Origin of the sequence: Companilactobacillus mindensis DSM 14500 (assembly GCF_001434275.1) — a bacterium.
GTDB lineage: Bacteria > Bacillota > Bacilli > Lactobacillales > Lactobacillaceae > Companilactobacillus > Companilactobacillus mindensis.
This window is the reverse complement of sequence record NZ_AZEZ01000004.1, coordinates 1-115,343: the sequence shown is the minus strand read 5'-3', so window position 1 is coordinate 115,343 and position 115,343 is coordinate 1. Positions and strand designations below refer to the sequence as shown.

108 protein-coding genes, 1 other RNA gene, 4 pseudogenes and 1 riboswitch (1 of these 114 running past the window's edge) are annotated in these 115,343 nt (G+C 38.3%); of the genes and pseudogenes, 59 read left to right on the top strand and 54 right to left on the bottom strand.

Annotated elements, in window-relative coordinates; all coding sequences use genetic code 11:
- From FD29_RS01135 to FD29_RS01080, 13 genes are all read left to right on the top strand, one after another.
- Positions 1-406: the 3' portion of a pseudouridine synthase gene (locus FD29_RS01135; protein WP_057887144.1), read on the top strand. The gene continues 323 nt to the left of window position 1, outside the view; 406 of the gene's 729 nt are visible here — the last part of the coding sequence; the start codon falls outside the window, past its left edge; its stop codon occupies positions 404-406.
- A 513-nt stretch (positions 407-919) separates the two neighbouring features.
- Complete coding sequence (locus FD29_RS01130) at positions 920-1,177, top strand: hypothetical protein (protein WP_057887143.1); 258 nt, start codon at positions 920-922, stop codon at positions 1,175-1,177.
- 238 nt (positions 1,178-1,415) lie between these two features.
- Positions 1,416-2,258, top strand: a complete 843-nt coding sequence (locus tag FD29_RS01125; RefSeq protein ID WP_083477723.1) for a phage minor capsid protein — start codon at positions 1,416-1,418, stop codon at positions 2,256-2,258.
- A 64-nt stretch (positions 2,259-2,322) separates the two neighbouring features.
- Complete coding sequence (locus FD29_RS01120) at positions 2,323-2,580, top strand: hypothetical protein (protein WP_147007888.1); 258 nt, start codon at positions 2,323-2,325, stop codon at positions 2,578-2,580.
- Positions 2,581-2,695: 115 nt separating this feature from the next.
- A complete protein-coding gene (locus FD29_RS01115) occupies positions 2,696-2,923 on the top strand; it encodes a phage scaffolding protein (protein ID WP_057887140.1) in 228 nt (75 codons plus the stop codon).
- A 43-nt stretch (positions 2,924-2,966) separates the two neighbouring features.
- Positions 2,967-3,089: riboswitch (FMN riboswitch) on the top strand.
- Between the two features lie 68 nt (positions 3,090-3,157).
- Positions 3,158-3,709 (top strand): ECF transporter S component, encoded by a 552-nt coding sequence (locus FD29_RS01110; protein ID WP_057887139.1) that lies wholly within the window; start codon positions 3,158-3,160, stop codon positions 3,707-3,709.
- A gap of 90 nt (positions 3,710-3,799) precedes the next feature.
- Complete coding sequence (locus tag FD29_RS01105; protein WP_057887138.1) at positions 3,800-4,945, top strand: LysM peptidoglycan-binding domain-containing protein; 1,146 nt, start codon at positions 3,800-3,802, stop codon at positions 4,943-4,945.
- 59 nt (positions 4,946-5,004) lie between these two features.
- Positions 5,005-5,664: a (d)CMP kinase gene (gene cmk, locus FD29_RS01100; RefSeq protein WP_057887137.1), complete on the top strand. Its 660-nt coding sequence runs from the start codon at positions 5,005-5,007 to the stop codon at positions 5,662-5,664.
- Between the two features lie 11 nt (positions 5,665-5,675).
- Positions 5,676-6,989: a ribosome biogenesis GTPase Der gene (der, locus tag FD29_RS01095; protein ID WP_057887136.1), complete on the top strand. Its 1,314-nt coding sequence runs from the start codon at positions 5,676-5,678 to the stop codon at positions 6,987-6,989.
- Between the two features lie 189 nt (positions 6,990-7,178).
- On the top strand, positions 7,179-7,454 hold the full coding sequence (locus FD29_RS01090) for an HU family DNA-binding protein (protein ID WP_057887135.1): 276 nt from the start codon (positions 7,179-7,181) through the stop codon (positions 7,452-7,454).
- Between the two features lie 69 nt (positions 7,455-7,523).
- The gene (locus FD29_RS01085) at positions 7,524-8,777 is read left to right on the top strand and encodes a tetratricopeptide repeat protein (RefSeq protein ID WP_057887134.1); all 1,254 of its coding nucleotides are present in this window, start codon (positions 7,524-7,526) and stop codon (positions 8,775-8,777) included.
- A 424-nt stretch (positions 8,778-9,201) separates the two neighbouring features.
- Positions 9,202-9,324: a hypothetical protein gene (locus tag FD29_RS11710; protein WP_268871990.1), complete on the top strand. Its 123-nt coding sequence runs from the start codon at positions 9,202-9,204 to the stop codon at positions 9,322-9,324.
- 38 nt (positions 9,325-9,362) lie between these two features.
- A complete protein-coding gene (locus FD29_RS01080) occupies positions 9,363-10,784 on the top strand; it encodes a Na+/H+ antiporter NhaC family protein (RefSeq protein ID WP_057887133.1) in 1,422 nt (473 codons plus the stop codon).
- Positions 10,785-11,170: 386 nt separating this feature from the next.
- Here the strand turns inward: FD29_RS01080 and FD29_RS11330 are convergent, their stop codons facing one another.
- Positions 11,171-11,314, bottom strand: a complete 144-nt coding sequence (locus FD29_RS11330; protein ID WP_157049373.1) for a hypothetical protein — start codon at positions 11,312-11,314, stop codon at positions 11,171-11,173.
- Between the two features lie 267 nt (positions 11,315-11,581).
- Between FD29_RS11330 and FD29_RS01075 the strand changes: the two genes are divergently transcribed.
- The 6 genes from FD29_RS01075 to FD29_RS01055 all read left to right on the top strand — a co-directional run bounded on the left by FD29_RS01075 (position 11,582) and on the right by FD29_RS01055 (position 17,001).
- Positions 11,582-12,784 carry a CCA tRNA nucleotidyltransferase gene (locus FD29_RS01075; RefSeq protein WP_057887132.1) on the top strand — a complete coding sequence of 401 codons (1,203 nt, stop codon included), beginning with the start codon at positions 11,582-11,584 and terminating at the stop codon, positions 12,782-12,784.
- A gap of 53 nt (positions 12,785-12,837) precedes the next feature.
- Positions 12,838-13,302, top strand: coding sequence for a hypothetical protein (locus FD29_RS01070; protein WP_057887131.1), 465 nt, complete (start codon positions 12,838-12,840; stop codon positions 13,300-13,302).
- 64 nt (positions 13,303-13,366) lie between these two features.
- Positions 13,367-13,537: a hypothetical protein gene (locus FD29_RS11325; RefSeq protein WP_157049372.1), complete on the top strand. Its 171-nt coding sequence runs from the start codon at positions 13,367-13,369 to the stop codon at positions 13,535-13,537.
- A 106-nt stretch (positions 13,538-13,643) separates the two neighbouring features.
- Positions 13,644-15,542, top strand: a complete 1,899-nt coding sequence (locus FD29_RS01065; protein WP_057887130.1) for an ABC-F family ATP-binding cassette domain-containing protein — start codon at positions 13,644-13,646, stop codon at positions 15,540-15,542.
- Between the two features lie 9 nt (positions 15,543-15,551).
- On the top strand, positions 15,552-16,502 hold the full coding sequence (locus tag FD29_RS01060; protein WP_057887129.1) for a thymidylate synthase: 951 nt from the start codon (positions 15,552-15,554) through the stop codon (positions 16,500-16,502).
- 10 nt (positions 16,503-16,512) lie between these two features.
- The gene (locus tag FD29_RS01055) at positions 16,513-17,001 is read left to right on the top strand and encodes a dihydrofolate reductase (RefSeq protein ID WP_057887128.1); all 489 of its coding nucleotides are present in this window, start codon (positions 16,513-16,515) and stop codon (positions 16,999-17,001) included.
- On the opposite strand, the gene trhA is transcribed toward FD29_RS01055, so the two are convergent.
- Entirely contained in the window at positions 16,998-17,648 is a 651-nt protein-coding gene (gene trhA / locus FD29_RS01050; protein WP_057887127.1) for a PAQR family membrane homeostasis protein TrhA, read from the bottom strand. The genes FD29_RS01055 and trhA overlap by 4 nt on opposite strands.
- Before the next feature lie 611 nt (positions 17,649-18,259).
- On the opposite strand from trhA, the gene FD29_RS01045 reads away from it, so the two are divergent.
- From FD29_RS01045 to FD29_RS01020, 6 genes are read left to right on the top strand one after another with little or no spacing between them, the layout of a single operon-like run.
- Positions 18,260-19,102: a DegV family protein gene (locus FD29_RS01045; RefSeq protein ID WP_057887126.1), complete on the top strand. Its 843-nt coding sequence runs from the start codon at positions 18,260-18,262 to the stop codon at positions 19,100-19,102.
- A 56-nt stretch (positions 19,103-19,158) separates the two neighbouring features.
- The gene (locus FD29_RS01040) at positions 19,159-20,013 is read left to right on the top strand and encodes a GDSL-type esterase/lipase family protein (protein ID WP_057887125.1); all 855 of its coding nucleotides are present in this window, start codon (positions 19,159-19,161) and stop codon (positions 20,011-20,013) included.
- A gap of 2 nt (positions 20,014-20,015) precedes the next feature.
- Positions 20,016-20,609: a YpmS family protein gene (locus tag FD29_RS01035; RefSeq protein WP_235804240.1), complete on the top strand. Its 594-nt coding sequence runs from the start codon at positions 20,016-20,018 to the stop codon at positions 20,607-20,609.
- A 12-nt stretch (positions 20,610-20,621) separates the two neighbouring features.
- Positions 20,622-20,846: a YozE family protein gene (locus FD29_RS01030; RefSeq protein ID WP_057887123.1), complete on the top strand. Its 225-nt coding sequence runs from the start codon at positions 20,622-20,624 to the stop codon at positions 20,844-20,846.
- Positions 20,847-20,867: 21 nt separating this feature from the next.
- Complete coding sequence (gene ylqF, locus FD29_RS01025; protein ID WP_057887177.1) at positions 20,868-21,722, top strand: ribosome biogenesis GTPase YlqF; 855 nt, start codon at positions 20,868-20,870, stop codon at positions 21,720-21,722.
- On the top strand, positions 21,712-22,491 hold the full coding sequence (locus FD29_RS01020) for a ribonuclease HII (RefSeq protein WP_057887122.1): 780 nt from the start codon (positions 21,712-21,714) through the stop codon (positions 22,489-22,491). Before ylqF ends, FD29_RS01020 begins: the two co-directional genes overlap by 11 nt.
- A gap of 94 nt (positions 22,492-22,585) precedes the next feature.
- Here FD29_RS01020 and FD29_RS01015 read toward each other — a convergent pair whose 3' ends face one another.
- From FD29_RS01015 to FD29_RS11575, 5 genes are all read right to left on the bottom strand, one after another.
- Positions 22,586-23,212, bottom strand: a complete 627-nt coding sequence (locus FD29_RS01015) for a sugar O-acetyltransferase (RefSeq protein ID WP_057887121.1) — start codon at positions 23,210-23,212, stop codon at positions 22,586-22,588.
- Positions 23,196-24,365: an MFS transporter gene (locus tag FD29_RS01010; RefSeq protein ID WP_057887120.1), complete on the bottom strand. Its 1,170-nt coding sequence runs from the start codon at positions 24,363-24,365 to the stop codon at positions 23,196-23,198. Before FD29_RS01010 ends, FD29_RS01015 begins: the two co-directional genes overlap by 17 nt.
- 2 nt (positions 24,366-24,367) lie before the next feature.
- Positions 24,368-25,159 (bottom strand): Cof-type HAD-IIB family hydrolase, encoded by a 792-nt coding sequence (locus FD29_RS01005; RefSeq protein WP_057887119.1) that lies wholly within the window; start codon positions 25,157-25,159, stop codon positions 24,368-24,370.
- A 67-nt stretch (positions 25,160-25,226) separates the two neighbouring features.
- Positions 25,227-25,769: a helix-turn-helix domain-containing protein gene (locus tag FD29_RS11580; protein WP_235804239.1), complete on the bottom strand. Its 543-nt coding sequence runs from the start codon at positions 25,767-25,769 to the stop codon at positions 25,227-25,229.
- Between the two features lie 9 nt (positions 25,770-25,778).
- Positions 25,779-26,093 (bottom strand): cupin domain-containing protein, encoded by a 315-nt coding sequence (locus FD29_RS11575; RefSeq protein WP_235804238.1) that lies wholly within the window; start codon positions 26,091-26,093, stop codon positions 25,779-25,781.
- A gap of 179 nt (positions 26,094-26,272) precedes the next feature.
- On the opposite strand from FD29_RS11575, the gene dprA reads away from it, so the two are divergent.
- The 6 genes from dprA (at position 26,273) to FD29_RS00970 (ending at position 33,068) form a co-directional block, all read left to right on the top strand.
- Positions 26,273-27,088 carry a DNA-processing protein DprA gene (gene dprA / locus FD29_RS00995; RefSeq protein ID WP_057887118.1) on the top strand — a complete coding sequence of 272 codons (816 nt, stop codon included), beginning with the start codon at positions 26,273-26,275 and terminating at the stop codon, positions 27,086-27,088.
- A 111-nt stretch (positions 27,089-27,199) separates the two neighbouring features.
- Entirely contained in the window at positions 27,200-29,287 is a 2,088-nt protein-coding gene (gene topA, locus FD29_RS00990) for a type I DNA topoisomerase (protein ID WP_057887117.1), read from the top strand.
- 1 nt (position 29,288) lies between these two features.
- Positions 29,289-30,188, top strand: a complete 900-nt coding sequence (gene xerC, locus FD29_RS00985) for a tyrosine recombinase XerC (RefSeq protein ID WP_057887176.1) — start codon at positions 29,289-29,291, stop codon at positions 30,186-30,188.
- Between the two features lie 15 nt (positions 30,189-30,203).
- Positions 30,204-30,728, top strand: coding sequence for an HslVU peptidase proteolytic subunit (hslV, locus tag FD29_RS00980; protein WP_057887116.1), 525 nt, complete (start codon positions 30,204-30,206; stop codon positions 30,726-30,728).
- Positions 30,729-30,746: 18 nt separating this feature from the next.
- Positions 30,747-32,180, top strand: a complete 1,434-nt coding sequence (hslU, locus tag FD29_RS00975) for an ATP-dependent protease ATPase subunit HslU (RefSeq protein WP_057887115.1) — start codon at positions 30,747-30,749, stop codon at positions 32,178-32,180.
- 9 nt (positions 32,181-32,189) lie between these two features.
- On the top strand, positions 32,190-33,068 hold the full coding sequence (locus FD29_RS00970) for an aldose 1-epimerase family protein (RefSeq protein ID WP_057887114.1): 879 nt from the start codon (positions 32,190-32,192) through the stop codon (positions 33,066-33,068).
- Positions 33,069-33,193: 125 nt separating this feature from the next.
- On the opposite strand, the gene FD29_RS00965 is transcribed toward FD29_RS00970, so the two are convergent.
- The 4 genes from FD29_RS00965 to plsY form a co-directional block, all read right to left on the bottom strand.
- Positions 33,194-33,787 carry a hypothetical protein gene (locus FD29_RS00965; protein WP_057887113.1) on the bottom strand — a complete coding sequence of 198 codons (594 nt, stop codon included), beginning with the start codon at positions 33,785-33,787 and terminating at the stop codon, positions 33,194-33,196.
- A 251-nt stretch (positions 33,788-34,038) separates the two neighbouring features.
- Positions 34,039-34,554 carry a hypothetical protein gene (locus FD29_RS00960; protein WP_057887112.1) on the bottom strand — a complete coding sequence of 172 codons (516 nt, stop codon included), beginning with the start codon at positions 34,552-34,554 and terminating at the stop codon, positions 34,039-34,041.
- A gap of 50 nt (positions 34,555-34,604) precedes the next feature.
- Positions 34,605-35,306, bottom strand: coding sequence for a DUF3862 domain-containing protein (locus FD29_RS00955; RefSeq protein ID WP_057887111.1), 702 nt, complete (start codon positions 35,304-35,306; stop codon positions 34,605-34,607).
- A 300-nt stretch (positions 35,307-35,606) separates the two neighbouring features.
- Positions 35,607-36,242 (bottom strand): glycerol-3-phosphate 1-O-acyltransferase PlsY, encoded by a 636-nt coding sequence (plsY, locus tag FD29_RS00950; protein WP_057887110.1) that lies wholly within the window; start codon positions 36,240-36,242, stop codon positions 35,607-35,609.
- Positions 36,243-36,447: 205 nt separating this feature from the next.
- On the opposite strand from plsY, the gene parE reads away from it, so the two are divergent.
- The 5 genes from parE (at position 36,448) to rbsU (ending at position 44,217) form a co-directional block, all read left to right on the top strand.
- Entirely contained in the window at positions 36,448-38,448 is a 2,001-nt protein-coding gene (parE, locus tag FD29_RS00945; protein ID WP_057887109.1) for a DNA topoisomerase IV subunit B, read from the top strand.
- Positions 38,449-38,458: 10 nt separating this feature from the next.
- Positions 38,459-40,903 (top strand): DNA topoisomerase IV subunit A, encoded by a 2,445-nt coding sequence (gene parC, locus FD29_RS00940; RefSeq protein WP_147007887.1) that lies wholly within the window; start codon positions 38,459-38,461, stop codon positions 40,901-40,903.
- 94 nt (positions 40,904-40,997) lie between these two features.
- Entirely contained in the window at positions 40,998-41,954 is a 957-nt protein-coding gene (locus FD29_RS00935) for a LysR family transcriptional regulator (protein ID WP_057887174.1), read from the top strand.
- A gap of 24 nt (positions 41,955-41,978) precedes the next feature.
- On the top strand, positions 41,979-42,917 hold the full coding sequence (locus FD29_RS00930) for a manganese-dependent inorganic pyrophosphatase (protein WP_057887108.1): 939 nt from the start codon (positions 41,979-41,981) through the stop codon (positions 42,915-42,917).
- Positions 42,918-43,326: 409 nt separating this feature from the next.
- Positions 43,327-44,217: a ribose/proton symporter RbsU gene (gene rbsU, locus FD29_RS00925; RefSeq protein WP_057887107.1), complete on the top strand. Its 891-nt coding sequence runs from the start codon at positions 43,327-43,329 to the stop codon at positions 44,215-44,217.
- A gap of 253 nt (positions 44,218-44,470) precedes the next feature.
- Here rbsU and FD29_RS00920 read toward each other — a convergent pair whose 3' ends face one another.
- The 4 genes from FD29_RS00920 to FD29_RS00905 all read right to left on the bottom strand — a co-directional run bounded on the left by FD29_RS00920 (position 44,471) and on the right by FD29_RS00905 (position 47,257).
- Positions 44,471-45,040 carry an LOG family protein gene (locus FD29_RS00920; protein WP_057887106.1) on the bottom strand — a complete coding sequence of 190 codons (570 nt, stop codon included), beginning with the start codon at positions 45,038-45,040 and terminating at the stop codon, positions 44,471-44,473.
- Between the two features lie 9 nt (positions 45,041-45,049).
- A complete protein-coding gene (locus FD29_RS00915) occupies positions 45,050-45,877 on the bottom strand; it encodes a site-specific integrase (protein ID WP_057887105.1) in 828 nt (275 codons plus the stop codon).
- Positions 45,878-45,976: 99 nt separating this feature from the next.
- On the bottom strand, positions 45,977-46,456 hold the full coding sequence (locus FD29_RS00910; RefSeq protein WP_057887104.1) for a PTS sugar transporter subunit IIA: 480 nt from the start codon (positions 46,454-46,456) through the stop codon (positions 45,977-45,979).
- A gap of 258 nt (positions 46,457-46,714) precedes the next feature.
- Positions 46,715-47,257, bottom strand: a complete 543-nt coding sequence (locus FD29_RS00905; protein WP_057887103.1) for a bifunctional transcriptional activator/DNA repair enzyme AdaA — start codon at positions 47,255-47,257, stop codon at positions 46,715-46,717.
- Positions 47,258-47,352: 95 nt separating this feature from the next.
- Here FD29_RS00905 and FD29_RS00900 point away from each other — a divergent pair.
- From FD29_RS00900 to FD29_RS00875, 6 genes and pseudogenes are all read left to right on the top strand, one after another.
- Positions 47,353-47,848: pseudogene (locus FD29_RS00900) on the top strand (methylated-DNA--[protein]-cysteine S-methyltransferase).
- A gap of 120 nt (positions 47,849-47,968) precedes the next feature.
- Complete coding sequence (locus FD29_RS00895) at positions 47,969-48,712, top strand: ABC transporter ATP-binding protein (protein WP_057887102.1); 744 nt, start codon at positions 47,969-47,971, stop codon at positions 48,710-48,712.
- Positions 48,690-49,631, top strand: coding sequence for an ABC transporter permease (locus FD29_RS00890; RefSeq protein ID WP_057887101.1), 942 nt, complete (start codon positions 48,690-48,692; stop codon positions 49,629-49,631). Before FD29_RS00895 ends, FD29_RS00890 begins: the two co-directional genes overlap by 23 nt.
- Before the next feature lie 5 nt (positions 49,632-49,636).
- Positions 49,637-50,281, top strand: coding sequence for a TetR/AcrR family transcriptional regulator (locus tag FD29_RS00885; RefSeq protein WP_057887100.1), 645 nt, complete (start codon positions 49,637-49,639; stop codon positions 50,279-50,281).
- A 64-nt stretch (positions 50,282-50,345) separates the two neighbouring features.
- Positions 50,346-52,136 carry a DNA helicase RecQ gene (gene recQ, locus FD29_RS00880; RefSeq protein ID WP_057887099.1) on the top strand — a complete coding sequence of 597 codons (1,791 nt, stop codon included), beginning with the start codon at positions 50,346-50,348 and terminating at the stop codon, positions 52,134-52,136.
- A gap of 505 nt (positions 52,137-52,641) precedes the next feature.
- Entirely contained in the window at positions 52,642-53,505 is an 864-nt protein-coding gene (locus FD29_RS00875; protein WP_057887098.1) for a metallophosphoesterase family protein, read from the top strand.
- Between the two features lie 498 nt (positions 53,506-54,003).
- On the opposite strand, the pseudogene FD29_RS00870 reads toward FD29_RS00875, so the two are convergent.
- The 4 genes and pseudogenes from FD29_RS00870 to FD29_RS00855 form a co-directional block, all read right to left on the bottom strand.
- A pseudogene (locus FD29_RS00870) lies at positions 54,004-54,681 on the bottom strand (SDR family oxidoreductase); the annotation flags it as partial.
- Positions 54,662-54,919, bottom strand: a complete 258-nt coding sequence (locus FD29_RS00865; protein ID WP_057887097.1) for a cation-transporting P-type ATPase — start codon at positions 54,917-54,919, stop codon at positions 54,662-54,664. The pseudogene FD29_RS00870 and the gene FD29_RS00865, both read right to left, overlap by 20 nt.
- A 200-nt stretch (positions 54,920-55,119) precedes the next feature.
- Positions 55,120-55,383, bottom strand: coding sequence for a Txe/YoeB family addiction module toxin (locus FD29_RS00860; protein WP_057887096.1), 264 nt, complete (start codon positions 55,381-55,383; stop codon positions 55,120-55,122).
- Entirely contained in the window at positions 55,376-55,654 is a 279-nt protein-coding gene (locus tag FD29_RS00855) for a type II toxin-antitoxin system Phd/YefM family antitoxin (RefSeq protein WP_057887095.1), read from the bottom strand. The genes FD29_RS00860 and FD29_RS00855 overlap by 8 nt, the downstream gene beginning before the upstream one ends.
- A 431-nt stretch (positions 55,655-56,085) precedes the next feature.
- Here FD29_RS00855 and FD29_RS00850 point away from each other — a divergent pair, with 431 nt between their 5' ends.
- The gene (locus FD29_RS00850) at positions 56,086-56,673 is read left to right on the top strand and encodes a site-specific integrase (protein ID WP_057887094.1); all 588 of its coding nucleotides are present in this window, start codon (positions 56,086-56,088) and stop codon (positions 56,671-56,673) included.
- Between the two features lie 51 nt (positions 56,674-56,724).
- Here the strand turns inward: FD29_RS00850 and FD29_RS00845 are convergent, their stop codons facing one another.
- Positions 56,725-57,276 (bottom strand): TetR/AcrR family transcriptional regulator, encoded by a 552-nt coding sequence (locus tag FD29_RS00845; protein ID WP_057887093.1) that lies wholly within the window; start codon positions 57,274-57,276, stop codon positions 56,725-56,727.
- A 151-nt stretch (positions 57,277-57,427) separates the two neighbouring features.
- Here FD29_RS00845 and FD29_RS00840 point away from each other — a divergent pair, with 151 nt between their 5' ends.
- Positions 57,428-58,930 carry a DHA2 family efflux MFS transporter permease subunit gene (locus tag FD29_RS00840; RefSeq protein WP_201780217.1) on the top strand — a complete coding sequence of 501 codons (1,503 nt, stop codon included), beginning with the start codon at positions 57,428-57,430 and terminating at the stop codon, positions 58,928-58,930.
- Complete coding sequence (locus FD29_RS00835) at positions 58,927-59,502, top strand: DUF4811 domain-containing protein (RefSeq protein ID WP_057887091.1); 576 nt, start codon at positions 58,927-58,929, stop codon at positions 59,500-59,502. Before FD29_RS00840 ends, FD29_RS00835 begins: the two co-directional genes overlap by 4 nt.
- A 225-nt stretch (positions 59,503-59,727) precedes the next feature.
- On the opposite strand, the gene FD29_RS00830 is transcribed toward FD29_RS00835, so the two are convergent.
- Positions 59,728-60,996 carry a CAP domain-containing protein gene (locus FD29_RS00830; RefSeq protein WP_057887090.1) on the bottom strand — a complete coding sequence of 423 codons (1,269 nt, stop codon included), beginning with the start codon at positions 60,994-60,996 and terminating at the stop codon, positions 59,728-59,730.
- 124 nt (positions 60,997-61,120) lie between these two features.
- A complete protein-coding gene (locus FD29_RS00825) occupies positions 61,121-61,987 on the bottom strand; it encodes a DegV family protein (protein ID WP_057887089.1) in 867 nt (288 codons plus the stop codon).
- Between the two features lie 135 nt (positions 61,988-62,122).
- Here FD29_RS00825 and FD29_RS00820 point away from each other — a divergent pair, with 135 nt between their 5' ends.
- A complete protein-coding gene (locus FD29_RS00820) occupies positions 62,123-63,784 on the top strand; it encodes an Rqc2 family fibronectin-binding protein (RefSeq protein ID WP_057887088.1) in 1,662 nt (553 codons plus the stop codon).
- Positions 63,785-63,898: 114 nt separating this feature from the next.
- Here FD29_RS00820 and FD29_RS00815 read toward each other — a convergent pair whose 3' ends face one another.
- From FD29_RS00815 to FD29_RS00785, 7 genes are all read right to left on the bottom strand, one after another.
- On the bottom strand, positions 63,899-66,301 hold the full coding sequence (locus tag FD29_RS00815) for an ATP-binding protein (protein WP_057887087.1): 2,403 nt from the start codon (positions 66,299-66,301) through the stop codon (positions 63,899-63,901).
- Complete coding sequence (locus FD29_RS00810) at positions 66,292-67,380, bottom strand: carbamoyl phosphate synthase small subunit (RefSeq protein ID WP_057887086.1); 1,089 nt, start codon at positions 67,378-67,380, stop codon at positions 66,292-66,294. Before FD29_RS00810 ends, FD29_RS00815 begins: the two co-directional genes overlap by 10 nt.
- A gap of 25 nt (positions 67,381-67,405) precedes the next feature.
- Positions 67,406-67,933, bottom strand: a complete 528-nt coding sequence (gene pyrR / locus FD29_RS00805) for a bifunctional pyr operon transcriptional regulator/uracil phosphoribosyltransferase PyrR (RefSeq protein WP_057887085.1) — start codon at positions 67,931-67,933, stop codon at positions 67,406-67,408.
- A 102-nt stretch (positions 67,934-68,035) separates the two neighbouring features.
- Complete coding sequence (locus FD29_RS00800) at positions 68,036-68,938, bottom strand: RluA family pseudouridine synthase (RefSeq protein ID WP_057887173.1); 903 nt, start codon at positions 68,936-68,938, stop codon at positions 68,036-68,038.
- On the bottom strand, positions 68,931-69,395 hold the full coding sequence (lspA, locus tag FD29_RS00795) for a signal peptidase II (RefSeq protein WP_083477719.1): 465 nt from the start codon (positions 69,393-69,395) through the stop codon (positions 68,931-68,933). Before lspA ends, FD29_RS00800 begins: the two co-directional genes overlap by 8 nt.
- Entirely contained in the window at positions 69,395-71,080 is a 1,686-nt protein-coding gene (locus FD29_RS00790; protein ID WP_057887084.1) for a formate--tetrahydrofolate ligase, read from the bottom strand. The genes lspA and FD29_RS00790 overlap by 1 nt, the downstream gene beginning before the upstream one ends.
- Entirely contained in the window at positions 71,064-71,462 is a 399-nt protein-coding gene (locus FD29_RS00785; RefSeq protein ID WP_057887083.1) for an EbsA family protein, read from the bottom strand. Before FD29_RS00785 ends, FD29_RS00790 begins: the two co-directional genes overlap by 17 nt.
- A gap of 27 nt (positions 71,463-71,489) precedes the next feature.
- Here FD29_RS00785 and FD29_RS00780 point away from each other — a divergent pair, with 27 nt between their 5' ends.
- From FD29_RS00780 to FD29_RS00770, 3 genes are all read left to right on the top strand, one after another.
- Positions 71,490-71,894, top strand: a complete 405-nt coding sequence (locus tag FD29_RS00780; RefSeq protein ID WP_057887082.1) for a reverse transcriptase-like protein — start codon at positions 71,490-71,492, stop codon at positions 71,892-71,894.
- Between the two features lie 64 nt (positions 71,895-71,958).
- Positions 71,959-72,972 (top strand): lipoate--protein ligase, encoded by a 1,014-nt coding sequence (locus tag FD29_RS00775; RefSeq protein ID WP_057887081.1) that lies wholly within the window; start codon positions 71,959-71,961, stop codon positions 72,970-72,972.
- Between the two features lie 97 nt (positions 72,973-73,069).
- Positions 73,070-74,014 carry a magnesium transporter CorA family protein gene (locus tag FD29_RS00770; RefSeq protein WP_057887080.1) on the top strand — a complete coding sequence of 315 codons (945 nt, stop codon included), beginning with the start codon at positions 73,070-73,072 and terminating at the stop codon, positions 74,012-74,014.
- On the opposite strand, the gene FD29_RS00765 is transcribed toward FD29_RS00770, so the two are convergent.
- From FD29_RS00765 to FD29_RS00755, 4 genes and pseudogenes are all read right to left on the bottom strand, one after another.
- Positions 74,011-75,132: a THUMP domain-containing class I SAM-dependent RNA methyltransferase gene (locus FD29_RS00765; protein WP_057887079.1), complete on the bottom strand. Its 1,122-nt coding sequence runs from the start codon at positions 75,130-75,132 to the stop codon at positions 74,011-74,013. The two genes, FD29_RS00770 and FD29_RS00765, sit on opposite strands and share 4 nt — an antisense overlap.
- Before the next feature lie 71 nt (positions 75,133-75,203).
- An RNA gene (rnpB, locus tag FD29_RS11155) (RNase P RNA component class B) lies at positions 75,204-75,564 on the bottom strand.
- Positions 75,565-75,945: 381 nt separating this feature from the next.
- Positions 75,946-76,329, bottom strand: a pseudogene (gpsB, locus tag FD29_RS11810) (cell division regulator GpsB); the annotation flags it as partial.
- A gap of 62 nt (positions 76,330-76,391) precedes the next feature.
- Positions 76,392-76,943: an SLOG family protein gene (locus FD29_RS00755; RefSeq protein ID WP_057887078.1), complete on the bottom strand. Its 552-nt coding sequence runs from the start codon at positions 76,941-76,943 to the stop codon at positions 76,392-76,394.
- Between the two features lie 67 nt (positions 76,944-77,010).
- Here FD29_RS00755 and recU point away from each other — a divergent pair, with 67 nt between their 5' ends.
- Together recU and FD29_RS00745 are read left to right on the top strand one after the other, a co-directional pair.
- Complete coding sequence (gene recU, locus FD29_RS00750) at positions 77,011-77,637, top strand: Holliday junction resolvase RecU (RefSeq protein ID WP_057887077.1); 627 nt, start codon at positions 77,011-77,013, stop codon at positions 77,635-77,637.
- Positions 77,637-79,937, top strand: a pseudogene (locus tag FD29_RS00745) (PBP1A family penicillin-binding protein); the annotation flags it as partial. The gene recU and the pseudogene FD29_RS00745, both read left to right, overlap by 1 nt.
- Before the next feature lie 251 nt (positions 79,938-80,188).
- On the opposite strand, the gene FD29_RS00740 reads toward FD29_RS00745, so the two are convergent.
- From FD29_RS00740 to FD29_RS00710, 7 genes are all read right to left on the bottom strand, one after another.
- Entirely contained in the window at positions 80,189-80,785 is a 597-nt protein-coding gene (locus FD29_RS00740) for a sugar O-acetyltransferase (protein WP_057887075.1), read from the bottom strand.
- 18 nt (positions 80,786-80,803) lie between these two features.
- Positions 80,804-81,457 (bottom strand): endonuclease III domain-containing protein, encoded by a 654-nt coding sequence (locus FD29_RS00735; protein WP_057887074.1) that lies wholly within the window; start codon positions 81,455-81,457, stop codon positions 80,804-80,806.
- Positions 81,457-82,080 (bottom strand): DnaD domain protein, encoded by a 624-nt coding sequence (locus FD29_RS00730; protein ID WP_057887073.1) that lies wholly within the window; start codon positions 82,078-82,080, stop codon positions 81,457-81,459. The genes FD29_RS00735 and FD29_RS00730 overlap by 1 nt, the downstream gene beginning before the upstream one ends.
- A 65-nt stretch (positions 82,081-82,145) precedes the next feature.
- Positions 82,146-82,625, bottom strand: coding sequence for a hypothetical protein (locus FD29_RS00725; RefSeq protein ID WP_057887072.1), 480 nt, complete (start codon positions 82,623-82,625; stop codon positions 82,146-82,148).
- Between the two features lie 47 nt (positions 82,626-82,672).
- Positions 82,673-85,492, bottom strand: a complete 2,820-nt coding sequence (locus FD29_RS00720; protein ID WP_235804236.1) for a helicase C-terminal domain-containing protein — start codon at positions 85,490-85,492, stop codon at positions 82,673-82,675.
- 10 nt (positions 85,493-85,502) lie between these two features.
- Positions 85,503-89,219 carry a helicase-exonuclease AddAB subunit AddA gene (gene addA / locus FD29_RS00715; protein WP_057887070.1) on the bottom strand — a complete coding sequence of 1,239 codons (3,717 nt, stop codon included), beginning with the start codon at positions 89,217-89,219 and terminating at the stop codon, positions 85,503-85,505.
- Complete coding sequence (locus tag FD29_RS00710; RefSeq protein ID WP_057887069.1) at positions 89,209-92,850, bottom strand: PD-(D/E)XK nuclease family protein; 3,642 nt, start codon at positions 92,848-92,850, stop codon at positions 89,209-89,211. Before FD29_RS00710 ends, addA begins: the two co-directional genes overlap by 11 nt.
- Before the next feature lie 102 nt (positions 92,851-92,952).
- Between FD29_RS00710 and mvk the strand changes: the two genes are divergently transcribed.
- Genes mvk through fni form a run of 4 tightly spaced genes read left to right on the top strand, consistent with a single transcriptional unit; the run spans position 92,953 to position 97,007 of the window.
- Positions 92,953-93,912 carry a mevalonate kinase gene (mvk, locus tag FD29_RS00705; RefSeq protein WP_147007886.1) on the top strand — a complete coding sequence of 320 codons (960 nt, stop codon included), beginning with the start codon at positions 92,953-92,955 and terminating at the stop codon, positions 93,910-93,912.
- On the top strand, positions 93,896-94,861 hold the full coding sequence (gene mvaD, locus FD29_RS00700) for a diphosphomevalonate decarboxylase (protein ID WP_083477718.1): 966 nt from the start codon (positions 93,896-93,898) through the stop codon (positions 94,859-94,861). The genes mvk and mvaD overlap by 17 nt, the downstream gene beginning before the upstream one ends.
- A 24-nt stretch (positions 94,862-94,885) precedes the next feature.
- The gene (locus tag FD29_RS00695; protein WP_057887067.1) at positions 94,886-95,965 is read left to right on the top strand and encodes a phosphomevalonate kinase; all 1,080 of its coding nucleotides are present in this window, start codon (positions 94,886-94,888) and stop codon (positions 95,963-95,965) included.
- On the top strand, positions 95,958-97,007 hold the full coding sequence (fni, locus tag FD29_RS00690) for a type 2 isopentenyl-diphosphate Delta-isomerase (RefSeq protein WP_057887066.1): 1,050 nt from the start codon (positions 95,958-95,960) through the stop codon (positions 97,005-97,007). The genes FD29_RS00695 and fni overlap by 8 nt, the downstream gene beginning before the upstream one ends.
- Here the strand turns inward: fni and FD29_RS00685 are convergent.
- The 3 genes from FD29_RS00685 to FD29_RS00675 form a co-directional block, all read right to left on the bottom strand.
- Positions 96,996-98,348, bottom strand: a complete 1,353-nt coding sequence (locus tag FD29_RS00685; protein WP_057887065.1) for an RsmB/NOP family class I SAM-dependent RNA methyltransferase — start codon at positions 98,346-98,348, stop codon at positions 96,996-96,998. The two genes, fni and FD29_RS00685, sit on opposite strands and share 12 nt — an antisense overlap.
- Positions 98,349-98,352: 4 nt before the next feature.
- Positions 98,353-99,327, bottom strand: coding sequence for a hypothetical protein (locus tag FD29_RS00680; protein WP_057887064.1), 975 nt, complete (start codon positions 99,325-99,327; stop codon positions 98,353-98,355).
- Between the two features lie 96 nt (positions 99,328-99,423).
- Complete coding sequence (locus FD29_RS00675; protein ID WP_057887063.1) at positions 99,424-100,185, bottom strand: hypothetical protein; 762 nt, start codon at positions 100,183-100,185, stop codon at positions 99,424-99,426.
- A gap of 212 nt (positions 100,186-100,397) precedes the next feature.
- On the opposite strand from FD29_RS00675, the gene lepB reads away from it, so the two are divergent.
- Together lepB and FD29_RS00665 are read left to right on the top strand one after the other, a co-directional pair.
- Positions 100,398-101,063 carry a signal peptidase I gene (gene lepB, locus FD29_RS00670; RefSeq protein ID WP_057887062.1) on the top strand — a complete coding sequence of 222 codons (666 nt, stop codon included), beginning with the start codon at positions 100,398-100,400 and terminating at the stop codon, positions 101,061-101,063.
- A gap of 30 nt (positions 101,064-101,093) precedes the next feature.
- Positions 101,094-101,279 (top strand): LBP_cg2779 family protein, encoded by a 186-nt coding sequence (locus FD29_RS00665; protein ID WP_057887061.1) that lies wholly within the window; start codon positions 101,094-101,096, stop codon positions 101,277-101,279.
- 157 nt (positions 101,280-101,436) lie between these two features.
- Here FD29_RS00665 and FD29_RS00660 read toward each other — a convergent pair whose 3' ends face one another.
- The 5 genes from FD29_RS00660 to FD29_RS00640 form a co-directional block, all read right to left on the bottom strand.
- The gene (locus tag FD29_RS00660) at positions 101,437-102,564 is read right to left on the bottom strand and encodes a DUF2075 domain-containing protein (protein WP_083477716.1); all 1,128 of its coding nucleotides are present in this window, start codon (positions 102,562-102,564) and stop codon (positions 101,437-101,439) included.
- 172 nt (positions 102,565-102,736) lie between these two features.
- Complete coding sequence (locus FD29_RS00655) at positions 102,737-102,925, bottom strand: 2-hydroxymuconate tautomerase (RefSeq protein WP_057887060.1); 189 nt, start codon at positions 102,923-102,925, stop codon at positions 102,737-102,739.
- A 142-nt stretch (positions 102,926-103,067) separates the two neighbouring features.
- On the bottom strand, positions 103,068-104,489 hold the full coding sequence (locus FD29_RS00650) for a hypothetical protein (protein ID WP_057887059.1): 1,422 nt from the start codon (positions 104,487-104,489) through the stop codon (positions 103,068-103,070).
- Positions 104,490-104,756: 267 nt separating this feature from the next.
- The gene (locus tag FD29_RS00645; RefSeq protein ID WP_057887058.1) at positions 104,757-106,166 is read right to left on the bottom strand and encodes an MFS transporter; all 1,410 of its coding nucleotides are present in this window, start codon (positions 106,164-106,166) and stop codon (positions 104,757-104,759) included.
- 94 nt (positions 106,167-106,260) lie between these two features.
- Positions 106,261-106,989, bottom strand: a complete 729-nt coding sequence (locus FD29_RS00640) for an SDR family oxidoreductase (protein ID WP_057887057.1) — start codon at positions 106,987-106,989, stop codon at positions 106,261-106,263.
- 123 nt (positions 106,990-107,112) lie between these two features.
- On the opposite strand from FD29_RS00640, the gene FD29_RS00635 reads away from it, so the two are divergent.
- A complete protein-coding gene (locus FD29_RS00635) occupies positions 107,113-107,454 on the top strand; it encodes a winged helix-turn-helix transcriptional regulator (RefSeq protein ID WP_057887056.1) in 342 nt (113 codons plus the stop codon).
- 102 nt (positions 107,455-107,556) lie between these two features.
- On the opposite strand, the gene pepT is transcribed toward FD29_RS00635, so the two are convergent.
- From pepT to FD29_RS00615, 4 genes are read right to left on the bottom strand one after another with little or no spacing between them, the layout of a single operon-like run.
- Positions 107,557-108,801, bottom strand: a complete 1,245-nt coding sequence (gene pepT / locus FD29_RS00630; RefSeq protein WP_057887055.1) for a peptidase T — start codon at positions 108,799-108,801, stop codon at positions 107,557-107,559.
- Positions 108,802-108,814: 13 nt separating this feature from the next.
- Positions 108,815-109,609 (bottom strand): Nif3-like dinuclear metal center hexameric protein, encoded by a 795-nt coding sequence (locus FD29_RS00625; protein WP_057887054.1) that lies wholly within the window; start codon positions 109,607-109,609, stop codon positions 108,815-108,817.
- Positions 109,606-110,298 (bottom strand): tRNA (adenine(22)-N(1))-methyltransferase, encoded by a 693-nt coding sequence (locus tag FD29_RS00620; protein ID WP_057887053.1) that lies wholly within the window; start codon positions 110,296-110,298, stop codon positions 109,606-109,608. Before FD29_RS00620 ends, FD29_RS00625 begins: the two co-directional genes overlap by 4 nt.
- An 8-nt stretch (positions 110,299-110,306) precedes the next feature.
- Positions 110,307-111,503 (bottom strand): SAM-dependent methyltransferase, encoded by a 1,197-nt coding sequence (locus tag FD29_RS00615; RefSeq protein WP_057887052.1) that lies wholly within the window; start codon positions 111,501-111,503, stop codon positions 110,307-110,309.
- Between the two features lie 195 nt (positions 111,504-111,698).
- On the opposite strand from FD29_RS00615, the gene FD29_RS00610 reads away from it, so the two are divergent.
- Entirely contained in the window at positions 111,699-112,037 is a 339-nt protein-coding gene (locus tag FD29_RS00610) for a helix-turn-helix domain-containing protein (protein WP_057887051.1), read from the top strand.
- 46 nt (positions 112,038-112,083) lie between these two features.
- Here FD29_RS00610 and rpoD read toward each other — a convergent pair whose 3' ends face one another.
- Positions 112,084-113,214, bottom strand: a complete 1,131-nt coding sequence (gene rpoD, locus FD29_RS00605; protein ID WP_057887050.1) for an RNA polymerase sigma factor RpoD — start codon at positions 113,212-113,214, stop codon at positions 112,084-112,086.
- Between the two features lie 22 nt (positions 113,215-113,236).
- Positions 113,237-115,060: a DNA primase gene (dnaG, locus tag FD29_RS00600; RefSeq protein WP_057887049.1), complete on the bottom strand. Its 1,824-nt coding sequence runs from the start codon at positions 115,058-115,060 to the stop codon at positions 113,237-113,239.
- Between the last annotated feature and the right edge of the window lie 283 nt (positions 115,061-115,343).

Below are 115,343 nucleotides of genomic sequence, written 5' to 3'. Positions count from 1 at the left end.
ATCAGGCTTGTTGCTATTGACCAATGATGGTGAATTCGCTAATCATTTGATGCACCCTAGATATCACGTCGACAAGTCATATGTTGCGAAGATCGAAGGTGTGCTGACGACTGAAGAGATCAAGCACTTGGAAAAAGGTATCAAGTTGAAGGGCTATACTTCCGCTCGGGCCAAAGTGACGGTTATGTCTAAAGACAAGAAAAAGCACACGTCATTGGTAAGAATCATTATTCACGAAGGCCACAACCATCAAGTTAAGAATATGTTTGATGCCGTTGGTCATAAAGTTGAAAAACTATCACGTGAGAGATATGACTTTTTAACTTTGGAAGGCTTAGTATCAGGTCAATATCGTGATTTGACACGTCAAGAAGTCGCTGAATTAAAAAAAGAAAATCGTAATTAAGTAAATAAAGCTGATAACTTTCATTTGGGGTTATCAGCTTTTTTGAATAACAAAAAAGACCATCCACTACGTGGACGGCCTTTGTAATATAAAAAAATATAAGGATGGTATCAAACTATGAGTTTGAACCTAGTTGCCGAGGACATGACAACAAAAATAATTATAGCACTCGATAAAGATTAAATTATAAAATTTATTCAGAAGAATTTTAAAAGTGATCAAAAAAATTTGAAAATGCTTTTTTTACAAAGTACGCGAACAATTTACAATATTTATATAAAAGTTTACTTGTAATTAGTAGGATTTTTTTGTAAATATGACTATTGGAAGTAAAATTATTAACAAAGATATTATTGCCAATTATTCAAATCATCTGGTTGTACGTACCTTCGGACAATAACATGATGAAAGTCATAAAGTTATTAATTAATATTTAGGTAATAAAGCAAAAGCAGTTGTAAATGAAGAAGTAAATATTATTACTGTTATATCAGGGGAAGGAAAAAATAAATAATGGAAAAAATATTCTTTCAAAAGGGTGATTTAAATTTTATAAAGAATAATTATCCAGATTCATTTGAAGATTTACGTCCGATTATTAATTCCGATATGATGAGTGTTAACATTCCGTCAGACAAGGATTATGAAAAACTAGTTGAGATGCCACTAATTGATGCACTAACTGATGATAAATCCTTAGATGGTATAGAACTTAATAATATGGGTTTAAAAGTTGAAGCAATAATTGATTACGTTAACCTCAACAATTAGAAAATTCTTTTTTACAAAGTACACAAATAATTGGTATTCAAGTTGACAGTGAAGTTCGTGCACAATCAAACATACGATTACTTGAACAATGTTGTTAATAAGTCGTTAGTTAGTCGTAGTATCCAGAATAATTCGGCTCTCAGAACGTATCAAGATATAGTCAAACTATCATTGAAATAGTTAGTGGCCTTAAAACACATAGGAAGATTATCTTTGATAATATCTATAATATGATTCTATTTATAATCATGATTATGGGAAGGCTTCCGGAACACAAGGTGCTCATTGTCATCATGAGTTATATCCATATTTGGAAGGTATCAGTACCAATCCATTTGAACATCCCAATACAGCAAAGGCCATTGCTAATGGTGAAATTCAACAACATCAACGTGCTTTAGAGCGTAAGGTACGACATGACAAAAAGATGATTCACTATTCCGAAAAGATGAAGGATGTCGTTGGTCAAAGCCATTACAAGGATATGTTGTCTCGACATCGTTCGCAGTTGAGGGATGTTGTTAAGAATTATGACTTTCTACATCGTGATTATAGTCGTGAGAAGATTGCTACTGGATTAAGTAAAAAAGAATCCAACAGAATTACTCAAAAACGCATTGATCAAGAGGCAAAACTGAATAGTCTTAAAAAGGAATTTGGTAAAGCTGGTTTCCCTAAAGATATGGATGAATATCGTCGAGTGATTTATAATAGAAGTGATACCAGAGCCTTGAGGGCACATACTTCTGGCCGAGAAAAAGGGATTGTAGAGCCGGTAATTAGATATACTGATTTCATAGCAAAATCAAATGAATTAAACACTAAGTTGATAGGTTTAAAGACAAAAGATGGTAGAACTGTAGAGTCATATAGTCAACATATGATTGCGAGAACATTTGATACCAAAAATGACGAAAGTCATGGCAATGTTGTGCGGATAGGAAATTCACCTGATGAATTAGTTAATGATTTAAAGAATGGTACTGTTATAGAACCAGATAAAGAGAAATTAAAAACATGTCTCCTGAAGAACGGAAAAAACATGATGGAATTAAATATGTCGGTTCAAAGTCATATGTAATGCTTAGTCAAAATGGAAATATTATTACTGTTTTACCCAAACACAATAAGAAAAAGAAGGGGAAATGATGGAAAATGATTTTTACCCAGCTTATTTTAAAACTGGTGATTTAGATTTTATTGAGAAAAATTATCCAGAGTTATACTCCTTCTTGAAGCCGGACATTACTCCGAATCGATTAAATGTGACCATTCATTCAGAACAACAATGGGATAAAATATGGAATCTTTTCTCAACAGCGTTGGCCGAATCTCTGAATGATAGCGGCAATGATCTTAGTGAGAATGGTTTTAGAATAGAATCAATTATTGATAATCTTTAAAAGAGCTACCTAGCTTTTAGCAATTACGTCCTAAGCATGACGTTAAAAGGCTTATTTTTTATGCTTTCAAATCGATGTCGTAGCATCGTAAAAAAATCGTAAGGGAGTAATAAGCATGAAAAGAGAGCTTTTGAAAGATTTGAATTTAACAGATGATCAGGTCGATAAGATCATGTCTGAATATGGCAAGAATTTCCAAGAGATTAACGTCAAATTAGCCGATACAGAACAAGAAAGAGATAGTTTTAAGACTCAAATTGCTGACTGTGACACTCAAATTAAAGAATTGAGTGAAAAAATCGATAATAGTAATAATAACCATAAGACAAAAACTCTCAGTTGAACTGCCCCAGTCACTCTGCTATAGTAGAAATATAAAAATAATAATTGGTTTTCAGGGCAGGGTGTGATTCCCGACCGGCGGTGTAGTCCGCGACCCAACGTAAGTTGGTTGAATGGGTCTTAGTATCCCATACCGATAGTTAAAGTCTAGATGAAAGAAAACAGATTGAGGTCTGTTTTGGTGTACCCAAAACAGGCCTTTTTTCTTTGGAAATCAATGAGAGAGGTTGATTTTATGGGAAAGAGTACAGCTAGATTTCAGGATATAATTGGAGTGTCGATTTTTGCGGCATTGGGGACGATTTTGATGTTCTTTGAGTTTCCGATTCTGATTTGGTTGCCATTTTTAAAAATTGATTTGAGTGATGTAGTTACCTTGATTGGAACGTTTGCTTTCGGTCCGATAGGAGGGACTTTGATTGCTTTGATCAAGTCATTGGTTCACGTTATCGTTACTGGCAGTGGCTTGGGCGGACTGATTGGAAACGGCTCAGCCTTTGTTGGTGCCGTGGCTATGTTGATACCGTTTAATTACTTTTGGAAGAAAGAACAAAAGACAATGGCAATAGTAATGGCCACAGTTTCAATGACCGTGATCATGTCAATTTTGAACTATTTTGTAGTAATGCCTTTGTATATGAACGTTATGGGGATGAAGTTGAATATGAACTTGGCACAGTATGTTTTAACTGGTGTCGTACCGTTCAATATCATCAAATCATTAATCATTTCGGCTTGTGTACTGATTGTTTATCCAAGAATCAAGGGACATTTTGCAATTAAATAGCAATCTAAGGGAATTTTATAAATCTTTAAAGAAAAATTTTAAACTTTTATGATATGCTTTAAGAGATAGAAATTAGGAGGTTGGTTTTTAATGGCCGATAAGGATAAAAACAATATGTCTGGCAATTCTCGTATTCCTAAATCCACTCAAGGACTAGAAGGATCTGTTAGTCTTGAGGACTTGAAGAAATATCATCTGATCGATACGGGTGATACAGACACACCTACGAATGATACAGTTTCTGACGATCAAACTTCTAATGATGTTCCTGACGAACCACAACCAGTTGACAATAATCAAAGTCAAGATACTGGAAATAACGGTTCAACAGATCATCTTCAATCTGAAGAAAACAATGATCATTTAAGTGAAGCAAAACAAGATTCTGATACAGAACCTGAAAACACGACAAACTTCGTACCGACACCACCAGTGTCAACACCAAAACACACTGAGGATGCTACTCAAGATGCTTCAGAACAACATGCTCAAGATCAAACTGAGAAGGCTGATGACAAAGATCAAAAGCCTTGGGAAAATAGTTTTGATTCTGATACTGACGACGAGGGTCACGTATCTCGTACAGTAACTAAAGAGAAACAACGTGGCAATCATACGTTAGTAGTTACTTTGGTAGTTGCTTTGATCGTGATTATGTTCACACCGGTAGTCTTGAATGCCGTTCGCGGAAGCAGCAGCAGTGACCTTGACAGTGCTCAATCGCAAAAGTCGGTTGAAAACAAAGACAAGGCAACTAAGAAAGCTAAAGCTGCTAAGGCTAAAGTCAAAGAAGAAGCTGCTAAAAAGGCCGCTGCCAAGAAGAAAGCTGAAGCCGCTAAAAAAGCTGCTGCAGCCAAGGCTAAGAAGTCTACTACAACATCTGACAATAGTGCTGATACTAACAATAATAGTAATGATACGACTAGTGACAAGAATCAAACTGTTGACAATTCAACAGCTAGTGATACTAACAGCAACCAAACGGCTGCCAATAGCAACACTGATTCACAACAAACACAACAGTCGCAAACTACTAATCAACAAGCATCAACAACTAATAACAATTCAACTACTTCAACGAACACTGACAACAGTGCTGCAAGTACATACACTGTTAAAGCCGGTGATAACTGGTTCAGAATTGCTTACAACAACAATTTAACAACCGCTCAATTGAAGAGTATGAATGGTAATGTTGGTACATTGACACCAGGTACGACATTAAGAGTTAAATAATTTAAATATAGGGTCTCTGACATTTTTGTCTGGGCCCTTTTATTAAGGAGAGAAACAAGATGCAAATCGCCATTGATGGACCAGCATCAGCTGGAAAAAGTACCATTGCTAAATTGATCGCTAAGAATTTAAATTTTGTCTATTGTGACACTGGAGCTATGTACCGTGCGGTAACTTTACTTGCAAAAAAGAATAATGTGGGTTATGGTGATACTCTCAATATTTTAAAATTAATGTCAGAACATAAAATTCATTTTCTCAATGAGGCTGATGGACAACATGTCTTGTTGGATGATGAAGACATTTCTGATGCAATTAGAACTGAAGAGATCACGAACAATGTCTCTCAAGTTTCTGCAATCAAAGAAGTTAGAACTGATTTAGTCAAAATGCAAAGAGATATGGCCAACGATATAAACATCGTTATGGACGGCCGTGACATTGGGACGACTGTTTTGCCTAATGCCGAAGTTAAAATCTTTTTAATTGCCAGCGTTGAAGTCCGTGCTCAAAGACGTTTTAAAGAAAATATTGAACGTGGTATCAATACGCCTTTAAAGGAATTGCAAGATGAAATTGCTGCCAGAGATTACAAGGATTCACATCGTGAGATCTCGCCATTGAGAAAAGCTGACGATGCCATTGAAGTTGATACTTCAAATATGACTATTGAACAAGTAGTAAATAGAGTAACTGAGATAGTTAACGAACATAAGTAGGGAGGCAAAATATGTCTATTCCAGTAGTTGCGTTGGTAGGACGCCCCAATGTTGGGAAATCTACTATTTTTAATCGGATCATTAATGAAAGACTGTCGATCGTCGAAGATACGCCAGGTGTAACACGTGACCGGATCTATGCCCGTGCCAGTTGGTTAGGAAAAGAATTCCGTTTGATCGATACCGGTGGTATTGAAATGAGTGGCGAAAAAATGTCCGTTCAAATCAAAAACCAAGCCGAGATCGCCATCGACGAAGCTGACGTTATTGTTTTGATCGTTAACGGTCAAAATGGGGTAACTTCAGAAGATGAAGATGTTGCTAAGATTTTGTATCGGACTGATAAGCCAGTTATTTTGGCTGTCAACAAGGCTGATAACCCTGAACAACGTCAAGATATCTATGACTTTTATTCACTTGGATTTGGCGATCCTAATCCAATCTCTGGTGCCCAAGGTACTGGATTAGGTGACCTATTGGATGAAATCGTCAAGGCCTTTCCTAATGAAGAGAAGGAAGAAGAAGACGATACCATTAAATTCAGTTTCATTGGTCGTCCTAATGTTGGTAAGTCATCATTGGTCAACGCTATCTTGGGTGATGAACGAGTAATCGTCTCTGACATGCAAGGTACGACTCGAGATGCTATCGATACTAAGTATCATGACGAAAAACTCGATAAAGACTTTACAATGATCGATACGGCCGGAATTAGAAAACGTGGTAAGGTTTACGAAAATACGGAAAAATATTCCGTTCTACGTGCTTTGAGTGCTATTGATAAATCAGACGTCGTCTGCGTAGTCTTGAATGCTGAAGAGGGGATCCGCGAACAAGATAAACGAGTTGCGGGTTATGCTCACAACGCCGGCAAAGGTGTCATCATCGTCGTTAACAAGTGGGATACTTTGAAAAAAGATACGAACACCATGAAGGACTTTGAAAACCAAATAAGAGTTGAGTTCCAATACTTGGCTTATGCTCCGATTCTCTTTACATCAGCTATCAAGGGTCAAAGACTCGATCAAATTCCTGAATTAGTCGCACGAGTTTACGATAACCGTGACCGTCGTATTCAATCAGCCATCTTGAATGACTTGTTACTACGGGCTACATCGATCGCACCAACACCATTAGTTAACGGTAAGAGATTGCGGATCTATTACATGACGCAAGTGGCTATTCAACCACCAACATTCGTTGTTTTCGTCAATGAACCCGAATTGCTTCATTTCTCTTACGAACGTTTCTTGAAAAATCAATTGCGTGATACTTTCGACTTCGAAGGAACACCAATTAAGATTTTACCTAGAAAACGGAAATAAAGCGGAATTTAACAGTATTTTATCCGCTTTTATAAATATATTTATATTTGAGAAGATTTATCAGAAAAAATGGCCTAAATGCTTGCCACAACGGCATTGCTATGGTAATTTTGTACATAGAATAATGAACGCATTACTCGATGTTCATGTGTTCTAAAATTTTTTACAAATATCCGGAGGTATTCACATATGGCAAATAAAGCTGAACTTATTGATAGTGTAACAAGTAAAACTGGTTTGACAAAGAAAGACGCAACTTCTGCAGTTGACGCTGTCTTTGAAACAATCCAAGAAAACTTATCAGAAGGTAACAAAGTTCAATTGATCGGCTTTGGTAACTTCGAAGTTCGTCAACGTGCTGCTCGTAAGGGTCGCAACCCACAAACTGGCGAAGAAATCAAGATTCCAGCAAGCAAGGTACCTGCATTCAAACCAGGTAAGGCTTTGAAGGATTCAGTTAAATAATTAGATTTTAACTATCATGGGGCGGTCATTGGACCGTCTTTTTTTACGCAAAAATATGGAGGTATTAATTTGAGTAAAGCAGATGAAGTTATAGAAACAATTGATGACGGCGATTTTTCGAATGTCGACCGTTTGATTCAAGAGTCATTGTCAGAAGACGATGACCAAACCCAATTTTCATTGGCTGAAACTTTAATGAGTCGAGGCCTCTCTGTTCAAGCTAAGACGATTTATGATCACCTATTGACCATTTACCCTAATGAAGGTCAAATCCTTTCGAGATTGGCTGAAATTGCCGTTTCTGACGGCGATAGCAACCAAGCGCTTGATTACATCTCAAATATCACACCCGATTCGCCGGCTTATGCAGAAAATCTGTTAGTGTCAGCTGACATTTATCAATCGCAAGCTCTCTACGAAGTCAGTGAACAGAAACTCTTGACTGGTATTCGTGAATTTCCTGACGAAGAAGTCTTCAAGTTTGCTTTGGCCGAAGTTTACTTTGACGAAAACAAATTCAGTAAGGCTTTGACGTATTACAACATGCTCCTAGATATGGGGATCAAGAATTACTCCGGAATCTCGATCACTTTGCGTAAAGCTAGTTCACTGGCCGGGGATGGCCAATATGAAGAGGCTATTAGTGAATACGAAAAATTAAACGCCTTAGAGTTGAACGAAGATGCTCAGTTCCAGTTGGGCTTTTTGTACAACCAAGTTAAAAATTATAATAAGTCGATCCAAATCTTGGAAAAATTATTGTCGACTAATCGTGATTATCCAACCGTTTATCCAATTTTGGCTGAAGATTATTTGAATATTAAAAAGACTTCGGATGCCTTCAAATATGCTCAATTAGGTTTGAATATCAACGAGTTGGACGAACGTCTGTATCAGATTGCTTTTGAAGCTGGTCAAGTTGAAGATGCATCAGCTGCTATCAAGATCATCGAAAAGGGGATCAAGAAGGCAGAGAACCCATTGCCATTGATCATCAAACTCAGTGATTATTACATCACTAAGGGACAATTCAAGGCTAATTTGGACTTGTTGCAAGGTCAAGATATCAGTAACAATCCTAAATTAGTTTGGAACTTGGCTAAGTCGCAATTTGAAACTGATGATATCGATCACGCTCAAGAGAATATTCTGGTCGTCTTAGACGATTTCAAAGATAATCTGGACTACTTGTCTGACTTGATTGAAATCTTGCGTAGTACAGGTAACAACGCCGTTTTGAAGCCGGCAGTTCAAATGTACTTGAAACAGGATCCTGATAATGAAGATATGCAAAGTTTATGGGATCAATTAACCGAAAATTAAAAAATCAATATAGATGCTTATTTTGTAAAACCGTTGGCTTGGATTTGGGCTAGCGGTTTTATTTTTTTAGAGTTGTATAACTAAAGTTAAAAATTAGAAACATTAAAAATATGTGACTTTTTTTAATATAACTCTTGCATTCTAAAAAAATACTGCTAATATTACATACATAAATTGATTTTGATTTTAACGCAAGTAGTGAAATACCTCGGTGTTCAGAGAATTGGCGGTCGGTGCGAGCCATGCAGGGTATCTTCATAAAATACAAAATCAGATCACGTATCCCACGTTTCGGGAATAAAGAGCAAATGGACTAGTCTATCCATTTGAATTTTGGGTGGTACCGCGCAAAAAAGCGTCCCTGCATATAATGCAGGGACGCTTTTTTTATACCCTGGGATACGAATTGAAGGAGGAAACGAACATGAAATTTTTTGAACAACTGAGAATGCAAGCCACATTCAGTCAGATCCTTAATGAAAATGAAGTTAAAGAAGCTAAAAGAAATTACCTTTACCGTCCCTATCAAAGCCTCAACTGGTGTTAAAAGTAATCAAAGATTAGGGAAAAATTAGGGTGATAAATATGAAAAAAGCAAGTCGTTTAACGTTTATTGAAAGTTTGATCATTATGTTAGTCATGTTTGGAATGTTAGGAACCATGATGATTGCTTGGAAGATGACTCCTCAAATTCCAATTTTACTAACATTTACTTTGTTACTGTTTTACGGAAGGTTTCGCGGTTTCTCGTGGAAGGAACTACAAGATGGCATCACTGAAGGAGTTAAGCCAGGTATCATCCCAATGATCATCTTCATCATGATCGGGGTATTAGTTTCAGCATGGTCAATGTCCGGGGTTATTCCTACGATCATGGTCTACGGTCTTGAATTATTGAATGTCCGTTTCTTCTTATTTACAGTCTTTGTCAGTTGCTGTTTAGTCGGTATCATCGTCGGTAGTTCATTTACGACTATCAGTACCTTAGGTATCGTCTTCATGGGTATCGGCCAAGTTATGGGCATCAACGTTGCTTTGACCGCCGGTTCAATTGTATCTGGTGCTTTGTTCGGAAACAATATGTCGCCACTTTCTGGAACAACCAATCTTTCTACTGGAATTGCTGGAGTTGACAATGTTTTTGACCACATCAGAACCATTTCCCACACTGCTTTACCCGCAGCTACTATTACCGCCATTATTTTCTTGATTGCTGGTCACACGTCAGCCAATCCTAATATGAGTTCGGTACACCACATCATCAATGCCTTGAATGCTAACTTCTTCATCTCACCATGGATGTTGATTCCAATCGCAGTTTTGATCTTCTGTGCTATCATTCAAATTCCAGCTATTCCTACACTTTTAGCCGGTTCAGTTGCAGCAATCATCATGCACATCTTCATTGACCACCCAACTGTTAAAACGATCAGTGACCAAATCATGAATGGTTTCCAATTGAACTCAGCTGATAAAAAAATCAACGCTATTGTCAGCGGTGGTGGTATCACTAGCATGCTCAGCAGTATTTCCTTAATTCTAGTAGCTTTAACGCTAGGTGGTGTTTTGATCAAAATGGGTGTCGTTGACAATTTGATCGGTCGTTTGAACAATCAAGTCAATACACCAGGTAAATTGATCCTCACATCAATGATCAGTGCTATTGGTGTCAACTTTTTAGTTGGTGAACAATACATTTCAATCATTCTTCCTGGAACAACTTTTAGAGATAACTTTAAGAAACAAGGCATCCAACCCGAATACCTTTTGCGTGTACTTGCCAGTGGTGGTGCCGATATCAATGCTTTGGTTCCTTGGGGTGTTACCGGAATCTTTATCTCCGGCGTCTTAGGTGTTAGTCCCGTCGTCTTCATCTCATGTGCTTTCTATGTTTGGCTGAATCCACTATTGACGGTGATCTTCGCGTTTGTCTTTGGTAAAAATTACGACCAGAGTCATGTCAAAAATGTTAAGATGGTCAAAGTTTCTGAACCAATCAATAATTAATTTGTCTTATGCAAATAAAAAATGCGGATTAGAAGTTAAATCTTTCCGTTTGATTCAAAAAAAGCCACTGATTCCAGTTTAGAATCAGTGGCTTTTATGTTAATATTCGAAAACTGACCGTGTTAGTCTGCTTTCTAAAACGAGCTACACAAACCAACTTTCTACGTTTTGCTACATCTTCCAAATCACTTGCAAAGTCGGCAAGCAATCTGGAAGATTAGGCAAATACTCAAAAGTTACCCAGTTTATTTCGCTCTCTATTGAAACGAGCTACACAAGCCAGATTCCTGTGCATTTCTACAACCTAAAAATCATCTGCCAAAATCGGGCAACTAATTTCTAGGTCTAGGAAATTGCTCGGAATCTAAGCGGGCTTGTTTCGCTCTCTATTTCTTTTCTTTACCAGCTACCATGCTGATAAGTAAAACAATTGAGTTGAGCAGAAGTGCTGAGAAGGTCAACCAATCTAGACCAACGACAGTCCCGATCCAAACGCCGATTAGAGAAATCAAAAGTATTATGTTTACCATATCTACCGAATACTAGAAATCATTATTTTTGCGTTGATACTATCGTCTAGTGTTCTTTCACATCCTTGCTGACTCCATTATATATAATTTTGTCATATTTGACGGCTTTCAGGACAAATTATTCTAACTATTTTGGAGTCAAATAGCTTGAAGTCAACGTCCAAAAGTGGCCTAAGAAGATTTTTCAAAGGATTTTGTGACTTGGTATATAATAAAAGGTAACTAATAAAATTTTCACAACTAATATCATAGAATTGAGGTACTTATATGCAAATCAAACAACTTCCTGCAGACTTTCAAGCAGCATTGCCAGTGTTAGAAGAAATTGAAAAGGCCGGATATGAAGCCTATTTTGTCGGGGGAAGTGTGCGAGATCATATATTGGGATTGCCGATCCATGATGTTGACATTGCTACCAGCGCTTATCCAGAAGAAATTAAGAGTATTTTCAAGCGGACAGTCGATACTGGAATTCAGCACGGAACGGTGACCGTTTTGATAGGGGATGATTCTTATGAGATCACGACCTTTCGAACGGAGTCAGGCTACCAAGACTATCGTCGGCCTGATAAAGTAACTTTCGTAAGATCTTTAGAAGACGATTTGAAACGCCGCGACTTTACGATCAATGCGTTAGCGGTCGATATTCACGGTAATGTGATCGATAAATTTGCTGGTCTCAAAGACCTAGATAAAAAGACGATCAGGGCCGTCGGTCAAGCTGAAGCTAGATTTCATGAAGATGCCTTGCGAATGATGCGGGCTGTCCGTTTTCAAGCTCAGTTGAATTTCAAGATCGAGGATAAAACGGCTCAAGCCATCGCTGACAATGCGCCACTGTTGGAAAAAATTGCTGTCGAACGGATCCGGGAAGAATTCGTCAAAATGATGCTCAGCAACTCTTGGCAGACTGGTTTAGCAGATTTTATCAAGTTGAGTCTCAGTGAATACTGCCCCGGTTTTCAAGCTCAAAAGGAAGCTTTGACCGAATTGTTACAAGTACCTGGCGAAAAGTTTGCAGACGAAGAAGAAGCTTGGAGTGCTATTGGCTATGTGTTGAGTCTTAATCACGGTGAATTCAATAAGTTGTTGCGAGATTGGAAAGTTTCCAACAAGACGCGTGAAGTCAGTTTGAATACTTTGAATATGCTGCATCTGTTCGAAAATCAAGATTTTGACCTTTGGAATATTTATAAACTAGGCGTCGATAATCTCACTCGAACGATCAAACTTTGTCAGATGTTCAAAGAAGAATTTGACTATCAAGCTTTGCAAGAAAAAGTAGCTAAAATATCCATCAAAAGTAGTCATGATTTAGCAATAACTGGGAAGGATATTTGTGAGATCCTGGAGGTCAAACCAGGGCCGATCATCGGCAAATCGATGTCCCAAATTGAGCGTGCTGTCGTGGAAGGAAACGTTTCCAACAATTTCAGTGATTTGAGACATTATTTGTTAAGTAATCAATAATGCTGTGGTATCATAAAACCAGTAAGTATTTTAGGACTTGAAAGGGTGATTTTATGACTAAACATGTTTTTAAAGAACTTAAATTCTACTTTAGAAATGACGATACATGGACAGTTAGCCACAGTGAGATGAGTGATGTTTGGATCGCACGTGTAACGACAAGTTATGGACGTATCGAAGGTGGACGTATGCAAGAGATTCACCCATGCAAACGTTTCAGAATCGAGATCTTACCAGAAGCTGATTATATTAAGGATACGGATGTTTCAACTGCTGCTATGGCTGATGGTATGTTCAACCGTATCATTAAGTATCAAGATATTGAAAAGTGCGATATCGTCTTTGAGGATGACCAAGACAAGGAACCAATGCAAATTTACTTCCCATTCAAGCAAAAGGATGTCGAAGGACTAGATAACGCCTATCAATCATCAGCAATTTCATCAAAGACTGGCAACCTTTATATTTCAATCGATCCAGAGAATACCGTATATGATATTTATAAAAATGATCTTTAATTAAAAAAATGGGACGTTAGTTAATTTTGATTAGCTAAGTCCCTTTTTTAGACTGGGGGAAAAAATGGGTGATTTAAAAATTGGTACAATGGTAAAGATCGTTGACCAAAAAGATGGCATGCATGATCAAATTGGAGCAGTGGTCTTTTATGATCAAAAGAATGAAAAGCTCTTGGTACGATTCGGTGGCACGCAGCAGCTGTATTACACTGTAGACCAGCTCCAACAATATTAAGTGATGTTTTACAATCGTCTGCTTACATGTAATAATAATTGTTGAAAAGTAACATTACCTCTATCTACTTGGGTAGAGGAATTTTTTATTTATAGTGGTGAAATAATTGAAAACCTTAAATATCTCAAACGCATCAAAATCATTCGGTGAAAAAACTCTTTTCACTGACGTAACTTTTACGATCAATGAAGGCGACCGCATCGGACTTCTAGGACTCAATGGTACTGGTAAAACAACACTGTTGGATGGAATCGTCAACACCAGTGACCTCAATACGATCAACATTGAAAAACCCAAAGACTACAAGATCTCTTATTTGGAACAGCAACCTAAATTGGATGCAGAATCAACGGTTATCGACTCTGTATTCAATGGTAGCGGCGAAGTTTTCCAATTGATCCGTCAATACGAAAATGCCCTCGCTAAATTCAATGAAAATTCGACTGATGCTAAACTCCAAGACGAATTCTTCAAATTACAAGAAAAAATGAATGCGGCCGAAGCTTGGCAAATGGAATCAGACGTCAAGTCGATTCTCAATAAATTAGGCATCACTGAATTGGACAAAAAGATCGGCGAACTTTCCGGTGGTCAACAAAGACGAGTTGCCTTAGCTCAGACGTTGATCTCTGATGCTGACTTGTTGATTTTAGACGAGCCAACCAACCACTTGGATTATGAAGCTATCGACTGGTTGCAGTCATATCTAAGCAAATATAAAGGCTCAGTATTGTTCGTGACCCACGACCGTTACTTCTTGAATGAAGTAGCTACCCGTATTTTTGAACTCGAAAATCGTAACGTAACTGAGTACGACGGTAATTATGAGAAGTATTTGCAACAAAAAGCTGACAATGAGGATATTTTAGCCTCCGAACAACACCACAAGACACAACTCTACAAGCAAGAATTGAAGTGGATGCGTGCTGGTGTAAAAGCTCGTGGAACAAAGCAACAAGCTAGAAAAGATCGTTTCAACGACTTAAAGGAAGATTTGCAAGATAAACCTGATGTTCAAAAAGAAATGTCGATCGATATTGCGCAACAACGTTTAGGTAATGATGTTTTTGACATCAAAGATGCTAATTTAGCCTTCAAAGACCATGTGATCTTAAAGGATTTCAGTTATTTAGTTTCTCGTGGCGACCGCATCGGTATTACTGGTGCCAATGGTTCTGGTAAAACGACCTTTTTGAATGCGATTGCTGACCAATTGCCACTAGACAGTGGGGAAATCAAGACTGGTCAAACCGTGCGCTTAGGTTACTACACGCAGCATACGCGTAATATGGACCCTGACAAACGAGTGATCAGATATTTGGAATCGATCGGTCAAGGGGTTAAAAACAACGATGGTTCACACATGTCGGCCTCACAAATGCTTGACACTTTCAAGTTCGATCACCAAATGCAGGGAGCCTTTATTAGAGAACTCTCCGGTGGTGAAAAGCGTCGTCTCTACTTGTTAGCTATTTTGATGGACCAACCTAATGTATTGTTGTTGGATGAGCCAACCAATAACTTGGATATTGAAACTTTGACGATCCTTGAAAATTATCTCGACAGTTTCAAGGGAACTGTTTTGGCCGTTTCCCATGACCGTTACTTCTTGGATAAAGTGGCTGCCAAATTATTGATCTTTGAAGGTCAAGGTGAAATTGAGGAGAGCTACGATTCATACTCCAACTATCTACAAAAGGCCACGGCCGCTAAACAGGCTAAGCACCATGCGGTTCAAGAACAAAAGCATGAAGAAACGAAGCAAAAAGCGGCTGAGAAACCAGACGTTAAGAAGAAATTAACTTACGCCGAACAGATGGAATTCAATAAATTGGAGCCAAAAATTGAAAAATTAGACGATGAAATGGCACAATTGAAAAAGGAACTCAATGATCCAGAAAATGGCTATGAAAAATTAATGGACTGCCAACGCCAGCTCGATGAGAAGACGAAAGAATCTGATGAATTGATGGATCGTTGGGAATACTTAGGTCAATTTATTTAGGAGAATATCATGCATAACGAACAACAATATTTGGATCTTTTAAGATATGTTTTAGAACACGGTCATCAAAAGAGCGATCGAACGGGAACAGGTACTATCAGTACTTTTGGATATCAAATGCGCTTTGACCTTCAAGAATCATTTCCACTGTTAACGACAAAAAAGATTCCTTTTGGATTGATCAAGAGTGAATTGTTGTGGTTTTTGCATGGCGATACGAATATTAAATATTTATTGGAGCACAAGAATCACATTTGGGACGAGTGGGCTTTCAAAAATTACATTGAGAGTGCTGACTACAAAGGCCCAGATATGACTGACTTTGGCCGTCGTTCACTAATAGATGACGAATTCAATCAAGCCTATAAAATCGAAAAAGCTAAGTTTGATCAAAATATTTTGACAGATGATGCATTTGCTAAAAAATATGGCAATCTTGGCGATGTCTATGGGGCTCAGTGGCGTCATTGGCAAACTCGTGACGGTGGTTTTATCGATCAGATCAAAAATGTCATTGAACAGATCAAAAAAACTCCTGATTCACGGCGCTTGATTGTCAGTGCTTGGAATCCCGAAGATGTGCCATCAATGGCCTTACCACCATGTCACACGTTATTCCAGTTTTATGTCAATGATAATAAGTTGTCTTGTCAGTTGTATCAAAGAAGCGGCGATTTGTTCTTAGGCGTTCCGTTCAATATTGCTAGTTACGCTTTGTTGACGCATTTGATCGCCCGGGAAACTGGTTTAGAAGTCGGCGAGTTCGTACATACTTTGGGGGATGCCCATATTTATGACAACCACTTAAAGCAAGTCAAAACTCAACTCAACCGCACAGCTACAACCGGTCCACAATTAGAGATCGAAAGTGACAAGAGCATTTTTGATATCGATGTTGACGATATTAAGGTGACCAATTATAATCCGCAACCAGCTATCAAGGCTCCGGTTGCCGTTTAGGAGAATTTAGATGATAAGTTTTGTTTGGGCAGAAGCTAAGAATCACGTTATTGGCGTTGACGGACACTTGCCATGGACCTTACCCAATGACATGAAACGATTTAAAGATGTGACGATGAATCATCCCATTGTGATGGGGCGAAAGACTTTTGAGAGTTTTCCCAACGGTCCTTTGCCAAAACGATTGAATATTGTGATCTCACGTAATCCGGATTACCAAGTTCCTGAATCAGTCGTTTTGATCACGGACAAGAGCCAGTTAAAAGAATTCGTGCAGCCAGATGATGAAGTGATGGTGATCGGTGGAGCGGGGATCTTTGATCTGTTCAAGGATGACGTGGACCGCTTGTATGTTACCAAGATCGACCATGAGTTTAGTGGCGATGTAAAGATGACTAAATTGGACTATGATCAATTCAAATTGACCGAAAAAAAAGAAGGTATCGTGGACGATAAAAATATCTATCCGTATACCTTCGAAACTTATCAAAGAATTTAATTAACGTACAAGTAAACTGAAAAGTACATCAAAGCAGTTCCAATCATGACAAAAATATGCCAGATGACGTGGATGTACTTGAGATTTTTCATCAGATACAAGCAAGCTCCAACTGTAAACGCTACTCCTCCGGCGACTAACAAGGCGATCCCTTTGGCACCGATGGCAACGTAGAGTGGTTTCATCGCAATGATGATCGCCCAGCCCATCAAGACGTAAAGTAAGGTCTCGAAGTATTTGAAACGACCAACATTGAAGATCTTGTAGAGGATGCCACCGATTGCTAAGACCCAGATGAAAGCTAGAATACTGTAACCAAAAGCTGAGTGTAACGCAATCAGACAGTAAGGAGTGTAAGTCCCAGCAATCATCAAAAAGATTGAACTGTGATCGAATATTTGAAAGACGCCCTTAGCTCTAGTGAAATAGAGACTGTGAAACAAGGTTGAACTCAAATATAAAAAGAATAATGTGAAAGCATATATAAAATAAGCTGTAATGTTCAAAGGATCCCCTTGATGAAACCCTTTAATGAGAAGAAAGATTGCACCGATTATCGCTAAAATGATCCCGATTCCGTGGGTCACGGCACTAAAGACCTGATCTGTAATCAGATAGGCTCTAGAAAAATTATGTTTTTTCGACATTTTCAAAGCTCCAATTGTATTGAATAGTTACTTTGACTATTATAAACGTCTAAGGACTTGGCAGACAATGGTGATTGATGAAATTTAAATGCTTCATAATGGTTGGATTTTTTGTCTAACAGTTGTGAAGCATTTTTATTTGAAGATAAGAATTTATTCCGTAGCTATTGAGCAAGTGAAAGAATGTTAACATGGTTTTAAAGAAGTGGAGCGATAGTATTATGAAAAAATATAGGCACCAAGCAAAGCCAAATTACAAAGATATTGTGATCATAATAGGCTATTGGATCGGAATAATTTTGTGTATAGCAGTTTTGATAGCAAGTTGGACCAATTTCATTTAACATGTTATTTTGATGATCGATTAATATTTGGTATAAAAAAATCAGTAAACAAGATGCTTAATAAATGATAAAATAAGTTCTAGCTATTAAACCCACAATCAGCAAGATTATGGGCTATTATTAGTTTAAGTGTATCTTTGAGCCGTATTCGTAGCCATGAAAAAATGACAATAGAAACGCTTGATATAAAAGAGCTTTTTCAAAACGGCTATATTATTGGTATAATTGAAGAAATTAAGAACTAAGACCCTATGAAAGAGGGATAAAATGAGTAAAGTAAAAATCCTTGCCGATTCGTCGGTACAATTAACTCCAGAAGAAATAGAAAAATACGATATTGGTATCGTACCTTTGACAATCAGTATCGATGAAAAAACTTACACTGACGGTGTTAATATAACTAGAGAAGAGTTCGTTCGTGAAATGGACGCTTCAAAAGATCTTCCCAAAACATCACAGCCTTCAATCGGTACTTTCATGAAAGTGATCGATGAAGTTCCTGACGATTATACTGATATTTTGGCATTGATCATGACACCAGCAATCAGTGGTACAATCAACGCTGCTAGACAAGTAGCTGAAATGACCGACCGTCACATGGAAGTGATCGATACTCAGTTCACTGACCGTGCCCAAGGTTTCCAAGTTCTAAAGGCTGCAAAGTTGGCTCAAGAAGGTAAATCAGTTGCCGAAATCAAAGCAGCAGTTGAAAAGGTCCGTGACAATACTAAATTGTACATGGGTGTTACAAGTATTGAAAACATCCTTCGTGGTGGCCGTTTAAGCAAGTTTGCGGGAACTTTGTCAACAATTTTAAATATCAATTTGGTATTGATAGTTAAAAATAACAGCTTGGATGTCGTTAAACGTGGCCGTGGTCGCAAGACGATTGAGAAATATATGAGTGGCGTAATTGACGAGATCAAAGGTCTAGAAAATATCAAAGCCATTGGTATCTCATATGTTGACAAAATGGATTATGTAAACGAATTAAAAGCTAAATTGGCAGAGATTGTACCTGACGTACCGCTGTTGATCAGAGTAACCAGTCCGGTCATCGCGACGCACGCTGGGTCCGGTGCCTTTGCAATTGAATTTTATACAGAGTAAAAGGTAAAAAGCTGATGATTATTGCATCGGCTTTTTTTTGAAAGATGGATTAATAAATGAAGAAAAAAAGTATTTGGATCATTGTTATCATAGTAGTTCTAATTGCGATTGGCGGTGGAGCTTATTATCTGGTCAATAATAATCACCAGGAACAAGCTCAAGTCGTTAATACGAAGACTAAAACAAGTAAACCAAAAAAGAAGGTCATCCCTAAGAAGAAAAATATCAGTATCGTAGCGATCGGTGACTCCTTGACTCAAGGTGTTGGTGATTCCAAGTCAGTCGGTGGCGGATATGTGACGCGTCTGAAACAAAAGGTTCAAAAAAAGTATGATGTTCCAACGCAAGCCTATAACTACGGCGTATCTGGCGACACAAGTACTCAGATCATGGCGCGGATGCATTCAAACAAAAAGATGCACCGAGATCTTCCCAAAGCCGATATCATTACGGTAACTGTCGGTGGAAACGACTTTATGCACTTGTTGCAACGTAAGGGTCTAGACTTGACCGAAGGCGACATTGCGGACGAACAAGTCAAATTCGACAAGCGATTGACGACTTTATTAACTGATATCAGAGGCTACAACAAGACGGCACCGATTTATTTGATCGGTATCTACAATCCATTCAGTATCTACCTCAGCAACGTCAAGAATGCCAAAATTGCGTTTGTCAATTGGAACAAAGGTTCCGCTAAGGTGGCATCGACTTTTAACGATACTCATTTCGTTGATATCAATAATTTGTATCAGACCAAAGAGGTCAACAACAAAGTTAAAAAAGATGGTGTCAATCCATATCTTTACAAGAAAGACCACTTCCACCCTAATGGGACCGGTTATGATATGATGACTGACAAAGTATTTGAACAAGTAAGTGGGACAACAAAGGAGTGGCTTTATAAATAATCATGAAGAGAAATTATTGGAAATATGCATTTATCGCTTTAGTAGCGATCATCGTCGTTGGTCTGGGGATCATTGGTACGAAAGTATTGAGCTCGCCAACTGACAACTATCAAGTTTCATCGAAGATTGCAAATGACGATAGCAAAGTCTTTACAGTGAACATGAACAAACAAGAAGCCAACAAAATGGCTCAGTATTATTTGAAACACACGTTGAATGACGGCAAGACGGACTATCAATTGATCTTGAAGAATGATGCCGAATTGACCGGTTCGATCGCCTTTTTGGGAGCTAAGATCCACTTTACAATTTTGATGCAACCTTACGCCAAAACAAATGGGGATGTACTCTTAAAGGCTAAAGAGATGAAGATCGGCAGTTTATCATTGCCAATTTCCTTTGTTATGAATTATATTAAGAATAGTTTTAAAACTCCCGAGTGGGTAAGTATCGACGGTGGCAAGAAAACCATCTTGTTGAAATTCACTAAGTTTACAACCAAAGAGGGTTACGGTATCCGAGCTAAAAATATTGATTTGAAGAATGACAAATTGTCATTTGAAGTAATGAATAGTAAAATTACGAATAATCAATAGGAAGGAGCAGATATGAAACGTAGTTTTTATGAGTTTTTAATGACTCTTCGCAATTCGGAAAGCGTTGAACCTGAGGCGGAGTTTGCCAACAATGCCTTTCGGGACGTATCTTTTCCTAAGCAAGAAGAAAATTATCAAAAGTTATCAGATTACTTGGAGTTGAATGCTGGATATTTACCTAGTATGACGATTTTTGATGAAGCATATCAAAAGTATCAAGAGATAGATAGAAAATAAATGAGAAAATAGGTGATGGGAATGGCACTACAATGGTATCCGGGGCATATGAACAAGGCAAAAAATCAAGTACAAGATCGATTGAAATTAGTCGACATCGTACTTGAGATCGTTGATGCAAGACTACCTTTTTCATCGAGAAATCCCGTTTTGGAACAAATCATCGATCAAAAGAAGCACATCATTATCTTGAATAAGTCTGATCTAGCTGACCCTAAGATCACAGCCGACTGGAAATTAAATTTTGAACAAGAGGGGACTGAATCGATCGAACTTGACGCTAAGCACAACAAAGGCTTAGGCAAGATCAAGAGTTTGATCCGTTCAGAATTGTCCGAAAAAATTGAACGCTATGAGAAAAATGGCGTTAAGAATTATCAGATCAAGGCGATGTGCGTGGGAATTCCTAACGTTGGTAAATCAACTATTTTGAATCGTATGGTCGGTAAAAACGTTGCCGTGACTGGGAATAAACCTGGCGTAACAAAGAATCAAAATTGGTTGAAGACTAACATTGGTATCGACCTTTTGGATACTCCCGGTATTTTATGGCCTAAGATCGATGATCCAAAAGTAGGGATGAAATTGGCTCTCTCAGGCGCTATCAAGGATAAAATCTATGCTCCTGATGATGTTGCCATCTATGCCTTAAATTTCCTTGAGACCCACTATATGGAGCAATTACAAGAAGGCTACGGCTTAACTAATGCAGATATCTTCAATCACACGACTCCAGAGTTGTTGATGAACTTGACTAAGAAGTTTGGCTATAAAGAAGATTATGACCGAGCATCCAGAAGGATCATCGACGATGTCCGCAAATTGAAGCTGGGACGTTTAACGTTTGACGTTCCCGGAGAATTTTATGAAGAGTAAATATACGATCAAAGAAGTTAAAGAATTGCTTTTGAATGAGTCTGTCGACAGTGTTTTGTTGGCTGAATTGGCTGACGACTCACGGACTGGCGTTCAAAAATTGTTAGAACAATTTCACAAAAAACAGCAACATCAACAGGACTTGATCGAGCGATTCCATCACAAAGAATTTTTGGAAAAACCATTTTGGCAAAACAATTTGACAGTTGCTGGAGTGGACGAAGTTGGTCGAGGACCATTAGCTGGACCAGTTGTGACGGCAGCCGTTATTTTACCAGCTGATAATACTTTGTACGAAGTTGACGATTCCAAAAAATTGTCACGGACTAAGCGAGCTGAATTGTACAAACAGATCTGTGATCAGGCCATTGATATCAGTGTAGCTGTTGGTAGTCCGCACTTGATCGATACTGAAAATATTTATCATGCGACTGAATTGACGATGGCCGATTCGATCAATCGTTTGTATCTCAAACCCGATCATATTTTAGTCGATGCGATGACCATACCAGTTGATATCAAACAGACTAAATTGATCAAAGGCGATGCTAAATCTATCAGTATCGGAGCAGCTAGTATCGTAGCTAAAGTGGCCAGAGACTGTCTAATGACGATGTATAGTCACATTTACCCTGAGTTTGATTTTGAACAAAACGACGGCTATGGGACTAAGAAACACCTTGAGGCCTTGGCAGAAGTCGGTCGAACGAAGATTCATCGCTTGAGTTTTTCACCAGTCAGAAATGTTGATAAGTTGTATTCTAAGTAACAGTGACACTAAAATAGCTCCAGAAATTGTTAAATCAGCTTAACGATTTCTGGAGCTATTTTTATTATTTTTTGAGGAGGGTAAAAGCGTGTGGTTAGTCTTCGAAGAGTTCGGGGTCGATTTGGCGATTCTTAAAGTAGTATTCACGGTCATGTTCACCGATCTTGCGGAGAATGTGTGCTGGATTACCAACGGCAACGACGTTATCAGGTAAATCTTTAGTAACGATACTACCAGCTCCTACGACAACATTGTCACCAATAGTTATACCTGGTAGAACGATCACGCCAGTTCCTAGCCAACAATTTTTACCGATGTGGACTGGGGCGTTGTATTGATAGTAATTTTGACGTAAGGATGGCCAAATGGGGTGGCCAGCAGTTGCTAAAGTAACATTAGGAGCCATCATTGTGTAGTCGCCAACGTAAATGTGGGTGTCGTCGACAAGGGTCAGATTGAAGTTAGCGTAGACGTGTTTGCCAAAGTGGACATGGTGGCCACCAAAACTACTGTGAAAGGGTGGTTCGATATAGCAGTCAGGACCGATATCAGTGAACATCTCCTTGAGTAAATGTTGACGTTTTTCTTTTTCATTGGGGCGAGTTTGATTATAATCGTAGACTTTTTCCATGTAATCGGTTTGTTCTTGTTCCAATTTAGGATCGTCGGGCAAATAGAGTTCTCCAGTATGCAATCTGTGATTATTATTGCTTGGTTTCATTTGAAATACTTCCTTTCGCTGACTGTGAAATGATAGTTAAAATGGCTAGTAAAAATAAACTGATAATGATCCAGAGTAAGACGTTATCGATCAAGCTTAACGGACCGATTTTTCCCAACAGATTCCAGACTAACGGAGCAAAAAAGGCACTGATGATCGTGGCGATAGTCAAGTAGCTGCTGATGGTATTGACTTGATTTTTCTTCAGACCATCGTTGCTAGTAAAGACTAAGTAGGGTCCAGTATAGGAGTAAATAAAATTAAAGAAGATGGCCGAACCGATAGCTATATTAGTATCGTTGGTGGACCATAAAATAACTATGGCGATACCGGCTCCAACGTAGCCTAAAGTCAGTGTGAAACGTTGTAAGTGTTTGTATAAACGACCAAAAGTCAGTCCTGCCAATAATCCGCCGATATTCATGGCTGAGAGCGTTAGGTTGAGAACTTGAGCATTGCCTAAGTGTCGGTTCTCAAAATAACTTGGTAGATTCAGTTGAACGCCCCAGATCAGAAGATAAGTGATAAAAGTTAAGACTATCAATTGCCACTGTCGTTTAGGCAAGTGCACTAATTTTTGAACTGTTGTCACTGGCTCCTTGATGGGTTCGGGGACAAAGGAAAAAATCAACCAAGCAACTAAGAAAAGGACAATGTACAGCCAAAAGACCAAGTGCCAATCTAGACTGATCAAAAGACTGGCCATCCCTAAAAGAAATGCGTTTCCTAAAGCTGATAAGCCAGTTTGATAGCCTAACAGACGGGCACGCGTGTCACCATAATAAGTATGAGCAATCAAACCAATCGCGTGAGGTGAAAAGAGACCAACCCCTAAACCTAAAAGAATGCGACTGATCATGACCAAATAAAAATTATTCGTCATTGCTGGTACTATGCCCATCAGTGCACTGAGGAGTAAACCGATGATGACGATTTTTTTAATGCCAAATTTTTTAGTTAATGAAGGGTTGAGCATTAAAGTTAAAAGAGCACTGAAGTTAGCAATCGTTACGATCCATTCGATGACAGTAGTTGGAATAGTTGGAAAGGCTTTCTTTAGTTGCGGGATGATGCCGGTTATGATAGTCGTAATTCCACTGACCGTTGAGAGGGCAAGAATACTGGCGGTAGTTTTAAGTGGTATCTGTTTCATTATCAGTTAGCCAAGAATTCTTCGATTTTTTGTAAAACACCCTGGTTTTGATTGTCCGCAGTCGTTTGATCTGCAACAGCAGTGACTTTTGGTTGAGCATTTTCCATCGCAACGCCCCAGCCAACTTCACGTAGCATTTCTAAGTCGTTGCCTCCGTCACCAAAGGCCATCATTTCACTCAAGTCGATATCTAAGATTTTTCCTAGTTCCTTTAAACCAGCTGCTTTGTTCATTCCTAACTGGATCACATCGATATCTCCGTGTCCGCTGCTAGTTGGTTCAGCTAAGCCTTTTAAAGCAGTTTTTAGCGTTTCAACGATTTCATCGGTTTGCTCGTCAGGACAAGTGATGGCAAATTTTAAGACGTCATCATCGATTTGGTCGAAATTCTCGATCACATCCAAGTGATGATAGTAATTACGCATTTTTTTTACGTGCTTGGGGTCAGTAGTAGTTAGAGTGTAAGCACTTTTTTCTCCACAGACGAGTAATTTCAAATTGGAAATAGCTTGAAGCTTTTCAAGTACTGTTTGGACTGTTTCTTTCGTAAAAGAGTGCTTGCTCAAGGTGTTATCACGCTGACGGATCAAGGCACCATTTTCAGAAATATAAATAATATCAGGATATTTCTTGAAAAAAGATTTCAATTGAAAATATTGATTTCCACTGGCTACAACGAATTGAATCTGTTGTGATTGTAATTTTTGATAGAGTTTATCGAATTTGGCTTCATCGTAAGTCATATCGTCGCGCAAAAAGGTTCCATCCATGTCAGTTGCAATTAATTTAATCATTTTCATTACCTCATTAATAATTGATGACCGTAGTTTAGCATGCCAAAGAGACCTTTAAGGGACATTTTTATAAGCAGTTGGTGTCAATTTTGTGATCTTGGGCAAAACAGGCCCGATATTCACTCGGAGTGAGTCCTTTCCAAGCTTTGAAATTTCGATTAAAGGTTTTGTTGCTCGAAAAACCACAACTGGCAGCGATATAATCGATAGTCCAATCGGTTTCCAGTAGTAATTTACGCGAATTCATCAAGCGAATCATCCGTAAGTAACGATTGACGGACATTTGTATGTTGAAGTTGAATTGTTTGTTCAAAGTAGTCAGTGAGACGTGGAATTGTTCAGCCAAAGTATTGCCATCGATATTTTCAGCGTAATTTTGGTTGATGTTAGACATGACAGTGTTTAATAACGGAAGATTAGGGTTAGTCGTTGGGGATATTTGTGGTTGATTGAAGTTTGCTCCCAATTCGTGTAACAAACCGTAAAAGCAGCTCATGATCTCTAAACGCGATAGATCTGTTAACGGTTGTTTTAGCAGTTGTCTGATGTTTGATAATTGTCCTTGGACTTTTGTCAGTGAGTCCTGCTGGCGAGTATTTTTACATGACATATTTAAGTGCTAATTTTTACTGGCAGGAACTTGGTGTTGTAAAAAATCGTCGTCAATTATCAAGCCGAATTCCAAATAATGAGCTGGTTTTAAGCTACGGGCACTGTGAATATCACGATGATTTATCGTCCAAATATCGCCAGGATGATACGTGGTCGTTTTACCGTTGATGACAAAATTCAAATCGTTACCGGCAATCAAATAATTGATCTCGATACCTTGATGCCAATGGGGAGCAACGATGATTTCTTTGGTGGAATCATGTTCAAAATATTTGAAGGGCAATTGAGCAATCGTTTGGACATTTTCATAGATTATTTTCATGGATAACTACCTGTGCTTTATATAATAGGATACTTCACATATTATCTTATTAAACAAAATTAATAAAGCTATTTAATAGGATAAATAACCTTTTGACCAATAATTTTAAGCGATATTTTGAGACTCGTAAATTTTTGATATTCACTGCGTAATTTGTCGCAAAGGGAGTGATTTTTACGATGACAAAATTAACTAAATTCTTGATCAGATGTCGAATGACCGGGATGGTTTCTAACCAAATAATGCTAAAAATTATTAAATTATCAATTAATAGTGCTAATCTAGAGAGTGAAACTTTTAATTTGTTGAAAAAAGAACTAGACAATTTGCAATTTGAAAAGTTTCTTCTATTATTTAGCAAGAATCTACAGACGAAATATCAAGCAATAAATTATTTAGATGAAGCATATCCACAAATGCTGCGTACGATTTATAATCCACCGGCACTCTTGTTTTTTTCGGGAAATATTGCTTTACTTAAAACTGATTGCATCGCAATCATTGGCTCACGTCATGCGACAGATTACAGTTTTAGTTGCATTGCTAGTATTGTTCCCCGATTGGTAAATCGTTATACTATTGTGAGCGGTTTGGCTAAAGGCGCTGATTCAATGGCCAACGAAGAAGCCTTGCGTTTCGGTAAGACTATCGGGGTCATTGGCAGTGGCTTGGATGTTGCCTATCCAGCTAATAATATGATGCTGCAAAGACAGGTCAGTAGAAATGGCTTGGTCATCAGTGAGTATCCTGAAGGCAGCAATATTGAACCGTGGCATTTTCCGCAGCGTAATCGGATCATTGCCGGTTTGAGTCAAAAAGTTATCATAACTGAAGCTCAAGCCAAAAGTGGTTCGATGATCACCGCTGATCTGGCGTTGAATCAAGGGCGTGAGGTCATAGCGGTTCCAGGACGAGTGGGGGATGAATTTTCGGTCGGTTGCAACAAATTGATCGAACAAGGTGCCACCCCACTGCTCGATTTTAATAATATTTGAGATTAGAATAGTTGATTTAAGGATTATTTTTATCTTTTAAATTGACAAAATAAAAATCAGTGATTAATATATTGACAGTTTTAATTGATTCATTGGAAAGGAGCACTTTACGTGCCAGCAGCAAAGCAGAAGAATTTGGTGATCGTAGAATCACCCTCAAAAGCAAAAACAATTGAAAAATACTTGGGACGTAATTATCACGTCGTAGCTAGTTTGGGTCACGTCAGAGATTTGCCTAAGAGTCAAATGGGTGTAGATATCGAACATGACTACGAACCAAAATACATTTCCATTCGTGGTAAAGGTCCGGTTATTAAAGATTTGAAGAAGGAAGCCAAAAAGGCTAAACGAGTTTATCTGGCAGCCGATCCGGATCGTGAAGGGGAAGCCATTGCTTGGCATGTTTCCCACTTGCTCGGATTAGATGAAAACGGTGAGAACCGCGTTGTCTTCAATGAAATTACTAAAGATAAAGTTAAACAAGCTTTCAAAACACCACGTTCGATCGATATGAACCTAGTTGATGCTCAACAGGCTAGACGTGTTTTGGATCGATTAGTTGGTTACTCAATTTCCCCAATCTTATGGGCTAAAGTTAAAAAAGGCCTCAGTGCTGGACGAGTACAGTCGATTGCCTTGAAGCTAGTCATTGAACGTGAAAATGCCATCAAGAAATTCGTTCCAGAAGAATACTGGACGATCGAGTCAACTTTCAAACATGGCAAAGATAAATTCAAAGCTAATTTTTACGGTTTAGACGGTAAAAAAGCTGAACTTAAAAACAATGACGATGTTCAAATGGTTTTAGGCAAGGTCGATAAGAAAAAAGATTTCAATATCGACAAAGTTACTAAAAAAGAACGTAAACGTATGCCAGCCGCTCCATTTACAACCAGTTCACTGCAACAAGAGGCTAACAAACGTTTGAACTTCAAGACTAGAAAGACCATGATGATCGCTCAACAATTGTATGAAGGAATCAACTTGGGTCGCAAGGAAGGTACCGTAGGTTTGATCACTTACATGCGTACTGATTCCAAGCGTATTTCTAAAGTCGCTGAAGCAGAGGCTTCAAAATTCATTCACGAAGAATACGGTGAACCTTTCGCAGCCGTCAAAGAACGTAAGGATAAGAACCAAGAAGGTGCTCAAGACGCCCATGAAGCTATCCGTCCTTCATCCGTTATGAGAACACCAGCTTCTTTGAAAGAAATCTTGAGTCGTGATCAATTCAGACTTTACAGTTTGATTTGGTCAAGATTCGTTGCTAGTCAAATGACACCAGCTATTTATGACACAATGACAGTTGATTTGTCACAAAACGGCGTAATGTTTAGAGCTAATGGTTCTAAGATGAAATTCGAAGGTTACCGTAAGGTTTACCAAAGTACCAGTGAAACGGCTAAGAAAGACAATATTTTGCCCGAATTAGCTGAAAATGACAGTGCTAAGCTGCAAACTAATGATCCGGCTCAACACTTCACACAGCCACCAGCAAGATTTACCGAAGCCTCATTAGTTAAAGCTTTGGAAGAAAATGGCGTTGGTCGTCCCTCAACTTATGCGCCTACTATCGACACGATCCAACGTCGTTATTACGTTAAGTTGAATGGTAAGAGTTTTGAACCAACTGAATTAGGCGAGATTGTCGACAACTTGATCCAAGCTTACTTCCCAGATATCGTTAATATCGACTTCACGGCTCACCTAGAAGATGAACTCGATAATATTGAAGAAGGTAAGGAAAACTGGGTCAAAGTCGTTGACCGCTATTACAAGCCTTTTGCTAAAGAACTTGAATCCGCTGAAGACAAGATCGAAAAAGTTCAGATCAAAGATGAACCGGCCGGGATGGACTGTGATATCTGTGGTGCTCCAATGGTCATCAAGATGGGGCGTTATGGTAAGTTCTACGCTTGTTCAAGATTCCCAGATTGTCGTAATACTAAGCCAATCGTTAAGGAAATCGGCGTAATTTGTCCTAAGTGTAAGAAGGGCCAAGTTATCGAAAGAAAATCTAAGAAGAACCGTATTTTCTACGGCTGCTCTAGATATCCAGACTGTGACTTCGTTTCATGGGATAAACCAATTGGACGCGACTGTCCAAAAGATGGCCACTACTTAGTTGAAAAGAAAGTTAAAGGTGGTCGCCAAGTACTCTGTCCAAACGGAGATTATGAAGAGGACATTCAAAAATAAAATGATAGAACAAGATTTAATCGATAAATTTGTTGAGAATTTAATGGTTAATCATCATTACTCAAAAGAGACAAAAAAATCTTATTTAGAAGATATAGATAATTTTGTTTCTTTTTTGTCTAAAAACGGTGGTTTCAATGGTTTCACACCGATCCAACGAGTCGACGTCGAAACTTATTTGACTTATTTAGATGAGCAAAATTATGCCTCAGAGACGATTGCTAGAAGGATCTCGGCGTTACGGTCGTTTTATAACTTTTTGGTTAAAAATAATTACCGCAAGTCGAATCCATTCGATCTAGTACAATTGCGTCATAAAGGCCGAAAGTTGCCCCATTTCTTCTATGAAAAGGAAATGACGCAGCTGTTTGAAGCTGTCAAAGGGGATGACCCGCTGACACAAAGAAACTCAGCTTTATTAGAATTGCTCTATGCCACTGGCATGCGGGTCAGTGAGTGTGCTAATCTATTATTAGATCAATTGGATTTTTCTAATGGAATCGTTTTAATTCATGGTAAAGGCGACAAGGATCGTTATGTTCCCTTTGGAAGCTATGCTAGGAGCGCATTAGAAACTTACTTTGATCAAGGTCGAAAAGTTTTGATGACGAAAAATCATCAAGACCATCAGTATGTTTTTGTAAATAATCGTGGTAGAAAATTGACTAGTCGTGGAATTGAATATATTTTGAATCAAATAATCAAGAAAACTAGCTTGACATCTGATATTCATCCGCATATGATACGTCATACCTTTGCTACGCACATGCTCGAACATGGTGCTGATCTGAGGACGGTCCAGGAACTCTTGGGACACGCCAGTCTTTCGACGACTCAAATTTACACGCACGTAACAATGGAACATTTACAAAAAGATTATAAAAAATATTTTCCAAGATAAGAGGAAGGTTATTAAATGACTACAATAGTTGCTGTTAAGCATGATAACCACACCGCAATCGCCGGTGATGGCCAAGTTACAATGGGTGAAAAATATATTATGAAGGGGACTGCTCACAAAGTAAGACGAATCTATGATGACAAAGTTATCATTGGTTTTGCTGGTGGTGTAGCAGATGCTATTACTTTGCAAGATTGGCTGGAAAAGAAACTCAAAGCCTACTCAGGTAATTTAAAACGTGCTGCAGTTGAACTAGCTCAAGACTGGAGAAAAGATCCAACTCTTCAAAAACTAGAAGCTTTGTTGATTGCAATGGACAAGGATAATCTCTTGTTGATTTCAGGTAGCGGCGAAGTTATCGAACCTGATGAGGATGTAGTAGCTATCGGTTCTGGTGGTAACTTTGCCCAAGCGGCAGCCATTGCCATGCAAAGACACGCTCAGGATATGGATGCACAACAAATCGCTGTCGAAGCAATTAAAATTGCATCAAGTATTGATATTTTTACTAACGAAAATATTATTTCAGATAAATTTTAGAGTGGAGATTAATAATAAATGGATACATTAACACCAAAAGAAATTGTTGCTCAATTAGACAATTACATTATTGGTCAAACAGATGCTAAAAAGGCCGTAGCGATTGCTTTGTACAACCGTTATCGTCGGATGCAAGTACCAAAGAAAATGCAACAAGAGATCACACCCAAGAACCTTATGATGATCGGACCTACTGGTGTCGGTAAAACTGAAATCGCCAGACGTTTGGCTAAAGTGGTCAAAGCGCCATTTGTCAAAGTTGAAGCTACTAAGTTTACTGAAGTTGGTTATGTCGGTCGTGATGTAGAGTCCATGGTACGTGACCTTGTCAGCGTGGCAGTTTCAATGGTCGAAAAAGATAAAATCGACGAGATCAGACCAGAAGTTCGTCGTGACGTGGATAAGAAATTAGTTAAGTTGTTGGCTCCCGGTGTTAAAAAGGAACAAAAACAAAATAACAATGACTTCATGAGTATGCTCAACAACATGCAAAATGGTAATCAAAGTCTAGGCAACATCTTTGAAAATGCGGCTAACAACGATGACGATCCTGATAGCAATGCTGAAGTTACTGATGAAGTTCGTAATGAACGTCTCAGCGTCAAAGAACAACTCGACAAGGGTTTGTTGGAAGACGAAGAAGTTACGATCAAAGTCGAAGAATCTAAAAAAGTTGGACCAATGGATGATCAAATGGGCCAAATGGGTGTCGACATGAGCGGTATGATGGACTCCTTGATGCCTAAAAAGATGATCACTAGAACTTTACCAGTTCACGATGCACGTGAATTGTTGATCCAACAAGAATCACAAAAGCGGATCGATCACGATGAAATTTATCAAAAAGCAATCGAAAAGACTCAAAACAATGGGATCATCTTCATTGATGAGTTTGATAAAATCGCTGCTGGCGACAAGAAGACTTCTGGGGAAGTTTCCCGTGAAGGGGTTCAACGTGATATCTTGCCTATCGTTGAAGGTTCAAGAATCAATACTAAATATGGTCCAGTTGACACTGATCACATTCTCTTTATCGCCTCAGGTGCTTTTGCTGAAAGCAAACCAAGTGATTTGATTGCTGAACTTCAAGGACGCTTCCCAATTAGAGTTGAACTGCAAGATTTGACTGAAGATGACTTCGTACAAATTTTGACTAAACCAGATAATGCTTTAACTAAGCAATATGTAGCGCTTACACGAACAGACGGAATACATTTAACTTTTACTAAAGAATCTGTCGAAGAGATTGCAAAAATTGCTTTTGAACTAAATAATAGTAATCAGAATATTGGTGCTAGACGTCTTTCAACTGTTTTGGAGAAGATCTTAGCTGATATCCTTTATGAAGGTCCTGACATGCAAATGGGCGATATTACTATTACGCGAGAATATGTTCGTGAACAAGTTGGTAAGATTGCTGCTGACCAAGACCTTTCACGTTATATTCTTTAGGGGGAAAAAATGACAGTCTATCAATTGAAGAACGATTTCTTAACTGTAAAAGTTAATTCATTCGGTGCTGAATTGAACAGCATCACGAATAACGAAGATTCAGAATTTATCTGGCAAGCGGATCCCGAAGTGTGGAAACGACACGCACCAGTATTGTTCCCAATCGTTGGTCGCTTAAAGGATGATCATTATTTTGTTGACGGCAAAGAATATCAAATGTCTCAACATGGCTTTGCCCGTGACCAAGAATTTGAACTCGATTCCCAAACTGATACTAAGTTAGTTTTGAGTTTGACGACTAGTGCCGCTAGTTTGGAAAAGTATCCATATCACTTCAAATTACGCATTGTTTATCAACTTATCAAAGATACGATCCAAGTTTCTTACTTAGTTGACAGTATGGAAGAATCAGAGGATATGTATTTCTCAATTGGCGCACACCCTGGCTTCAACGTCCCATTCGATAGAGGTTTGAACTTTGAAGATTACAAAGTTCAAGTAGCTCCAGCTGAATCAAGAACAAGAATTCCACTGGTTGGCAGTCAAGTTGACTTAAACAATGAAGTTAAGGTTGAAAACCAAGACTTTAACATGTCACGTGAATACTTCGTCGACGATGCGGTTATTTATCGTTTGAATGAACCAGCAGAAGTTACTATTGATAGTGACAAGTCGGGTCATCGCGTGATCTTAGATACTGGTAATGCTAAGTTTTTCGGTATGTGGTCAACTTATCCTAATGATAATGGTAAGTTCATGTGTATCGAACCATGGTGGGGTATCGCTGATAAAGTTGACAGCGACAATGACTTCAAGAATAAGTATGCTATCAACAAGCTTGCTCCTAAGGAACAATTTGAAGCATATTATTCAATTAGCATTAAATAAGCTTACGATTTTTCGTAAATTTAAATAGTTTTGTATATACTTAAAGCCCCAACACTCTTAGCGGATGTTGGGGCTTTATTTTTTTATAGTTTTAAAGCCTTTTTTGGTACGTTTTAATGGCTTTTCTAATATCCAAATTGATTTGAAGCACTACCGTCAGGATTCAATGATCCATTCTCCATTCCTTGTTGAGTTTGTTTCTCACCAAATGTTTTCATATTATCCGGTGTGCTTTGCAGTGCTTGTAATGTTGACATACCCTCATGCTCGACCTTGTATGCAGCAGGGGATTCACCATACTTGTTAACGAATCCCGTCAAAGTATTTTCATCATATGAAATACCACCGGCCTGTTGTTGTGTATTTTGGTTATTCTGAGCTTGCGACTGTTGATCGGGTTGGTTGTTAGTATTTTTTGCATCAGCTACCTGTTGGGATTGGGCAGGAGTTTGATTTTGAGCTTGTTGAGTGTTGTTAGCTTGTGAGTTGGTATTCTGATCCGTCGGTTGTTGATCAGAATTATTATTAGCCTTATTAGCGACTTTTTTAGCAGACGTCTTCTTACTTGAAGATGTCTTTTTGGGAGCAGTTTTCTTTTTAGAAACTTGAATAGTTTTGTCCCTTTTCTCAGTGGATGAAGCTGTGGATTTAGTATTTGAACATGCTGCTAACGAAAGGGTAGTAGCAATTAATAGTGCAGAAGCAATGATACGTTTCATTTTGATATCCCCCAGATTATTTTTTTATTCTTTGACAGAATATACTAATTACTACTAAAATAATAACACTACAGTATATAGTATTAAAAGTACTCGGATAATCGAAAGCGTGTTGTTATAGAGAATCTTAACTTTTTTATATTTTAGAATGATGAATAGTGCTGACAAGTTGATTCTATGGATCAATTCAACATAAAGTTATGTCAATATTTAACCCCGCAATATCGATAATATTGTGGGGCCTTTGTCATTTAATAATTAGCATTCTGAGGATCGTTTTGATCGTGCAAATAAACAGAAGTGATGTGGTTATTCTCATCATCAACACGAATAAAGGTTCCGAATCGATTCTCCCACGTGTAACTCATCCCTTGGTCAGGGAGGTATTTGGAGCTATAAATAGAACCGACGTTGCTTTGGACGGTTTGAACATCTTCAATACCAAATTCGGTAGCATTGGCTTGGGTCAAATCCCAGTTACTTTCAGACGAATGCGTTTGGTCCTCAGCGTGATTTTGTTCAACATTGTCGATGACTTTGTCTTGATCGTCAGTAGTATCAGTTTCTGAGGCGTCCTCATTGGTTGCTTTTTTCTTTGAAGTAGGTTTGGCATTGAATGGTTTTTTTTGATTAGCTTTTTTAGTTGTTTGTGTTGTCTTGGCGTCATTATTGACTTGACCGTGTAAAAGATCACCACCAAAATGCCAAATATTGATTGCTCCAACGATGATCAAAAGTACTATCACCCATTTATTGTGTGTTTTCATTAAATGATCCCCTTAAAAAAGCTACCCCCTAAAAGAGTAGCTTCATGGACTTATTTTAATCCAGTTTGACTTTTACCACTGACCGTATCATTAGTGATCGTGACGATAAAGTTGGCGCCAGTTTCACCTTTGAGACCACTGGAGTAGGTGTATTCCTTTTGTGTCGTGTTATTGACAGAACTTTCAGCATAACCGTTGGGTTTGCCTAGATTTTGCAATAATTGGGTTTCAGAGTCGCCATTTTGAATTTTTTCGTAGTCGGCTAAAGATAATTTCTTGTTCCGAGTTACTTTCAGACCAGTGATAGCTTTACTGATAGCATGGTCGTTAGTGAAATTGACTGTCAGATTCGATCCTAGTTGACCGTCAGCAATCTTGTTCCAAGTGACGACATTAGTTGAAATATTTTGGACGGTGCTAGTTGAAGTGGAATTAGGTTCGCCGAAAAGTTTACCAAGGATCTCTTGGCTCAAGCCGTCAGTTTGGCTCAAATAAATTCCGTTGTATTGTTTGAGTGTCAGACCAGTTTTCTTGGCGACTTTCTTTTTGGGAGTAGCTTTTTTCTTAGCCACTTTAGTAGTCTTTTGACTGAAAGGGCCAGTAGAAGTCATTTTCATTCCACCGAAACCACCAGCAGCGAGTAACAGAATAAAGATTATTCCCCAAAACCACCAACGCTTGTAAAAATGTTTTTTAGTTTTCTTTTGAGACCGGTGCAATTGTGTTCTTGTCGGTAAATTGTTATTATCCATGAAAGGCTCCCCCTTAACTGATAACGCTTTACTAATATTTTATCAGTAACAGGAAATAAATGTGCTTTTATAAGCAAAAAATAAGTCTTAATTATTCGACTTTACGGATTGAAGGCACATAAAAGGGACTTGTGACAAAACTATATTTTTCATTAAATTAAACATGCAGCCATAAATGTGCAACAGAACTCAACTTTTTGTGCATAATAGTAAAGGCCTCAATATTCATAATGCGAATATTGAGGCCTTTGCTATTATTGCTCGGGAGGTAACCGAGTTCTGTTGCACTCTGTAAAATAATTATTTGTCAGCTTTCTTTTCAGCAGCTTCGCGTTGTTGTTTCTTGTATCTCAGACCAATAGGAACGAGATTTTCTTGACCTTTGAGCAAACGCTTGATATTAGGGATGTGGCGATAATAAATAATGACAGTAATAATAATTGCGACGGTTGTAAGGATCCAGTCGTGCAAGAAGAAGGTCGCAATGGTGAAGAATAAGATGGTTGTTAAACTAGCCACACTGACCATGCTAGTTACATAAACGATCATAGCTAGGAAAATAAAACAAATTACGAATAATAATGGGTTATAAGCTAACAAGATCCCTGCACTTGTAGCGACGGCCTTGCCACCACGGAATTTTAAAAAGATCGAATAGCAGTGGCCAACTACGGCACAGATACCGACGAACAAGACTAAATGATGATCGAGTCCGAAGAAAACTGGCATCAAAGCTCCTAGAGTACCTTTTAGAATATCGATGACCAAAACAACAGTTCCGGCGACTTTACCTAGAACACGGTAGGCATTAGTTGTACCAACGTTGCCGCTGCCGTATTCAAAAATGTTCTTGTGAAAAAATATTTTGGCGACTAAATAAGCAGTTGGAAACGATCCGATTAAATAGGCCAGAATTATACAAATGAGAAGTTTCATTAAAAAATCACTCTCTTAGCTTTATTTTTTGGTATATTGTAACTCTATGGTATTTTAACAGAATTATAAATACCAACTTAGATATTATCTACTATTTTAGCCAAAAGTAAAAGATTTCTCTTGAATACGAACGTATATTCGTATATTGTGAATAGTGTTATAATACTAGAATGTCGCTAGTAGTAAATGAAAAGGAATGATATAAATGCCAAAATCATCTTATGATGATTCGTCAATTCAAATCCTTGAAGGATTAGAAGCTGTACGAAAAAGACCTGGTATGTACATTGGTTCCACAGATTCACGTGGATTACATCACTTGGTCTATGAAATAGTTGATAACGCGGTCGATGAAGCTCTGTCAGGCTTCGGTAAAGAGATCAACGTTACGATCAATCAAGATGGCAGTATCACCGTAGTTGACCATGGACGTGGAATGCCTACGGGGATGCATGCTTCTGGTAAACCGACTATTGAAGTTATCTTAACCGTCTTGCATGCCGGTGGTAAATTCTCTGAGAATAGTTACAAAACTTCCGGTGGATTGCACGGTGTTGGTTCTTCAGTCGTTAATGCTTTGTCGGAATGGATGACTGTTCGAGTTGTGCGTGACCACAAAGTTTATGAAGAACGTTTTGAAAATGGTGGTCACCCAGTAGGAACTTTGAAGAAGACTGGGACGACTAAAGAAGGTAACGGAACAACTATCAGTTTTAAACCGGATGCCAAAATTTTCCAAACAACTAAATACAATTACGACACGTTAGCAGAAAGATTGCGGGAATCAGCCTTTCTCTTGAAGGGCGTTAAGTTCACAATCACTGACAAACGTGGTGCCGAAGAGAAACAAGAAATTTTCCACTATGAAGACGGTATTCAGTCATTTGTTAAATATTTGAACGAAGACAAGGATACCTTAGGTGGTATTTTTTATGTTGAAGGCGAGAATTCCGGTATGGAGATCGAATTCTCCGGTCAATATAATGACGGTTATTCGGAAAACATTATTTCTTTTGTCAACAACGTTCGAACTGGTGATGGTGGTACGCACGAAGCCGGAATGAAATCTGGTTTGACCAAAGCGTTCAACGATTATGCTCGTAAAGTTGGCTTGTTGAAAGAGAATAGCAAGAATTTGGAAGGTAGCGATGTTCGTGAAGGACTTTCAGCTATTATTTCTGTTCGGATCCCTGAAGAGATCTTGCAATTCGAAGGTCAAACCAAAGGTAAACTAGGAACTCCTCAAGCTCGTTCAGCTGTAGATCAACTTGTCTACGAACAAATGAGTTTTTACTTGATGGAAAACGGCGAGCAGGCTCAAATGCTAGTCAAAAAGGCATTGAAAGCTCGTGAAGCTCGGGATGCTGCTAGAAAAGCTCGTGAAAGCAGCCGCAGCGGCAAGAAGAATAAAAAGACCGATGGATTATTGTCTGGTAAATTGACTCCTGCTCAATCGAAGAATCCCGCTAAGAATGAATTGTTCCTAGTCGAGGGTGATTCCGCCGGTGGTTCAGCTAAACAAGGTCGAGATCGTAAATTCCAAGCTATCTTGCCATTGCGTGGTAAAGTTTTGAATACTCAAAAAGCCAAGCTGGAAGATATTTACAAGAATGAAGAAATCAACACGATGATCTATACGATCGGTGCCGGCGTTGGAGCAGACTTTAAACTAGAAGACCGCAATTATGACAAAGTTATTATCATGACCGATGCCGATGATGATGGCTCACATATTCAAATCTTGTTGTTGACGTTCTTCTACCGTTACATGCGTCCTTTAGTCGAAGCTGGACATGTCTATATTGCCTTGTCACCTTTGTACAAGCTACAAAAGGGCAAAGGAGCTAAGACAAAGATCGAATATGCCTGGACACCAGATGAATTGCAAGCTGGTATCAAGAAGATGGGTAAAGGTTACGAGTTACAACGATTCAAAGGTTTAGGTGAAATGAATGCCGACCAACTTTGGAAGACAACTATGGATCCTGAAAACCGTATCCTGATCAGAGTCAACATTGACGACGCTGCTATCGCTGAAAGACGTGTTACGACGTTGATGGGCGATAAAGTTAAGCCTAGACGTGACTGGATCGAAAAGAATGTTCGTTTCAATGGTACCGAAGAAGGAGACAACATTTTGGAAAAGGTCGATGATACTGATCCCATCGACAGTCAAATCGTTGACGATTTATTGAATAAGGAATAGGTGATAAATAGTGACTGAAAATTCTCCTAAAATTCAAGATATCTCGCTCGAAAAAATCATGGGAGATCGATTTGCGAGATATTCAAAATCAATTATTCAAGAAAGAGCTTTGCCAGATATTCGTGATGGCTTGAAACCAGTTCAACGAAGAATTCTCTATTCAATGTATTTGGATGGCAATACTTATGACAAAGGTTTTAGAAAGTCAGCCAAGGGCGTTGGTAACGTTATGGGTAATTTCCATCCCCACGGTGACTCTTCGATCTATGAGGCTATGGTTCGTTTGTCTCAGGATTGGAAATTACGAAATCCTTTGATCGAAATGCACGGTAACAACGGTTCAATGGATGGTGATCCACCTGCTGCGATGCGTTATACCGAAGCTCGCTTGAGTAAAATATCTGGTGAAATGCTTCGTGATATCAACAAGGATACCGTTGATGAAGAGTGGAACTTTGATGACACTGAAAAAGAACCCAAAGTTTTGCCAGCTAGATTTCCTAATCTATTAGTCAATGGTGCCACTGGTATTTCAGCTGGTTATGCGACTGAGATCCCACCACACAATTTAGGTGAAGTCATCGATGCGACGATTCGGATGATCGACAAACCTAATGTGACGTTGGATGAATTGATGACAATCGTTAAGGGTCCTGATTTTCCAACTGGCGGTATCTTACAAGGTGCTTCAGGTATCAAGGATGCTTATACGACCGGACGTGGGAAAGTCTTCTTGCGTTCCAAGACTACGATCCAAGAGATCCGTGGCCACAAGCAACAGATCGTGATCACTGAGATCCCTTACGAAGTCAACAAAGCTTTATTAGTTAAAAAAATGGATGAGATCCGTGTCCTAAAGAAGGTCGACGGAATCGCTGAAGTTAGGGATGAATCCGACCGTCAAGGATTATCGATCGTAATCGAGTTGAAACGCGATGTTGACGCTAACGGAATTTTGAATTACATGTTCAAGAACACTGATTTACAGATTTCGTACAACTTTAACATGGTTGCCATTGCTGACATGCGTCCTCAACAGGTCGGTTTAGTTCAAATCCTGAAGGAATATATAGAACATCAAAAAGACGTCGTCTTACGACGCAGTCAATTTGATCTTACTAAAGCTAAAAAACGCCTTCACATTGTTGAAGGTTTGATCAAAGCTTTGTCGATCCTTGATAAAGTTATTAAGACGATCCATGGCAGCAAGAATAAATCCGATGCCAAAACTAATCTGATAAAATCGTATAAATTTACTGATGAACAAGCTGAAGCTATCGTTTCCTTACAACTCTATCGTTTGACTAATACTGACGTTACTGAGTTGGAAAAAGAAGACAAAGAGTTGAACAGCCAGATCGATACCTTTACTAAGATTATTGAAGATCCTAAGACTTTGATGAAAGTGATCAAGAAAGAATTGCGTGAAGTACGTAATACTTATGCTGATGACCGTCGGACTAAGATCGAAGCGAAAGTTGCCGAAATTGAAGTCGATACGCGAGTTATGGTTGCTAGTGAAGATGTTCGTTTGTTGGTCAGTCACGACGGTTACGTTAAACGCAGCAGTTTGCGGTCATATCAAGCTTCAACGGCTGACGACAATGGCTTAAAGGATGAAGATTATCCTATCATCGATACGAATGCCAATACTTTAGACCATGTCTTTATCTTTACGGACAAGGGAAATCTGATCTATCGACAAGTCTTTGAGATTGAAGATAGTCGTTGGAAGGATACTGGTTCCCACTTGTCTCAAGTTATTGGTTTGGACAGCGATGAGTCGATCCTCAAAGCCTTTGTCTTCAAAGACCTTAAAGAAACTGGCAATTTCTTGATCGGTACGAATGAAAACTACATCAAGCAAGTCAGTTTCCAAGATCTATTGCCAGGACGAACATACAAGTCCAGAGCTTCAAAATACTGTAAATTAAAAGAAAGCACTGGCAGAGTTTTCGACGTTTATTATGTCGACAGTGATGCTAAAAACTTGATCTATGTCTTTACGAAACATTCATACGCCTCAGCATTCCCAGTTTCTGAAGTACCGGTAGTCAGTGGTAAGGCTATCGGGGTAAAATTTGTCAGCCTCAAGACTGACGACCAATTGGCCGGCTATTTCTTAGCTGGTGACGAGAGTGAAAAAATTGCTCTCTTGACTCAACGTGGTTCATACAAGCAAATGAAACTTTCTGAGATTCCAGTAACAAGTCGGGCTCGTCGCGGTGTCTTGACCTTGCGTGAATTGAAACGCCAGCCACATCGAATTTGTTTAGTAACTAATATCACCAATGATATGGATATTTCGATCATGACTGATGCTAACCAAGAGATCGCAATCGATCGAGCTAGTCATCAAAGTACCGACCGTTATTCCAACGGCTCATTTATTATGGATCCAGCAACTGATGGAACTCCAGTGAGATTTGTGAAAAAAATTAATGAAAAAGAATGATATAAATAACATACTTTAGTTTTATATAGTATTATTATCTTATTGAATATATTAATTTTTACTTTCATAAATACCTAGGAGGATTCTCTTATTGTTGGACGAAAAATCAAGAAGAGTCTTTAGTTCCAAAGCTTTAAATTATTTCGATGAATTAACCAAGAACATGAGTTACACTAAAACGGCGCAGTTGTTAGGCATTACGCAGCCAGCTTTGACCCAGCAGATCAAAAAGATCGAACACGTAGTCGGAGCGCCATTGTTTTACAGTGTTGGTAAGAAGATCTATCTGACTGACGCGGGAACATCCCTGTTGAAAGCTACGCATCAAATATTTGATTTGATCAACAACGTTACCGATCAGATTCAACAGGAGTCATCTGAAAAGAGCGGTACGATCAGTATCGGGTTGTTGTCAACAGCTGAGTCCGTTGTGATCGAAGATTTTATCGTTGAGTACAACCGGATCAATCCAAACGTCGTGATCGATTTGAACTTATTGACGCGAAAAGAATTGTGGGACAACATTCAAAACAATCAGATCGACTTGGCCATCATGTATTTACCAGATAAAAATATCAAGAGTTGGAAAGTCTACAAATCCAAGAAGATCATCAGCGACAATATCATGTTGATCCACAACAACGAAAAGATCAGCAAGCGCAAGTCAGTCTGCTATAAAGATGCAATCGCTAAACCATGGGCAACCTATTTGAAGACGTATTACTTCTCAGAATTATTGCGAGAACGCTTCAGGGATGCTTTGGTCGATTATCCGCAAGTTGTTGCGAGATTTTCATCGCCTTATCAACTCTTGAAGTTTGCTCAAGAATCTGACGATATATACACGGTTTTGCCATTGAGTTTTTGCATCGCACATCAATCAATGTTTAAACTTTATCAAACGCCACTTGAACCGACTATATCAAGTGATTTATCATTTGTATATCGAGAAGATAAAGAAAAGATTCCACGTATTGAAGAATTCCTGAATGAATGGGATAATTTTTTAAGTGAAATGAGTTACATTGATCGTCTAAAATCTTCTAGATAAAATTTAAAAAGGGGTATCGTACACATGCCAAAGGAAAAAGAATTAGTTTTCGGACACAAAAATCCTGATACAGATGCTGTTTCAGCAGCTATTGCTTATTCATATTTACAAAATCAACTAGGTTACAACACTGAAGCCGTTGCTTTAGGTGAACCAAACCTAGAAACAAAATTTGTTTATGACCATTTCAACGTTAAGTACCCACGTGTTATCTCAGCCATCAATGGTGAAGTTAAAAAGGTTATGCTTGTTGATCACAACGAAAAACAACAAAGCGTTTCTGACATCGACGACGTAGAAGTTACTCACGTAGTTGACCACCACAGAATCGCTAACTTTGAAACAACTCAACCATTGTACTATCGTGCAGAACCACTTGGCTGTGTAAGTACAATCGTTTGGAAGATGTACCTTGAAAATGATGTTGAGATTCCTGGCCAAATCGCTGCTATCATGGCATCATCAATCATCTCTGATACATTGTTATTAAAATCACCTACAACAACTGATGAAGATCGTGCTGCTTTGAAGAGCTTGGCTGAAACTGCTGGTATCGATTACGAATCATATGGTCTTGAAATGTTGAAAGCTGGTACTAACCTTGACAGCAAGTCAACTCAAGAACTTATCGATATGGATGCTAAGAGTTTTGACATGAACGGCAACTCTGTCCGTGTTGCTCAAGTAAACACAGTTGATGTTAACGATACTTTGAAACGTGAAGAAGGATTCGTCAACGATATCAAAGCTGAAAATGCTGACAAGGGCTACAACTTGTTCGTACTTCTAATTACTAACATTTTGACAAGTGACACAACTGGTATCATCATCGGTGATGACAAGGCTATTGAGACATTTGAAAAAGCCTTGAATACTAAAGTTACTGACAACAAAGCTAGTTTGCCTGGTGTCGTATCACGTAAGAAGCAAGTCGTTCCTCCATTGACAGATCAATTTAACTAAAAACTAAAAAAGTGCAATTGATTATTAGTGTAAAATCACCTCTGGTTCAAGAATACTGAATCAGAGGTGATTTTTTTGTAAATTTTTAACAATATCCTTTACAAAACATACAGATAATTAACAAGAAATTAATCAAGATTTTACAGTCGTTTATTATACTTAAATCAGTGATCAAGCTTAGAATATTCGTTGAAATTGATTTTAAAATAAAAAATAGCTATTTTTTTAAATATATATCATGTTTTTAGCGATTATTTACCAACAATATAAATGTAACCGATTCCTTTTATTGAAGACGGATTCAATTTTCTGATATAATACTTGCATTGTCAGAAAACTACTGGGGGTTTTGTTGCAGTAGTCTTGAATTTGAGATAATAAGTTTAGTTCACAGAGGGAGTTTTAGTTAATGAACGCATTAAATCTATTAATTGGTCTTATGCCAATGATCGGGTGGGGACTATTTCCTATCCTGACAGGTAAATTTGGTGGAAAGCCGGTTAACCAGATTCTGGGAACAACTTATGGTACGTTGATCTTTGCCATAGTTGTTGCTGTCGCACGTCAGACGCCGATGTTGGGTGGCAAAGAATTTCTCTTTACCTTCTTATCAGGTGCCTTTTGGTCCATGGGTCAGATTTTAGTATTTTATGCTTTTGCCGAAATGGGTGTTTCTAGAACCATGCCAGTATCAACTGGTTTCCAACTGGTCGGTGCATCGCTTTGGAGTGTTTTCGTTCTTGGCGAGTGGGCCAGTGGTAGTGCTAAATTGATTGGTTTTTCAGCCATTGTTTTGATTATTTTCGGAGTTTATCTCACAACGTTCAGTGAGCAAAAATTACCTAAAGAAGACGGTGGCATGAACGCCGTTAAGGGTGTTTTATTAGTCGCTTGTGCTGAGATCGGCTATCTAGGTTACTCAGCTTTCCCACAAGGGGTCAAAGTAAGCGGCTTTGAAGCCTTTTTACCTCAAGCTTTAGGGATGGCTGTAGTCGCAACTATTTTTGCAGTAGCTACTAGACAAAACCGTTCCGAAAAGCCTTTTTCAACTAAGAGTTCGTATACGAATATCATCAGTGGTTTCTTCTTCGCTTTCGCAGCTTTGACATACTTGATCTCCGCTAGACCATCAGTCAATGGTTTGGCAACCGGCTTTATCTTGTCACAGATGAATGTTGTCATTGCAACTTTGGGTGGTATTTACATCTTGCACGAAAGAAAGACTCACAAGGAGATGGCCTTTATCGTCGCTGGTTTGGTATTAGTTGTCATCGCCGGTATCGTAACGACATTACTATAAAAACGCAACATAAAAACACGTTGGAGGTCAATTCCAGCGTGCTTTTTTGTTATATATCAGAGAGTTTTAGATTCAAATGGTCTATCTTTTATTAATCTATACAAAATTGGGAGGATATTTATTATATGTAGTATTAATGAGAAAATCATATTTTGTAATGTATATCTAAGGAGTGTACATTGTCAGATGCTTTTATCTATCTGACGACTAGAATATAAACCCGAATGACTTCCCAGTTAAATAATCTGCTCGCTTATTTAGTATAGCTACGCAAAGCCGGTGGGTTATAGTTAATGATAAATTCACCGATTTCGGGTAAGGAATCGCTGAATAACAAGGTTTTACGAGTCTTTTCAACCATGAAATTCTTCTTTACCATTGTGTCGAAGAAACTTGCCAATTCGTCATAATAGTGATCGACATTGTAAAAGATACATGGCGTAATGCTATCGCCAACGATCGTCCATGAAAAGGCTTCAGAGATCTCTTCCAGAGTTCCTGGTCCGCCAGGCAAAGCAATGTTAGCTACAGAGTTTTTTAGCATCGCTTGTTTTCTGGCTGACATATCAGGCAAGATATCCAGTTTAGTTAAGTTAGGGTGTGCCAAGTTGCGGTCGTACAGTTCTTGAGTGATGATGCCGTGCACAGTTCCACCGTTATCTAAAACACTGTCGGCGACAACGCCCATCAAGCCAAAGCGGCCGCCACCATAAGTCAAGCCATAATTATTTTTAACCAGCCATTGGCCCAATTTCTTTGCACCTTTCGTATAGACATCATCGTTGCCAGTTGAGGCACCGCAGTATACTGCTATATTTTTCATAGTAACTCCTTAAATATCATAATTAGTTTCGCGTTTGAGTCGACGATAATACATTAATGACGGCGTATCCAAAGCGTCTAAAGCTCGTTGCTGGTCGGTCGACAACTCTTTTGTACTGAGAGCCAACAAGATAAACGTCGTGTAAAGCTTTTTAGGTGCTAAGTCTAATTTAGTTGCGTCGCTATCTCGTTTTAGATCTCGGTGCAAGGCACTGACAGTCAACAATGGCGTATTAGCCCCACGATTGCGGCTCAAGAAGAGATTGTCATTGTCCCAGAAAGTTTTATAGGGTTCGATATAATCTCGGTACTGGCTTAAAAATTGCTTTTGAGCGGTATCAAAGTCCAATTGTTGAAATTTTTGATAAAAATCAGGTTTAAGTGCTTCTTTATAATTGAAACCCTTAGAGATTATTAGAATCAACAGTCGCGTATAAATACTGAGATCCATCTTCAAGTACTCTGGAAGCTTCAAAAAAACGACCGTCGGAAAGTCAGTCTGTTTAGGAACAGTCACGCTGTTGATATTCAAAGTCGGTATTTCAGGAGTCTTTTTGACACCGAAGAGATATTTGAAGTAAACGTTGAGGTTACTGATGACTTTGTTGATCGTACTAGCGCTGAGCTGTAAGTTTTCCAGCATAAAGTTTTTAAATAGGCGGACATCCATTTCGTGGACATCTTTGATATCTTCGGATATTTTATAGTCATTGTTATGTTGGATCGTATAATTAAAAAAATCAGTCAGTGAATTCATGTACTCAGTGTGTGCTTTGGGTGAGATATTTCGAGTTTTTAAGTAGGCTTCAAAGCCTGAGAGATAAGGAATTTTAACCATAAGATAACCTCCTTGTAACTATTATACAGTTAGTCAAATTCACTCACAAAAAAATATATACAAAAAAAGAGCCAGAAAGTATTTTCCAGCTCCCACGATTTATTTTACAGTAACGTCCAAAGCTTCATCGCCAGGTTTGACAGCTTTTTCTTCGAAGTCGGGCATGTCTTTGACAGCATCGGAATTAGTAACGATCGTCATGATAGCCGTGTCTTTATTGGCAGCTTTGACTTGAGCCAAATCCATTGTAGCCAATTTTTGACCAGCTTTGACAGTGTCGCCTTCTTTGACGAACGTTTCGAAAGGCTTGCCGTTTAGTTCAACCGTATCGATGCCTAAGTGCAACATCACTTCCAAGCCGTGGTCTGAAGTGATCATCAAAGCGTGTTTAGTAGGGAAGACGGTTCCAATAACGCCACCGATCGGCGCAAATATTTCATCTTGATCGGGAGTTATGGCAAATCCATCGCCCATTAATTTTTGTGAAAAGACTGGGTCGCTGACTTTATCCAAGTGAATTAGTTCACCGCTAGCCGGTGCCACGAATTTATCGACCTTTTTTCTTGAAAATAACCCCATAGTAAAATTCCTCCTCAAAATATCTCAAAAATATATCAATGGGTCAATTTAGATAATGCGCTTACAGTTTGTGCATTAATACAATTATAAATAATTCAGGTTAGTTTGCAAGATACCGAGTGCAGCTTTAACTTAATTATTATATTTGGGATGCTTTTTGCCGATGAAATCGCTTAACCACGTTGATAATAATAGCTCATTTAAAATAAAATTACAATATATTACATTTATTCTATATAAAGATGAAATAAAAATCCATTAAGCTTGACGAAATTGCTGTGGCGTTTGAGTGAAGCTTTCTTTAAAACAAGTATTGAAGTAAGTGTCACTGTTAAATCCGCAACGAGCAGCAATCGTTTTGATTGAATAGTCAGTCTCTTGTAGCAGTTCTTTAGCATGCTTTAAACGAATTTGTTGTAAGTAACTAGTGGGACTAATGCCAGTTGCCTTAGCGAAGGTCCGTTGTAAGTTTGAGACGCTCCCATGGCAGTCAGCAGCAATCTTTTCCAAAGATAGGTGTTGCTGATAATTGTCGGCGAGATACTGTTTGATCTCAGTGACCCAGAGGTCATTGGGTAATTTGTTGCCAGTGGGAAGACATCTTTTGCAAGGACGAAAACCTTGAATTAAAGCTTCATCACTGTTGGCGAAGATCACGACATTTTCTCTTTTAGGAGTTTTGGAAGGGCAGTTGGGACGGCAAAAGATGTGGGTTGTTTTAACGCCATAGAAAAAAGGCTGTTTAGGGATCTGATTGGTTATAATGGTTTGCCAACGTTTTTGGGTTAAGGGATGTTTCATAATGAGCCTCGGTAGTTTGGTTTAAAGAATTAAACTGCAAGATTTTTAAATAGAGTTTAGCATATACTAGGCATATAGAAAAGTTGGTGACAAAAATGCAGACGATTTATTATCATTCTTATGAGATATTAGGACATCATTATCTAGTTGGAGCTACTGAGTTAGGCTTAGCTTTTGTTGGTTCACAGGAGGGGACGGTTGCCGAACTAAGACGGTTTTATCCAGAACGTGACTTAATTGCTGACAAAACAGTCATAGAACCGTATATTTTGCAATTAAGTGAGTATTTACAAGGCAGGCGACAAACTTTTGATTTTAAAACTGACATAACTGGGACGCCATTTCAAAAAGCAGTTTGGAAGCAGCTGCAAAAGGATCCCCTATGGACAGACGTCTAATTACTCTTTGGTGGCTCAACAGATTGATCGACCTAAGGCTATGCGAGCAGTTGGGACAGCAATCGGTAAGAATCCGCTTCTAATGGTGATACCTTGTCATCGGGTTTTGACTAAAACTGGCCAATTAGGGGGCTATCGTGGTGGTTTGACAATGAAAAAAGCGTTATTAAACTTAGAACAAGCAAACAAATAAAAGACTTATCGGAAATTTTTTCGGTAGGTCTTTTCATTTGCGTAAGAATAGCTTATACTAGCTTTAAATTTAGGTGAGTAAATACTCACTCACTCAACTTTTACCACGGAGGAAACACTAATGTATGAAGCAATAATCTCGTTAAATAACGTTGTTAAGAAATTTGGCAAGCAGACAGTGTTGAGAAACATCAATTTTCAAGTCCCTCAGGGACGGATCATTGGCTTGATCGGTCCTTCCGGTGCAGGGAAGTCGACTATTATCAAGGTAATCCTAGGGATGGAAGTCCCAGATAGTGGCCAGACAACGATTTTTAATCAGAAGATGCCCAATCGTAAGCTCTTAGGGAAAATCGGCTATATGGCTCAATCAGACGCTCTGTACGAACAATTGACCGGCCGAGAGAATCTACAGTTTTATGCGGACATGAAAGAACTCACTAAGACTGCTGCAGCACAACAGATCAAACATGTTACCCAAGTCGTTGATTTGACGAAGGCTTTGGACAAACGGGTCAGTGGCTATTCAGACGGGATGAAACGGCGATTGTCTTTAGCGATTGCGTTATTAGGTTTCAATCAGATCTTAATTTTGGATGAACCGACTGTTGGCGTGGATCCAGCTTTGCGTCGACAGATCTGGTCTGAATTGCAGAATCTACGTAACCAAGGCAAGACGATCCTAGTCACGACTCACGTGATGGATGAAGCTGAATTGACTGATGATGTGGCCTTATTGTTAGGTGGGCAGATCATTGCTTATAACGATCCGTACAGTTTGAAACAAGCGTACCAAGTCAATTCAATCGAAGAGGTATTTTTGAAAGCGGAGGCGATCCAAAATGAGAACAATCTCTATCGCTAAAAGAGTTACGAGAGAATTATTTCGGGATAAAAGAACCTTGATGTTGATGTTTTTAGCTCCAATTCTAGTATTATTTTTAATGAAGCTAGTTTTTTCAACTAATTCGTCAACCAATGTCGATTTGGCCACAGTCAACGTCAATACGTCCTTAGTTAAGACCTTGGATAAAGTTAGTCATGTCGATACGCATAAATATACGACTGATAAAAAGGCTCAAAATGCTTTAACGAAGATCCAAAGTCAACTACCTAACCAAGCACCAAAAAAGCAAACGCAGAGTAAGATCATCAATCATTACCAGTACGGTAATAGCGATACTAACTTCTTTGATAAGATCGTGCCAATCTTGATGGGATTTTTCGTCTTCTTCTTTGTCTTCTTGATCTCAGGGATGGCTTTGTTGAACGAACGGACGTCAGGAACTTTGAATCGACTATTGGCAACACCAGTTAAACGTTCAGAGATTGTCTTCGGATATATGCTCAGTTACGGCGGTTTAGCCATCATTCAAACCTTGATCATCGTCTTATTTACAGTCTGGGCTTTAAAAGTGGAAGTAGTTGGGAATATTCTTTACGTAATTTTGATTAACTTCATCTTAGCGTTAGTTGCCTTAGCTTTTGGTATTTTGATGTCGACCTTTGCTAAGTCGGAGTTTCAGATGATGCAATTTATTCCTTTAGTCATTGTGCCCCAAGTCTTCTTCTCAGGTATCATTCCTTTGGACACGATGGCAAATGGCGTCAAAGTGATTTCCTATATCTTGCCGTTAAAATACGCGGGGGATGCTTTGAGTGGCATTGTCATGTCAGGAAACGGATTTTTACAGATCTTGCCTGATATCGGCATTTTATTGGTCTTCTTAGTAATTTTGACAGTAATGAACATTCTCGGTTTAAAGAAATATAGAAAGGTCTAACAATTATGGAAAACGCATTTGAAGATGTCGGCATTTGGTTGACTAATACCGACATGCCCCACGGTAAAAAGCAAGTTATCAAAGCCAGCCTAAAACTCTTTTCAGAACAAGGCTACGATGGAACGTCAACGGCTCAGATCGCCAAAAGTTCAGGGATGAGTCAAGCGACGATCTTTAAATATTTCAAGTCTAAGGAAGATCTGTTGCTATTCATTATCGAACCGATCATTGAACATATCTTGCCAGCTTATGGAAAAGAATTTGCGACTGATGTAGCCCAAAACAATCAGAGTCTGAACAGTTTGATCCACTTCATTATTACGAACCGGTTTAACTTTTTAGTACAGAACAAAGATGCAGCTATCATTCTTTTCTCGCAAGTTATGATCAACGATAAAGTGAAAGATCTGTTGCTAAAGAAGATAGCATCGCTCAAAGGGATGTTTGTTAAAAATATTTGGCAAGTGCTGCAAGAAACTGGTGAGATGAGAACCGACATTGATATGATCCAATTCGTTCGTTTAGTTGCCAGTCAACTCTATTTTTACTTTTTGCAAAGTCAAAGAATCATTCCAACTGCGGACAAAGCCCAAATCCAAACGGATCTGAGCAATATTGAAAATATGATTTTGCGAGCGGTCAGGAAATAATTTATCTCTGAAAAACGATGTGCTATGCTAGATTTATCATTACTTTGAAACGGGGAGTATTTTAGTGAATTTAGAAGCGACATTAAAAGAAAAATTTGGTTATGATACGTTTAGACCCGGTCAAAAAGAACTGATCCAAAAGGTCATGGATGGTCAAAAAGCAATGGGTATCATGCCGACAGGTGGGGGAAAGTCTATCTGTTACCAACTGCCAGCTACTTTGCTACCAGGGGTCACTTTGGTAGTCTCTCCTTTGATTTCTTTGATGAAGGATCAAGTCGACAGTCTCAATGAGGTAGGGATCCCCGCAACGTTTTTGAACAGTACCGTTGAATGGCATGACCGTGAAGAACGGATGCGCTATATCGAAAGCGGTGCCGTCAAATTACTTTTCGTGGCTCCGGAGAAAATTGTCGATGATGAATTTTACAGTTGGTTGTCGGCACTGGATATTTCACTGATAGCTATCGATGAAGCTCACGTGTTGTCTTCTTGGGGACACGATTTTCGCAATAGTTATTTGAAAATGATCGAACCATTGCAACAATTACCGGGAGAACCTGCGTGGCTAGCTTTGACGGCTACGGCGACTGAACAAGTTCAGGATGACTTGGCTAGTATCTTACAAGTACCCGCCCAAAATATCATTAAGACTGGTTTTGAACGTAATAATTTAGCCTTGAAGATCGAACGGGGCGTTGATAAATCAGAGTATGTTTTGAATTATGTCAAAAATCATATCGATGAGTCAGGTATCATTTATGCTGGACGTCGAGAAGACGTCGATAATATCTATAAATTTCTCAACGACAACGATGTCAAAGTAGGACGCTACCATGCCGGTTTGAGCGATCAAGAACGCCACCAGCAACAAGAAGACTTCTTGTTCGATCGAATCAATGTCATTGTGGCAACTAACGCCTTTGGTATGGGAATCAACAAGACTAACGTCAGGTACGTTTTGCACTTTACGATCCCAGGGACGATCGAGAGTTACTATCAGGAAGTAGGGCGTGCTGGACGTGATGGCCTGCCAGCTGAGGCAATTTTACTCTATACGCCAGCTGATCTGCGGCTCCACCAGTTTTTTATCGATAAATCCCAAGGGGACGACCAATACAAGCTCAGTTTACGTAATAAACTGTTTGAAATCAGCCGTTTTGCCCAGACACAAGCTTGTCTGATGAAGTTTGTCTTAGATTATTTTGGTGAAACCAATACGACGCCTTGTGGACGCTGCTCTAACTGTTTGGATGATCGGGAATTGACCGATGCGACAGCTGATACGCAGAAAGTTTTGAGCTGTGTGGTACGCATGAATCAGCGCTATGGGAAAAAAGTCGTCACTAGAGTATTAGTGGGTAAAGATAACATGGCTAACGACTGGCGTCACTTTGAAAAATTGTCGACTTTTGGCATATTCAAGGATCGAACCTTGAAGGATGTCAGCCGTTTGATAGATTTTTTGACCGCAAATGGCTTTCTCAAAAGCAGCGGTGGGGAATATCCAACCCTATTAGTGTCAAAGAAGGGTCTAGCGGTCCTCAAAGGGAAAATGAATGTGGCTAGAAAGCAAGATCTTCGTCAAGAAACAGTCAAACCTAAGTCGATGGTTGCTGATGGGAGTTTTGACGTCGATCTCTTTGAAAAACTGCGAGCACTGCGCTTGAAATTCGCAAAGCAGCAGGGGTTGCCACCGTTTATGATCTTTTCCGATCGAACCTTGAAGGACATGAGCGTCAAATTGCCAACTAATGACCAAGAGTTCTTGGCTGTCAGTGGTGTAGGAAAGGTCAAATTAGAGCAATATGGACCCGATTTTATTGGTGAAATAAAAGACTTTCAAGAGGCCTAATAAGTAGGTATGAGTGTTAAAATAAATAATATGTTTATTAATAGATAGTCAATTAGTTGAATAATTGACTATTTTTTTGTGGAAATTAAGCAAAAGGAAAGAGTAATAAATGTTTTACGAAAACAACTATCCATTTGATCAACAAAAGGGTATTAGGGTGATTGAATAGTAAAATGCCTTTAAATAAGCGTTTGTAATGAATAGCTCGGGTGCTAAAGCTTAAATTCGGTCGAACATTAGTTCAAAAAGGCGATAGAAGCGTGCTGAGAGGCGAATTCTATGAAAGATCATCGATGAGTTGATGGACTTTAAGATGAAATGGATCAATAAATGCGTCATCAGTATTCTTAATAATGATTTTTTTGATGAAGCAATATTTAAAATATATGTTTTACGAAAACATAGCCATCAAAAAACAAGACCAAAGAAACAGACCGTCAAACCACAAAAAGTGCTAAATTAAACTTAACCGCCAAAATCAAAATATAAAGAAGGGGGCACAAACATGAAAAAGGTAGCAATAATTTCTGATATTCACGGTGACTTCACTGCCTTCAAGCATGTCGTTGAAGATGCGGAATCACAAAATGTTGATGAATACTGGTTTCTCGGCGACCTATTAATGCCTGGACCCGGGACCGACTCGATTTTGAGATTGCTGAATTCAATCAACACTACCCAAATGATTCGTGGCAATTGGGACGACTTTCTATTTGAGGACATCCTTTCAATCAGCAAGCAGTACATCGATGAGCCCCAAACTACCTATATTGTGGAGCTTTTGCAATATACCTTTAATCACCTGAGCACCAAATACCTCAATCAGATGCAGCATTGGCCTATCTATGCTGAAACGTCTGTCAGCGGCCTGAAGATTCTCTTAGCACATAACTATCCCAAAAAAGACTTTGGTCACGAGCTCTTACCGTATGAAAAACAGCAAAACTTCGATGAACTGCTATTTCAAAAGCCTTATGATCTGGCTATCTATGGCCACACGCATCATCAATTGCTTCGTACTAGCAGCAATGATCAATTAGTCATCAATCCTGGCTCGATTGGTCAACCATATACCGCCTGGCAAAAATTGAGTGCTGACAGACGCGCTCAGTACTCAATTATAACTTTTGATGATACTGGTTATGGTGGAATCGACTTTAGAAAAGTTTCATATCCAATCGCTGACGAGTTAAATTTCGCCAAAGAAAATAATTTGCCATTCTTTGAATTGTACAAAAAAATCTTTGATGATGGCAAAGCCTTTACACATGACAATGATGCTTTGAACGAACAAATAAAGAAATACAATTACAAAGCGGATGTTTTAAAATACCTAGATCAATTAGCTAAATTTAAGGAAAATATTTAACTTCCTATAATACATATTATGTAACCTTAAATATGTAAATTGCTTTCTTCTCAGCAATTTACTTCTCTTTATGTTTCTCTGTTCTTTCGGAGATCTTAATTTTAAATAAAAATCAATTCCCCTTAAATCCCTTTATTATCTGAGATTCATTGGTGAATTGCTTTTCTGTTTGCTGAATTTGATTCCTAAATAGTTATTTTGCTGAAGTGACCGTAGAATCAACGTCTCAGCCTTAAATAGTGATTGTTAGAAGAATTGGATAAGACTAGAAATTTTAAGTATTTATTTTGTATAAATACTAGCCCTATCAATATATTTTAATTCCTGATTTCAGCAATTAATAATATTGGTAATAAATGAAATTTGAATTATTTACAGAACTAATTGGCTAAATTCAATTAGAACTACTTACCCAGATTAGCAAAATAATATGTTCACATTCACGTAATTGAAACATAGAATTTAGAAAAATGTAATTTATTCAAAAAATCAGTTTAATTAAACTTCCTGACCAGTTGGTCGAATAACCATTTCATTGACAGCCATATTCTTAGGTGTGTTGATTACAAAAGCTACTGCTTCCGCAATTTCTTCCGGCTGTAGAGCTTGCATATCAGCTCCAGGAAGATCTTTTAAACTCTCAAGCTGTTCTTTTATCTCTTGATTGTTGATTGAATTGAATAATTCAGTCTGAACGGTACCCGGAGCAATAACGGTCGTCTTGATATTATTAGTCCGTTCTTCTTGGCGAAGGCCTTCCATAATTGCACGGACAGCGTATTTACTACCCGAATATGCTGCATAACCTGGCAACACTTCATATCCTAAAACGGATGAAGTAGTAATGATGTGACCACTTTGCTGCTTTTTCATTACAGGTAAAACGGCGGCAATTCCGTTCAAAACGCCCTTAACATTAACATCCATAATATTCTGCCATTCATCACGAGCAATCGCATCCAAATTATTGACTGGCATAATACCTGCATTGTTAAATATCACGTCAACTCGACCATACTTTTCAACAGTCTCATCAATCACATTTTGCACTTCATCATCCTTTGAAACATCAGCTGCAACAGGTAAAATTTCTGCTCCGACATTATTTTGAACGACTTTTTCCAATCGATTCATTCTCCGGGCAGCAATGGTTAACTTAGCCCCATTCTTTAGCAATTACTCCGGAAACAAAAGCGGCTACTAATAAAACGATGATCATAAAGTCCTTGAATTGATTGAAGAACTTTTGAACAATAGTTTGCTTCTTACCTTGAGCCAATGCATTTGGCCCATTTGTAGCCAGTCGTTTGGAAGCTTCAGAATCAACTAACCCCTCACTGTTAGTCTGTAAATCTTTCAATAATTGTTTCTCGGTCAAAGCGTAATACCTAGTGGTATCATGTTGATCTTTCATAAATAAATTTGCCTCTCTTCAAATTTTAAGGGATAAAAAAAGACTTGCACGCCAAATATGCGTACAAGTCTCACTTTTTAAGACAAAACCAGACTTTAAGTCTTGCTGACGATTTTGTCACAGGTAACTTCTGCTAGTTACTCCCTTGTTTGAGCTTAGTATAAAGGATACGACTACTTAAAGCAACCGTTTTCGATGGTTTATTTGTCAGAATAATGCGATCTGCAGGCTAAGATAATTAGGCTTTCTTTCGTGACACCATAGATCAATCGATCCTTTTGATTGATTCTTCGAGACCAGTAACCGGAAAATTCACCATGTAATGGTTCTGGCTTACCAATACCTTTGAATGGAGTCCTTGTAGTTTCTTTAATAAGGCTATTGACTCTTTTTAATGATTTTTTGTCATTTTTTTGAAGCCATAAATAGTCGGACCACGCATTATCGGTAAAACTTCTATTCATGATCGAAATCACTATTTTCTGGGTCAATTAAATCGTGACTGGTTAATAACCCTTTTTGAGCTTGATCTTTCGATTCTTCCAACCATTTTAAATTAGTCGGATTACCCAACACGAATTGGTTCTCAATCATATTGTTATAAGTATCTGCTGAAATTAAAACTGCATTGTGATTTCCTTTACGTGTGATAGTTATTGGCTCGAAATCATCAGTTGCCTTATCCAAATACTTTTTTAATTCTTTACGAAAATCTGAATAAGTAGTTGCTTCCATTTTAGCCACCTCAATTCTTTCATCACATAGTATTGTACTTGATTTTGTACTTATATGCAATTTTGAGAGTTTTAAATCGGAAAAAGTCCAAATGCTGAGAGGCGTGTTCTATGCTTTCTAGATATATAGTTGGTAGTCTAAAAAGTGAAAGTGACCGTAGAATGAAGATTCAGGAAGTAAGGAAATAATAAACATTAAATAGCCGTTATCTTGGATAAACAGGGGCTATTTGTAATAAATAGCCCCTAAAGAATGTTGACGTATCAACTTCGAAAAATTACAATATATACCTAGGGGTTATTTATCAATAATACTTAATAATAGACCCTAGTATAAATGACCTATAAAACCGTCTATTTTACCCTTTAAAGTGAAAAAATATCAAAATAGACTTAAATTTTTAAAAGAGACAGATTTGGAATGGAGACATTATGAAACAATTAGTTTTACCAATTAAAGACAGTAATATTTTGAGTGAAGTTCAAGATACACTTTTACGCAATTTTAAATACGGTCGCAGAAATTATACGATTTTTCAAACTGGTAAGGCTACCCTACTCCGTGTGTCGGATGTTCTTGCTCTAAAATACAGTGACGTTTTTGATGATTATGATGAGTTAAGAAAAACGGCTTTTATTCACGACAAAAAAACTGGCAAACCAAATACTTTGTATTTGAAACCGATCACCCGAGATTTGTTGATCTACCAAAAATGGCTTTTAGAAAATAAGGTGAATTCCGAATGGCTCTTTCCATCCATGCAGAGACCTGACCGTCATATAACTGAGAAACAATTTTATAAAGTAATGGCCAAGACCGGCGACTTACTCAATATCAATTATTTGGGTACCCATACGATGAGAAAAACTGGAGCCTATCGTGTTTATGTTCAGTCAAATTACAATATTGGTTTGGTAATGCGTTTGTTGAACCACAGTAGTCAACAAATGACCTTAGCTTACTTGGGACTGGATCAGGAATCTCGTGAAGCTATGTTGGATCAGATAGACTTTGGGTAGGAATAAAAAATACATCTGACTTTAAATGGTTAGATGTATTTTTTATTCCTATCAATTAGTTAATGTATTTATAATTCCCTTGTTGAGAATATCACTAAGAATTTGAGCTTTCTCATCAATAGAAACGTCTGATGAAGGTAGTGTTTGGAAACTTTTTACGACGATTGCAACCATTAATTCTTCAATGACCTTATTTTTAGGAGTTCGATTAATCTTTTCATGTCCAAAAAAGATATATGATACTGACCGTTGTATCTTTGCCACAAATCCAATGTCCCCATTCTCACTTAGGAGAATTCGGATTGTTGGCGCATATTTTTTAACCGAATCCATAGAATATTTAATCTGATCGAAGCTAAATAAATCACCACTTATCTGCTTAGAATCACGGATTGATTCAATATATTTAAGTGTTTCATCTTCAATTTCTGAAACCAATTCATATTTATCATCGTAATATCTATAAAATGTGCTTCGGGTAATCATCGATTTTTCAGCTATTTGATCAACTGTCATGGATTCAAAAGAATTAGTTTCCATGAGATCAATCATAGCCTGACGTATTAAATTTTTGGTTTGATTAGTTTTTCTCGTATAACTCATGTGTAATCACCTCGTCAATATAAGACAAAATATAACACATTGTTTGATTTAGTACAAAACAGCTTATTTTGTTATAGTACTTCTACTCTAAAGGTTTTATCTTTATCAATGTACTATTTTAATACGAGGAGATCTAAACATGAATAAAGAAATACAAATGAAATCGCATGATATTCATGGAAAAACATATAGACGTACATTAATAATGATACTAATATTGATGGCCACATTTGCTGGCACCATTATGCAGACATCTATGGGTACTGCTTTGCCGACGTTAATGTCAAAATTCAATATTAACTTGAATACTGCTCAGCAATCCACGACTTGGTTTTTATTAGCTAACGGCATCATGATCCCACTTTCGGCCTTTTTGGCTAATCGTTTCTCTACTAACTGGTTACATGTTTTTGCCTATGGCTTATTCATAGTCGGAATTCTAGTCACTCTTTCTACTCCTGAAAAAAGTTCATATTGGCACCTTTTCATTCTTGGACGCATCATAGCTGCTTCAGCCACAGGAATTATGATGCCATTGATGCAAATGGTAATTGTGAACATGTTTCCTCACGATAAGCTAGGTTTTGCTTTAGGACTGAGTGGATTGGTAATTGGAATGGGCCCAGCGATTGGACCAACACTAAGTGGATGGATTCTAAATAAAAATCACTACATTTTTGGCCTAACAATTACTAATTCTTGGCGTACTATATTTATTTTGCCACTGATCATTGTTGTTATTGCTTTTCTTTTAGCAATAGTTTTAATGAAAGATATTATTCCCAATAAAAAACAAAAGCTGGATCTTGTTTCTCTTTTACTTTCAACATTAGGGTTTGGAGTATTTCTTTTGGGTTTCACAAATGTTGCGACCTATGGTTGGACAAACTTTAAGAACGTGCTTTTATTCATCTTTGTTGGAACTATTATGTTAATTTGGTTTATTCTTAGACAATTACATCTAAAGGAACCCTTTCTTGATTTGAAAGTATTCAAGTCAAGAGATTTCACTGTAGCGACAATCGCTATCATTTTGGTAACAATGGCCATGTATGGAGTTGAAATGATGCTACCAACCTATTTACAAAATATCCATCATCTAAGTCCTTTGAATTCCGGATTAACATTATTGGCCGGAGCCTTAATGATTGGATTAATGGCTCCTGTTGCAGGGTTACTTTACAATAGAGCGGGAATAAGAAGACTGACCTTCGTTGGCTTTATAATTTTAATGCTGGGGACTCTTCCCTTCATGTTTTTGACTGATACTACTCCGACGATTATCATCACTATCCTCTATGCAATTCGAATGACTGGCGTAGCCTTAGCAATGATGCCTCTAACAACAAGCGCAATGAATGCTCTGCCAACCGAAAAATCTAGTGATGGAACAGCCGCAAATAATACTTTGAGACAAATTTCGTCTTCGATAGTAGTTGCTGTATTAACATCAACTACTCAAAGTATCATAAATAACCAAACTCCTAGTACTCAATTAAAGACCACTGATCCAATCCTTTATGCACATAAATTAATCGATGCTACAATGAACGGATTTAAGTCCTCTTTCACCCTCGGTTTTATTTTTGCATTTATAGGTTTACTTTTTGTCGTATTTCTCAAAGATGAAAAAAAAGAGGTGTCTGATAAATGATATTGTATCTATTAATAATTTTCACTATTATGACATTAGGAAGTTGGTTACTAATTGATAATATAAAAGTACGTCTTGTCACGGGATGGATTTCAATTCTGCTTCTGTTAATTTCGACTGTTAGTCTATCTGCCAATATGAACTATCATTTTGGTATGCAGAAAGAAATTACTTATTCTAGTAAAAAAATTATTTATACAGCTGGTCCATTGAATTCACCGCAGAATTTACTTATTACAAAAGAAATTGGCAGTAATTCAAATAATTATATATTAATCTATCGAAACAGTCAGAAGTCCATAAAACCTTCCGCCCATTTCGTACCTAATCGAAAGCAGACTGCTCAATTAATTAGAAGTCGAGCCACCTATAGATTAGCGGATGTCCAACAGGCAACAATCCAGACGGAACAGATCAAGTGGGTTTATCAGAATCAATTGATGAAAACGCTCTTTAAAGTAAATGATGAAACAGAATTGATTAAACAAAAAGCAATTGTTACTGTTCCCAAGACTGATTGGATCGTAATGCCATTTAACCAGATAAATAAAAATAACAATTTGAAAATTTAAATGAATCAAAAATTCGTTAACCTGTCTAACAAAGTCTTTATTGAACTGAGCTATGCTGCCATGTCCTGCATCGGGATAAATAATTAACTTACTATTCGCTGTAAATCATATGTGTTGGGCTCAGTTGGAACCATAATATCGCCATCACCATTAAGAATTAGAATACTCTATTTTATTTCGGACAAAAAAAAGCGTTCAGGAATTTTCCTGAACGCTTTTTACTTATTAATTTCGTGATAATTGATTTTGTTGGATCCAAGCATTAGTTCCAATACGATACATCTTAACGCCAGTTAAAGGATTATTGGCACGTCTGTCAACAATCCACTTTGAACCAGTAGCTACGGTGTGACCAGTATAGAAACCATCATTGTTGTAAATTTTAGCATTAGTTGTAGCTGTAACAGTTGAACCGGCTAAGAAACTTGCCCATGGCAAAGCGTCGTTAGCAGAAACGAAACCGTTAGTACTTACATGATAGAAGAAATTGCCATCAATAATAGCAATCATATCAGAGATCCATGAAGAATTTGGTGCTAGTGAGAAATCAGTACGTTGCTTGCCGTAACGATCGTAGACTACCGTTTGGTGATTCTTAGTAGTTACGCCACCACGAACATCAGCAGTATTGTAATTGTCACGAGTTACATAATCAGCACTCTTTTTCTTAGAATCGGCCAAGTCATATTTAGAAACGTTGGCATAGTCATTTTCGTTAGTTAAGTAATAAGCGTAAATATCACTGGCACTGTATTTACTGTGTGAAGCTTGATCATTTCCCATTTCTTGTGAGAAATAAACCATTCCGTTGGCGGATATACTTACACCGATACCGACATAGTTGATGTATGGATTGAGCATATTCTTTCTGTGACCATAGTTTGGTTCAGAATCATATGTTTCACTGTAAAATTCGTGGGTGATCTTTTCAGCAATAATAGTTGGATCAGTTGTACCTAACATTGAAAATGGCATTTGAGCAATATTTTCTTCGGCGTCCAAATAATATGGATACATATTATTTGAATTCCAACCGGCGTGATTATCTACCCCGGTATTAGTGAAACCATCAGTTCTTGATTGAGCATAAGAATTGAGTGTTCCAACTGAAACAAGCGCTGTCAAACCATTTTGAGCACGTAAGCGGTTCAATTCATTTAACATAGCGTTTCTAACAGCAGCGATGTTGATACCATCATAGGCTGCCTGTGTAGTAGCCGTATTGCTGGTATTATCAGACGTTGTAGTGGTACTATTATTAGTTGTCTTTGTAGTTGTATTATTAACAACTTGATTGTTAGTATCACTGTTGTTGTTAGTAGCAGTTGCCACACTAGTGTCAGCTGAATTGTTAGTGTTTGTATCAGTTGTTGTAGCCGTAGAGACATTGTTATTTGCGGTTACATCAGCATAAGCAATGTTCCCTCCTAAACTTGTTGCCAAAAGTGCACTTGCAGCCACTAAAATAGCTGCTCTCTTAGTTTTTGAAAACATGATACTCCCCTTTTCGTTGTGGAAATAATGGTTATATTCATTTTAACTCATTAGTATCATTAATAGCGCATTATTTTAAATAAAAGTTTTATATTATTTTAAGAAAAAAAAGCCTAACGGCTTTTTATGATTTATCGAAATCTCTGATCCAGGCAATTGCTAAAGCACCTTTACCCAAGTGCACGCCAATTACTGGTCCAAAGTAAGAACGGTCTAATGTAGAATTAGGATACTTCTCACGTAATTCACTAGCCCATTTGTCGCCAGCTTCTGGATCGTCAGCGTCTAAAACTAATAATCTCAACGGATATGTAGCATTTTCCATAGCGATGGAAAGCTTTTCTTCTGCTTTGAGCTTGGCCTTTTTCATGAGTCTAACTTTGTCATAGGCAACGGTTTTATGACTATCATTGTCAAATTCTAGTAAAGGTTTAATATTTAAGACGGTACCAATAACCGCTGAAGTATTGGAAAGTCTGCCACCTTTAACTAAGTTCTTTAAATCATCCACAACGAATGATTCGCCGATCGAACTTCTCAAGGTATCTAGTCGGTCGATGATCTCATCTAATGGTTTGTCCTCTTGTGCCATCTTGGCTGCTTCTTGAGCTAAATAGCCCATCAAGCGAACAGTGATTTGAGAATCATAAACAACGACGTTGATATTATCAATGGTTGCAGCAGCACTCTTTAGATTATTAACAAATCCTGAGATGGTACTTGCCAAATGAATCGATATTACGGTATCATAGCCTTCTTTAGCCAATTTATCGTATACGTTCATCATTTCACCAATTGAAGGTTGAGCCGTTGATGGTAACTCTGGTGACTTTTGTAGTCGGTCATAAAATTCAGAAGTAGTAATATCGATGTCTTCACGATAAGTTTTGTTATCGAAAACTACCTCGATGGGAACAACGGTTATATTATATTTATCAACTATTTCTTGTGGCAAATAAGATGTACTATCTGTTACAATGGCTATTTTCATAAATTTATCAATTCCTTGCTTGGTTACGTATAATGATTGTATAACCTTTTGATTATATCATATTCAACCAATTTTATAATTATTACAGAATAAAAGTTTCAGAAATTTACAGCAGTTTCAGAAAGGAAATTATCTATGTCTTTTGACGGAATGTTTACCCATGCGATGGTAAACGAATTAAATCAGAACCTCAGCGGTGGCCGAATCAGTAAAATTCAACAGCCATTCGCCAACGAATTGATTCTTACGGTTAGAAGCAATCGCAAGAATCGTCAACTATTATTATCAGCTCATCCCTCATATGCGCGGGTGCAAATAACAGATCAGCCATTTGCTAACCCTGCTAAACCATCGACTTTTGTTATGTCGTTGCGTAAATATATCACCAGTGCGATCGTTCAGGACTTTCATCAGTTAAACAATGACCGAGTCGTTTCAATCGATTTGTCAGCTAAAAATGAACTGGGCGATATTCACGAATATACGTTAGTTACAGAGATCATGGCTCGCCACAGCAATATTTTCTTGATCAATAAAGAAACTGGCAAGATCGTCGATCTAATCAAACGTGTATCAACAGAGAACAATAGTTTCCGTGGTTTACTACCGGGGGATGATTATAAATTACCGCCTGCACAAAATAAAATCAATCCATTTTCAACGAAAGACGAAAATCTTAATAATTTATCCGCTAGTGAGATCCGTGATAAATATGAAGGAATTGGCTTAGATACGTCGGCTGAATTAGTTGAATTTGTCAAACAAGGCAATTCTTTGGATGATTTCATGGCTCGATACAATAATGACCTACATCCTAATACGGCTAAATCAAACGACAAACATAAATTGGGCTTCTTCCCGATCGCATTCAAAAATACCACGACTGAAGTCAATAGTTATGGCAGTTTGAGTGAACTATTAGACAACTATTATGTCGACAAAGCTCGTTTGGATCGAATTGAACAACAGACTAAGAGTATCACGCACCGTTTGGATATTATCTTGAAGAAAGATAAGTCTAAGATCAAGAAGTTGAACAAACAGCTTCAACATACAGATATTATGAACAAATACAATCTTTATGGCGAATTATTGACGACATATATGTCAAAGATTCAACATGGCTCCAGTTCGATCACTTTGACTAACTATTACAACAATGAAGAAGTGACGATCAAGTTGAATCCTGAATACTCGCCTTCTTTAAATGCTCAGAGTTACTACAAGAAATATCGTAAGCTACAAAATTCCATCCCTCATATCAACGAACAATTAGCGATAACTACTAACGAAGTCAATTATCTTGAGTCCGTTTTGGCATCGCTTGAATACGTTGATATCGAAGACGTTGACGGTATTGTTTATGAATTGATCGAATCTGGTTATATCAAGAAGAAGCGTCGCAATGCTCCTAAGAAACGTAAGAAGAAGATTGGTGAAAACTTCAAGACGACAACTGGCGTTGAGATCACCGTTGGTAAGAATAACTTGGAAAACGATCAGTTGACGATGAAATTGTCACAAAAGAATCACTATTGGTTCCACGTCAAAGATATCCCTGGTTCCCACGTTATCTTAAAAACAAGTGATCCTGATGAACAATCGATCACTGAAGCTGCTACAATTGCCGCTTATTATTCCAAAGCTCGTGATTCTAGCAAAGTCCCCGTCGATTATGTTCAAATCAAAAATATCCGAAAACCTAATGGTGCTAAACCAGGTTTTGTGATCTTTGAAGGTCAAAAGACTATTTTGGTTGACCCCGATAGAAAGCTTGTTAGTGATTTAAAAGAATAAGAGAGCAAAACGTAGAAAGTTGGTTTGAATAGCTCGTTTGAGGTAGAAGGCGAAACAAACCGGTTTTTATAAGCAAAAAAGCATCCCTGAATTCAAAAATTCAGGGATGCTTTTTTAGTCTTCTTTTTTACGATATTCGGTGAGTTTTTCTTGCATCTCATCTTTATCTAATAATTTATAACGTTTGCAGTCGATTGCTAAGAGATATTGTTCATCGAAGTTAGCAAAGATTTTTTCCAACGATAAATCATCATCGATCTTATTACCTAGTAACAATTTAACTAAGGTGTCGATCACATGTACGGAACTGGCAAGTTCGTGTCGAATAATATCGGAAGTCATACCCCGATACATTTTAGTGACGAGCCAGTGATCGTGACTTTTGACCATTTCAAAGTTATAAATATCGACATGGTCGTAGTTTTCTAATTCTTGACTGATCAAATGAGCAATATCAGCTCGATCTTCAACAGTCATAAAATTATTGACGGAACTGACTTCATACAAGTGATTATCACGTTTGGCTTGATAAATTACTGATGGTGCTAAGTAATTCTTACCATCGCTGACGACCATCACTCTCACACTAGTATTGCCTTCAAGGTCAATGTTCTTGAGTTCTTGAGCACTGAATTGAAAGACTTGTTCATTCTCATCATCAACGATATTTTTGGACAAGTCGATAGTTCGTAAGACGCTGTCCTTGTCGATCAGACCAAGACTTTTGATCTCCATGTGCGGATCATCGATCTCAACGACTTTGCGGCGCATGACTAAAGGAGCATTCCATGGTTCGCGGCCAATGATAATTGGTTCCAAACCATTTTGGTCGATTGATTTAGCTAATTGGAACAAAACGAACTGTCTGATCATAATGTCAGTCTTCGAAGTAATGATCGGCGTTCTGACGATGATCTTCTTACGGTCACTGAGCTCTAATTCGTTGCTGATACCGCTAGTGACAAAGTAGTTGTGATTGATGTATTTGTTGTTTCCTACAGAAATGGCCCGTTTATTTTTAACAACTGTTTTAGTAACGATATCTTTACTATCTAGCAACAATTTGCTGTGACCAACGCCTTTGACACCCATTTCAACCATGCGTTCAACATTTTTACCATCGATCTCACCTTCACGGATGATCAGACTGTTGTCGATGATATTTTGCAAAGCGGAAAGATATGGCAACTTGATGCCAGTGATCTCTGACAAAACAGGTTTTTCAAAGTTTCTGCGCATAGCTTCTGACAAAACATCTAAGATCCAATTAGTTGGGTGAATGATTTTTTCAAATAACTCATCATCGTCTAATTTGCGTAATTCATTGTAGCGTTCAAAATTTCCATTGAATTTGTCATTCAAGGCACCTTTGTTGAGAACTTCTTCCAAGCTAAAACCATTGACGATAATACTTGAATCCGATGTTTTACTAGGCCCCAAGTATCTTTGTTCAGGTGTTTTCCATTGTGGGAAACGTGAAGTGATGTGGTCGACAAATGGTTCAGTTGCCCCATTGAAAGGACTGCCGGCATCTAATTGCAATTTGTCCAAGTGATATCCTAGACAAAGTTCAGCCACGACCGTAGCGATTGGATAGCTAGTAGCGTACTCCAAAAACTTAGTCTCTTCGCTCAGACGTGGGATGAACTCAGTGATGTAGGATTCTTTAGTTACATGGTTATAGGCAAAGTGGACAGTACAGACACCGACGACGTTAAAGACTCGAGCCAGTTTGATCGAATAATTGCGTAATCGTTGTAATTTAGAATCATTCAATGACAAAGCCGGTGAGACCAAATTGGAATCCAAGTGGTGCACACCAATTGGTTCCACGTCTTCAATCGTACCGATCAGGGATGAATTGTCATACTGGTCGCGCACGATCGTAAAGGAATATTCGCTGAAGCCACGGATACTACGTTCAATTTCGATCTTAGTATCTTCGATATCTTCCAAAGCCATGAAATTATCGAGTTCAAACAAATTATTGATGTTCGTCCAACCACTAGAGTGTCGATTAGAATAACGACGTCTAGCAATGATTGGAAATCCGATGGATCGGATAAAACTGTAGATTTCTTTTTCATCATTGGAAGAAATAAACTTGATCACTGGCAAATTGGCCTTAGTCAGTCGTTTGATAAAGAGCTCCCGCTTGAATGTAGCCAAATAAGCCGCAAAATTAGCTCCTAAGACCTTTGTTCCGCCAATCTTACCATTCAGACTCGAAACGATACCTAAAGCATTCCTATCCCCCACAGTTGGCAAAATAGCATCGGGATGGAATTGTTGGACATACTTCAAAACATTGTCGCCGGTAACTTTTTCAACGACGGATTTGTCGTAAAAGACGCCTGATGACAAAAGTGAAGTTGGATCTTCAACAATAATGGACATTTTATAGCCTAATTGATGCAAAATATCGACAGTATCGTATAGAGCTGTAGAGAGATCAACATTTTTATCGCTGCTAGTGGGGCCAATAATTAAAATCGTATGGATATCATCTAATTCCATTGTCTTCTAACCCCCTCTTGTTTCTTAGCTGATTCGACTAGATCAATGAATTCATCAAAGACGTAGTAGCCATCTGCTGGTCCTGGAGCGGCTTCTGGTTCAAAGAGTACACACATGATCGGTAAAAATTCATGACGAATGCCTTCGATCGTACCGTCAGCGACACAGACATTAGTGACGATGAAATCTGAAGAGCCAATGTACTTTTGGTCCAAAGTATAAGAGTGGTTGTGGTTGACGAAGTCGATCTTGCCACTGGCTACTTCTTTGACTGCCAAGGATGATTCGTGGTGCGGATGAGCAAGCTTTTCGATCTGACAGTCATTAGCTAAGGCAATCAAAAGGTTACCCAATCCAATACCTAGGAGTGGATAATTCTTTTGAAGCGTTTGGATAGTTTTGATGACATTAGGCAGATCTTTAGGATCGCCAGGTCCATTGGAAAAGATAATTCCATCTGGGTGTAAGTTGATGATTTCATCAGCTGTGGAATTGTAATTGACGATGATCGAGTTGCAGTCGCGATACGACAACTGTCTGAGAATAGAATACTTGAGTCCTAAATCCACAATAACGATCTTCAAGCCCATATTAGGATTTGGATACGATTGTCTAGTTGAAACTCGTTTGACTAGATCTGGTGGCAAAACTAAGGCCTTGATCTGATCAATCGCATGTTCGTCGTGAGTATCCATGATACTGGCTTTCATTTCGCCGTGTTCGTCAATGTGTTTAGCTAAAGCTCTGACGTCGACATTCTTGATTCCGGGTATTTTTAAACTGCTGATCCAATTTTCAAACGAAACCGAATCATCAACCGTCGACAAACTAGAGGAGCCAATGACGACCCCTTTACACTGTGAATTGATTGATTCATAAAAATCACGATTGATACCTGAGTTACCAACAGAGGGAATCGTAAAAGCCAGTATTTGACCTTCAGTATCTGGATCAGTCACGGATTGTTCGATTCCTGTACGGTTATTTGAGATTACCAGCTGTCCGGTGGTAATGATAGAAGACCCAAAGCCTTCACCAGGAAAGACAGTTCCGTCCTCTAAAATTAAATAACGTTTCATCTAAAGCAACTCCTCAAAATATTGATTATTCGATTTCGATCTTGTCTTCTCCATCGATTTCTTTCATTGATACTTTGATCTTTTCTTTTTGAGAAGTTGGAATATTTTTGCCGACAAAATCAGCTCGAATTGGCAATTCACGGTGACCACGATCTACCAACACAGCCAATGAGATCTTCTTAGGACGTCCAGCATTCATCAAAGCATCCATAGCAGCACGAATAGTTCTACCAGTGTAAAGCACATCGTCAGTTAAAATAACGTGTTTATTATTTATATCGATATCTAGTGGTTGCGCTTTCACTTCGGAAATATCTTTTTCTTCATGCGTCTTGTCATCACGGTATGGAGTGATATCCAATTCAGCCACGGGAATACTGATATTTTCAAGTTGTTTCAAGCGTGATTCGATTCGATGAGCTACAAAAACGCCACGAGTTTTGATTCCTACTAAAACAAGGTCTTCGATTCCCTTGTTTCGTTCAATAATTTCATAAGTGATACGAGTCAAAGCTCGAGTCATTGTTTGACCATCAATAATTTCTTTAGCCATAATTTTCCCTACTTTCAAAAAAGCACTCACAAAGTGAGTGCTTAACTTTTTTTATAATCGCACACAATTCTATTTTTAGATTATAGCACGACTCTAGAAGTGTCAATGACGTAATTGCGCCAAGGTTTCTTGAAAAATCTTTGGTGGTTCGATCGAGAACTCCATCCATTCATGAGTTCGTGGATGTTCAAATCCCAAAGTTTCAGCGTGCAAGAATTGTCCCTTACCAGGTAATGTGTGTTTAGGTCCATACAAGGGGTCTCCGGCAACGGGATGACCGATATATTGCATGTGGACTCTAATTTGATGTGTTCGACCAGTTTCAAGTTTTAATTTCAAAAGTGAATAACCGTCGAATTGTTCCAAAACGGTGAAGTGAGTCACTGCATGACGGCCATCTTCAACGACCGCTTGTTTTTTACGATCGACTTTAGAACGGCCTAAAGGTGCAGTGATCTTACCAGTTTTTTCTTCAAAGTTACCGTGAACGATAGCTAAGTATTCACGGAGATTGCTCTTATCCTTTAGTTGTTTCATCAATGATTGTTTGGCCAAATTATTCTTGGCAATCATCAATAACCCTGAAGTATCTTTGTCGATCCGATGAACGATTCCCGGACGGATCACGTCGTCATCATTGATCTGACAATGATAAAGGATCGCATTGACCAACGTTTTATCCGGATGACCAGCTGCTGGATGAACTACCATCCCTTGAGGCTTGTTGACGACGATCACATCTTGATCTTCGTAGACGACATCAAGAGGAATATTTTCAGGAATAGCCTTGATCGGTTCTTCTTCGGGAACATTCACTACGATTTTGTCACCAGTCTTGACTTTGAAGCCAGCTTTACTGACAGCTTGGTCATTGACTAAAATGTTACCATCTTTGATAAATTTTTGGATCTGTGAACGAGTTAAATCTTCCGCTTGATCACTTATGAAAGCGTCCAACCGTCCCTTCTTTGGTTCGTTGTACTCTAAATTAAAAGACTTACTTATTATTTTTCTCACCTGCTACTTGGATAATCAGTGAACCGATAATCAAAATCACTCCAATAGTGATGTAAGTATCGGCCAGATTAAAGATTGGAAAGTTGATAAAATCTAAATTGAACATGTCGACCACAAAATGTCTTGTAAAACGGTCGATGGCATTACCAACTGTTCCCGCTAATAAGAATATCAAAGAAAATCGATAAAGATAATCTTTTTTATCAGCTTTAACAAATAAATATCCTAAAACGATCACCGCAATGATTGTAACTAAGTAGAAGAAAAGCATTTTTCCTTCCAACATGCTCCAGGCAGCCCCAGTGTTAGTGATGTGAGTCAGTGATAAAACTCCGGGGATGAAATCGTGGACGCTCATTGTGGCGATATTGTTCATAACATAATATTTGAGACTTTGATCACCAATGACTAAAACAGCAAACAGCAACCAATAAATCAACTGCACTAGAATAATCCTCCGATAGTTCCTTCATTATCGACGTCCATTCCTAAGGCAGCTGGTTTCTTTGGCAAACCAGGCATTGTCATCACATTACCAGTCAAGACGACGACAAATCCGGCCCCGAGCTTAGGTACGATATCAGTGACGTGAAGCGTAAAGTCACGTGGCGAACCAAGCTTCTTAGGATCATCACTCAATGAATATTGAGTCTTAGCGATACATACAGGTAGATCGTCCCAAGCATTTTCCTTGAGGATCTTCAATTGGTTACGAGCCTTTTTACTGTATTCGACGTTGTTAGCACCATAAATTTCCGAAGCAATCGTAGCGATTTTGGCTTCAGTAGTTTCACCATCTTCGTAAAGACGTGTGTAGTTAGCTTCTTGTTCAGTTGCTCTGATAACAGCTTTAGCAAGGGCTTGACCACCTTTACTACCATTGTGGTGAATTTCGGCTAATTGTACGTCAACGCCAACTTCGTCACAGAGACTTGTCAAAAGCTTGATCTCGTTGTCAGTATCCGTGGCAAATTTGTTGATGGCAACGACTACTGGGATGTGATAGTAACGCATGTTGTGAATGTGACGTTTCAAGTTCTTGAAGCCAAGGTTCAAAGCGTTTAGATCTTCGTTTTGAATGTCATCCAATTTTTGACCACCGTTGTACTTCAAAGCACGAACAGTTGCTACGATCACAATGGCATTAGGTGCATGGTTGAGTCTTGGAGTAACAATATCCAAGAACTTTTCACCACCTAGATCAGCACCGAAACCGGCTTCAGTAACTGCATAATCACCGAGTTTCATAGCAAGTTTAGTAGCTAAGATACTGTTGCATCCGTGAGCGATGTTAGCAAATGGACCACCGTGAATAATAGCTGGTGTGTTTTCAAGCGTTTGAACCAAGTTAGGCTTCAAAGCATCCTTGAGCAATACAGTGATAGCACCTTCAACGTGCAAGTCGCGAACGAAGATAGGCTTCTTATCATATGTGTAGGCAATCAAAATACTTGAGATACGTTCCTTTAGATCGTCGATGTCTTGAGCCAAACACAATACGGCCATCAATTCACTAGCAACAGTGATTTCAAAGTGATCTTCACGCGGAACTGAATTGAAAGGACCACCGAGACCGATGACAATATTTCTCAAAGCTCGATCGTTGATATCCAAAGCACGTTTCCAAACAATGCGACGTGGGTCGATGTTTAGTTGGTTGCCTTGGTGGACATGGTTATCGATCAAAGCAGCCAAAGTATTGACAGCACTTGTCAAAGCGTGCATGTCGCCAGTAAAGTGAAGATTGATGTCTTCCATTGGTACTACTTGGGCGAATCCACCACCAGTAGCTCCACCTTTCATTCCCATGACAGGGCCCAATGAAGGTTCACGTAAAGCTAGAACAGTCTTTTTACCGAGAGATTGTAAAGAATCTGCTAAACCAATCGCAACAGTAGATTTCCCCTCACCCGCTGGAGTTGGATTGATTGAAGTAACCAGAATCAATTTACCGTCGTCGTTTTCTTCCATCGTCTTTTTGATACTACGATTAGAAAACTTAGCTTTATAGTGACCGTATGGTTCAATATCATCTGGCGTTAAACCAATTTTGTTAGCAATTTCGTTAATATTTTTCATATTATCGTGCTCATTTATTTGAGCAATTTCGATATCACTTGGAAATGACATTGCTTTCACCTGCTTCTTTTTTAATTATATTTAAAATTCCCTTTGTAGAAGTAATCTTAAATGGGAAGAAATCACGATTGCTGAAATCAAATTCCATCGTCCATTTATTACCCATCTTAATATCGACCTCGTGGTTTGCAAAAACTCTGGTCTTATAATATGGTTCCTTGATGATCACTTGGTCTTTGGTTATCTTAACCCAAGAGTTAGATATAATATAGAAGACGTAGATCGCATCAATGATCCAAATTAAAAAAGGAATGAAACTAAACGACATGATCTCCAATTGCAAAATGATTCCTAGACAAGCTAGACTCAATGCAATCGACCACATGATGACTCCCCATGCGCCAGTTGGTTGAACAAAATGTTTCTTTGACATAATATCTCCTGAAAGGTTCTAAATAATATGATTAAATTGTACACCGATGCTGGATTAAATACTAATTTAAATCTGGGGGTGGTGGCCTACGTAATAAAGCATAATAACGATATTTATAAAAAGGCACTTCACCACGACAGCCAAGATAATCACTACTTGGAGTTTTTAGCATTAAAACTAGCTCTACAAGTGATTATAGATCATCAGTGGAATGATGACCTGATTTTGATCCATTCCGATAGCCAAATTGTCATTGATAGTTTGGACAAGAATTATTCTAAGCATTACCAACCGATATTAGATGAAATCCTTTTGGAGCTGCAAAAGTTCCCTGGATACTTTGCTAAACACGTTGCTGACAAGGACAATGGTGCTGCTCACGCCTTAGTTCATCAGAAGATGTTAAATATTCGCACACATGGCGACAAATAGTTTCTGTATTTATTCAATTGTGGTACGATAAAAACGTTTTCAATTCACTTGAGGAGGTTTTCTTATGTACTACGTTGTAATGAAAGATCGCGATATTCGTGACAATCTTGCTACTGAACAATATTTAATGAATAATGTTGAATTTGACGCACCATTAGTCCTTTTTTACATTGAAAAACCATGTATCATCGTTGGTCGTAATCAAAATACGATCGAAGAGATCAACAGTGACTATATCAAGGACCACAACATTACTGTGACTCGCCGGATCTCTGGTGGTGGTGCCGTCTATCAAGACCTTGGAAACCTTTGTTTCAGTTTCATGGTCGACTCAGACGACAAGAACTTTGGTGATTTCAAGTCATTTACTCAACCTATCATTGATGCTTTGCACAAAATGGGTGCTACCACAGCCGAAGTTTCCGGAAGAAATGACTTGTTAGTTGATGGTAAGAAGTTCTCCGGTAATGCTATGTATTCACGAAACGGCAAAACATTCTCCCACGGAACTTTATCACTGGACGTCGATTTGGATGTCTTGACTAAAGCTTTGCACGTTCAAAAAGATAAAATTGCATCTAAAGGTATCAAATCGATCAGAAGCCGCGTTACTAACTTGCGTCCTTATTTAGCTCCTGAATATCAAAATCTTGATACTGAACAATTCCGTGACAAATTGCTCTTAGAATTATTCCACGCCGAAACACTCGATGAGATCAAGGACCACGAATATGTGATCACAGACGCTGATCAAAAAGAGATCGACAAGATCAAAGAACAATACTATTACAACTGGGATTGGGTCTACGGTAAGTCCCCTGCTTTTACTGCCAAACAAAGAAAGCACTTTGACATGGGAACCGTCGACGTTCGTTACAATATTGAGAACGGTAAAGTTGACAATGTCGAGATCTACGGTGACTTCTTCGGAATGAAAGATGTTCAAGATATTAAGCAAAAACTCTTGCATGTTAAATTTGACCGGGATGATATCTTGAAAGTATTGGACCAATTCAATTTGGATGACTACTTCAAAGGTATCCCCAAAGAAGACCTGGGCAAACTCTTTACTCCTTAAAAATTCAAATCAATTTAGTAAAAAAGCGAGTCGAGAAAAATAATTCTCGATTCGCTTTTTATTTTTGGTATGATTATTTCTAATGAGGGGATAAAAAATGATTAATGAAATTATGTTAAATCAAACGGTAAAATTGATCGATGTTCATTCGACTGAAGCATTGAGTGATGCCGACCGAGACACGTTGATTGAAAAATACCACCTAACCAACGAAATTTTGGATTACGCTGACGATGAAAATGAACGGGCTCGTTTTGAATACGACGAAATCACTAATACTTATTTGATCGTCTACAATGCACAAAACGAAAATGATCAGACGACTGACATTTCTCAGCGAGTTATGCCAATCTCGTTTGCCATTAAAAATAATCAGCTCTTTTTGTTTACTAACGACGCTACTCACTACGTCAAAGATTATATTCTGAGTGCTAAAGCACATTTAAAGACAGTGTCGCAAAATGAGACGTGGGAATACATTTTCAATACCTTCGACCAGATCTCCAGCGATTATAGCGACCAGTTGAGCGAGACTGATGCCAAACGCAACAAGATCCAACGTTTGATCAAAAAGCACCATTCTTCTGAGAATCAAATTTTGGAATTGGCCGATCTGCAGGATTTGACGACTTACTTAAACACCGCCATCAATGGCAACCTTACGGTGGTCAAACAATTAGAGTTGATCTCCACTGGCAATATCCAGACGTTGCATTTAACTAAAGCCGCCCGTGAACATTTGCATGACGCTTTGATTGAAATCGAACAGATCAAAAATCAAGCCGATCTAAGTTCAGACATCATTGATCGTATCTCTAACACTTACAATAATATTTTGAATAATAGAACAAATACGACCATGAAAGTACTGACAATTTACACAATTGTTCTCAGTATTCCCACGATCGTATCTGGATTTTACGGTATGAATATGAAACTTCCTTTGGCCGACCAAAAGTGGTCTTGGATCTTTTCCGTGATCATCACCGTTATTATGATGTTAATAATTCTTTGGGACTTAAACCGTCGAGATCGGCTCTAGTGACGTTTGTTAGCCCAATATTGATAAAGATCAGTTCTTAATGAACCATTGTACAATTTACGTTTTTTAGTTGCTAATTGACCATAATACTTTTCAAATTCTTCATCACTGGTCAAAATATATTTATTCCATGTGGGAGCGGTTGAGAAAACCTCTCCCATTTCTTTATACAATTTTCTAACCCCAGCCATGTCACTCATACGTTGACCGTAAGGAGGGTTGGAAATGATCGTTCCGTATTTCCCTTCGATCTTGAGATCTTTGACAGCAACTTGCTTGAATTTGATATCATGCAAGACGCCGGCATCGTGGGCATTTAGTTTGGCAACGTCGATCATTGAACCGTCGATATCGCTAGCATAAATGTCGAGGTCGATTTTCTTAACGCCAGCTTCAGCGGATTCTTTCAAGTTTTCCAGGATCTTGTTGTCGAACCAGTCGAAATCTTCAAATAAGAAGTGACGTTGAATACCAGGAGCAATGTTTTTAGCCAAACGGGCTGCTTCGATTGCAATAGTACCTGAACCAGTTGTTGGGTCCAAGAAGGGATCTTCTTCGGGATGCCAAACAGTCAACATGATCATAGCGGCCGCAAAGTTTTCCTTCAATGGAGCAGCACCGTGTTCAATACGGTAGCCACGTTTGTAAAGAGATTCGCCAGTCGTGTCGAGTGTTACTTCAACGACATCTTTGTGGATTCTTGTTTCAATTGGAAATTTTGCGCCAGTCTCAGGTAAACGTCCGCGACGCATGAAGACATCAGCCATCTTGTTGACGATAGCTTTTTTGGTGATGGCTTGAATATCACGTTCGGAATGTAATTGTGATTTAACAGTTCTGGCTTTAATTGGAAATGCAGCGTTCAATGGCAACCACTTATCCCATTCAATATCGTGAACTTTATCAAATAATTCTTCAAAAGTAGTTGCTTTGAAAGTATCGATCAAGATCTTTACTCGATCGGCACTTCTTAACCAAAGGTTAGCTTTGGCGATGTCTTCGTAACTGCCTTCAAAATAGACCTTACCGTTCTCGGTCTTTGTATCATATCCCAGTTTTTGTAGTTCTTTTGCGGTGATAGATTCAAAGCCGCTTGACATAGTTGCAATTAATTTCATATTGCCCCTCTTGATTTTTAATTTTTTGTATAAAAAAAGGACGAACAAGTCGTCCCTTTGCCTCGATAAACTCCTATAGGCCACGTTTTGTTCATGTATTAGGATGGCACCCTAATACAGTTAGTAATCATCTATCTCCAATTAAGGCTTCACAGTAGATTCATTTCTCGTTATGAAGCGCCCCTACCAAAGTTTGGGTTGCCCGCTTGCGGGGTTTACCTCGTTCCAGTATTGCAATTTCTCACAATAATACGTCTCTGTGGCACTTTCAAGCTATTCACACATAGTCTAAAAGACCTTAGCGCTTTCGCTGCCGTTACCAATTAAGGTACCCTGGCTTATTAGGCCAGGCACAAACACTGCAAACATCTCAGTTCGCGCGGGCGTGGACCTTCCTCAGCCTAGATAACTAGACCGCGATTACTCGTAATTTACCGACTTGAATAGTATACACTAAATTGAATTGATTTGGTTATTAATTTTAATTTTTTTCAAAATATTTTTATAATCAGCTTGATCGACCAATAATTAGAATTGGTTGAAGTTGTTATTATTGTTATTCATATTACCATTGAAACCATTTTGACCTTGGTTGTTACCATTGTTCATAGGACGGTTTGGTTGGAAATTGTTTGAATTTTGGTTGGGATTATTAAAACCATTGCTCATTGGTCTTGGTTGTTGGTTCATACGTGGGTTGATCTCAGTATGACCACTTTCAATACCGTTGTGATTGTTCATATTGTCAGGTACGACAGCGGAAGCAAATTGCTTTGTTTCGTTATTTTCCAAAGCGCCATTAGCAAAGTCGTGACCAAAGACACGTTTCTCAAGGTTTGAGAGACGTCTTAAAATGTCATAGTTAGTTGAAGCTTCAGCAGTTGAACTCATCATGGACTTTTGTTGAGGTCTCATTCGATTATTGGCTGGTTGTTGTTGGTTTGATTGTTGAAAATTTTGATTCGTATTGCCAGCACCAGCATTACGAGCTTGCATCAAACGTTCATTTTCATCCTTTAATTGGCTGATTTCCGTTGTGAAAGTTTCGTAATCTTTAATAATGCCGTCTAAGAATTGGTCAACTTCTGTAGGATCGTAACCACGCATCTTTGTTTTAAATTCTTTTTGCAAAATGTCATTTGGTTGATAATTCAAAGAAAAATCATTACCATTACCATTTGCTTGTTGTTGATTCATTCCATTCATATTGTTCATTACTAAACACTCCAGTGTTAATTATTGTCGATTTATCTTATATCTTAACTATCATATAACATATTAGCAAAGTCTTGCATAGAATCAAAATCAATTAATTCCATCTGATAGTCGTTACCACGGTCTTGATAGGCCTTCATGGCTTCATAGTCATACTTAGGTTTGCCACCGCTATCAGGATCATAAAAAATCAGGGACCCTGCAGTATGTTTAAGCATAAATTCCTGCCATAGTTTCAATTGCCTAGGGTTAGGATAACTCATATTGGAAACCTTATTGACATAGTCAGCATTTCTTAAAAAAACATTTAATAATAGCTGGTTGTTTTCGTTCCATTGACTACCAAATTGATCGAAAGGCAATATCACTGCATGTCTAATATTATAGCCTTTTTTTTTGATTTCTTGAACGGCTTTTCCAACTATTTGTTCAACGCCTAATTGAGCCCCGGTTAAGACCCATTCAGTGCCGTCTTCAACGTAATTTGTAATTCTCTGTTCAAAAAAGTCTTGAATTACTTTAGCTTTTGGGTCATTATCTTTAAAAATACCCAACTCAAAGGATCGATAACCGGTTACCCATAAATTTTTGATCATAAAGAATCCCTCCCCATAATTAATATTCTTGCCATCATGGTATAATTTCACAGTAGGAGTTGATATCTTGAAAATAAACTACCCCGATGGACGAATCTTTAACAGTCCATCAAAGCCTTCTCGACCTACATCTTCGAGCACCAAAAAGAAATTGATCTTCGGTGATCGTGGGATGACTTTGGAAGAGGAGATCAATGAAAGCAACAAATATTATCGAAGTCACGAGATTGCGGTAATTTACAAAAAGCCTACACCGATTCAAATCGTCAAAGTCGACTATCCTAAAAGAAGTCGGGCTGTCATTAAAGAAGCCTACTTTAGAAATGCTTCGACAACGGATTACAACGGTGTTTACAATGGCCATTATGTTGATTTTGAAGCCAAGGAAACCAAGAATAAAAACACGTTCCCTTTGAAGAATTTCCATCAACATCAAGTTGATCATCTCAAAATGTGTCAAAAGCAAGGTGGTATCTGTTTTGTCATTATAAAATATGTTACCCTAAAACGCTATTTTGTCACACCGGCTGACGTTATCTTCGATCATTGGGAGATTCAAAAGCACAAAGGTGCTAAATCGATCCAATTAAAAGATATCGTCCAAAACTCAATTGAGATCAAAGCCAATTACGACCCTACTTTGCCCTACATTGATGCCGTACAGCAATTGATCGAAAGTGGGAAGGAGAAATAATGAATAATAAGAACAATAATATATTCACCTTCAAGAATATTTTTAAATGGATCGTTTCGATCCTAGCCGTTTTAGTCGGTATATTCTTGTTCATCTTTGTGTATTATGCTTTTAGTGCGCCAACCGTTAGCCAAGAAAATCTACAAAGCGGTGGCTCGTCAACAATCGTTGATTCGTCTGGGAAACAGATTGCCTCTTTAGGAGACAACAAGAGAAATTACGTCACGATCGACAAAGTTCCCCAAACTATGGAGGATGCCGTAGTCTCAATTGAAGATAAAAACTTCTACAATGAGCCTTTAGGTATCGATCCAGTCAGAATCGCCAAATCAGCGGTCAACAACATTACCAAAGGAACTTTGCAAGGTGGTAGTACTCTTACTCAACAGTTAGTCAAATTGACCGTCTTCTCAACTGACAGCAAAGATCAAACTTTTAAACGTAAGATGCAAGAAGCTTGGTTGGCTATGCGTGTCAGTCAGAAATTCTCCAAGCAACAGATACTAGAATTTTATATAAACAAAGTTTATTTGAATAATGGTATTTATGGTATGGAAACCGGTGCTAAGTATTACTATGGTAAAACTTTAAAGCAACTGACGTTGCCAGAGATGGCGATGTTAGCCGGGTTGCCAAATGCACCAAGCAATTATGATCCATATGCTCACCCAGCTGAAGCTAAGCAACGTCGTGATCTAGTTATCAATGCAATGTACAACAACAACAAGATCACTAAGGCACAAGCGGATGCAGCTATCAATACGCCGATCACAACTGGTTTGCAGCCATACAAGAAAGTAACTAATAGTAACAACAACAAACGAATTATTTCGGATCCTTACATAAAAGAAGCTATTACCGAAGTTAAGAAAAAAGGCTTCGATCCATATCGTGACAACTTAAAGATCACCGTCAACATGGATTACGATGCTCAAAAACGTCTTTATAACATTGTCAATACTTCTAATTATGTTCAATTCCCTGATTCCAAGATGCAGGTTGGGGCTTCAATCGTCAACCCTAATAACGGTAAAGTCGTTGCTATGATCGGTGGTCGTAATCTAAGCGATATCCAATTTGGGCTCAACCGTGCTGTACAGACTACTCGTAGTAATGGTTCGACTATGAAACCAATTTTGGATTATGGTCCCGCCATTGAATATCTCAACTGGTCAACTTATCACCAAGTTGAAGATACGCCTTATACTTATGCCGGAACTGATATTGCTTTGAAAGATTGGGATGAGCAATATGAAGGTCAAATGAGTATGCGGGATGCCTTAGTCAATTCAAGAAATATCCCCGCTATTAGAACTTTATCAGCTGTTGGATTCTCCAAGGCTAAGCAATTTGCTTCCGGTCTAGGAATCAGTTCTGATAAGATGAAAGTTCTATCAAACGGTATCGGTACAGAAGTTTCTACTCTGCAAGGTGCCTCAGCCTATTCAGCCTTTTCAAACGGTGGAACTTATTACAAGCCTTACTTCGTTTCCAAGATCGAAACAGCTGACGGTTTGATTCACAACTACAGTAAATCTGGTAAAAAAGTTATGAAGCAATCGACTGCCTATATGTTGACTGATATGCTCAAAGGCGTGCCTGCTTCCTATGCAACTTATGCTAACATCTCAGGTTTACATCAAGCTGGTAAGACTGGTACAACTAACTATGACGACTCTGCTATCGCTAGCAATTCAGCTTTAAGCGGTACTGCGAAGGATTCATGGTACAACGGATATACGAAGAATTACTCGATCAGTGTTTGGACCGGTTATGATTCACCTAATGAAAAGGGAATTTCTTCAACCTATCAAAGTGTTGCTGGAAAGATTTACAAAGCTGAAATGAGTTACTTAGCTAGTCAAACTAACAGCAACCCTAATTGGAAACGTCCAAGTTCAGTAATTCCAATGATGATCAAAAAGGATGGTTCAACTACCCCAGTCGTAGCTTCGCCAAGTTCTAGTTCATCTACTTACACGAAGGAATTATTTGTAAAGGGTCATGCTCCATCAAATCCTTACAAGATCTCTGATTACTCCTCAAGCAGTGCTTCAGGCTCCAGCAGCAATGAAGTAACAACCAACCGTCATTCAAGCAGTTCATCTGAATCTAACGACGAGGAAAATGATACGACGACTGACAGTGACGAAACTGGAACAGGTACTACTGATAAGGATACAGAAACTAATAGCAATACAAACAGTACTAATAATTCAACTGAAACAAACAACAGCGATAGTGGAACTTCAACCAATACTAATAATGGCAATTCATCATCATCTTCAAACGGAAACAGTAATACCGGTGGCAACACTAATACAGGTAACACTGGCAATACCGGCGGTACTACTGGCGGTGGCAACACCAACACTGGTGGTTCAACTGGTTCCAATGGTGGAACGACCGGTGGCAATACTGGTGGATCTACTACTAACGGTGGTGGTAATGCTACTACCAATGGTTCATCAACAACTACCGAATAAATTTTAAATATTTTAAAAGGACTAATTCAAATGATGAATTAGTCCTTTTTCTATGCATTATTTTATTAAATAAAATCTTTACCGACAAAGCCAGTCTTATCAGCTGGAGTTACTTTCCTAAGCACTTTACAAGGATTGCCGACTGCAATCACGTTACTAGGGAGACTGCGAGTCACAACGCTTCCTGCTCCGATGATCGTTCCAGAACCGATAGTTACGCCTGGCAAAGCCGACACGTTGGCCCCTAACCAACATCGATTGCCGATTGTAATTGGTTTAGCTACACAACCGCCCAATTCACGTTCTTTAGCATCAATTAAGTGATTGCTTGTATACAGACCTACTTTGGGAGCGAACAATACTCGATCACCAATCGTTACTTTGGCACCATCAAGAATCACGCAGTCGTAGTTTGCATAGAAATAATTACCAACGTTAATGTTGCGACCGAATTCACATCTGAAATTAGGATTAATATCGGGATCTTTACCAGCACTGCCAAAAAGTTCTCGAATCAACTCTGCCTTTTTTTCAGGATCAGTTTCAACGTTTATTTTATTTGTTAAGGCAGTCGACTTATTTCGTTCTGCAATCAACAGTGGATCAAGGTCATTGTACGGTTGACCGCTACTCATATATGCAAATTTCTCAGTCAAGTTCATCTTAATCAGCCACCTTCGCTATTTTTGCTCTTTTTCATTAGCTTGATTCAATTTATCGCATTCCAAGATCAATTGATTGGTTTCCTTTTCAGGAGCCAATTTCATTGAATATTTGCGACCATATTCAATCATCGTATGATGGGCTCGATGCAATTCCTCAGGTTTCATTACGCTGACGATCTTCTTTTCAACTTGTAACGGATTGGCCTTTTGATCGACAAAGTGCAATCGCTTAGAAATGGCAGACACGTGCGTATCGACTGCAAAAGTTGGTTGATCAAACACATCGCTCAAGACAACATTGGCTGTCTTTCTGCCCGCACCTGGCAAAGCCATGATTCCTTTACGATCCTCAGGTACGACGTCATTTAATTGTTCGTGAACTATTTGGGCCGTTTTGATGATGTTTTTAGCTTTGTTGTGAAATAATCCAACACTCTTGATTATTTGTTCAACATCGTTAATATCGGCGTTCATCAGATCTTTGGGCTCAGGATACTTGGCAAATAATTCTGGCGTCACTTTATTGACCGATACATCAGTCGCTTGAGCACTCAAAATAACTGACACTAAGTACTGAAATGGCGTTCTTGAATCTAGTGAAGGACCAACAGGCCCAATATCTTCTTCCATCTGGTGAATTGCCCAGACAATCTGTTCATCTTTTAACATTAATATCCCAGCTTCTTTCGACGTTCTTGGAGTTGTTCCGCTGACTTAATATTACTCTTTTCCCAGCTGATTAGGATCCGATCCATGTATTTTAAAGAATAAGCTTGATTCAAAACTGATTCTCGTAAAGCTAGATCGATCAATTCTACACTGTAATGGTCATCATCGATCCATTGGTGAATTTGTTCTTGCTCGATCGGTGACAATGGCCGCCCAAATTCAACTTCAATTTTTTTAAATAATTCTTCAGTGTCAGACATCAACTTATTTTGACGGCTTGATTGGTGTTCTTGATCTAAGAGATTCTTGATGCGGTGATAAATAGGCGTCAACGAATAAATATCACGCTGTTGGTGATGGTCAATAACGGTTTTTAACTCGATGATGCCTAATTTGATCATTCCTTGAATAATGGCATAAATATTGGACTCACTCATTCCAGTGTCTTTGGCTAGATCTTTGGCCATCGGGAAAGTGTTGCCCTTTTGCGCATACATCGATAAGGCCAAATAAATAACTAGATCTTTTTCCGTCATGCCTAGGCGATGAAAGTTTTTCAAGACCAGGTTATTAATATTCGTACTGCCACTATCGATAAAGCTGTTAAATAATTCATCGTTCATATTAATTACTCCAGTGAATAAAAAAAGCCCGAGACATTTGTACTCGACTTTTTTTAAGATAGATTTTAAATATTATTGATAATTTGAACACTCTTACCAGTTCTAAAGTCAACTAAGTTGTAGCCAATACTGCCATTCTTGTTTCGGAAAGCAACTTCCCAAGTAGGCTTCTTTTTGTAGATACCTAGATTGATATGCAAGATCTTTTTGGCATTGTATCTTTGTGCTACCCCATCGATAACCGTTTGACGAACTGGAGCATTGTTCTTATTAAAGATTTCGGTTTTACCACTCTTAGCATCGATAATAATGTAGCGATACTTATCGCCTTTGGTCAACCCACCAACAGAATAGTATTGTTTTTGACGAGTGTAGTTACCGAAGTAATCCGGTTGGACAATACCCGCTTTTTCTTTAGCAATACTATTGGCTTGAGATTTGGCACTCTCATTAGGAGCTGAGGAAAGGTTCACGTAAGTCAACGCTGAAACTATCGCCAATGCAATTAAAGATATGGTCAATAAGATTTTTGTGCTTCTATTCATAATACGTCCTTTTTTTAACTAACAAAAATAGTATAGCAATAAATTGTCTAATTCAAAAACTCGTTTATATCTTTTTTAATTAAATCCATATCCTCATTGATAACTGGCAAACCTTTTGGTAAGGAATCCAAGATTGTTTTACCATAACTCTTCGTCAAAATTCGATTATCAAGCAATAGAATAACCCCACGATCATTCGGCGTTCGAATCAAGCGGCCCAAGCCTTGGCGCAACTGTAAAATTGCATTTGGCAGAGAGTCAACTTTAAAGACGTTCATATCTTGACTCTTTAAGATATCTTGTTTAATTTTGACGTCCGGTTGTTCAGGCGACTCAAAGGGAATTCGAGTAACGATAAGGATCTCCAAAGTCTTTTTAGGAAAGTCGACCCCTTCCCAGAAGGAATTTGCACCCAACAAGACAGAACGGCGACCGATAGCGAAACGTTTCTTGATCTTTTCGTTTGAACCGGTAACACCTTGAGCTAAGATCTCCCACTTACCTTTGACATCAGTTCCCATCAAGCGAGTATAAACCTCACTCAAAGTACTCAAAGAATTGAACAAGATCATTGTCTGATGATCAAGATTATCTAAGACGTCAACGATATAGTTAGTTACCATATCGTAATATTCATCGTTGTTGAGCTGTTGGATATCGGGCAAGTCTGCTGGAAGATAGATCTTACTATTTTTAGAAATACTGTTAGCATCTGGTAAGATCACCATTTGGTTGATCTGATTTTGATTGAGCTGCGTATCCAAAATAAAATGTGAGAAATCTTTTTGGATCGTGATTGCTGCACCAATCGCAAAAATTTGACTGAAACGATCAGTGGTAGCTTCAATTAGATTTTGAATATCGTATTGACGCCAGCTTAATTTGAGCGTTTTAGGATTATAGTAATCCCGCATGTCAATTTCGATCCCAAATTTATTATCAGAACTCTGCAAAGCTTGCAACAATTCGTCAAGATTCCTTAGAACGGTTTGTAATTTACTATTCTCAATCGTGAGATTCGAAATAACTTTTGATAACTCGACGGAAATAAAGTTCTTTTGGAAATTATATTGATCGAACAACGTTTCCACCCGATTAGATATCAATGATAATTCAACGATCAAGTCTGATAGCAGTTCGACTAAAGCTGTATTGTCTTTGCCAAACTCATTGCTACTGTCAAGGATCGAAATGAATTCCTCACGGTCTTTGAAACGAACCTTGTTGCGAACATAATTACCGAAAATATTGTATTCCAAACGTTCCAACAATTCGTCGACTGCTTGAAAATGCGTCTCCATACTTTGCAAGTCTTGATAGTTCCAAAGCTGCGTCGTCACTTCGGTAAAGGCATATCGCAAGGTTACTCGATTTTGATATAAGATATCGCTGATTTTCTTGACGTATTCATTCAGCTGTAAAAAGTCGATCGTAGGTGAACTAGCATCCCTTAGACTACCGGCAAAGTGATTGGCCTCGTCGATAACCAAATAAGAATTGCCACCCCAGAAAGGACTGTCCAGATGACGCGACAAAAAAGATTGGTTCGTTACTAATATTTTTGACTCTAGATAACGATTCTGTTGATAAAGCCAGAAGTCGTCATTGTTGAAAATCGTATTTTCTTTAGATTCCCCACGGTGTCTGATGATACTGAAGAGTGGACTATTGTAGTTAGTCAAATGCAATTCACTGAGATCCCCAGTTGTGGTCATCGTCAGCCAAACCAAAATTTTCATTTTGAGAATTGCGGTGTGACTGTGCAGGCGATAATTGTCCAAAGCTTCGTAAAAGCGGTCTAAATCAATAAAGTTGTAGCTACTTTTGACGATCTCAGCGTGGTAATTGTTGTGGGTCACTTGATTCAACAGTGGAATCGATTGTTCAACGATTTGTTGCTGAAGAACTTTGGTCGTTGTGGCGATGACTAATTTTTGATCATTGTTGATCAAATAAGACAATGGCAACAAGTAGCCCAAGGTCTTCCCTGCTCCGGTAGGAGCTTCAATCAGATTCCATTTTTTGGTTTTGTCACGGTGCTGGCTAGTTTTGTAAATGTTATCCATCAATTTTGACTGATTGACTCGATAATCCAAAACGCCGTCGAGCAATTTCTTTTTGGCTTCTCTTGATTGGGGATATTTAGTCGTATGATCGATCTGCTCAGTGACATGATAGTCCTTTTTGCGTAGGATCAGACCCTCCCTCTCATAGAGATAAGCTGGTAAAACTTCGGTTCGAGAATTTTTTTCACGTTGATCCAAAATGATTTTAAAGACCATATCGGTTTCTCGAAGCGTATTTTTACCGAATTTAGTCAACATCCGCAACGTTTCAAGTGGCAGCTGTTGAATCCTTTTGAGAATGATCAAGAAGAGTTCGGCAGTCACGTGTGCGTCACTGTTGGCACTGTGCGGATTTTTGTGTTGGATGCTTAAATAATGCGTTAGATCTTGCAGTTTATAACTGCTAATAGTTGGAAAGAGTATCTGCGATAATTCAACAGTATCGATAGCTTTGACATTGAGTTGGTTCATACCGATACGTTTAAGCTCTCGATTTAAGAAAGTAAAATCGAAATTCACGTTATGTGCGATAAAAACTCGATTTTTTAATAGTTTAAAAATATCAGGTGCAACTTCTTCAAAGGTTGGTGAATCCTTTACATCTTCATCACTTAAACCGGTCAGAGCAGTAATTCTGCTAGGAATCGGTACTTCTGGATTGATCTTTTGATCGTAGATATGTGTAATTTCACCGTTTTCGATAAGGGCACAGCCGAATTGAATTATACGCCCATTGTCGTGCCAATTAGAATTGGTCGTCTCTAAGTCAACAACAGCGTAAGAATTTTTCAAATCATTCACCTCTCATCTTTTACTTTTCTAGAAGATCTTGTGCTTCGGTTATCTTCAAGAAATAAAGATATTCATGTAAGACTTTTTTATGCTTAATGGCGCTGATGGCCTTGGCATATAAATTGAGTTGTCCAGAATATTTAGCAATTAATTCTGATTTATTTTGATCAGTCACATGATCAGTCTTGTAATCAAAAATAATAATTCCTTCTGGCAATTCAATCACACCATCAATAATACCATGAACTAATATTTTATCGGTAACTTTATCCTTTAGTTCCCCAGTTAAATCGTCATTTTTAAATAAGTCTTGGACCGGCATCAAAATTGAAACAGGATATTCTCTTGAAACATGCTCAGCATTATCCACGATCATTTGTCCCAATTTATCTTGATAGAGGCCAGCTAAATTTTCGGTGTTGATTTTGTCGGCTAATTCGGATGTCATTTGTTTATTATTAACCATATCTTGGATCAATTCGTCAAAGTCTTCTTGTTGCGGCGTTTTATCGAGCTTGATCTTTTGTAAGACTAAATGAGTAGCACTACCAATTTCAGCGCTGGTAATCTTCTTAGTAGTTGTCAAAAATTGTGGACGCGCGAATGAGTTGAGATTGTAACGAGTATTTTGTTTAGCTTCTGGTTCATAATCTCCCATTTCACCAGCAATTGGATCAGCAAAAATATCTTTGATTTCTGAAACGGACTGATAGGCAGTTGTTTCAACTAATTTTTGATAGTCGTACTTGAAATCGAGAATCTTATTAACCGAATCCTTAAATAAACCGCTCAATTCGACTGTTTCAGAATCAGCTGAATTTGAGTCAGCCATAGGTTCAACTTCGATGTCAGCCGGTGAAATAAATTTCATTTTAAGGTGGCAATTTTTGTTGATATATGTTTGATCTTTTTCAAGCTTACGGTCATTTTCAGACATCGTACTCATACCAATCAGATCTTGGAAACTATTAGTATTGCTTCGGGAACCTTCGTCGATAACCCCATTGTCGCCAACTTCGATCGTATCCCACTTGTCAAAAATTTTCTCGGGATCGGTCGTTGATCCAAACATAATCAATTTTTGTTCAGCCCGTGTCAGTGCAACATACAACAAACGCATATTTTCGGATAATGAAGCGAGTTTACGCTTGTCGGAAATCATTTGTCGTTGAGCGGTTGAGTAAACTAGCCGACTTTCGTTATTTAAGACTTTGATCCCGATACCGAGTTTTGAGTCAAAGAGTGTAGCTGCAGTGTAGTCTTTGCTGTTAAACTTACCTTTCAGATCCATCAAAATGACGATAGGAAATTCCAAACCTTTGGAGCCATGAATAGTCATAACTTTGACCGTATCATCGGTTGCTTCAATACTACTTGGCTGCGTCAAATCTTTATTAGACTTACGTAGTTTTTGAATAAAGATCAGGAATTGATGCAAGCCTTTGGAGTTGTTGCTTTCGTATGAGTCAGCATATTTGTAGAGTGCATGTAAATTGGCTGCTCTTTGTTTACCACCAGGCATCCCAGCCGAGTATTCCAAAAAGCCAGTCTCTTGATAGATTTTCCAGATCAAACGAGCCAAACTGTTCTGGTTAGCAAAGTCACGGTAACTGTTCAACTTCACTAAGAAGTTTTCCAATTTGTCTTTGATATCAGGATCAGCATCGCTCTTTTGTAAGTACTTCAAAATAGTTGCATAGTAGTTTTCGTAGTAAATCCCTTCATCTTTATCAAGCAGACGAATCTGAGCCAATTCTTCTTCATTCAAATGAACGATTGGTGAACGTAAAACGGCTAGTAATGGTACATCTTGATACGGATTGTCGATGATATTTAGCATCGAGATCATGACCATCAATTCGGATGTTTGGAAATAATTTTCAGCCCGTTTGACCATGACCGGAATATTATTTTTGGTGAATAGCGAGATCAAATCAGTATTGTATGAACTTGTTCGACTCAAAATGGCAATGTCACTGTACCGAATATCTCGATTAGTGCCCAAGTCATTATCGTAAACCTGATAATGACTTCTCATCAACTGCTGAATTCTTTGCGCAGTGGCCGCAATCAAAGCTTTGCCTTTGTCACGGTCATCGTCATCATTGTTGGAATTTTTTTTATTGTCATCACTCTTATCTAAAGTAATGATGTTAAATTCATTTTCAGTATCGAGTGTTTTGGGATCAAAGCCATCAGCGTATGGTTTGCCATGAACTAACTTAGATGAATCGTCGTAATCAATATCACCGATCCGTTTGTCAAAGATTTTTTTAAAGACGTCATTGACAAAGTTTACGACATCCAGCGACGAACGGAAATTCTTGGATAATTGAATCAATTTGTCATCATTAGTATCTTTTTGGAATTCGTCATATTTACCCGTAAAAATATAAGGGGCCGCTTGACGGAAGCCGTAGATCGACTGCTTGATATCACCAACCATGAAAAGATTATTATGATCGATTTTTAGCAACTGCACGATTTTTTCCTGCATGGCGTTGACATCTTGGTATTCATCGACCATCATTTCACGGAACTTATGTTGATAAAAATTAGCTGCAACGTTGTGGCCGTCGACTTGTTGTTGAAGGATCTGGACGGTCAAATGTTCCAAATCATTGAAGTCAATTACGTGATTGTTAATCTTCAAACGCGTGTATTCAGCCATGTAGCTGCGCTCGACTTTTACCAATTTAGAAATCAAAAATTGGGCATCTTTTAAAACGTCGTTAATGCCAGCTTCGGGTTTAATGAAGAAGGCTTTCAATTCATCGACAGAACCCTTCAAGCCACCTTTGATGACTACGGCTTGGTCCAAAGTGGTTGTATCAGAATCTTCAGGTAACTTGAAACGTTTTTTATCTGCAATCTTGTATTCATTCAGTTGCGTTCTAATAGTGTCGTAATTGTTGCTCTCTAAAGCAGTGATCATTTTTTTGACCCAATTAGTAGCATCAGTAAATGAATCGTCCAAATATTTTTCAGTAAGTGTATCGGCATCACAGAGCTGTTTTCCATGTTGGATATCTAACTGTAATTCGGAGACTTTCGTTCTAATTACCGGCATGAGTGAATTTTGGAAAAAATCTGAATCTGAAAATGTCTGATTGAATTCGTATGGTTTAACTAAACCGTCGAGCCACTTTTCTGTTTCGTCATTAGTGACCGCAAAGTTATAAATTTTGTCGATGACATCCCACAAACCAGTATCGTCTTTTTCATCCGTAAAATTATCGCTCAAACGAGCAAATTCTTCAAAATCATTGGCATAGTAGTCATTGATCACGTTTTGATAAGCTTGTTCTTTCATGATCGACTGTTCAGTATCGTCACTGAGCAAGCGGAAATTAGGGTCAAAGTCGATCACGTAATAGAACTTCTTGATCACACTCAAGCAAAAAGCGTGGAAAGTGCTGATATTTGCACTAGGAATCAAATAGATCTGTTGTTGCATGTGTTGACGAATATCAGGATCGATGGTTTTGTCATTGACCATTTCTCGAATTCTCTTTAAGAGTCGTTCCTTCATTTCAGTCGCAGCGGCATCAGTAAAAGTGGCAATCAAAAAGTTATCGATGTTCAAAGCATTATCGTCGGTAAGCATCTTTACGATCCGCTCGATTAAAATTTTAGTTTTACCCGAACCGGCAGCAGCGGAAACAAGAATATTCTGTGCACGATCGTTAATGGCATGTTTCTGATCTTCGGTCCAAACTATTTTATTATTCGCCATCGTCTTCTGTCTCCTTATCTAATTTTTCTCGGATTGCTTTTAAGATATCCTTTTTACCGTTATCCACGATATCGTGGTATTCATTTTCATCCAACATGGCATCGAATTGGAAAATCGGTTGGAAATCACTATACTTCAAAGCTGATATTTGACCTTTACGATATGGATTTAGTTTGAGTTCACCGGAATAAATATTTTCACCGGCTTTTTCAATCAAATATTGATTGTATTGCAAAATATCGTTCAGCTCGTCTTCCGTGAACAGGGTCTTTTTACCATTACGGTCGATAGTTGGCGAAGGTTTCAAACTTTGATAAGCATCTTTGGTTTTAGTCTTCTTGTGGTCAACTGGTTCAAAGGTCGTGTCGAATTTATCTCGCAATTTAAAGTCATCTAACAAAATACCGTTCATTTTGAAACCTTTGAGGACTTCAATGTTACTGTCAGCAATGATCTTATTCTCTTTGACCGTAGGATTAGTGATATGTTCGTACAATGCCCCACCGACTTTCAATGAGTCGCTATCTGAAACACCCAGAATCTTTTCTAGGATCGGTTGGTTGAGATTATTTTGCAAACTCCAGAAATAAGTTGGCATTTGCATTGTGATCCCTGCTTCAAATCCAGCTAAATCAAAGGTCTTATTACTAGATTTGTAATCGACAACTACCAAATAATCAACATCGTCAATTCGCATCATATCGATCCGGTCAATTTTTCCGTTAACATTGATTCGATTGTGATTCTTTGTATTTAATTCCCATGATGGGCCAATTAATTTTTTAGTACTCTTGACTGGACCAAAAGTGACTTCGGAAGCCTTGGGGTTGAACTGGTTACGTTGATATTGCAAGTGCATATTTTTAACTAATTGCAATAAAGTTGCTTCGAATTTATCGGAGAGATAGTTCATTCGTGGTGAGGACTGATAAATTCGATTGCTTGGCTTAGCAAGTTCAGTTTGATATAACTCGTGAACAACATTTTGAATAGTAGTGTCGTTCATTTCGCGAAGATTCAAATTCTCTTCTTTGAGATATTTCACTAAGCTATCCAAAAAGGCGTGATAAAGCGATCCCGTAGTGGCAGCATTAATCTCAAATAATTCTCGTGGACGAACTCGCAAACCGTACTTCAAGAAATACTCGTATTGATTGGCATAGAAGGATTCCAATTGTGAAATCGAAACGTTCAATTCATCGCCGTACAATTTAGCGACAGTATCTTCCCGCAATGCGTGTGGAGAATTACGATAATTGAGGGAGTCGTTGACGAATTGCGCTTCTTTGGAATCGTTGTCGCCTAATAAATGTTTGGAAACGTAGCGCCAAGCATTGGAAATATTGCGTTCCTTAGTGCCCTTGGCTCGTCGTTTATCTTCGGCATTACGATAGACTCTGATCAAATAATTCAAAGTGGCTGAACGAGAACCGACGTAACTGAGAACGTCACGTTCAGTGATTCGGTCAGTTTCAGTCGATTCAAGGTTTTCTTCAGGAATTGGATTCAATAATTTCAATTGTTCTTCCAGATGGAAGTGTTTTTTGATTCGCGTTACGTAAGATGACAATTCCTGTTGAACATTGTCGGCAGTTAAATTAGGGTACGTGAAGATCAACTGTTCTTTTCCAGTTGTGAAAGTAATGTCATGTAAAAATGGTTCCGCATTGTTGGTAACCTTGTCACTCTCACGTAAATACTTGCCATCAGTCAATTTTCGATTTAAGAAATCACGTTCATCGTCTGTTACTAAGTCATTGGAGACCGTAGTTCCGGGCATATTTGTCGAAGTTGCCCCCAGAATAAAAGTGATCTTGCGATTATTTGGCTGGATCATCCCTATTTCAGAGATACTGACGGCATCCAATGTTGATGGAATCTGTGAATAGTCGGCATTTTCAAAAGCTGAATCCAAGATGGTAATGAAATCTTTTGACTTGAAATCTTGGTCGCCAAATTCAGAAACGTACTCGTCGAGGATCTGATTAAAGAGGTTGACGATTTGTTGAGGTTGATTGGCCAAAGCTAAATCATTTTGTTCAGTAGCCATTTGTTGCCAAGCTAACAGCGTTTTAAAGACATTGTTTTCTTCCAAGAAGTTATATAGCTTGGTAATGATCGTAGTAGCTGACTGCGTAGTCTTGTTATTCATGAATTTTTCAAGTGCTTGATAAATTGTTTGAATAAAATGTTTGATCTGGTTGATAGTGGCTAGATCTTGCAATCTTTCTCGGTCAGATTTTTTCTCTTTGCTAAGCTTGTCGCCATCTTGCAATGTGAAGTCGTCGCCTAACCAGCCTTTTTTAGTGATACCATTGGCCAAAACAAAGTTTTCTGTTAAATCGACGGCTCTGCGGTATTCAGCAACATGGCCTTGATAGATTTCAGGTAATAGAAGTTCCGTTCTCAACAAACTGATAACGTCATCTTCTTGCATCCCATGGTTGTAAATAGCAAATAAGAGGTCGACCAAACGTTTGAACGGATGGTTGGCCATTTTCTTTTGTAAGTCGATAAAATATGGAATTTCATTGTTCTCCATGAATGATTCGATGAAAGATTCATAGTCGGATAAGTTACGAGCTAAAATCAAGAAATCTTTGTAACGGTAATCTTTGTTCATGGCCATCTTCTGGCGAATGTAATTCCCAATAATTGAAACTTCGGTTTGAATATCAGTACATTTCCAAATTTGGACTGCTGTATGATCGATCTTGGAAGTTTCAATGGGTGCAACGCCGCTGGATTGGAGCCAATACTTTTCCAAAGTAGCGATGTCTTGATTGACTCGTAATTCTTTAGCAAATTCATTATGTATTGCAACATCGAATTGCTTGGCAAATTGACTCAATTGCTGGTATGTTGAGGCTGAACGATAGAAAAATTCATCAGCGGCTAATTGGTCGTTCAAATAAGGTCTGTCGAGGACCAATGAGATATCCAGATTGCTGCTATTCAAGATCATGCTTTTAACTAGGTTAGCTTCGGCAGCTGTGAAGTTAGAAAAACCTTCAATGTAAAAGTGGTATTTGGAAAGATCAGTATTCAAATACTCGGCTAAGGCATTCAACTGGAAGTCATTTGTATTGAAGTTCTCGACTTGTTGGAGATACTTCTCATAGATCATCGTCAACTCTTTGATCTTATCGGAGAAGAAATCCTCATCATTATCCCCGAGAACTGCGTAGATATCGTCTGGTTGGACTTGACCGTTCATAAATTCGTTGAATTGTGAGATCATCTGATCCATGAAGCCTGGTTTGTCGATCATACCGGAAAAAATTTTTAAATCTTTTTTATTTTCCTGTACGATATTTTTTAGCATCATAGCGGCTTTAGTTTGCGTTAAGGTTTCAGCGTTAAAATTACTATTGCCGCGCAAAAAATACCAAGCTAAACGTGAAAATGAAAAAGTCTGCACGTTATGACTGGCAAAAACGTGGTCGTTATCAGAAGCATATAATTGTCCCAATTCATTGAGAACATTGACTTCCGATTCAAATTTAATATGGTTGGGAACCAAGAAAAAGAATTGGCCCTGTGGATCTTTGTCGTAGTCCGCTTTGAACAATTCCATCATTTTTTTGTGATGGTCAAAACGGTTTTCTCCTAATACAAAATTTAATGTCATTTTTCATCACCCGCAAAAATTCTATCATAGTTAATTGTCATAAAGTGGAAATAATAGCGATAGATGTATAAAATAAAGACTTAGAGAAATTGAGGTGAGCATGTGCTTAAAGGAATAGGAAAAAGTCATGGCAAAACTATAATTATGGGGGAACATGCGGTAGTTTATGGCTACCCGGCTTTCGCTATCCCCTTACTTAGTACGCCTGTAATCGTAAAAATAAAACAAAGTTCAGAAAATACTTTGATTTCTAAGTACTATGCCGGAAAAATCGATCAAATTCCTGATTCGCTTTCAGGCGTTAAATATTTGATCAACTTATTAGATGAAAAATTGAATCCCAAGCAAATCAAATACACGATCAGTATCGACAGCGGTTTGCCGATCGAACGAGGGATGGGTTCTTCTGCCGCTATTGCAGCAGCTATCACGCGGGCATTTTTTGATGCTTTCGATGATGCTTTAGATCATCAGACATTATTAGATTACGTCAATAAATCAGAAACCATTACTCACGGTAAAGCTAGTGGCCTCGATGCTTTGACAGTTAGTTCTGAATATCCAATTAAGTTTGGTAAAAATGTCGCCCCCAAACCATTTACTTTCAATTCTGAAGGCTTTATCGTCATTGCCGATTCAGGTGTTAAAGGTCGGACGAAAGAAACTGTCGCCGATGTCAGAAAAATGTATGACGCTGACTCGAAAACGATTGGAGCTTATTTGAAGCAATTGGGCGACTATGCCACAGCTGCCAGTGAATATTTGACTAAGGGCAATCTCAAACAATTAGGCCTAGTTTTTTCACTAGCTAATGAAGTCTTGACTAAACTCAAACTATCTATCCCTAAAACTGATCAACTAATTGAAGCTGCCAATCATGCCGGTTCTCTTGGTAGTAAAATTACCGGTGGCGGCCGTGGTGGTTGTATAATTTGTTTAGCAAGGAATTTGAAGAATGCACAAATGATTCAAAAAGCGCTCGTCAAATCAGGGGCCGAACAGACGTGGATTCAACCATTATCAATTTATGCGGAGGATTCAGATATTGACACGAACAGCTAGAGCTTATACGAATATTGCTTTGATCAAATATTGGGGTAAAAAAAATAAACAGTTGAAATTGCCATATACTAATAGTTTGTCGCTGACTTTGGACCGTTTTTACACGGATACGAAAGCTTCGATAGTTGACTCTGATCAAGATATTATTTATTTGAATCAGCAACTTTTAGATGATGCTCACAGTAAACGGATCCGTAATTATTTAGATATCGTTCGACAATTTTATTCATTTTCAGAACACTTTCAAATTGATTCAGTCAATCACGTCCCTACTTCGGCTGGTTTTGCTTCATCAGCGTCTGGCTTTGCCGCATTAGCAGCCGCTGTTAATGAAACCAAGCAGCTCAATTTGAACAGACGAGAACTGTCTATTTTGGCGCGCAATGGTTCAGGCTCTGCGAGTCGGTCGATCTATGGTGGTTTCGTAGAATGGATCGCCGGAAATGACAATGCGTCATCATTTGCTCAACCGATCGATGAACACCCAGACATTGATCTATCCATATTGTCAGTCGTGATCGATACGCAAAATAAGAAAATTTCTTCCACGGTCGGAATGGAAAATAGTGTAAAAAGCTCCCCTTTTTATCCAAATTGGGTTACACTGGTGACTTCAGAGATAGAAGAAATTAAGCAAGCAATTGCCAAAAAAGATATCCAAAAGATTGGTGAGATTTCCGAGCACAACGCCATGAGTATGCATGCTCTGACTTTGTCGGCCAATCCTTCATTCACGTATTTTGCTCCCGAAACGATCCGAATTATTCAAATAATTCAAGAATTACGTCAAAAAGGCATCTTTGCGTATGCTACAATTGATGCCGGTCCGAATGTTAAAATAATATGTACGAAAGAATCCCTTCCCAAGGTTCAGACATACATTGAACAACAACTATCAAATGTAACGACCGTTGTAGCCAACATTGGTTCAGGAATCGAATACATCTGATATAAATTGAAAGGTATGATATTTTTGTCTACAGGAAAAGCACCTGGAAAACTATATTTAGCTGGAGAATATGCCGTCGTTGAGACTGGCTTCCCCGCTGTTCTAACTTCAGTCGATAAGTACGTTACCGTAACGATCAACAAGACTCAAAATGGCGGAACGATTCAATCTAAAAATCTAAATCAAGAATTAATCCATTGGAACCGTCAAGGAACGGAATTAGTTTTCGACGATTCGGAAAGTCAATTGCAATATATTTTGGCCGCAATTAAATTTGTTGAAAAATACGCTTTAGAACGTAATGTTAAATTAAGTTACTACGACCTCTTAGTAACGAGTGAACTGGACTCCAAAGATGGTAAAAAGTACGGTCTAGGTTCTTCAGCAGCTGTCACCGTCGCCGTTGTCAAAACTTTAGGCGATTTCTACGATCTTGGGCTCTCAGCCATGGATATTTATAAGATCTCAGCTATTTCTCACTTGTCTGTTCAAGGTAATGGTAGTTTGGGCGATATTGCTGCTAGTGCCTTTGGTGGTATCGTGGCCTATTACTCACCTGATCGTAACTGGATTTTCAACATGATCAGAAATCACAGTATCACTGAGATTCTTTCACTTGACTGGCCTAAATTAAAGATTCAAACCTTGGATCTACCAACTGACTTGGAGTTGACCGTTGGTTGGACGGGATCTCCCGCCTCTACTTCGATTTTAGTTGATCGAATTGCTTTGACTAAAGCTCAAAAAGTCGAAAAATATCAAAACTTTTTGCACGCCAGTCGTCAAAACGTTGAACGTCTGATCGATGGATTTAAAACTAATAATTCTGCACTTATTAAAGATATGTTCAGTAAATATCGCGACCTTCTAGCCGATCTAGCTGAATTCAGTGACGTTCATATTGAAACTGAACTTTTGACCAAACTCTGCGACATTGCCGAAAAATTAGGTGGCTCAGCCAAAACTTCCGGTGCCGGCGGCGGCGATTGCGGAATCGTTTTGAGTGATAAGTCGCTTGATGTAGCTGAATTGAAGAAAGAGTGGCAAAAAGTTGGCATTACCCCATTAACTCTAAAAATCGGAGACATAATCGCCCATGCCTAAACAAGACCCTCAAATGCAACGTAAAGTCGAACATCTTTTCTTAGCTGAAAAGTTTTTTACTGACGAGGCATTTGCTGACTTTGATAGAGTTCGTTTGTTGCACGATGCTTTGCCCGAATTGCGGGTCGAAGACATTGACCTGTCAGTTGATTTTTTAGGCAAAAAGATGGCTCTACCAATTTATTTCAATGCGATCACCGGTGGCTCCAAGCCGTCGACTCGCTTCAATACTGAACTCGCTCAGTTGGCTCAGAAACTGGATATTCCCGTTTCCAGTGGCTCAATGGGTGTTTTTTTGCGATTACCCGAAACCAAGGATTCATTTACTGTTTTGCGGGAAAATAATCCCGATGGCTTCGTGATGGCTAATGTTTCCGGTAAAGCTAACGCTGAACAAGCTCAACAAACTGTCGATTTATTGCATGCCGACGCCTTACAAGTTCACTTGAACGCTTTGCAAGAATTAGCAATGCCTGAAGGTGACCAAAGTTTCTTTTGGCTCGACAATATCAAAGAAATTGTTGAAAATGTCAATGTACCTGTAATCGTCAAAGAAGTTGGTTTTGGTATGTCGCAAAACGATCTCCAAAAGCTTTTAGCAGTCGGGATTAAAAATGTCGATATCTCTGGTTTTGGGGGAACTGATTTTGCTCAAATTGAAAGTGCTCGAAATAATGAATTGGATCTGACTTATTTGGATCGATTCTCACTGTCAACGGTCGAGTCATTGTTAGAAACCAATCGATTCCAGGATAAATTGACTATTTTTGCTTCCGGTGGAATCAGAACGCCAATGGATGTCGTTAAAGCTCTGCGTTTGGGGGCTAAATCGGTTGGTATGTCAGGCCTTGTCTTGCATCATTTGCAAAAGTATTCGCTCAGTGAGGCCGAGATTTTCTTTGCCGAATTTGTCAAACAACTGAAATTGATCATGGCTGCTATTGGCGCCAAGTCGATCGACGATATCAAAAAAGCCCCCATCGTATTCGATGAGAGCTTAGTCAATTATGCTAAACAACGGCAAATTATTTTACCGTCTTAAACCTTTGGGATAAACGTTTTTAATTTCTTTATTGCTAAAGCGTCCCCAACTAAATAATTTATCTTGATATGCTAAACCAATCCATTTGTTGTCAAAGTCGGGTCGGTCGCTTAATATCACGGATTCACCATGTAAATATTTTTCAAACTGTTCTTGATCTAATTGATAGACAGTTTTTAACTCATCAGGTTTGAGTGCCAATATCCAAGCGATATCGGGCTCAAACCTATTTTTTTTGAATTCGCCTAGTTTCAGGCCGTTTCGTAGAATGTGCAATCCTTTGAAACGATTGTCCAAACTAGCGGCTTGATATAAGAAGTCGCTGATTTTGAGCCAATTATTTTGAGTCAAACCATTTAAATTAGTTTTGGCAAATTTTTGAACTAATTGCAGATCGTCTTTTTTAAGACCATCATTGATCTGACGTTCTCGCAATTCTTCTGGTTCACCGTCTTTGACCATTTTGCACATGAAGTGTCCTTCACCGTTGAATCGATCGGGAAACATTCGCAAAGTCTTCTTTAACTCTGGATTGCCATTGGCCCATTCTGGGCGACCATCTTCCATGCCAGGGAATTTTTTAACTTCGACTAAGTGCATGTCAGGATATTTATCCAAGAACCAAGCGACATTTTGTTCATTTTCTTCAGGCGAGAAAGTACAAGTTGAATAGACTAAGGTTCCACCTTGATTCAATAGTTTATAAGTGGAATCAAGAATATGTTGTTGACGGTTGGCACATTGCTCAACGTAGTCTAAAGACCAATATTTAACTGACTCAGGATCCTTACGAAACATCCCTTCACCGGAACATGGAGCATCGACTAAAACTTTATCAAAGAAGTTATTAAATTTCTTTTCAAAATCCTTAGGTGAATTATTGGTGACGACCGTATTGGTAATACTCATTCTTTCGATGTTTGAGGACAATACCTTAGCACGTTTAGGATTTATCTCATTACTGACTAAAAGGCCCTCAGAAGCCATTTTTGAAGCAATATAAGTCGTTTTACTACCAGGGGCTGCACAAAGGTCTAAGACTTTGTCATTTCCTGTCGGATCCAAGAGCTCGGTAACGTACATTGCACTAGGCTCTTGGCTGTAAACATAACCTGACAAATGATCGATGGAATTCCCATTGATAGCTCCATAATAGCCAATATTACTATATGGAATTGGTTGGGCTAACGAATAAGAAACATTTTTGTAGTTAGCCTTTAGAGGATTCAGCCGAAAAGCTTCCTGACTAGCTTGCTCAATCGATTCGAATAAACTGTCAGCTCGGTCCCCCATTAAATTACGATATTTTTCTTTAAAGTCATTGCTTAAATCGACTTTCATTAAATTACTCACTCCGTTTAACAAAGAATATTTGTGACAATCCTACGACAAAAGTCAATAAAATTGAAACGATCATAAAGAGATTGAAAGTATTGTGACTGATGATTGCAATCTTCCAATTTACGGCGGCAAAACCGGCGGCGTATGGAATTAAAGTATAGATCAAGTATCTGATCAATAAACCATTCCGATAGTTGTTCTTCAAATCACCAGTCAAGTGTGAACGAGACAAGTCATACTTCAATGGGATCAAGATATAGAAATCGACTGCCACGACAACGAATAATAACAAGACGATCCCCACAAGATACAACTCGCCGTTGTTGCTAGTCTCCGCATTAGTAAAGTCATCTGTTTGAGGGACATACTTGTGCATTGATTTAACGTGCAAAACGCTTTTGATCTTATTCAAACTCTCTTTATTAGAAAGTGCCCGACCATCTAAAACAGTTGTCACTTGATTCAAGTGGTACTTAGATTTGGGTTGATTAGGCGAAAGTGAGACTAATGTCTGTGAGTTTAAAATATCTGCCCCATCAAAACCGACATTCCCAATTACTGAAATATAGCGGTTGTCGACTTTGATATAAGCTTGACTCTGTGGTTTGTAAGGTTCGATCTCAGAAGTTTTGCCTTGAATGGCAAAAGGAATCTGTGATGTGAAGTCATCAGCCGAAAAATAACGACCAGATGTGATCGGTAACTTGTTGATCTTGTTGTGACTATAAATATAGCCAATGTCACTATTGCTCTTTTCAAAAAAGACCAACTGATAGCTTGCCAGTTTCTTTTTGCTATCCAGTTGTTGGACAGCCGTCACGAGATTCTTTTTGGACTTAGTGTGAAGTACGACCGCTTCTTCACTCATACCTAAACGGTTCATCGTATTGTTGTACTTGATCGAGTCGCTCTTGGAAATTGCGACGCCGGTTAAGAGAACGACCAAGAAAATGACAATACTTGAAATTATTTTTTTCATATAAAATTCACCTATAAATTTGTCTTACTGGTAATTCATTTTACACTAAAGAACAAGACAAGGCCGAAACAATTTATCGTTGTCTGGGCCTTGTGTCTATTTCACCAAATAAAGTTGGTCATGGACGATGTCGTAATGTGAATAAAATTGGTTGATCCGATTAATCCTAGGGTCATCGACTAAAATAGCCTCGTCCCAAAATTCCTTGCTGTCAGTGGCACCATATTTTTCACCGATGACCAATAAATTGACAGGAAGTTTTCTGACCGCTTGCAGAATTTTTAAATCGATATCTTCTCGATCAGGGCTCCAAGCAATCAAAACATTATCGACTCCTACGCCATATTTTTGCAAAGCTGACAAAGCGTCCAATGATTCAACTTCAGTCATTTTAAGATTGCCAGTCTGATTATACTTGGACCAACTCAGATCATCAGTACAATACGTTTCAACATCCAAATCGCGCAGACCCTTGGATAAATAGCCATTACCCGCCATCAATTCCAGAAAACTCTGATTTGGAAACTCTTTCTTGATAGCTTGTACAAAATCTTGGGTAATTGTAGCCCAATAGCCAAAGCGTGTCTGTAAATAACTGCGAAACTCCCCCAAGTCATGATCGAATTTTTCCAGATTAACCGATAATTCTTTAAAGCTTGTTTCGTCCAAGTTAGTATTATCCTCTAAGAAAGATGCAATCTCCTCTTCACTAAGTTCCAACTGGGGGAAATGATATTTAGGCAATTCATTGTTGCTCAAAGCCAAACAAATACGTTCCATAAATTTTATTCGGGCATTGAAAGACATTCCGTTCGGTAAAACACTCGTATCAAGTCGTAATCCATCTATATAGTTCATACTTCTCTCCCTCAGACCTACCGATAAATAAGTAGATATCGAGAATTATCTTACTAAATATTATCTTAAACATAAAGCGATTCCGCCTACATAGTTAACGCGATAGACATTTTTTAATATTCGATTAAATTTTATCATTGAAAATAGTACATTTATTTCCAATAATAACGAAAAAGTGTAATATCATAAGTAGTACATGTACGAGGTGAAATATGGCAGAAAATAATAAAAGACGACAACCTCAAAAGAACGAAGAAAGCGGTTGGCAGTTTTGGTTGCAAACAATTGCACTAACGATTGCTATCTACGCAGTATTCTTCTTGGGGTTTAAGTTTGTTCTTTCGAATGACAGAGTTTCTGGTCCTTCCATGCAGCCGACCTTTGAAAATGGAGATAAGGTTATCGCTGCAAGACATTCCAACATTACACGTGGTGATGTTATCGTTTTGAAAGCCCCTGACGAACCGGGATCATTTTATATTAAGAGAGTTATCGGTTTGCCTGGAGATACAGTAGTTTCTAAGAACAATAAGATCTATGTTAATGGTAAACTATTCAAAGAGGACTTTCTCAAAGCAGGCAACAAGGTCAAGGAACCTGATACCAGTCTTTATGCGGGTAAACCTTACAGCTATACGTATAATTTCACTTTGAGTACTTTGGCTAAGAACTCGCCTGAATGGTCTCAACGTTACAGCAGTTCTTATCTAAAGAAAGTTGAACAGACCAACAAAGTTCCTGCTGGTACCTATTTTGTAATGGGAGATCACAGAACAGTTTCCAAGGACAGTCGTATCATTGGGTTTATCAATAAGAAGAGTGTTATTGGTGAAGTCAAATGGCGTTACTGGCCATTGAACAGATGGACCATCTTTTAGGATTTAGATAACTTATTGGAGGTATTTATCATGGATAAACCAAACATCGCTGAAATGATCATTCAGTACGAAAAAGACAAGGATATGACTGATACACAATTTGCTTTCGAAAGTCATCTCCCCGTAGAACGTGTTCACAACCTTAAATCAGGTGAGTATGAACCAACTTCTGAAGAGACCAAAACAGTTCTAGAATATATTAAGTTACATCAATAATATAATTACAAACGATAACTTTAGACGGTTGTCGTTTTTTGTTTGGAAAAAAATAGAGCAAACCCAATCAAATCCGATTGAGCCTGCTCTATTTTTATTTGTTCAAATATTTATAAATCTTAGGATCGTGGAAATAAACGAAACATCCTTTAATGCCTCATTTCAATAAAACATTCATCGAGTTCAAGATAATTTGTTTCTTCGCATCTTCTAACTGGGCTATGTCGTTGTCATGTCTCTTCTTAAAGGCTTCTTGATCTTCATATTTTGACAAATCGACTTTGATTTTATTACCACCATCGGAGACGATCGAAGGACCGATAATTACAGCTACGTATTGCAAATCGAAGCCTTGAACTGTATAGATTGAACCGATTTCGTTAATGGTTTCCGGTTTTTGAGCCCAAGTTGTATGCGAATAATTATATTGATCCCAAGGTAAGTGAAATTGGCCTTCATTGACGTAATGTTTCTTGCCATCAAGTGTTGACGGATAATCAGCAGTTGAAACAATCCGTGACTCCCCCACTTGATTATTCTTTGATTTTAGTGCTTGATACATCGTCTGAGCGTCTTTATATATTCGAAAATCGTACTTAGTATCAAGCGTCAGATAATCGGTATTTTTTTGAATAACTGGATCTACTCGCTTTTTTTCAGTTAAATCATTTATCCAATCAATAACCGTTTTTGGTGCTTGCATCCGCATTTGAGTAGTCAATGTAGCCTGCATATAGTTAACATTTAGCCGCTTTACGATTTTATTCAGTAACGACTGTGACCAATAGCTCTTCAATTTTAAAACCTGACGTGCATCGAAGACTAAGATGACTACTTTACTGAGTTTAATAATCTCTTCAAGCTGATTCTTTTGGGTAAAATTATTGTAATTATCACTCTCACTCAATAACAAATGAGCTTCATCAATGACGACTACATCGGCATTCTTGTCAGACTTATGCATCGTGTTGATGAATGTGGTTGGACGTAAAAAGTGATTCTTGCGCAATTCGGGGAATTCACCGGCATTCTCTTGATAGACTTTTAGGAGTTCTGGATGGTTTACTAAGAAATAATTATTCGTTTTATTCAGCTTAGCATCCTTTTCGATCTTCAAAAAGAGTTTCGTTAAAATGATACTCTTACCTGTTCCCGCATCACCGTTCAGTTGAAAAACGGATCGTTGGTTATTTTTCACAGCTTGATTGCTGAAAGATAGGATCTGTTCAAATATCTTTTGTTGCTCGGTGGTTAAATCTTTATCGGGAAAAACTGATTCTAACATTTATTCTTTGGCTCCAAACTAATTTTTGACTATGAATATTGTAACAAATGTGGTTTACTGTTGGTTTGTTTTTGATTTTTTGAAATATATGTTTTCGTAAAACATATATTAAAACTAATATTGTCTGTCCATTGATCTTGGCAATAAAAAAAAGCCTTTCGGCTTTTTTCAATTATTTTTCATCGCTTTTTAAAACGCCACCAACGGCATAATGTTCTTTAGCCATTTCGTTCAAAACAACGTGAACATGTTCAGCTGGTGCACCAGTATTCTTAACGATTGCATCTGTAACGTCTTTGACCATACCTCTCAATTGTTCTTCAGAACGGCCAGCGATTAAATCAATGTGTACTAATGGCATAATAATTTCTCCTAACTACTTTTTAATATTAATATTATACCAAAATTCCATATATAGAATTGTACTCTTATCTATTTTGTTGAGTTTGTTTTTGTGTTTTATGTTATCGTAAAACATTTATTTAAATTGCATAATGACTTATCTACTTAGTATAATTTTCATAAGCTGAGGTTAATTCATCATCAAACATTGGTGCAGTTCCTTTGTAAATTTTACCATCTGAAGAAATACAGATAATTCTTCCTACATCTGGAGTTTCATTATCACCATTTAATGACGTCAATGAAAATAGTAACGAATAAACCATATTAGCATCGTCAATTGTATTTTCATCCTTTCTAACGGCAACTGTCACATTGGAACTAGCATTCAGAACATGAAAACCAGGATCATCATCTGTTGCATAATCTCCCTTATCACGATAATAATTAGTTACCCAATCAGCAAAATCATTTGCCGACGGAAAAACACTTTCGACTTTTGAGCTAGAATCTCTTGTATTGGAGTCGGTGCCTTCATCTACAGACGATTTCCCCTGTCCTTTTTTCATTGAACTATTAAAAGTCTTAAGAAATTCTGATTTACTCCATTCACTATAATTAGGGGTCCCATTAACAGTCCCATAATCTAACATATCTTCACTCGTATAATTTTTGTAATTTGATATTAAGCTTAACGTACTGTTTTTAGTAAATGAAAACACAAAAACTTTGGGAGTAACTTTTGAAGAATAATATTTACTGTAGCGATTTTCTCCCAATTGAACGACTGTTCCGCAATAAAGGTTTGTAGATTCGTCAACAAAAAGTGTCAATTTATTATTTTCAACTTTATAAGTACCTACAAGAATAGCTTTTTGTGCTCCTTGATCCAATCCACTAGTTGGTACATCCGTATTAGGAGCACCATACTTCCAAATAAATTTGTTGCCTTTAAAGGCAATTCCATTAGGAGTCATTTCAGTCGCTGGGCTCATAAAACCACGACCAGATAATTTGGTATATTTTTTATCATATTTCTTAATTTCTGTTTGATAATGTTCCTTGTAATTGACTGTTTGTTTGTCGGTAGAATACAACTTGACTTGATTGACCGTTCCCAGCAAGTAAGTTTGCTTATTCTCAATCTTGATTGCGTGATCTTCAGCCGCATTCAAACTGTTGCCTTGACGTTGAACGATACTCAACGGTGCCTGTTTTGTCCGTAATGCTGAATCACTAGCAAAACGTTCCTCTGTAACACTATCAATATTCATAGTAATATCACCATTCTTGGCGATCGTGTATGTTCCTTTTTCCGTAAAGCGGCCTGCAAAACCTTTAGAACTAATAATATCCTGAACAAAATTACCATCTTTGCCAAAATACATTGAATATTTGTAATCTGGATCCTTAGCAGTATTATTGCCACGATGCGTACCTTTAAAATTATGGCCTTTAACAACTAATGTCTTATTAACAGATTTTTGGTCGGCATTGTCAGCACTATTATTAGTGCTGCAACCTGCAACAGTCAGCAACATCAAAATGCTTAACCCCATCAAAAAATAACTTTTGAACTTCATCTTTCTCCCCCGGTTCAGTTGTTTATAATTAAATCATAATAAAAATTATATCATTTTTATTTTGGAGTAAGGATTATTTTCGGAATGAAGAATGTGTATATTTATACAAGGTTACATAAGAATATTTATCGAACTAACTTTCAAAATAAAAAAATCACCTCTGATTCAAGAATACTGAATCAAAGATGACCTTACGTTAATGATAGGCAGCTGGTTATGTTTTATCTCGCCTTCTAAAACGAGTCACACAGACCAACTTCTCTACAACTATTGAGCATTTCTTTTGTCAATTTTTCTGATAGTGAATACTAAAGCTATTGCAATCACTAAGATCAAGAATGCTGTGACATAGGCAAAGTGCATACCATTCAAAAACCAAGCCGGATGCGTCTGTGGGTAGTCATTGATTTGCCGATGGGCTTTTAAACTCATCCCATAATACAAACTAGTCGTAGCCAAACTGACACCGATCCCCATGCCGAGATTTCTAAACAAAGCAGCTAAACTGCCAGCAACACCTTGATACTCTCGAGGTGCATAACCCATGATCATGGGATTATTTTGAAATCCACCATTACCGATACCTAACAAAGCAATCATGACCGTAAAGAAAACTAGATTATCATCAGCCCCGATCATAGTTAAGAATAATAACGGAATGGCATAAACAAACAAGTTGCACAGTGAGACATTCGTTGCATTATATTTATCGGTAAAAATACCGGCAATCGGTGCCGCAATCACGTTAGCCAACGGGATTGCCATCATGATCAACCCAGTTAAAGCCGTCGACAAATTACGAAAATCGGTCAAATAAAATGGCATGATGACATTTGCATAATAACCGATCGAAAAGACTAACAAAGCACTGATCAGACTTAAAGTTAAACGTGGCAACTTGAATATTTTTAAATTTATCAATGGTGAACTAACGTGTTTTTCCACGTATACGAAACCGATCCAAAATAGCATACTCAAGCCAAAAATTCCGATAACCAGTGGTTTGCCAAAACCAATATCTTGGCCGAGAAAAATACTGATGAAAAAAGTTGCGATCCCGACAGCATAAGTAAATAGTCCTGTCCAATCATACGTAAGTTTGTCAGCTTTTCTCATTTCTTTAGGAAACATGAAACGTCCGTAAATAAACACGATGATGCCAATCGGAATATTGATAATAAAAATCCAATGCCACGACAAGAGACTCAAGACTAAACCACCTAAACCTGGTCCCGAAATGTTTCCCAGTTGCGCAATGATACTGTTTATTCCGTAAGCTCGACCGCGTAAATGCATCGGAAAGATCATCGCAATGATGCCAATATTAGTCGCCATACTCATACTAGCTCCAAAACCTTGCACGATCCTTCCAAACAGCAAAATGTTCAGCGTTGGACTCAGCGCACAGATCAACGAACCGATAGTAAAGATAACTGTCCCCGTTTGAAAGATCTTGATGTAGCCGATCTGATCTGCCATCCTTCCCCAAAACAATAGCAACATACAGATCATAATCAGATAAACTGAAACGATCCATTCCGCTCGATTCATTGGTACATGCAAATCTTTTGTCAAACTCGGTATCGCAACGTTGACGATACTCGCATCCAATAATTGCATAAAAGACATAAAGCTGGTCGCAAATAACGTCAACCAGATGTGATTCTTTTGTTCCATTAACCATCCGACCTTTACAATAAACTCATATATTTATCATAAAGCTAATTATCGAAAAAGTTTATCAGAAATTCTTTGGCAACCAATAATTTGGCTATGAATCTTGCCGTGTAGCCGCAATGTCAACTTCACGGATATTTACTTCTTGGGGCATATCGTACATAAATTTAACCGTTTCGGCCACATGCTTTGGATCAAGTACAACGCCACCCATTGTCTTTTCCCATGCAGCATAGTCTTTCAAAGCCGATTTGCTAGTTACGTGCGTCAATAATTCTGTTTCAGCTGCACCAGGAGCTACCATCATGATGCGGACGTTCTTAGACGAATTCTCCTCACGGATCGTTTCTGAAAGTCCATGGACACCGAACTTAGAAGCTACATAGGCGGCGTGATTAACAAAAGTCTTCCGACCGGCAATCGATGACATATTCAAGATCGTTCCGTGTTCACGTTCGCGCATGTCATTTAAAACAATTTGGGTTCCGTTCAAAACGCCCATGACATTTGTATCTAACATTGTTTGCCACTCTTGGGGATTTTGATCTTGAACGTTGCCCAGCAACATTACCCCTGCATTATTGACCAATAGATCCGTTTTTCCATATTTAGCTTCAGCCTTACGCACAGCCTTTTCAAATGCATCATAATCAGTCACGTCAACAGAATCGATCATGACATTATCCATTCCGGCAGCTACTTTGGCTAACTTTTCAGTTCGACGGCCTAATAACAACAAAGGAAACCCGTCAGCGTTAAAGATCTTTGCAATTTGTTCACCGAAACCTGAACTGGCACCGGTAATTACTACTAATTTTTTCATATTTAATATCTCCATTACTTAAATGATTTTTTCAACGATTTAAAGTATAATGGCAGATATTATTGACAACAAGTACGCACATTCAGGTTACTACTGCTTGTGGAAAACTCGAGGAAAGCTTTAATGGCAAAATATTTAAATGAATTTGATGCAACAATGCAAATGATCCAAGGCAAATGGAAGATCATGATCATGTATGAACTAGCAGAAGTCGAAACTAGCCGATTTGGGGCCTTACAGCGCCATATTCAAGACGTCTCACACAAAACTCTAGCTAACCAACTGCACGAACTAGAAGACGATAATTTGATCAGTCGACACGATTTTAAAACTGCGGAACCACATGTCGAATATCGATTAACTGAAACCGGTAAGTCTTTGATCCCGATACTAGACGCGATTTGTGACTGGGGCGATACTCACATTGATCACAATTTGATGGATCGTTCCCTATGCGATGAGTAAAATCGATCTGGCAAAACTAATATTAAAATTTAAATTCTAAAAAAAATAGATCATCCAAAAATCGGATGATCTATTTTTTCAATATTTAAAATTTTTTATTTATTATTTCTTTTCACTATTCAATCTGATGATTTCCAAAACAACATCAGTTGCCTTTTCCATCGCTTGTTCTGAAACATATTCAAAACGACCGTGCATGTTTTCGCCACCAGCAAACAAGTTAGGTGTTGGCAAGCCCATGAATGAAAGCGTTGAACCATCAGTACCACCACGAACTGGTTCTTCATCAGGAGTGATATCCAAGTTCTTCATAGCCTTTTCAGCCAATCTGACGACATCCATGTGGTCCTTCATAATATCGATCATGTTGTAGTATTGATCAGCCATATCGATCTTAACCGTACCTTCACCATACTTGTCGTTTAGTTGTTTAACGATCTCAGTAACTTTATTCTTACGTGCTTCTAGACCATCACGTTCAAAGTCACGGATGATATATGACATATCAGTATGATCGATCGTACCAGATTCGTCGCATAGTAAGAAGAATCCTTCACGGCCTTCAGTCTTTTCCGGTACCTCATCAGCAGGTAAAGCACTTTGGAATTCATTGGCAATCAACAATGAGTTGATCATGATACCTTTAGCGCCAGATGGGTGAACGTCTTTACCAGTGATGTGAACTTTCAAGCCCGCAGCGGAGAATGTTTCGTATTCCAGTTGTCCAACTGGACCACCGTCAACTGTATAAGCAAAATCTGCTCCAAAATCTTCTACATCAAAGTTGTTAGCTCCAGTACCGATTTCTTCATCAGGTCCTAAACCGATTTTGACCTTACCATGCTTGATTTCTGGATGATTGATCAAATACTCCATCGCCGTAATGATTTCTGAAACACCTGATTTATCATCCGAACCCAAAAGCGTATCGCCACTTGTTGTAATCAATGTTTGACCAGCGTATTTATTCAATGAAGGAAATACGGCTGGGTCCAAAGTATATTCGCCGGCATCGTCAAGTTTGATAATGCTCTTGCCATCATAATTTTCAACGATCTTTGGTTTGATATCGACTGAATTGAAGTCAGCTGTATCAACGTGAGAAATCAATCCCAAAACTGGAACATCATAGTCCAAGTTAGAAGGTAATTCAGCAGTTAAATATGAGTCGACTTTGCGGATTTTAACATCTTTCAAGCCAATTTCCATTAGTTCTTCAGCAACCCGCTTCAGAAATTCAGTTTGTCTTTCTGTTGAGGGAATTGTTGTCGAATTCTCATCTGAACGAGTATTCTGCTTTACATATTCCAAAAAACGAGGAATTAATTTTTCATATTTTATTGTCATTTTTATACTCTCCCTATAAAAAATTATATGGTTCTGTATCTACCTCTGATTGTACTATATCTAAGTCCCATTTATTAGACTTTTTCCACTCATTTAGTAGAATTGCCATTTGTTTTATAAAGATTGCTTCAACGTGGTGTCCAGGATCAACGACATTCAAACCGTTAGCCATCATATCGTGAGCTGTGTGGTAATAGACATCCCCAGTGATGAAGGTATCTGCGCCAGCTTTTAAAACCTCAGGATAGAACTTGCCCGCGTCGCCACCAATGATTGCGACAGTTTTAACCTTTTGTCCCAGATCAGACTTCACATAGCGCAAGTTTGGTAGATGATAAGCATCTCGAACCATTTTGGCAAAGTCGACCAATTCCATAGATTCCTTCAAGTCACCCATGCGACCGATCGAATAGTCATCATCTTCATCTAGGAAACGCACATTGTTCAAGCCTAACTCTTCTATCAACCAATCATTCATTCCGCCGTGAGCCTTATCACAATTAGTATGACTAGCGTAGACCGAAATATTATTAGTCAAAAGATCTCTGTACATCTTGTTTTGTGGTGAAGCTAGATCTAAATTGTGAGCCGCGTGAAACATTACCGGATGGTGGGCCAAAATCAAATCAACTTTCTTATCGATAGCTTCAGCAACAACGCTAGGACGAACATCCAAGGTTGTCATGATCTTATGAACTGGTTGTTTGCGATCCCCAAGTTGAAATCCAGTGGGATCTCCATCCATCTTGATTGATAAAGGTGCAAATTCTTCCATTCTATTAATAATATCTTGAACATTAACTATCATCGTAGTATCTCCTCAATATATTTAATATTTTGGTTCATTTCGGCAATTTTTTCTTGATCGATCTTTTTGGCATTCAACATGTTTTTAGTTGCTTTTTGGTAACCATTCAACTTGTGTTCCCATTTAGAAACAAAAGTTGGTGTCTTCTTTTGCATCAAGACCGGTCCCATAAGAAACTCTGGTTCTGTCAATGTAACTTTGGTTGTGACTTTCTTAGCCTTGATGATCTCATAAACATGGTGATCTTCTTCGACGATATCTTCATCGACAATTTCAAAATCATTATCAGCTAACCAGTGACGAACAAGTGGTTCACCAATATTTGGCTGCAATACGAGGGTCGAAACATTTTGTAATTGCTCAGTTGTGGCGTGAGCAAGGATATTTTGGATCAAAATCCCTCCCATGCCGGCAATTGTCACAGTATCGATCTTATCAGAAGCTTTGATGACGGCTAAACCGTCACCCAAACGTACATCGATCTTGTCACTGAGTCCAAACTTATCAACGTCTTCTTTTGAGCGAGACATCGGACCAACGGCTACTTCGCCAGCGATGGCATATGAAGAAACCTTTTGTTCAATTAATTCTACGGGTAAATAAGCGTGATCTGAACCGATGTCAGCCACTCTAGTATTATTGTCAACCATTTGATAAACGGCTTGTAATCTCTTTGAAAGTAAAGTCACTTTAACCTCTATTCTGCAGTCTTTTTATCTAAGTCTGTCATGTATTCACGTGTCATAGGCATAGCAGTACCACTAGGTCCATTTGTTAGTAAGAATTGAATCACATCAATATTACCACTTTCAAATGAGGCAGCACAGGCTTGAAGATACAAGTCCCACATTCGAACAAAACGATCTCCGTACATTTCGTTAACTTTGTCTTCAACTTTGTGGAAGTTACGGTCCCAAATTTCAACCGTCTTTTGATAGTGACGACGCAATGGTTCTAGATCATCGATCTGTAAGCCAGCATCAAGAATGTGACCAACGTTTTCTTTAACATCAGGAATATAGCCACCTGGGAAAATATACTTAACTAACCAAGCATCGACACCAACACCGTAGTGTTGACCAGTAATACCGTGAATCAAAGCATTACCGTCTTGTTTCAAAAGCTTCTTGACTGTTTCAAAGTAGCCAGGCAAGTTATCCTTACCAACGTGTTCGAACATCCCAACTGAAACAACGTGGTCAAACTTCTCATTAACCTCACGGTAATCTTCAAGCATAACTTCCATTTGGTCACCGAGATTTTCGTCTTGGATCTTTTGGTTCACAAAATCGTATTGTTCTTGACTAAGAGTAACACCCTTGGCCTTCAAACCATATTCTTTTGCTGCAGTAAACATCATTGTTCCCCAGCCACAACCAATATCAAGGATCGTTTCGCCAGGTTTAGTATTCAACTTGTTTAAAATGTGGTGAACCTTATTCATTTGTGCTTGTTCCAAAGTATCTTCAGGGGTTCTGAAGTAAGCACATGAATAAGTCATCGTGTCATCGAGCCATAATTTGTAGAAATCATTACCGATATCGTAATGTTCTTGGATCTCCTTTTTGTTTCCCTCTTCAGAGTGACTGAACTTAGGAATGTATTTCTTTAGTTTCAAACTAGACATAAAACTATCTGATTGAGTGTAAGCGGAAGTAATCAATTTTTGAATAGAACCGTCGATTTCAATTTTCTTATCCATGTAGGCTTCGCCAAGAGTCAAAGTAGCATGTTTTACAACTTCTTTAATAGGAACTTTCTCGTTAAACTTGATCGTTATGTCAGACTTTCCCTCTGGACCATAGTTCTTCTCTTTGCCATCCCAAAAAACAACCTTAATAGGAATAGTAAATGAACGTGAAAATATTTCGTCATAAATCTTTTTATCTAACATACAAATCCTCCAAAAAAAATAGATATATTAATTGTAAATCAAATTGTGAAAAAATATAAACTAAAACCACTGATTTTCAGAAACATATTTGTAAAATCATCTTATTTATCTATAACATGAGAGACTTTTTTGCCTACAAAGCTTGCGTTTATTCAAATTCACTTCTACCATAATCATATTATTGGAGGTATTTTTATGGCTACGTGGAATGAACGATTAAAAGCATTACGTAAGCGAAAAGGTGATTCGCAGGCCGATTTAGCAAAACTAATTGGTGTTGGTAAAACTTCAATCTCGGGATACGAGTTAAATACCAGTGTCCCTACTATGAAGTCCCTGTTGACACTGATCAATTATTTTGATGTATCGGCCGATTATTTTCTCGGTTTTTCCGATGATCCTACGCCAAATGATAACAAACTAGCTGATAATCTAGCTAGCAAAATGGACAATTCTTACGATGAATTAGATGAAATAGACAAAAAGGAAATTCAAGATTTCATCAGTTTTGTCATCAGTCGTAAGAACAAATAAAAAATGCCTTAACCCGGAAGGATTAAGACATTTTTTACTATTAATTTTATTCAAGGAAATCTTTAAGTTGTTTAGATCTTGATGGGTGACGTAGCTTTCTCAAAGCCTTAGCTTCGATCTGACGAATACGTTCACGAGTAACGCCAAAGACCTTACCAACTTCTTCAAGAGTTCTAGTACGACCATCATCGAGACCAAAACGCAAACGAAGTACGTTCTCTTCACGATCTGTCAAAGTGTCCAAAACATTTTCAAGTTGTTCCTTCAATAATTCATATGAAGCGTGATCTTCAGGACTCGTTGCATCAGAATCTTCAATGAAATCACCAAGATGGGAGTCGTCCTCTTCACCAATAGGTGTTTCCAATGAAACTGGTTCTTGAGCAATCTTCAAGATATCACGCACTTTACCAGTAGGCATATCCATTTCGGCACCAATTTCTTCAGGAAGTGGTTCACGACCTAGATCTTGAAGTAATTGACGTTGGATTCTGATCAACTTGTTGATAGTTTCAACCATGTGAACAGGAATACGGATAGTTCTGGCTTGATCGGCAATCGCACGAGTAATAGCCTGTCTGATCCACCAGGTTGCATAAGTTGAGAACTTAAATCCTAGACGATAATCAAACTTTTCAACGGCCTTCATTAGACCCATGTTACCTTCTTGAATCAAGTCCAAGAATTGCATACCACGACCAACATAACGCTTAGCAATTGAAACAACCAAACGCAAGTTAGCTTCAGCAAGTTTTTGTTTAGCTTCTTCATCGCCTTGTTCGATCTTCAAAGCCAAGTCAACTTCTTGTTGGGCATTAAGCAAAGGTACACGACCGATTTCCTTCAAGTACATACGAACCGGATCATTGACCTTGATATCAGTAGCAGCGGCAGTTTCTTCCTTCTTAGCTTTAGTAGCTTCCTTCTTTTCTTTAAGAAGGGCTAACTTACTAGGATTGCCTTTTTCATCAACAACACCAATACCAACATCTTCAAGTTCACTAACAAAGTTAGTTAAAGCATCACCCTTTAGTTTGTAAGGCTTGATGATTTTTTCTTGAAGATTGTCTTCAGTGATCTTACCGGCCTTTTTAAGATCTTTGATCAACTTCTTTGTTGCAGCTTTTAGTTCTTTTGATACTACAGGTTTCTTTGTAGCTGTTTTTCTTGTAGCCATATATTATATTCCTCCAGTATGCTTAATTACTAAGGGTTCTTCTGACATCAACCAATTGTTTGAGTAGATCCATCTGTAGCTTGCTATCGCCAACTAGTGCGGCCTTTTTGAGCTGTTGATTAATTTCCTTGAGCTGTGTCTCTAATCCAGAATTTTTGATATTGGTCATATAGTCATCGATCTCTTGATCGCTATACTCATCCGGCATATTCATCATTTCCAACTCTGCCAAGAGATTCTTATCGTTATTATCCAACACATTCATAAAATCGGAGATATTTATCTCATCGTCGATCTCTTCTTGCTCAACGTATGACAATAACTTTTCAAAGATTCTTTGGTAGTCTTGGTGAACGAATTTAAAGCCGTCACCCTTCAAATTGATTCTGACTTCGGGAAAATTAATTGCCCAATATAGTAAGTATCGTTCTGATTTCTCCAAACGATCATACTTAGGTCTAACACTTGATGTAACTTGTTCCAGTGCTTTTTGTTGAACATGCTTGTAGTTGTTAGCAGGCTGTTGAATTGCCATCTGCCGGCGTAAAGCGTCCAATTCTTTATTGATGGAATCTTTAGACACTTGCATTTCGTCAGCCACCCGACCAACATACATGTCAACTTCAACTGGTGATTGCAATTTTACGATCTCATGCAACGATTGATTCAAAAATTCCAATTGATCATGCTCATTATTTAAGTTGTAGTTACGCTTGAAATAATTCAAAATAAACGAAATTGGTGTTTGTACGCCATTATTCGTCAAATTTTGAAATCTCTGTGCACCCTCACTTCTGATATATTCATCAGGATCCTTTTTGTCGGGGATACTAATGACACCATAAGTAAAACGCTCATCAGTCAACTGCGTCAAAGCTCGATATGTCGCCTCAACACCCGGATCATCCCCGTCATAACAGACATTGATCTTGTCAGTCAGACGACTCAACGTATAGAGTTGCTGATCGGTCAAACTGGTACCCATCGAGGCAACTCCATTGGTCACTCCAGCCTTGTAGGCACTAATAACATCCATGAATCCTTCAAATAGGATCACATTACCTTTTTCCCGAATTTCTTTTTTAGCATTGTTCAAGTTGAACAATGTTTTACTCTTATTAAAAATCGGTGTTTCTGGACTATTCATATATTTGGCAGTCGATGCCTCTTTATTCAAAATACGTCCTGAAAAAGCAATTATATTACCAGATTCATCCGTAATGGGAATCATTACCCGATCGCGGAAACGGTCAAATAATTCCCCCTCTTGATTCTCAGCAAAAAGTCCTGACTTGCGTAAAACATCTTCACTGATATCACGGTCTTTAAAGAATTGTAAAAGCAGATTGTTATTGTTGGGAGCATAACCAATATCAAAGGTCTGAATCAAGTCATCGCCTAAATCACGACCGTTCAGATATTTCAAAGCCGCCGTCCCATTTTCAGTTTTCGTCAAGATGTGGCTGTAAAGCTTAGCTGCATCCGAGTACATCTTCAAAAGCGTACGACTGTCTGAATTTTCATATTGAGTACTTTGGTTCTCATATTGATCAGGAACAGAGATATTCCCCATTTGCGCAACTTCAATTACGGCTTCCGGAAAAGTCTTATTTTCCATCTCCATAATGAACTTATAAACATTGCCACCACGACCACAACTAAAGCAATGGAAGATCTGCTTGTCTTCAGCCACTGAAAACGATGGTGTTCGTTCTTCATGAAACGGACATAGTCCAAACAGATTCTTACCAGATTCTTTTAGCTGTACGTACTTACTAATAACATCAACGATATTAGTCTTCGAGGTAACTTCATCAATGAATTCCTGTGGAATCCGTGTCGCCATGGTCGTCACCTCCTCACATGTTTATAAAAAACAAGAAACACAATCTAACACATTCACTTTTGGAAAACAAACATGTTGTATCAGACACTCATGACTGTGGAAATAAAAAAGTGCTCCCACAAAAAGTGCAAACTGGGACCACTAGTCACTTGTCAACTTTTAATTATACACGATTCGAGTTAAAAGTCACGTAATTTACCTAATAAATGTATAAAAATAAGACCATAATATTTTAAAGTGCAACACAAAAGTTAGACAAAATTAAATATTGTTAAGCTGCTAA

Coding starts and splice junctions, on each gene's coding strand:
- FD29_RS00710 (WP_057887069.1), bottom strand. CDS start 92,850: ATGACATTAAATTTTGTATTAGGAGAAAACCGTTTTGACCATCACAAA.
- FD29_RS00820 (WP_057887088.1), top strand. CDS start 62,123: ATGTCTTTTGACGGAATGTTTACCCATGCGATGGTAAACGAATTAAAT.
- FD29_RS00905 (WP_057887103.1), bottom strand. CDS start 47,257: ATGAAACATCCCTTAACCCAAAAACGTTGGCAAACCATTATAACCAAT.
- FD29_RS00615 (WP_057887052.1), bottom strand. CDS start 111,503: ATGTTAGATAAAAAGATTTATGACGAAATATTTTCACGTTCATTTACT.
- FD29_RS00860 (WP_057887096.1), bottom strand. CDS start 55,383: ATGAATAGAAGTTTTACCGATAATGCGTGGTCCGACTATTTATGGCTT.
- FD29_RS01130 (WP_057887143.1), top strand. CDS start 920: ATGGAAAAAATATTCTTTCAAAAGGGTGATTTAAATTTTATAAAGAAT.
- FD29_RS00785 (WP_057887083.1), bottom strand. CDS start 71,462: ATGTCAAAGAAACATTTTGTTCAACCAACTGGCGCATGGGGAGTCATC.
- cmk (WP_057887137.1), top strand. CDS start 5,005: ATGCAAATCGCCATTGATGGACCAGCATCAGCTGGAAAAAGTACCATT.
- FD29_RS00910 (WP_057887104.1), bottom strand. CDS start 46,456: ATGGGGTTATTTTCAAGAAAAAAGGTCGATAAATTCGTGGCACCGGCT.
- FD29_RS00730 (WP_057887073.1), bottom strand. CDS start 82,080: ATGAACGATGAATTATTTAACAGCTTTATCGATAGTGGCAGTACGAAT.
- FD29_RS01005 (WP_057887119.1), bottom strand. CDS start 25,159: ATGATTAAATTAATTGCAACTGACATGGATGGAACCTTTTTGCGCGAC.
- FD29_RS00625 (WP_057887054.1), bottom strand. CDS start 109,609: ATGATAGTTAATGTTCAAGATATTATTAATAGAATGGAAGAATTTGCA.
- FD29_RS00810 (WP_057887086.1), bottom strand. CDS start 67,380: ATGAAACGTTATTTAATTTTAGAGGACGGAACTGTCTTTCCTGGTGAA.
- FD29_RS01115 (WP_057887140.1), top strand. CDS start 2,696: ATGAAAAGAGAGCTTTTGAAAGATTTGAATTTAACAGATGATCAGGTC.
- FD29_RS00655 (WP_057887060.1), bottom strand. CDS start 102,925: ATGCCATTAGTACACATTGATTTAATCGCTGGCCGTTCTGAAGAACAA.
- FD29_RS01020 (WP_057887122.1), top strand. CDS start 21,712: ATGAAGAGTAAATATACGATCAAAGAAGTTAAAGAATTGCTTTTGAAT.
- FD29_RS01015 (WP_057887121.1), bottom strand. CDS start 23,212: ATGAAACCAAGCAATAATAATCACAGATTGCATACTGGAGAACTCTAT.
- FD29_RS00680 (WP_057887064.1), bottom strand. CDS start 99,327: ATGAAAAAAATAATTTCAAGTATTGTCATTTTCTTGGTCGTTCTCTTA.
- FD29_RS00855 (WP_057887095.1), bottom strand. CDS start 55,654: ATGGAAGCAACTACTTATTCAGATTTTCGTAAAGAATTAAAAAAGTAT.
- FD29_RS00645 (WP_057887058.1), bottom strand. CDS start 106,166: ATGGAACAAAAGAATCACATCTGGTTGACGTTATTTGCGACCAGCTTT.
- der (WP_057887136.1), top strand. CDS start 5,676: ATGTCTATTCCAGTAGTTGCGTTGGTAGGACGCCCCAATGTTGGGAAA.
- FD29_RS11325 (WP_157049372.1), top strand. CDS start 13,367: ATGGGTGATTTAAAAATTGGTACAATGGTAAAGATCGTTGACCAAAAA.
- FD29_RS00885 (WP_057887100.1), top strand. CDS start 49,637: ATGGAAAACGCATTTGAAGATGTCGGCATTTGGTTGACTAATACCGAC.
- FD29_RS00865 (WP_057887097.1), bottom strand. CDS start 54,919: ATGAAAGATCAACATGATACCACTAGGTATTACGCTTTGACCGAGAAA.
- FD29_RS00825 (WP_057887089.1), bottom strand. CDS start 61,987: ATGAAAATAGCCATTGTAACAGATAGTACATCTTATTTGCCACAAGAA.
- FD29_RS00675 (WP_057887063.1), bottom strand. CDS start 100,185: ATGAACTATATAGATGGATTACGACTTGATACGAGTGTTTTACCGAAC.
- addA (WP_057887070.1), bottom strand. CDS start 89,219: ATGGCGAATAATAAAATAGTTTGGACCGAAGATCAGAAACATGCCATT.
- FD29_RS00685 (WP_057887065.1), bottom strand. CDS start 98,348: ATGAAAGTCGATTTAAGCAATGACTTTAAAGAAAAATATCGTAATTTA.
- FD29_RS01060 (WP_057887129.1), top strand. CDS start 15,552: ATGCATAACGAACAACAATATTTGGATCTTTTAAGATATGTTTTAGAA.
- ylqF (WP_057887177.1), top strand. CDS start 20,868: ATGGCACTACAATGGTATCCGGGGCATATGAACAAGGCAAAAAATCAA.
- FD29_RS01040 (WP_057887125.1), top strand. CDS start 19,159: ATGAAGAAAAAAAGTATTTGGATCATTGTTATCATAGTAGTTCTAATT.
- FD29_RS00780 (WP_057887082.1), top strand. CDS start 71,490: ATGATTAAATTGTACACCGATGCTGGATTAAATACTAATTTAAATCTG.
- FD29_RS00850 (WP_057887094.1), top strand. CDS start 56,086: ATGAAACAATTAGTTTTACCAATTAAAGACAGTAATATTTTGAGTGAA.
- plsY (WP_057887110.1), bottom strand. CDS start 36,242: ATGAAACTTCTCATTTGTATAATTCTGGCCTATTTAATCGGATCGTTT.
- hslU (WP_057887115.1), top strand. CDS start 30,747: ATGGATACATTAACACCAAAAGAAATTGTTGCTCAATTAGACAATTAC.
- FD29_RS01120 (WP_147007888.1), top strand. CDS start 2,323: ATGATGGAAAATGATTTTTACCCAGCTTATTTTAAAACTGGTGATTTA.
- parE (WP_057887109.1), top strand. CDS start 36,448: ATGCCAAAATCATCTTATGATGATTCGTCAATTCAAATCCTTGAAGGA.
- FD29_RS01080 (WP_057887133.1), top strand. CDS start 9,363: ATGAAAAAAGCAAGTCGTTTAACGTTTATTGAAAGTTTGATCATTATG.
- FD29_RS00740 (WP_057887075.1), bottom strand. CDS start 80,785: ATGAACTTGACTGAGAAATTTGCATATATGAGTAGCGGTCAACCGTAC.
- FD29_RS00845 (WP_057887093.1), bottom strand. CDS start 57,276: ATGAGTTATACGAGAAAAACTAATCAAACCAAAAATTTAATACGTCAG.
- FD29_RS00970 (WP_057887114.1), top strand. CDS start 32,190: ATGACAGTCTATCAATTGAAGAACGATTTCTTAACTGTAAAAGTTAAT.
- fni (WP_057887066.1), top strand. CDS start 95,958: ATGCCTAAACAAGACCCTCAAATGCAACGTAAAGTCGAACATCTTTTC.
- FD29_RS00735 (WP_057887074.1), bottom strand. CDS start 81,457: ATGTTAAAAGATGAACAGATTGTCTGGGCAATTCACCAGATGGAAGAA.
- FD29_RS00835 (WP_057887091.1), top strand. CDS start 58,927: ATGATATTGTATCTATTAATAATTTTCACTATTATGACATTAGGAAGT.
- FD29_RS00895 (WP_057887102.1), top strand. CDS start 47,969: ATGTATGAAGCAATAATCTCGTTAAATAACGTTGTTAAGAAATTTGGC.
- FD29_RS01055 (WP_057887128.1), top strand. CDS start 16,513: ATGATAAGTTTTGTTTGGGCAGAAGCTAAGAATCACGTTATTGGCGTT.
- FD29_RS11330 (WP_157049373.1), bottom strand. CDS start 11,314: ATGGTAAACATAATACTTTTGATTTCTCTAATCGGCGTTTGGATCGGG.
- FD29_RS11575 (WP_235804238.1), bottom strand. CDS start 26,093: ATGAAAATAATCTATGAAAATGTCCAAACGATTGCTCAATTGCCCTTC.
- FD29_RS01070 (WP_057887131.1), top strand. CDS start 12,838: ATGACTAAACATGTTTTTAAAGAACTTAAATTCTACTTTAGAAATGAC.
- FD29_RS00930 (WP_057887108.1), top strand. CDS start 41,979: ATGCCAAAGGAAAAAGAATTAGTTTTCGGACACAAAAATCCTGATACA.
- FD29_RS01090 (WP_057887135.1), top strand. CDS start 7,179: ATGGCAAATAAAGCTGAACTTATTGATAGTGTAACAAGTAAAACTGGT.
- FD29_RS11580 (WP_235804239.1), bottom strand. CDS start 25,769: ATGTCATGTAAAAATACTCGCCAGCAGGACTCACTGACAAAAGTCCAA.
- pyrR (WP_057887085.1), bottom strand. CDS start 67,933: ATGGCTAAAGAAATTATTGATGGTCAAACAATGACTCGAGCTTTGACT.
- FD29_RS01030 (WP_057887123.1), top strand. CDS start 20,622: ATGAAACGTAGTTTTTATGAGTTTTTAATGACTCTTCGCAATTCGGAA.
- lepB (WP_057887062.1), top strand. CDS start 100,398: ATGGCAGAAAATAATAAAAGACGACAACCTCAAAAGAACGAAGAAAGC.
- FD29_RS00915 (WP_057887105.1), bottom strand. CDS start 45,877: ATGGTTAAAATTCCTTATCTCTCAGGCTTTGAAGCCTACTTAAAAACT.
- hslV (WP_057887116.1), top strand. CDS start 30,204: ATGACTACAATAGTTGCTGTTAAGCATGATAACCACACCGCAATCGCC.
- FD29_RS00920 (WP_057887106.1), bottom strand. CDS start 45,040: ATGAAAAATATAGCAGTATACTGCGGTGCCTCAACTGGCAACGATGAT.
- FD29_RS00830 (WP_057887090.1), bottom strand. CDS start 60,996: ATGTTTTCAAAAACTAAGAGAGCAGCTATTTTAGTGGCTGCAAGTGCA.
- FD29_RS11710 (WP_268871990.1), top strand. CDS start 9,202: ATGAAATTTTTTGAACAACTGAGAATGCAAGCCACATTCAGTCAGATC.
- FD29_RS00960 (WP_057887112.1), bottom strand. CDS start 34,554: ATGAAAACACACAATAAATGGGTGATAGTACTTTTGATCATCGTTGGA.
- FD29_RS01105 (WP_057887138.1), top strand. CDS start 3,800: ATGGCCGATAAGGATAAAAACAATATGTCTGGCAATTCTCGTATTCCT.
- FD29_RS00955 (WP_057887111.1), bottom strand. CDS start 35,306: ATGGATAATAACAATTTACCGACAAGAACACAATTGCACCGGTCTCAA.
- FD29_RS00875 (WP_057887098.1), top strand. CDS start 52,642: ATGAAAAAGGTAGCAATAATTTCTGATATTCACGGTGACTTCACTGCC.
- FD29_RS00765 (WP_057887079.1), bottom strand. CDS start 75,132: ATGAAATTAATTGCAACTATGTCAAGCGGCTTTGAATCTATCACCGCA.
- FD29_RS00635 (WP_057887056.1), top strand. CDS start 107,113: ATGGCAAAATATTTAAATGAATTTGATGCAACAATGCAAATGATCCAA.
- FD29_RS01045 (WP_057887126.1), top strand. CDS start 18,260: ATGAGTAAAGTAAAAATCCTTGCCGATTCGTCGGTACAATTAACTCCA.
- FD29_RS00755 (WP_057887078.1), bottom strand. CDS start 76,943: ATGATCAAAAATTTATGGGTAACCGGTTATCGATCCTTTGAGTTGGGT.
- FD29_RS00890 (WP_057887101.1), top strand. CDS start 48,690: ATGAGAACAATCTCTATCGCTAAAAGAGTTACGAGAGAATTATTTCGG.
- FD29_RS00660 (WP_083477716.1), bottom strand. CDS start 102,564: ATGTTAGAATCAGTTTTTCCCGATAAAGATTTAACCACCGAGCAACAA.
- trhA (WP_057887127.1), bottom strand. CDS start 17,648: ATGTCGAAAAAACATAATTTTTCTAGAGCCTATCTGATTACAGATCAG.
- xerC (WP_057887176.1), top strand. CDS start 29,289: ATGATAGAACAAGATTTAATCGATAAATTTGTTGAGAATTTAATGGTT.
- dprA (WP_057887118.1), top strand. CDS start 26,273: ATGACAAAATTAACTAAATTCTTGATCAGATGTCGAATGACCGGGATG.
- rpoD (WP_057887050.1), bottom strand. CDS start 113,214: ATGGCTACAAGAAAAACAGCTACAAAGAAACCTGTAGTATCAAAAGAA.
- FD29_RS01110 (WP_057887139.1), top strand. CDS start 3,158: ATGGGAAAGAGTACAGCTAGATTTCAGGATATAATTGGAGTGTCGATT.
- dnaG (WP_057887049.1), bottom strand. CDS start 115,060: ATGGCGACACGGATTCCACAGGAATTCATTGATGAAGTTACCTCGAAG.
- pepT (WP_057887055.1), bottom strand. CDS start 108,801: ATGACAATAAAATATGAAAAATTAATTCCTCGTTTTTTGGAATATGTA.
- FD29_RS00640 (WP_057887057.1), bottom strand. CDS start 106,989: ATGAAAAAATTAGTAGTAATTACCGGTGCCAGTTCAGGTTTCGGTGAA.
- FD29_RS00725 (WP_057887072.1), bottom strand. CDS start 82,625: ATGAATAGAAGCACAAAAATCTTATTGACCATATCTTTAATTGCATTG.
- FD29_RS00965 (WP_057887113.1), bottom strand. CDS start 33,787: ATGAAACGTATCATTGCTTCTGCACTATTAATTGCTACTACCCTTTCG.
- FD29_RS00775 (WP_057887081.1), top strand. CDS start 71,959: ATGTACTACGTTGTAATGAAAGATCGCGATATTCGTGACAATCTTGCT.
- FD29_RS00790 (WP_057887084.1), bottom strand. CDS start 71,080: ATGTCATTTCCAAGTGATATCGAAATTGCTCAAATAAATGAGCACGAT.
- FD29_RS00815 (WP_057887087.1), bottom strand. CDS start 66,301: ATGGAATTAGATGATATCCATACGATTTTAATTATTGGCCCCACTAGC.
- FD29_RS00610 (WP_057887051.1), top strand. CDS start 111,699: ATGGCTACGTGGAATGAACGATTAAAAGCATTACGTAAGCGAAAAGGT.
- rbsU (WP_057887107.1), top strand. CDS start 43,327: ATGAACGCATTAAATCTATTAATTGGTCTTATGCCAATGATCGGGTGG.
- FD29_RS00650 (WP_057887059.1), bottom strand. CDS start 104,489: ATGAAGTTCAAAAGTTATTTTTTGATGGGGTTAAGCATTTTGATGTTG.
- FD29_RS01075 (WP_057887132.1), top strand. CDS start 11,582: ATGCAAATCAAACAACTTCCTGCAGACTTTCAAGCAGCATTGCCAGTG.
- FD29_RS01010 (WP_057887120.1), bottom strand. CDS start 24,365: ATGAAACAGATACCACTTAAAACTACCGCCAGTATTCTTGCCCTCTCA.
- FD29_RS00665 (WP_057887061.1), top strand. CDS start 101,094: ATGGATAAACCAAACATCGCTGAAATGATCATTCAGTACGAAAAAGAC.
- FD29_RS00770 (WP_057887080.1), top strand. CDS start 73,070: ATGATTAATGAAATTATGTTAAATCAAACGGTAAAATTGATCGATGTT.
- FD29_RS01035 (WP_235804240.1), top strand. CDS start 20,016: ATGAAGAGAAATTATTGGAAATATGCATTTATCGCTTTAGTAGCGATC.